85 protein-coding genes, 1 tRNA gene and 2 pseudogenes are annotated in these 100,180 nt (G+C 33.4%); 7 read left to right on the top strand and 81 right to left on the bottom strand.

From position 1 onward, the window contains the following. Nucleotides 1-10: 10 nt before the first annotated feature. The 39 genes and pseudogenes from FYJ55_RS00005 to FYJ55_RS00200 form a co-directional block, all read right to left on the bottom strand. Nucleotides 11-307, bottom strand: coding sequence for a transposase (locus FYJ55_RS00005; protein ID WP_118116850.1), 297 nt, complete (start codon nucleotides 305-307; stop codon nucleotides 11-13). Between the two features lie 161 nt (nucleotides 308-468). Continuing rightward, complete coding sequence (locus tag FYJ55_RS00010; RefSeq protein WP_154555089.1) at nucleotides 469-759, bottom strand: sugar 3,4-ketoisomerase; 291 nt, start codon at nucleotides 757-759, stop codon at nucleotides 469-471. Between the two features lie 43 nt (nucleotides 760-802). Further along, nucleotides 803-1,897 (bottom strand): DegT/DnrJ/EryC1/StrS family aminotransferase, encoded by a 1,095-nt coding sequence (locus tag FYJ55_RS00015; protein ID WP_154555090.1) that lies wholly within the window; start codon nucleotides 1,895-1,897, stop codon nucleotides 803-805. Between the two features lie 147 nt (nucleotides 1,898-2,044). Beyond that, nucleotides 2,045-2,353 (bottom strand): annotated as a pseudogene (locus FYJ55_RS11525) (CatB-related O-acetyltransferase); the annotation flags it as partial. Nucleotides 2,354-2,694: 341 nt separating this feature from the next. Next, a complete protein-coding gene (locus FYJ55_RS00025; protein WP_154555091.1) occupies nucleotides 2,695-3,816 on the bottom strand; it encodes a glycosyltransferase WbsX family protein in 1,122 nt (373 codons plus the stop codon). Nucleotides 3,817-3,841: 25 nt separating this feature from the next. After that, nucleotides 3,842-5,056, bottom strand: a complete 1,215-nt coding sequence (locus tag FYJ55_RS00030; protein ID WP_154555092.1) for a hypothetical protein — start codon at nucleotides 5,054-5,056, stop codon at nucleotides 3,842-3,844. Nucleotides 5,057-5,136: 80 nt separating this feature from the next. Continuing rightward, on the bottom strand, nucleotides 5,137-6,327 hold the full coding sequence (locus FYJ55_RS11375; protein WP_154555093.1) for a glycosyltransferase: 1,191 nt from the start codon (nucleotides 6,325-6,327) through the stop codon (nucleotides 5,137-5,139). A gap of 16 nt (nucleotides 6,328-6,343) precedes the next feature. Next, nucleotides 6,344-7,603 (bottom strand): glycosyltransferase family 4 protein, encoded by a 1,260-nt coding sequence (locus FYJ55_RS00040; protein WP_154555094.1) that lies wholly within the window; start codon nucleotides 7,601-7,603, stop codon nucleotides 6,344-6,346. Then, nucleotides 7,596-9,521 carry an HAD-IIIA family hydrolase gene (locus tag FYJ55_RS00050; RefSeq protein WP_229771010.1) on the bottom strand — a complete coding sequence of 642 codons (1,926 nt, stop codon included), beginning with the start codon at nucleotides 9,519-9,521 and terminating at the stop codon, nucleotides 7,596-7,598. The genes FYJ55_RS00040 and FYJ55_RS00050 overlap by 8 nt, the downstream gene beginning before the upstream one ends. Nucleotide 9,522: 1 nt before the next feature. Then, the gene (locus FYJ55_RS00055) at nucleotides 9,523-10,542 is read right to left on the bottom strand and encodes a GHMP family kinase ATP-binding protein (protein WP_154555095.1); all 1,020 of its coding nucleotides are present in this window, start codon (nucleotides 10,540-10,542) and stop codon (nucleotides 9,523-9,525) included. A 32-nt stretch (nucleotides 10,543-10,574) separates the two neighbouring features. Beyond that, entirely contained in the window at nucleotides 10,575-12,026 is a 1,452-nt protein-coding gene (locus FYJ55_RS00060) for a sugar transferase (protein ID WP_154555096.1), read from the bottom strand. Nucleotides 12,027-12,544: 518 nt separating this feature from the next. Then, nucleotides 12,545-13,645, bottom strand: a complete 1,101-nt coding sequence (locus FYJ55_RS00065) for a hypothetical protein (RefSeq protein WP_154555097.1) — start codon at nucleotides 13,643-13,645, stop codon at nucleotides 12,545-12,547. Between the two features lie 222 nt (nucleotides 13,646-13,867). Continuing rightward, nucleotides 13,868-17,227: an RICIN domain-containing protein gene (locus FYJ55_RS00070; RefSeq protein ID WP_154555098.1), complete on the bottom strand. Its 3,360-nt coding sequence runs from the start codon at nucleotides 17,225-17,227 to the stop codon at nucleotides 13,868-13,870. A gap of 99 nt (nucleotides 17,228-17,326) precedes the next feature. Further along, a complete protein-coding gene (locus FYJ55_RS00075) occupies nucleotides 17,327-20,329 on the bottom strand; it encodes an RICIN domain-containing protein (protein WP_154555099.1) in 3,003 nt (1,000 codons plus the stop codon). 112 nt (nucleotides 20,330-20,441) lie between these two features. Then, complete coding sequence (gene rfbD, locus FYJ55_RS00080) at nucleotides 20,442-21,353, bottom strand: dTDP-4-dehydrorhamnose reductase (protein WP_154555100.1); 912 nt, start codon at nucleotides 21,351-21,353, stop codon at nucleotides 20,442-20,444. Then, entirely contained in the window at nucleotides 21,350-22,495 is a 1,146-nt protein-coding gene (locus FYJ55_RS00085; protein ID WP_154555101.1) for a glycosyltransferase, read from the bottom strand. The genes rfbD and FYJ55_RS00085 overlap by 4 nt, the downstream gene beginning before the upstream one ends. A 1-nt stretch (nucleotide 22,496) precedes the next feature. Further along, nucleotides 22,497-23,351 carry a beta-1,6-N-acetylglucosaminyltransferase gene (locus tag FYJ55_RS00090; protein WP_154555102.1) on the bottom strand — a complete coding sequence of 285 codons (855 nt, stop codon included), beginning with the start codon at nucleotides 23,349-23,351 and terminating at the stop codon, nucleotides 22,497-22,499. Between the two features lie 5 nt (nucleotides 23,352-23,356). Then, complete coding sequence (gene rfbB / locus FYJ55_RS00095) at nucleotides 23,357-24,391, bottom strand: dTDP-glucose 4,6-dehydratase (RefSeq protein ID WP_117571150.1); 1,035 nt, start codon at nucleotides 24,389-24,391, stop codon at nucleotides 23,357-23,359. Between the two features lie 4 nt (nucleotides 24,392-24,395). Next, on the bottom strand, nucleotides 24,396-24,968 hold the full coding sequence (gene rfbC, locus FYJ55_RS00100; RefSeq protein WP_154555103.1) for a dTDP-4-dehydrorhamnose 3,5-epimerase: 573 nt from the start codon (nucleotides 24,966-24,968) through the stop codon (nucleotides 24,396-24,398). Between the two features lie 14 nt (nucleotides 24,969-24,982). Then, nucleotides 24,983-25,861, bottom strand: coding sequence for a glucose-1-phosphate thymidylyltransferase RfbA (gene rfbA / locus FYJ55_RS00105; protein WP_118011450.1), 879 nt, complete (start codon nucleotides 25,859-25,861; stop codon nucleotides 24,983-24,985). 68 nt (nucleotides 25,862-25,929) lie between these two features. Beyond that, entirely contained in the window at nucleotides 25,930-26,919 is a 990-nt protein-coding gene (locus FYJ55_RS00110; protein WP_154555104.1) for a glycosyltransferase family 2 protein, read from the bottom strand. 4 nt (nucleotides 26,920-26,923) lie between these two features. Next, nucleotides 26,924-28,432: a lipopolysaccharide biosynthesis protein gene (locus FYJ55_RS00115; protein ID WP_154555105.1), complete on the bottom strand. Its 1,509-nt coding sequence runs from the start codon at nucleotides 28,430-28,432 to the stop codon at nucleotides 26,924-26,926. A gap of 24 nt (nucleotides 28,433-28,456) precedes the next feature. After that, nucleotides 28,457-29,374, bottom strand: a complete 918-nt coding sequence (locus tag FYJ55_RS00120) for a glycosyltransferase (protein WP_154555106.1) — start codon at nucleotides 29,372-29,374, stop codon at nucleotides 28,457-28,459. Continuing rightward, nucleotides 29,371-30,528, bottom strand: a complete 1,158-nt coding sequence (locus tag FYJ55_RS00125; protein ID WP_154555107.1) for a MerR family transcriptional regulator — start codon at nucleotides 30,526-30,528, stop codon at nucleotides 29,371-29,373. Before FYJ55_RS00125 ends, FYJ55_RS00120 begins: the two co-directional genes overlap by 4 nt. Before the next feature lie 4 nt (nucleotides 30,529-30,532). Next, the gene (locus FYJ55_RS00130) at nucleotides 30,533-32,494 is read right to left on the bottom strand and encodes a DUF6077 domain-containing protein (RefSeq protein ID WP_154555108.1); all 1,962 of its coding nucleotides are present in this window, start codon (nucleotides 32,492-32,494) and stop codon (nucleotides 30,533-30,535) included. Next, nucleotides 32,491-32,841 carry a DUF2304 domain-containing protein gene (locus FYJ55_RS00135; RefSeq protein ID WP_154555109.1) on the bottom strand — a complete coding sequence of 117 codons (351 nt, stop codon included), beginning with the start codon at nucleotides 32,839-32,841 and terminating at the stop codon, nucleotides 32,491-32,493. Before FYJ55_RS00135 ends, FYJ55_RS00130 begins: the two co-directional genes overlap by 4 nt. A gap of 3 nt (nucleotides 32,842-32,844) precedes the next feature. Continuing rightward, the gene (locus tag FYJ55_RS00140; RefSeq protein WP_154555110.1) at nucleotides 32,845-33,528 is read right to left on the bottom strand and encodes a glycosyltransferase family 2 protein; all 684 of its coding nucleotides are present in this window, start codon (nucleotides 33,526-33,528) and stop codon (nucleotides 32,845-32,847) included. 26 nt (nucleotides 33,529-33,554) lie between these two features. Then, nucleotides 33,555-35,453 carry a DUF6077 domain-containing protein gene (locus FYJ55_RS00145; protein ID WP_195836618.1) on the bottom strand — a complete coding sequence of 633 codons (1,899 nt, stop codon included), beginning with the start codon at nucleotides 35,451-35,453 and terminating at the stop codon, nucleotides 33,555-33,557. 77 nt (nucleotides 35,454-35,530) lie between these two features. Continuing rightward, the gene (locus FYJ55_RS00150) at nucleotides 35,531-38,005 is read right to left on the bottom strand and encodes a glycosyltransferase family 2 protein (RefSeq protein ID WP_154555112.1); all 2,475 of its coding nucleotides are present in this window, start codon (nucleotides 38,003-38,005) and stop codon (nucleotides 35,531-35,533) included. An 8-nt stretch (nucleotides 38,006-38,013) separates the two neighbouring features. Continuing rightward, on the bottom strand, nucleotides 38,014-38,805 hold the full coding sequence (locus FYJ55_RS00155) for an ABC transporter permease (RefSeq protein ID WP_154555113.1): 792 nt from the start codon (nucleotides 38,803-38,805) through the stop codon (nucleotides 38,014-38,016). A gap of 13 nt (nucleotides 38,806-38,818) precedes the next feature. Further along, nucleotides 38,819-39,949: an ABC transporter ATP-binding protein gene (locus FYJ55_RS00160; protein ID WP_154555114.1), complete on the bottom strand. Its 1,131-nt coding sequence runs from the start codon at nucleotides 39,947-39,949 to the stop codon at nucleotides 38,819-38,821. Between the two features lie 64 nt (nucleotides 39,950-40,013). After that, nucleotides 40,014-41,114, bottom strand: coding sequence for a glycosyltransferase (locus tag FYJ55_RS00165; protein ID WP_154555115.1), 1,101 nt, complete (start codon nucleotides 41,112-41,114; stop codon nucleotides 40,014-40,016). A gap of 2 nt (nucleotides 41,115-41,116) precedes the next feature. Next, nucleotides 41,117-42,766 carry an LCP family protein gene (locus tag FYJ55_RS00170; protein ID WP_154555116.1) on the bottom strand — a complete coding sequence of 550 codons (1,650 nt, stop codon included), beginning with the start codon at nucleotides 42,764-42,766 and terminating at the stop codon, nucleotides 41,117-41,119. A 49-nt stretch (nucleotides 42,767-42,815) separates the two neighbouring features. Continuing rightward, nucleotides 42,816-43,685, bottom strand: a complete 870-nt coding sequence (locus tag FYJ55_RS00175) for a glycosyltransferase family 2 protein (RefSeq protein ID WP_154555117.1) — start codon at nucleotides 43,683-43,685, stop codon at nucleotides 42,816-42,818. 2 nt (nucleotides 43,686-43,687) lie between these two features. Next, nucleotides 43,688-44,662, bottom strand: a complete 975-nt coding sequence (locus FYJ55_RS00180) for a glycosyltransferase (protein WP_154555118.1) — start codon at nucleotides 44,660-44,662, stop codon at nucleotides 43,688-43,690. Continuing rightward, nucleotides 44,659-45,627, bottom strand: a complete 969-nt coding sequence (locus FYJ55_RS00185) for a glycosyltransferase (protein WP_154555119.1) — start codon at nucleotides 45,625-45,627, stop codon at nucleotides 44,659-44,661. The genes FYJ55_RS00180 and FYJ55_RS00185 overlap by 4 nt, the downstream gene beginning before the upstream one ends. 18 nt (nucleotides 45,628-45,645) lie before the next feature. Next, entirely contained in the window at nucleotides 45,646-46,749 is a 1,104-nt protein-coding gene (locus tag FYJ55_RS00190; RefSeq protein ID WP_154555120.1) for a glycosyltransferase, read from the bottom strand. A 52-nt stretch (nucleotides 46,750-46,801) separates the two neighbouring features. Continuing rightward, complete coding sequence (locus FYJ55_RS00195; protein ID WP_154555121.1) at nucleotides 46,802-47,419, bottom strand: sugar transferase; 618 nt, start codon at nucleotides 47,417-47,419, stop codon at nucleotides 46,802-46,804. A gap of 177 nt (nucleotides 47,420-47,596) precedes the next feature. Then, nucleotides 47,597-47,734 (bottom strand): hypothetical protein, encoded by a 138-nt coding sequence (locus FYJ55_RS00200; RefSeq protein ID WP_154555122.1) that lies wholly within the window; start codon nucleotides 47,732-47,734, stop codon nucleotides 47,597-47,599. A gap of 103 nt (nucleotides 47,735-47,837) precedes the next feature. Here FYJ55_RS00200 and FYJ55_RS00205 point away from each other — a divergent pair, with 103 nt between their 5' ends. From FYJ55_RS00205 to FYJ55_RS00215, 3 genes are all read left to right on the top strand, one after another. Beyond that, complete coding sequence (locus tag FYJ55_RS00205; RefSeq protein ID WP_154555123.1) at nucleotides 47,838-50,735, top strand: glycoside hydrolase family 2 TIM barrel-domain containing protein; 2,898 nt, start codon at nucleotides 47,838-47,840, stop codon at nucleotides 50,733-50,735. A 136-nt stretch (nucleotides 50,736-50,871) separates the two neighbouring features. Beyond that, nucleotides 50,872-50,979, top strand: a complete 108-nt coding sequence (locus FYJ55_RS00210; RefSeq protein ID WP_195836623.1) for a type II toxin-antitoxin system HicA family toxin — start codon at nucleotides 50,872-50,874, stop codon at nucleotides 50,977-50,979. A gap of 35 nt (nucleotides 50,980-51,014) precedes the next feature. Further along, nucleotides 51,015-51,437, top strand: coding sequence for a type II toxin-antitoxin system HicB family antitoxin (locus FYJ55_RS00215; RefSeq protein WP_154555124.1), 423 nt, complete (start codon nucleotides 51,015-51,017; stop codon nucleotides 51,435-51,437). A gap of 285 nt (nucleotides 51,438-51,722) precedes the next feature. Here the strand turns inward: FYJ55_RS00215 and FYJ55_RS00220 are convergent, their stop codons facing one another. The 11 genes from FYJ55_RS00220 to FYJ55_RS00270 all read right to left on the bottom strand — a co-directional run bounded on the left by FYJ55_RS00220 (nucleotide 51,723) and on the right by FYJ55_RS00270 (nucleotide 61,799). Further along, the gene (locus tag FYJ55_RS00220) at nucleotides 51,723-52,226 is read right to left on the bottom strand and encodes a hypothetical protein (RefSeq protein WP_154555125.1); all 504 of its coding nucleotides are present in this window, start codon (nucleotides 52,224-52,226) and stop codon (nucleotides 51,723-51,725) included. Nucleotides 52,227-52,243: 17 nt separating this feature from the next. After that, nucleotides 52,244-53,371 (bottom strand): AAA family ATPase, encoded by a 1,128-nt coding sequence (locus FYJ55_RS00225; RefSeq protein WP_154555126.1) that lies wholly within the window; start codon nucleotides 53,369-53,371, stop codon nucleotides 52,244-52,246. Nucleotides 53,372-53,725: 354 nt separating this feature from the next. Next, on the bottom strand, nucleotides 53,726-54,706 hold the full coding sequence (locus FYJ55_RS00230) for a S66 family peptidase (RefSeq protein ID WP_195836619.1): 981 nt from the start codon (nucleotides 54,704-54,706) through the stop codon (nucleotides 53,726-53,728). 640 nt (nucleotides 54,707-55,346) lie between these two features. Continuing rightward, nucleotides 55,347-55,607, bottom strand: a complete 261-nt coding sequence (locus FYJ55_RS00235; RefSeq protein WP_154555128.1) for a type II toxin-antitoxin system RelB/DinJ family antitoxin — start codon at nucleotides 55,605-55,607, stop codon at nucleotides 55,347-55,349. 256 nt (nucleotides 55,608-55,863) lie between these two features. After that, nucleotides 55,864-56,097: a hypothetical protein gene (locus FYJ55_RS00240; RefSeq protein WP_154555129.1), complete on the bottom strand. Its 234-nt coding sequence runs from the start codon at nucleotides 56,095-56,097 to the stop codon at nucleotides 55,864-55,866. 247 nt (nucleotides 56,098-56,344) lie between these two features. After that, a complete protein-coding gene (locus FYJ55_RS00245) occupies nucleotides 56,345-56,689 on the bottom strand; it encodes a cupin domain-containing protein (RefSeq protein ID WP_154555130.1) in 345 nt (114 codons plus the stop codon). Between the two features lie 11 nt (nucleotides 56,690-56,700). Beyond that, nucleotides 56,701-57,759: a tryptophan--tRNA ligase gene (gene trpS / locus FYJ55_RS00250; protein ID WP_117571709.1), complete on the bottom strand. Its 1,059-nt coding sequence runs from the start codon at nucleotides 57,757-57,759 to the stop codon at nucleotides 56,701-56,703. Nucleotides 57,760-57,769: 10 nt separating this feature from the next. Further along, complete coding sequence (gene galE, locus FYJ55_RS00255; RefSeq protein ID WP_154555131.1) at nucleotides 57,770-58,771, bottom strand: UDP-glucose 4-epimerase GalE; 1,002 nt, start codon at nucleotides 58,769-58,771, stop codon at nucleotides 57,770-57,772. 47 nt (nucleotides 58,772-58,818) lie between these two features. Then, entirely contained in the window at nucleotides 58,819-59,331 is a 513-nt protein-coding gene (locus FYJ55_RS00260; RefSeq protein ID WP_154555132.1) for a CpXC domain-containing protein, read from the bottom strand. Beyond that, the gene (locus tag FYJ55_RS00265) at nucleotides 59,301-61,079 is read right to left on the bottom strand and encodes an aminopeptidase P family protein (protein WP_154555133.1); all 1,779 of its coding nucleotides are present in this window, start codon (nucleotides 61,077-61,079) and stop codon (nucleotides 59,301-59,303) included. The genes FYJ55_RS00260 and FYJ55_RS00265 overlap by 31 nt, the downstream gene beginning before the upstream one ends. Before the next feature lie 21 nt (nucleotides 61,080-61,100). After that, complete coding sequence (locus FYJ55_RS00270) at nucleotides 61,101-61,799, bottom strand: hypothetical protein (RefSeq protein ID WP_154555134.1); 699 nt, start codon at nucleotides 61,797-61,799, stop codon at nucleotides 61,101-61,103. Nucleotides 61,800-61,874: 75 nt separating this feature from the next. On the opposite strand from FYJ55_RS00270, the gene FYJ55_RS00275 reads away from it, so the two are divergent. Continuing rightward, nucleotides 61,875-62,708, top strand: coding sequence for an HAD family hydrolase (locus tag FYJ55_RS00275; RefSeq protein ID WP_154555135.1), 834 nt, complete (start codon nucleotides 61,875-61,877; stop codon nucleotides 62,706-62,708). Here the strand turns inward: FYJ55_RS00275 and FYJ55_RS00280 are convergent. The 11 genes and pseudogenes from FYJ55_RS00280 to FYJ55_RS00330 form a co-directional block, all read right to left on the bottom strand. Beyond that, complete coding sequence (locus FYJ55_RS00280; RefSeq protein WP_154555136.1) at nucleotides 62,686-62,847, bottom strand: hypothetical protein; 162 nt, start codon at nucleotides 62,845-62,847, stop codon at nucleotides 62,686-62,688. The two genes, FYJ55_RS00275 and FYJ55_RS00280, sit on opposite strands and share 23 nt — an antisense overlap. Next, nucleotides 62,825-63,277: pseudogene (locus FYJ55_RS00285) on the bottom strand (Fic family protein); the annotation flags it as partial. The pseudogene FYJ55_RS00285 and the gene FYJ55_RS00280, both read right to left, overlap by 23 nt. 117 nt (nucleotides 63,278-63,394) lie before the next feature. After that, nucleotides 63,395-64,489 carry an IS200/IS605 family element RNA-guided endonuclease TnpB gene (gene tnpB / locus FYJ55_RS00290; RefSeq protein WP_154555138.1) on the bottom strand — a complete coding sequence of 365 codons (1,095 nt, stop codon included), beginning with the start codon at nucleotides 64,487-64,489 and terminating at the stop codon, nucleotides 63,395-63,397. A 23-nt stretch (nucleotides 64,490-64,512) separates the two neighbouring features. After that, complete coding sequence (tnpA, locus tag FYJ55_RS00295; protein ID WP_154555139.1) at nucleotides 64,513-64,914, bottom strand: IS200/IS605 family transposase; 402 nt, start codon at nucleotides 64,912-64,914, stop codon at nucleotides 64,513-64,515. A 137-nt stretch (nucleotides 64,915-65,051) separates the two neighbouring features. Next, complete coding sequence (locus FYJ55_RS00300; protein ID WP_229771011.1) at nucleotides 65,052-65,237, bottom strand: DNA-binding protein; 186 nt, start codon at nucleotides 65,235-65,237, stop codon at nucleotides 65,052-65,054. A 131-nt stretch (nucleotides 65,238-65,368) separates the two neighbouring features. Continuing rightward, on the bottom strand, nucleotides 65,369-66,832 hold the full coding sequence (gene gltX / locus FYJ55_RS00305; RefSeq protein WP_154555140.1) for a glutamate--tRNA ligase: 1,464 nt from the start codon (nucleotides 66,830-66,832) through the stop codon (nucleotides 65,369-65,371). Between the two features lie 41 nt (nucleotides 66,833-66,873). Continuing rightward, a complete protein-coding gene (locus tag FYJ55_RS00310) occupies nucleotides 66,874-67,137 on the bottom strand; it encodes a GIY-YIG nuclease family protein (RefSeq protein ID WP_117924377.1) in 264 nt (87 codons plus the stop codon). Nucleotides 67,138-67,176: 39 nt separating this feature from the next. Next, entirely contained in the window at nucleotides 67,177-68,034 is an 858-nt protein-coding gene (locus tag FYJ55_RS00315) for an MSCRAMM family protein (RefSeq protein WP_154555141.1), read from the bottom strand. Further along, the gene (locus tag FYJ55_RS00320; RefSeq protein WP_154555142.1) at nucleotides 68,028-68,777 is read right to left on the bottom strand and encodes a class C sortase; all 750 of its coding nucleotides are present in this window, start codon (nucleotides 68,775-68,777) and stop codon (nucleotides 68,028-68,030) included. Before FYJ55_RS00320 ends, FYJ55_RS00315 begins: the two co-directional genes overlap by 7 nt. Then, nucleotides 68,749-70,314 carry a SpaA isopeptide-forming pilin-related protein gene (locus FYJ55_RS00325; protein WP_154555143.1) on the bottom strand — a complete coding sequence of 522 codons (1,566 nt, stop codon included), beginning with the start codon at nucleotides 70,312-70,314 and terminating at the stop codon, nucleotides 68,749-68,751. Before FYJ55_RS00325 ends, FYJ55_RS00320 begins: the two co-directional genes overlap by 29 nt. Further along, on the bottom strand, nucleotides 70,307-72,547 hold the full coding sequence (locus tag FYJ55_RS00330) for a SpaA isopeptide-forming pilin-related protein (protein ID WP_154555144.1): 2,241 nt from the start codon (nucleotides 72,545-72,547) through the stop codon (nucleotides 70,307-70,309). Before FYJ55_RS00330 ends, FYJ55_RS00325 begins: the two co-directional genes overlap by 8 nt. 189 nt (nucleotides 72,548-72,736) lie before the next feature. On the opposite strand from FYJ55_RS00330, the gene FYJ55_RS00335 reads away from it, so the two are divergent. Next, nucleotides 72,737-72,812: transfer RNA gene (locus FYJ55_RS00335), tRNA-Gln, on the top strand. A 140-nt stretch (nucleotides 72,813-72,952) separates the two neighbouring features. Here FYJ55_RS00335 and FYJ55_RS00340 read toward each other — a convergent pair. The 10 genes from FYJ55_RS00340 to mraZ all read right to left on the bottom strand — a co-directional run bounded on the left by FYJ55_RS00340 (nucleotide 72,953) and on the right by mraZ (nucleotide 84,252). Beyond that, nucleotides 72,953-74,290, bottom strand: coding sequence for an RNA-binding domain-containing protein (locus FYJ55_RS00340; protein WP_154555145.1), 1,338 nt, complete (start codon nucleotides 74,288-74,290; stop codon nucleotides 72,953-72,955). Between the two features lie 174 nt (nucleotides 74,291-74,464). Continuing rightward, nucleotides 74,465-75,574, bottom strand: a complete 1,110-nt coding sequence (ftsZ, locus tag FYJ55_RS00345; protein ID WP_117571723.1) for a cell division protein FtsZ — start codon at nucleotides 75,572-75,574, stop codon at nucleotides 74,465-74,467. A gap of 20 nt (nucleotides 75,575-75,594) precedes the next feature. After that, on the bottom strand, nucleotides 75,595-76,854 hold the full coding sequence (locus FYJ55_RS00350) for a hypothetical protein (RefSeq protein ID WP_154555146.1): 1,260 nt from the start codon (nucleotides 76,852-76,854) through the stop codon (nucleotides 75,595-75,597). A gap of 104 nt (nucleotides 76,855-76,958) precedes the next feature. Continuing rightward, entirely contained in the window at nucleotides 76,959-77,504 is a 546-nt protein-coding gene (locus tag FYJ55_RS00355; RefSeq protein ID WP_154555147.1) for a hypothetical protein, read from the bottom strand. Further along, a complete protein-coding gene (locus FYJ55_RS00360; protein WP_154555148.1) occupies nucleotides 77,489-78,811 on the bottom strand; it encodes a M18 family aminopeptidase in 1,323 nt (440 codons plus the stop codon). The genes FYJ55_RS00355 and FYJ55_RS00360 overlap by 16 nt, the downstream gene beginning before the upstream one ends. Nucleotides 78,812-78,864: 53 nt before the next feature. After that, nucleotides 78,865-80,283 (bottom strand): APC family permease, encoded by a 1,419-nt coding sequence (locus tag FYJ55_RS00365; protein ID WP_154555149.1) that lies wholly within the window; start codon nucleotides 80,281-80,283, stop codon nucleotides 78,865-78,867. 112 nt (nucleotides 80,284-80,395) lie between these two features. Next, nucleotides 80,396-82,588, bottom strand: a complete 2,193-nt coding sequence (locus FYJ55_RS00370; protein WP_154555150.1) for a penicillin-binding protein — start codon at nucleotides 82,586-82,588, stop codon at nucleotides 80,396-80,398. A gap of 18 nt (nucleotides 82,589-82,606) precedes the next feature. Beyond that, nucleotides 82,607-82,882, bottom strand: a complete 276-nt coding sequence (locus tag FYJ55_RS00375; RefSeq protein WP_147346795.1) for a hypothetical protein — start codon at nucleotides 82,880-82,882, stop codon at nucleotides 82,607-82,609. Between the two features lie 5 nt (nucleotides 82,883-82,887). Further along, nucleotides 82,888-83,814 (bottom strand): 16S rRNA (cytosine(1402)-N(4))-methyltransferase RsmH, encoded by a 927-nt coding sequence (gene rsmH, locus FYJ55_RS00380; protein WP_154555151.1) that lies wholly within the window; start codon nucleotides 83,812-83,814, stop codon nucleotides 82,888-82,890. A 6-nt stretch (nucleotides 83,815-83,820) separates the two neighbouring features. Continuing rightward, the gene (mraZ, locus tag FYJ55_RS00385; protein WP_154555152.1) at nucleotides 83,821-84,252 is read right to left on the bottom strand and encodes a division/cell wall cluster transcriptional repressor MraZ; all 432 of its coding nucleotides are present in this window, start codon (nucleotides 84,250-84,252) and stop codon (nucleotides 83,821-83,823) included. 227 nt (nucleotides 84,253-84,479) lie between these two features. Here mraZ and FYJ55_RS00390 point away from each other — a divergent pair, with 227 nt between their 5' ends. Continuing rightward, nucleotides 84,480-86,006, top strand: coding sequence for an L-lactate permease (locus FYJ55_RS00390; RefSeq protein WP_154555153.1), 1,527 nt, complete (start codon nucleotides 84,480-84,482; stop codon nucleotides 86,004-86,006). Between the two features lie 44 nt (nucleotides 86,007-86,050). On the opposite strand, the gene FYJ55_RS00395 is transcribed toward FYJ55_RS00390, so the two are convergent. After that, nucleotides 86,051-86,896, bottom strand: a complete 846-nt coding sequence (locus tag FYJ55_RS00395) for a DegV family protein (RefSeq protein WP_154555154.1) — start codon at nucleotides 86,894-86,896, stop codon at nucleotides 86,051-86,053. A 111-nt stretch (nucleotides 86,897-87,007) separates the two neighbouring features. Between FYJ55_RS00395 and FYJ55_RS00400 the strand changes: the two genes are divergently transcribed. Continuing rightward, nucleotides 87,008-87,496, top strand: a complete 489-nt coding sequence (locus tag FYJ55_RS00400) for a DUF1836 domain-containing protein (RefSeq protein WP_154555155.1) — start codon at nucleotides 87,008-87,010, stop codon at nucleotides 87,494-87,496. A gap of 229 nt (nucleotides 87,497-87,725) precedes the next feature. Here FYJ55_RS00400 and FYJ55_RS00405 read toward each other — a convergent pair whose 3' ends face one another. From FYJ55_RS00405 to pulA, 9 genes are all read right to left on the bottom strand, one after another. Further along, nucleotides 87,726-88,484, bottom strand: coding sequence for a hypothetical protein (locus tag FYJ55_RS00405; protein ID WP_154555156.1), 759 nt, complete (start codon nucleotides 88,482-88,484; stop codon nucleotides 87,726-87,728). Next, entirely contained in the window at nucleotides 88,468-89,364 is an 897-nt protein-coding gene (locus tag FYJ55_RS00410) for a MarR family transcriptional regulator (RefSeq protein ID WP_229771012.1), read from the bottom strand. The genes FYJ55_RS00405 and FYJ55_RS00410 overlap by 17 nt, the downstream gene beginning before the upstream one ends. Before the next feature lie 542 nt (nucleotides 89,365-89,906). Then, nucleotides 89,907-90,968, bottom strand: a complete 1,062-nt coding sequence (locus FYJ55_RS00415; protein ID WP_154555158.1) for a branched-chain amino acid aminotransferase — start codon at nucleotides 90,966-90,968, stop codon at nucleotides 89,907-89,909. Nucleotides 90,969-91,036: 68 nt separating this feature from the next. Beyond that, the gene (locus FYJ55_RS00420; RefSeq protein WP_154555159.1) at nucleotides 91,037-92,326 is read right to left on the bottom strand and encodes a M17 family metallopeptidase; all 1,290 of its coding nucleotides are present in this window, start codon (nucleotides 92,324-92,326) and stop codon (nucleotides 91,037-91,039) included. Between the two features lie 2 nt (nucleotides 92,327-92,328). Further along, nucleotides 92,329-93,135, bottom strand: coding sequence for a pyrroline-5-carboxylate reductase (proC, locus tag FYJ55_RS00425; RefSeq protein WP_195836621.1), 807 nt, complete (start codon nucleotides 93,133-93,135; stop codon nucleotides 92,329-92,331). Nucleotides 93,136-93,145: 10 nt separating this feature from the next. Next, nucleotides 93,146-95,104 (bottom strand): anaerobic ribonucleoside-triphosphate reductase, encoded by a 1,959-nt coding sequence (gene nrdD, locus FYJ55_RS00430; protein ID WP_154555161.1) that lies wholly within the window; start codon nucleotides 95,102-95,104, stop codon nucleotides 93,146-93,148. Beyond that, nucleotides 95,101-96,243, bottom strand: a complete 1,143-nt coding sequence (locus FYJ55_RS00435; RefSeq protein WP_195836622.1) for an anaerobic ribonucleoside-triphosphate reductase activating protein — start codon at nucleotides 96,241-96,243, stop codon at nucleotides 95,101-95,103. Before FYJ55_RS00435 ends, nrdD begins: the two co-directional genes overlap by 4 nt. Before the next feature lie 55 nt (nucleotides 96,244-96,298). Further along, nucleotides 96,299-97,810, bottom strand: coding sequence for an IMP dehydrogenase (locus FYJ55_RS00440; protein ID WP_154555163.1), 1,512 nt, complete (start codon nucleotides 97,808-97,810; stop codon nucleotides 96,299-96,301). 45 nt (nucleotides 97,811-97,855) lie between these two features. Then, complete coding sequence (pulA, locus tag FYJ55_RS00445; protein WP_229771013.1) at nucleotides 97,856-99,964, bottom strand: type I pullulanase; 2,109 nt, start codon at nucleotides 99,962-99,964, stop codon at nucleotides 97,856-97,858. Nucleotides 99,965-100,180 lie beyond the last annotated feature (216 nt).

Genomic DNA, 100,180 nt, shown 5'->3' on the forward strand with positions numbered 1-100,180 from the left:
TCACGGGGCTTTACTTGCCCAGTATGCCAATAGCTTTTTTTAATACTTCTAACGCGTCCTTTGTGTCTTTTAGTTCCTTTTTCAATTTGGCGATTTCTTTAGCTTCATCACTTGCATAATTACCGCTGCCTCTAACAATAACTTGATTGTCATTGCTGCGATATTGTTTCATCCACCCAGCAATCGTTGTAGGATGAACACCGAATTTATTTCCAAGTGCAGTGTATTTTTCTTCTGGATGTTCTAAAACATAATTAATAACATTTTCTTTAAATTCTTGGTCATAGGCTTTACTGTTTCTTGACATTTTTTATACTCCTTTGTTATTGTCTTGACATTGTACCATATGCACAAGAATCTACAATATCCAGGACAGTCATGTTCAATATCTCATTCTATTTTTAATGTGATTGGTTCCTTATCAAATCAAATTCGAGATGTTTTACCTGTCCTATAAATATACTAGCATCACATCTTCGGAATATACACTCCCATCATTGGTTTATTTAATTCAACAATTATTTCTTCATCCCCATCAGTGATTCTAACTTTACTTGTACCAGCAACATTTATAAGAACAAATTCTGATTCACGATTAGCATGCTCTCCTCTCACAACTGATGCATCAGACCCATAGATATAAAAAACTCTTTGTATTTCAAAAGGAATACCTGTTCCACCTTCTATAACAACTAACTTTCCTCTTTCATCCCCTAAATCACTGAACTCAATAATAGGACATTTATCTTTTAAACTCATAATATCTCTCCTTGTGTATGTAATAGATTTAATACAATAAAACTTATTTAAATTCATTTATAGCTTTTATAACAATATTTTGTTCTTCCTCTGTCATACCATTATACATTGGAATAGACAAAACTGTCTTTGCTAAATATTCAGTAATTGGGAAGTCTCCCACTTTGTGTCCAAGATACTTATAACATTCCTGAAGGTGTGGAGGTACTGGATAATGAATAATAGTACCTATCTCTTTGCTGTCTAAATAATCAATTAATCGATCTCTTTCCTCACAAGTAATAACATATTGATGCCATACGCATGATGCACCGTCTGCTACCTTTGGAAGTTTAATTAAAGGATTCTTAATTTCTTTGTTATACCTTTCAGCAATTTTGCATTTTTCCTCTGTTAATTCATCCAAATGTTTTAATCTTATTCTTAATAAACCCGCTTGCAATTCATCCAAACGAGAATTAGCACCAACAACTTCATTATAATAGCGCTTTTGAGATCCATAATTTCTAAAAGTTCGAAATGCTTTATTTAATTCTGGATTATTTGTTGTAATTGCTCCACCATCTCCAAAAGCCCCTAAATTCTTAGATGGATAAAATGAAAAACAACCAATGTCACCAAAACTACCCGTCATTTTTCCGTTATAACAAGCCCCATGAGACTGAGCACAATCTTCTACCAATTTAAGATTATGTTTTTTACAAATTTTAACAATCTCATCCATTCTTGATGCCATACCATATAAATGAGTAACTAAGATTGCCTTGGTTTTGTCCGTAATAGCATGTTCAATCTTTTCTGGATCCATCCCAAAATGTTCATCAGGTTCAATAAAGATAGGTGTAGCATTATTAATAGTAATTCCCATAACAGATGCTATATAGGTGTTCCCCTGTACTAATACCTCATCACCAGGACCGATATTTAACAATCGAAAAGCAATCCAAAGTGCATCAAGTCCTGAGGCTAAACCTACACAATACTTTGTTCCAACATAAGAAGCAAATTCCTCTTCAAAAGCAGAAACTTCATTACCTAATACATACCAACCAGACCGTAATACATCCAGTGCTTTATTTTCAAATTCTTTTTGATACTGAAAGAATCCTCTATCCATTCTATTAGGCATAATTTTCATATAACTAATCCTCCTTATTTTATGTAATTTCAAAAACGTAAATAAATTAAATGTTTACTACAGTGTAATAAAATTTAACTATTTTAATATAACAAATCATATGCAAATAAACTTACATTTTTATCTTAAACAACTGATGTAGAAAATTTATTTATCTTTTACTAGCCAATCTAAATCATTTTTATTTTTTAATTCCTTATATAAATTATCGATATGATCATTCACCATTTCTTTTGTTAATTTACTATAGTCAACTTTAACAAGTTCCTTTATCATATCTGGATCAAATCTATACTTAATTAGTTTAGCTGGAACACCTCCAACTATAGCATAAGCAGGAACATCTCTTGTAACCACTGACCCAGCAGCAATCACAGCTCCCTGCCCAATAGTCACACCTGACATAATTGTTGAGCCAAAACCAATCCAAACATCATCACCAATATTAATGTCGCCTTTAGAAATAGCTTCGCATTTTTGAGTGTGTAATAACATAGCTTTATATGGATATGTAGAAAAATGATTTAAGGGATGATCAGCGTCAATAATAAAACTAGTATTTTGCCCAATAGAACAGTAACACCCTATTTTAATTTTAGAGATATTATTAAACTTATAAATATTCAAATCTCCATACGTACCTTTACCAATTTTTACATCTTCGATTGGAAAAAAAGTCATAGGTACTGTTTGATTTTCATAATTATTTAAATACCATTTTAATTTAAAAATAAAAAATTTAATTTTAACATATAAACCTTTTGTAACTGATTTAATAATATATCTTAAAACTTTCATCACTCTGTAACTCTCTTTATCGCTTTTAAATAACTATCATCATCATGTTCATCAGGCTCTAGATAAGCGCCTTCTCCCCACTCATTCCACGCAGTAAGAAAAATATACTCTTTATTCATTTGATCAGAAACCTCTAATAACTCTCTTAAATATTTTTCAAACTTTTTCGGAGTTTGACCTAATATAATCTTAGCTTTTTTTCCTCTTCTAGGAGTATCATCAAATCCAACAAAACCACCATAAAATTGCTTTTTATTTTTACAATTTTTGGCATCCGAAATAATTTTCTTCCAAATTTTATCATAATCGTATATTCTTAATTTTGGGAAATATCTATTTTTAATGTTTTGAATTCTTGATATCATTAATTCTTTATTTGTATTAACACTTAAAGGCTCATATTTAAAAGAATAATCTAAATTTGCATTTTTATAGTTACATTTAGAAACAAAACACATACCATTAAATCCATTTTCTTTTGCTAATGAATTCCAATATTCGCACATTTTTTTTACAGTTTCATAATCATTATCTGGTTGAAAAAAGCCAAACATTGGACAATTATTTTTTTTTATATATCTTTTATCATTAAAAAACTTACACAAATAATCAAAATGTTTTTTCCAATCTTCTTCATTACCATATTTTAATTCTGCTAACATTCCATTGTCTGTATTTGAGTTACCATTAACCTCTAATTCTTTTCTATTGTCGAATTCAGGTGCCCAATCATTACCTCTCTTTACATTACTCCAGGTTCTTTTCCAACTACCATTGTCCCAGATAAACATAAAATTAATATCAATTTCTTTAGAATCTAAAAGAATTTCTGCTGGTTTTTGCAATAATTGCATGTCAGATGAGAACCAATAATGATATATACCAAATCCATAAATGCCATTATTTTTTGCTAATTCTGCTTGCCATTTTATTACGTCTTTATCATCCAAAGAATAATAATTTTTGTTTTTAGGAATTCTAGGTTGTAAATGATTTTCGAATAATGGAGTTGATTTTTTGACTGCTACCCAATCCGTATACCCTTTTCCCCAAAAACGATTATTCTCCGGAATTTCATGAAATTGCGGTAAATAATTTGCAATAATTTTTGTTTTAAACATAAAATTACTAATCTCCTTTTCTACTTTAGTTTATTTTACAATTAATTAATACAATAAATAGCCAAAACATATTAGATGAAAATGCTTCTTGCATAAATATTAAAGGTATTAATGAACTACAAAGCAAAACATATCTAATTGAAATAGCCATTTCTTTTTTTCTAAAAAAAGAAATAATAAAAGAGCACCAAATTAGAATCCCAATTAAGCCTAGTTCGGTAGAAACTCTAGCAAATCCACTTAATGTCATTCCAAAATACTGTATTATATATTTTGACACATACATTGAACCAGTACCGATACCACTTCCTAAAAGCATATTGTGTGACCAAGCTTCTTGTACAACCATAACCCAAGCCCTAAATCTAACAAAACCTGAAGAAGCGTCACGATTATAAACTAATAATTCTTGTAATCGACTTAAAAAATAACCACCTAGATTTGTGAAAGAAATTACTATAGTTCCTATAATAACACAGACTATAAATAATGGAACCATCCTATTCCAAAACAACTTTTTTTTAAACATTGTAATAGATAATATAAATAATCCAATTATAAAAATCAAAATTCCAGTTCCTGAAAAAGTAGTTACCAATGCTAACATCTGTAAAATTACAGAGAAAATGTTTTTCCTAGTTCTCTCTTGTTTATATAAAATAATCGGAACATATAAAAGCAAGCTAATTGCAAGCATTTGAGAAAAATATGAAGGCTCTCGAAATATTGCATTACTACGATATAATGTTTGTCCAAATATATAAATAGTATTTGTCCAGTTGTAACCTGTAACCATATGTCCTTTAATAACTATATCTGTAAATGGAAAGTGGAACAATCTTCCAACTAATTGATATATTCCATATATAGACATATATGTCATTATTCTTTGAAATAACCTACAATATCCCTCAAATTCATAAACTTTTTCATCTCTATAGCTCAATAAAGCTAGGATTAAAAAATATAAAGCTAATACAAATGAAGATGTGTTTTCAAATTCAAAATAGGTGTAATTAATAAATAAATAAATTATAAAAAGCAATAATATAACTGATTGCTGCGTGATTTTTAAATATCTATTGCGATTATTTATAATATTGTGTACTAAAACAAATATCGAAACAATTGTAAATATTGTAACAGGATATGTTTTAATATAAACTAATGCATATGCATCAAAAAAAACAGATAAAACTAAAAGTGAATAGATATTTAATTTTCGTATTTTTAATTTCATTCAAAACTCCTTTTTATGAAACTATATCCAATCATTTAACAAATCTCAGAAATTTTACATTTTTGAATTTTTAATTTTGTTCACAAATTCTTAAACTTAAATATTTCATTAAATAAAGTTAAATACTTGTCTCCAATCTTATTCCAAGTATAATTTAATTCGAAATAATTATACACTTCACTTTCTGGATAAGATTTAGTTCCATTTAATATATCTACACAATATTTAGCAAATCCATTGCTATCATCTGCAACAGGAATAAGATGATTAGCATAATATGTTCCTTCAACACCCACTGATGTTGATACAATAGGCTTTTTAAAACTTATTGCTTCAAGAAGCTTAACTTTAACTCCACCACCATTTTTTAATGGTAAAACAACTAAGTCTGCATTATTATAATATTCTGAAACATCATCAACCATACCAGTTACGACAACGTGATCAGATTCTAAATTTTTAACCTCATCAACAGGATCTTTACCAACAATATAAAAAGTTAGATTTGATAATCCTTCATCTTTTAGCAATTTTGGCATTACTTCTTTGCTAAACCATGTAACAGCCTCTATATTTGGTCCATATGACATTTTACCAACAAACACTATATTTATTCCTTTGTGTGTACTGTGTTTAATTTCATGCTTATCTGCACCAACTGGTATAAGAACTGCTTGCTTATGATTAATAATGCCATTATCAATCATAAATTTCATATCTTTCGAAGAAACAAAAGTAACTCTTGAAAATTTATGTTTTTTAAATAAATTTCTTTCATAATGTTTTAATCTATAGCTATCTACAAAATATGCCAGTTTGTTTAGAACGTTCTTATGGCTCTTTGCTATTGTTCTATAAACCTTCCATTCAATATTGTGCTCATTTAAAACTATAGGAATATCACAATTCAATTTTTCTAAACAAGCACACATATGGGGAAAATCCACATTAATAACATCAATATGATTATCATCAATACATTTTTTTAAATCATTCTCCATCTCAGATATTACTCGAGAAGAAACTGTGAAAGGATATTTCCATAACTTTAGAATTCCTGAAATCTTATTTTTATTTCTGCTATAAGCATGCACTTCTTTACAATATTTTTTTAGTTCTTCAACATATGTTAATTCATTATCATTATCATATGGATAGAACAAGTAAATATCTTCTGTTTTAGAAATCTGTTCTAAGCGTTTATAAACACCAATTCTTCCTCCGGTATTAGCAGGAAGAATTGATTCCAGTGTTATCCAAAGAATTTTCACGTTACCAACTCCATTTTTATTCTATATTTAATAAATTTTCAAAATTATTTTTTGCTACTTCCCAAGTGAAATTATGTAAAATATAATTTCTCGCACAAGATGACATATCATGTTGTAATTTTTGATTATTTAAGATATTTAATATACAGTTTGCAAATCCAGAGTATGTATCTTCAATAAACCAATCTACACCATTAACTGCATTTATATTTTCTGCTCCAATTGTAGTTGTAACAACAGGTAATCCCATTGCCATTGCTTCGAGATTTTTTGTCTTAATTCCGCTTCCAAATGTCATTGGGCAAACAAAAACCTTACTTTTTGCAAGATAATCCCTAACATCATCTACTCTTCCAGTAAATTCTACATTACTTGAGCTGTAAGACAATAATTTATCTGATGCCCCACCACCTATAATTGAAAATAACGTATCTGGTTGCTTTTGTAAGACTAAAGGGAATATATTTTCTATAAAATTGATTACTGCATTTTCATTATGAGCAACATTTAAAGCGCCTAAAAATGAAATAATATTTCTATTTTCTAAATTCTTGACAGGAAAAAAATAATCTACATCGACTCCTATTGGTACTGCCACTGCTTTATTTTCCTTTAATTGTGAATTAAATTCCTTTACTTCTTTCTCTGCAACAAATACAGTTTTATCACAACTCTTGCCTATTTCTAGCTCATACTTATCGAGCAATTTTATTTCTCTCTTTAATACAAAAACTTTTAATGGTTTTAATAGGGCTATTTTTTGCAAAAATTTTGGAATTGTATATATAAATGCACCATAAGGATTAACATTTTCAATATCTGTATTTAATTGTCTTTTATACCTTAATGAGATTCTATCATCCAAGTCTGCTATACTGTAGATGTCTCTGTCTCTTATATACTCAGTACATCGAACCATATCACTAATAATTATTTTTGGTTTTTCACTTTCGACAAGATTATCGATTTGATTCATTGCACGCTTACTTAAAAACAACGATACTTGCAAAGGTACTTTTCCTTTGATTATCGATTTAAAAATAATATTGTTAATTTTTTCTTTTTTTAATGGTTTTTTTAATATTACTAATTTATCGATAAAATCCGGTTTTAAATTTGGATCATCTCCACTTTCTAAGAAAGCAGCTACAACTAGACGATACCCTAATTCCTGTGAAAGAATCTTACAATAATGATATAAAGAAGTTTTGCGTCCTGAAACAGCTGGAAAAGGAAGTCTTGGCATGACAAAGAGTATTGTTTTTTCTTTATTCATCCTCTATTTCTCCATAAAAATAATCTTCTAACATCAGACACAGACAATGATAAACAGGTAAGTGCAATTCTTGAATCATATACGTTTCGGTTTCAGGTACTTTAATGCATACATCTGCTATTTCAGATAGCTTACTCTCTTTTTGTCCAGTAAGCCCTATTACTTTCATTCCCTTTGCATGTGCTGTAACTGCAGCATATAGAACATTTTTACTGTTTCCACTCGTAGAAATACCTAAAAAGATATCCCCCGCATTACCAAATCCGTTTACTTGTTGAGCAAAACATAATAACGGTTCACAATCATTCATATATGCCGTTGATAGTGCTAAATGCCCATCTAAAGCAATTGCGGGTAAAGCTCCCTGTAAATTTTTAGATAACACAAGACCTAATTCTTCATCTTCTTGAATTAATTTACTTTTAAATTCTTTATCTAGTTTTCGAGGCAACTTAAAACTTTTCATTAGTTCCCCTACAACATGTTCAGAGTCAGCAGCTGATCCACCATTGCCTGCTACTAAAAGCTTGTTTTCGTTTGCATAAGACTCTTCCAACAAATAATAAGCATTTAAAATATCATCTTTACAAGATTCTAAAGCAGGATATCTTTCTATTAACAAATCAACATGTAATAATATTTTTTTCATATTTCTTCCTACCACTCTATTAACAAACGAAAATAATGAATCTACAGTCAAATCCTGTCCATAATCTTCACTTCCAATTAATGCAGTTCTACATCCAGCATTCTTTCCAGCTTGAATATCATTCTTTCCATCACCAATCATCCATGATTGTTCTAAATCAATATTTAGATCTTGCGCAGCCTTGAATAACATGCCTGGTTTTGGCTTTCTACATTCACACTCAAACTTTAATTCTTTAATTTCTCCCTCATATCCACTATCAGGGTGGTGCGGGCAGAAGTAAATGCCATCTAAATATGCACCATCTTCTCCAAGAAGAGTTTCCATTTTATTATGGATTTCTTGCAAACCTTCATATGTTACTTCACCTCTAGCAATTACAGGTTGATTTGTAACAACAACAGCTAAATATCCTGACTGATTGATTGTCTTAATAGCTTCAGAAACTCCTTCTAACAATTCAAACTGTTTTGTATCTCTCAAGAAACCTACATATTTATTAATTGTACCATCACGATCAACAAATATAGCTTTTTGTTTATTTTTAAGATTTCTTCCTTCCACAATGCCGTTTTTAAAATCCTTGCATACCCCTTCAAATCTATCAGGAGTTCCCATATCTTTTACATATTCAGGACTATCATAACAGTACATTGTACCAGTACCGCATAACGGTTTTAATACTTGTCTATCTAAATCTACTTTTTCTGTAGTAAATTGCATATTTAAAACTTCTGGACTAATAACATGCAAACCTGCATTCACTCTATTCTGATAGAATTTTGGTCTTACATCTTCTTTAGCAAGCCATTTTTCCACTTGTTTATCTTTATTTGCAATAATCAATCCACTATCATAAGGATGATTATTAGGATGCGTAAACAAAGTTACTAACCCTTTGTGTTCTTTATGGAAGTTTACAAAGCGATTAAAGTCCACATTAAACATTGCATCAGCATTTAACAAAAGAAAATCCTCTGTTAATTTATCCTTTAATTGGAATAATGCACCTGCATTTCCTAATGGTTGTTTTTCCACAAAATAGTCAATATGAACTCCTAACTGAGACCCATCGTTAAAATAGTCCATAATCACATTTGCCTTATAACCTACAGTCAAAATAATATCCGTAAATCCCTGTTCCTTTAAAGAACAGATTTCTCTTTCCAACACCGGAACTCCACACACTGGTATCATTGGTTTAGGAATATCTGGAAACAATTCTGATATTCTTGTACCTTTACCTCCAGCCATAATCACTACTTTCATATTATTTTTCCTCCAAAGGCACATAAGTTTCTGGTGTATAATGGATTACTCTTGTACCTCCATCTTCAAACTTAAATGGAATATGCATTAGATCTTTCATAGCTTCTTTTACAGCATCCTGGCATTCAGGCTGAACATAGAACACCAAGAAGCCTCCACCACCAGCACCTAGTAATTTTCCACCTAATGCACCAGCTTTCATACCTTTATCATATAACTCATCAATGTTATTAGTAGAAACAGCTGATCCTGTTTGTTTTTTTAAATTCCATGTATGATCCAACATTCTTCCAAAATCATCTAAATCAGCAGCACTATCAGTTAATATATTTTCCGCTTTATCTACCAAAGATAACATTTCAAGGTATCTTTTTTCCTTAGCTTCTCGTGTTTCAATTGATCCAGCATTTGCCTTTTGTACATCAGATGAAAATCTAGTAAATCCCGTAAAAAACATCATTAAATTATTATTTAATTGTTTCTTTCTTTCCGGCGAAATAATTACAGGTAAAACATCATAAGTACCATCTGTATTAAAATTAATTCTGTTAAATCCACCAAATGAGGCGGCTATTTGATCTTGCCAACCACCAGCTTCATCACATAGAACTCGTTCAAGATAAATAGCTTCATCAGCTAATTTTCTCTTGTCTGCATATTTGCCTTTTAAAGCATAAAATGCATTCAACATTCCTACCGCAAATGATGAACTAGTACCTAGTCCACTTCTAGCAGGTAAGTCAGCTTCATATGTCAAACGAATTTCATGCATATCTAACATCTGCATTGCATTACGAATCGCTGGATGCTCAATATCATTTACATTTGTTACTCGTTCTGTACGCGAATAAGAAAGTTCAGTACTATAGTCAAAAAACCTAGGTAAATGTCTAACATTGACATAGCAATATTTATCAAATGTAGTGGATAAAACAGCTCCTCCATGTTTTTTAAAAAAGCTTTCTATATCTGTACCACCACCAAAAAAAGACATTCGAAATGGTGTTTGTGTAATAATCATAATATATATTCTCCTTTTGTTTTCTTTTAATTTTAAACCGCACCTTTTTTACATACTACAACTAGTACAGTTTTTAATAGAATCTTAATATCTAAACCAAGATTCCAATTCTCAATATAATATTTATCAAGTTTAACTACTTCTTCAAAATCTATAATTTCACTTCTTCCACTCACTTGCCACATTCCAGTTATACCTGGTTTTATAGCTAGTCTTGCAAAGTGTTGATACTCATATAGATTTGTTTCTGATATTAAAGGAGGTCTAGTTCCTACAATAGACATATCTCCTTTTAATACATTAAAAAATTGTGGAAATTCATCTAAACTTGTTTTGCGAATGAATTCACCAACACCTGTTTTATGAGTTCCATCCGACATGACTTTATTTCCAATAACTCGAGGATCAAAATCAAGTTTAAACATTTTACCATCCCCAAGCTTATTGTCTTTCATTAATTCTGCTTTTCTTTCTTCCGCATCTAAGTACATACTGCGAAATTTATACATCTTAAATTTCTTGCCATTCTTACCAACACGTTCTTGTGAAAAGAAAATGGGGCCTGGACTAGCAATATAAATTGCAGGTCCTATAAAGATACAAATAATTAATGTTAATATGCATCCTAATAAACCACAAACAATATCAAATATTCTCTTTAAGAACAATTCATTTAATGAAGCATAATTTATACTTGTAGTAAGAACCGTATAATCCCCAATCTTTTCAACAAACTGTTTCTTACCAGGTGAATTAACAACCTTAGCTAAATTCATATGTACTGTAATACCAGCCTCTGTTAATTGTTCAATCAAAGTATTTGGATAAGCAATTTCTTTAGGTAAAACAATTAATACTTCATCTACCCATTCTTTACATGCATACATACCAACTGTTTCATTATTTGCTACTACAGAAACATTATTAATTTGATTTCCAATCAAATCCTTATCTAATAATGCAAAACCAACAATGTCATAACGAGAATAATTATTCTTTTCAACATTCTCAATTACTTTATCTGCAATCGTACTAGATGTGACTATTAATAGTTTTCTTCTCTTACCACTATTCACACCCTTTTTTATATGAGTCTTCCACAGTTCTCTTAATATATATGTCAATATAAAATAAATGCCGATTGTTAAGAATAAAATAAATCTTGAAAAGAAAACTCCCTTTTGAACTGTAAACAAATATAAAACAGCCAATAAGCAAACAATAAAGCTATGTTTTAATGTTTTTACAAACTCTTGATAATGCCCTCTTTTTAATACACCCTTTAATGTACCAAAAATCAGTAAAACCATTAAATCTGCTGCTTCTAATATGATAGCCATATTCCTATATAAGAAATTATTATATAGGTGTATATTTCCATTCTTAATAAAATAAGCCACGACAAATGCAATTTGCAAACATATCATATCAAGAATGATAAAATCGATATGTTTCAACCACCCATTTGTATTCTTCCTATACATATTATTCTCCCATTCCTATAAACATAAAAAAAGCTCATTAGAATTTTACAAGCCTTAATAAGCAATAAAATATGAAATTTTAGATACATTTCTCCCTATCCAAACCCTGATAGAAGATAAACGAATCAATTAAAAATGCGGTAAACCAGCTATTTCTAACATCATCTAAATGTAGCATTTTTATTCCTATTACCTTACAACAGTCATACTTATTCCATGATAAAACTATTGTCTAATAATTTTATCCTATATATATAATATGTCAATTACCATTTAATACCTGAAAATTCACATAAAAAGCACAAAAGTTAAAGATATACTTTATTTAAAAGAAATATTAAAAATATAGAGAAGCAAAATAAATTTTATAAAATTTGCTTTACATATCGATTAATTTCATGAATGCAATCAATTGAATTTATAACCAATTAAATGTAAACGCATACACGTATTGAGCGAGTTCAATATAAATCAAAGCCTCCACTCTTGTGATATGTGAAGGCTCTGTTTATTCTTATTTAACTTTTAACATTTTTCTTCTTTATTAAGATATACATTATCACTGCAATACTAGATATCATTGACAAATAATACATTGAGGTTAAATTTGATACACCTGTTACAACTTTTGCTTCTGTTTTCGCAGATTCTTTATTTGCTTTGGTTTCAATGTTTATACTTGTGTTCTTATCAGAAGCACCTGCATGTTTAATTTTATCTTTATTCGAAGTATTAACTGAATGTAAGGGTTCTTTCTTTTCATCATTACTTGGATGATTAGTTACTTCAGGTTTTATTTGTTGTAACTTGTTTTCTAAGATTGTAAATATATCATTCTCAATGATTTCATACTTATAATTTCTTGATTTACTTTTTACGGTAAGTTTATAATTGCCAACACCTTCGCCAACTTCTCTTGTTAATATGTAATCATCTGTTTCTAATACTGGATCCTTTTCTCCAACATACTTTTGATACTTATTTAATCTTAGATGTACTGTTTTAGGAAGAATCGTAACCTTGAATGGAATGGATTCATAATAATTAGAATCAACATTGAAACTTACAATGTATTCTCCAACATTCTTAAATGAAATTGGACTAATAGAATCCACTTTACTATCAATCACGATATCAGAACCTGTATAAACATATTCAACATCTGGATGAGTAATTGTTGTTTTAACTATTTCTACATCCTTCTTATTCTTTGGCTCAAATTCAAATTTGTAGTTATCATCATAATCTGTTTTAAAATCACCGTTTACATAAGAACTTAATATAAATTCATAGTCACCATCATACTCACATAAATATCGATTTTCTTCTGGATCTCCTGGTCTCCAATCTTTGTTATATTTTACTTTCACATGAACTACTTTTGGAGTAATTTCATACTCAATATTACTGCCATCCGAATAAATAGCTCGATACCTTCCACAATCCATTGGAGCTTCAGATACATGTATACCATCATCAAGTAGGTAATATGCAAACGCTCCCTTAATCTCTATCTGGTGACCCGTATATTCAAAAGATAACACCTCCTCATCTGCTTGTATACCCATTGGTATACAAAACATAAAAAGCGCCAATAATACACCTAATAATTTTTTCATACCCTTTTGTTCCTTTCTATAGGTAATACTTTATACTTACTATATCATGGAACATTTGGTAATTGATTCAAATTGTTAATAAATGCAAACAAACGATTAATTTGTGCAAACTTTTTATAACTGTATGATCATATTATGCTTTATATACATTGTTTTGATATTTCTTGTTCAATTATTTCTATAACCAAAAATAGAGTTCAGCAATCACTGAACTCTAACTTACTATTTCTTCAACAATACATTTACCATGTTCACAATATCATGACCATAGCTCTTAGAAGTAGCCCATCCATATCCATTTGGATTTTCTTTAATTCCTAACCATTCCACATATTGAGCAATACCACGCTTCACTAAATTGAATCTTGGATCCACACATGGATTTGTTAATGGGGATACGGAACCATAAGCTTTTAGATGTTGAATCTGAGCACGAATACCCATTCTTACATTGCTAAAGCTAGCTCCATGAACTGCTCCAGTTGCACCAATACCTGCAAAGTTATATTGGTTTGGAAGAACGTCTCCACCATATTTTAAGAAACCTGTTTCTTTCATACATTGTGTAAAGGCAACTTCAGCTCTAACACCCTCAGCCGTTGCTTCTTCATAGAAGATTTGAGCAAATTGGTTGATTGTACTAGCTCCACCCTTAGCTAAACATCCATCATATTTACCGTTGTATTTTGCTTTAAATGTATCATAACCTAACGCATTCGCATTGTAGTAACGAACCATTTGAGCCACTGTAGTTTGACTAGTACCCATGATCTGCATCAAACCACCCGTTGCATTCGTATTAATATATTCAAACACCCATTTTTGTGCATTTGTGTTATTTGATGTATATAGCTGAATGTTTGAACATCTACGGATTTTACCATCTTTTACATCCAAGACCATAGTTGAATTCAAGGCAGAAACAATACGTAAATTTTGATTATTATCAAACATTACAATCCATTTTTGATTGTAGTCGTTCGTTTGTTTTTGTTGATAAACGTTAGCCGTTATACCACTACCACTAGCTGTCAAATACATACCTGAACCAACATTTTGGAAAGAAACATATCCAGTTGAATCATGTGTAATTTTCCATTTTTGTGCATTTGTTTTATTTAATGAATACAACTGAACGTTTGCACCACCATACAGACTTCCATCCGCAACATCTAACGCAAATCCAACATTTTGATTTTTGATGTAATAAACACCATCAGCCATACGATCCTTATTTTGACTGGCATACGAATCACAACGCTCACGCTCTGTTACATATTTATTAAAAGTCCATTGTTGTGCTGCTGTATTATTACTCTTATATAGTTGAATATTAGAGCCAGAATAAACAGAACCATTTCTAATATCTAAAGCAAAACTTGTATCTATCGCAGAAACAATTGAATATCCGGAACCACTCTGTTGTACAATCCATTTTTGTGCACGAGTACCGTTTGATGCGTATTGATGAATATTTCTACCATTTTTTGTGATAGCTCCATCTAAGTCAATTACTTTACCCGAATTAATATTTGTGAATGTGACAAAACCTTGAGAATCATGACTCACTCTAAATGCTTGTGCTTGTGTTCCATTACGTAAGTATAATTGAACATTCGCGCCATTTCTTGTTGAAGCTGAATTAACATCTAAAGTATAATTACTGTTTTTTACACTATTGATCTCGTATACACCATCGGCTAATGTGTTCTTGTTTTGTGCCGCCAAATTATTGATTCTTTCATCTTTACTTACATACTTAGTAATATTCCATCTTTGTGAATTTGAACCTGTTACAGAATGCAATTGAATATTACTTCCATTTCGAACAGATCCACTATTTAAATCAAGAATATAGTTTGGATTTATTGCAGACATCACAACATATCCATTACCATCTTGCTTTACAATCCATTTTTGAGCACGTGTACCATTGGAAGTGTATTGCTGTATATTACCTGCATCTTTTACAATTGCTCCATTTAAATCTAATACTCTTCCAGATTTTACATTTGTAAATGTTACATAACCTTGAGAGTCATGTGAAACTTTAAATTGTTGAGCTGCCGTATCATTTGCTTCATATAATTGAATATTGGCTCCATTTGATGTTGAGCCATCTTTTACATCTAATACATAATTAGAATTTAATAAAGTCGAAATCGTATATGTACCATCTGCTAAAACATTTCTTTTTTCCGCTGCTAACGTATCTATATCAGCATTTTTAGCTTGTAAACCCAATGCACTTACAATCCCCTTCGCATCCGCAATACCAAGTTGTTGTAACTTAGCATTTGAACCTAAATATTTATCAAACTCTTCTTTATTACTAATAAAACAATGTTCAACAATCAATCCCGTGATATTTGCTTGTTTTGCATAACGGATGACTCCATAATAATCTTGATCACTACTGTTTGGATTTGATGAAGTTGTACCATCCGTATAGTTACGTATCTTAATACCACGATCATATAAACCTAATGCAGCTAATTGACTTTGAATCGCCTTAGCTAGATTCTGTCCATTACTAGAAAGGTTCTTATTGCCACTTGTATTTGGATAATAAACTTCTGCACCATGAGCTGCTGAATTTTGGGCAGAATTAATGTGAATACTAATAAAGTAAGAAGCACCTGCTTTTTTAGCTACTTCCACACGATTTTTCAAATCCATAGCCGCTTCTTCACTTAAACGAGTATCTGTAGTTCTAGTCATAACTACATTTACATCATATTTCGATAATTCTTCCTTACAATATTGAGCAATCTTTAAAGTTAAATCCGATTCCTTTGCCCCAAATGCAGTAGCACCAGAATCACTACCACCATGTCCTGGATCCAAACAAATTGTCATTCCACCAGTCGCATGTCTTGAAAACTCATCTACTGACATTATAGCCGGTTGACTCGCAACCCCATTCACAATCTCTTCTTCAGCCTTATTTACATCCGTAACTTCAATAACACCTTCTGAACTTATTGAATCCTCTGTTAAATCCGGTAACGTTGCATCATACCCATCATATTCTTGATCCACACCAAACTTAACATCCATTTCTAAATCACTAAAGTTTAAATAATAAGCTTGTCCATTATATACATAATGAAGTGTAGTCACACTATATTGTCCTTTTTCTTCTTCAGTAAACACTCTAGAAAATTTCACTAAATTATCAACTTGTTCAGAACTCTCTAAATCAAAAGTAGACCCATCCTCTTTTTGAATGGTCAATCTAAAATCTGAATACCCCTCTGCATTATTTAATGAAAGAACAAAGTTTTCTGTTTCTCCATTTGATAATACGGGATTATCGACCAAGAAATATTCCATCATATTCGAATCACCCAATTGCTCTTCTTCCACAACTGGCTCTTTCTCAACAACTGGAACTTCTTCCTCTTCTACAGTAGGAACTTGCTCTTCTGTAGTCTCTTCTTCTGTTTGTGTTTCTTCTACAATAGGCCCTTCTTGTGTAATTTCATCATCTGCACGAACTGTATACATATTATTCAATGTTGATACAGACATAAATACACTTAATACGAGAGCCAAAAGTGGTTTTAATTTTTTTGCCATTTTTCTATCCCTCTTCCAATAAATCTATTTTAAATGAATATTTAAAATATTTCAATCTAACCAAAAAATAACCAGACACTTTTGTGCCTGGTTATAAAATTAGATTTTTGTTAGTTTAAATTTCTGAGCATTTGTGCCATTACTTTGATATAGTTGTATATTTTGTTGGTTTTTAACAATCCCTGCATTAATATCTAATACGTAGTTCGCATCTAAAGCAGATACAAATGTCAAACTACCATCTGTATTCTTCTTCGCAATCCATTTCTGAGCATAGGTGTTATTAAGTTCATATTGCCAAATATTGGCACCATTATTCACACTCGCATTTGAAACGTCAAGTGCTTTATTAGATCCAACATTAATAAATGTGATATAACCTACTGAATCCTTTTTTACTTTCCATTTTTGTGCATTAGTATTATTTGATTTGTAAACTTGTAGGTTACCACAATTTGACTTTGAACCACCATCAATATCTAACACATAATTAGGATTTGAATAACTTGTAACTACATACGTTGTTTCTTCAATACTAGAATTGTATTGTTTAGCCATGTTATTTAATTTTTCACGTGGAGATTCATATTTTGAAAAATACCAACGTTGTGCAGCCGTATCATTTGATTTATAAGCCTGAATATTTTGATAATTTCTTGTCAAAGCAGAATCTAAATCCAAGACATAGCTTGTATTTAACGCAGACATAATTTTAAAACCTTTGTTTTGTTGTACTACAATCCATTTTTGAGCATATGTATTATTAGAAGTATATTGACTAATATTCTGTCCATTATAAGCAGATCCATCTTTGACATCGATTGCTTTTCCTGAACCAATATTTATAAACGTAACATACCCTTTTGAATCGTGACTGACTTTCCATCCTTGTGCTAAAGTACCATTACTTTGATATAGTTGAATATTACCAAAATTTACTTTAGAACCACCATTTACATCCAATACATAACTTTTATTTATAGATGAATGGATTGTATAAGTACCATCACTTAATGTGTTTTTGTTCTTTGATGCTAATGCATCCATTTCTTCACGAAGATTTTTTACTTTCAACAATTTCCATGCTTGTGCAGAACTACCATTTACGGTATAAAGTTGAACTTTATTACCATTGTCTAATTTTGCCCCATTCAAATCAAATACATATCTAGAATCCCAAGCTGAAGAAATAATCCACTGTCCATTACTATTTCTAGTAAAAATGAATTGACCTGCTTTTGAAGAAGCATTTACGCCTTGAATTAATGAATTATAATTTCCCATTGTGTTCCAATCTGTACTAATACCTACATATAAATTAGAACCAACATTCTTAATTGTATAGTAGCCATTTTGATTTTTATTCACTACAAATTGTTGTGCTTGCGTACCGTTCCAATTATAAATTTGAATACTAGCACCAGATGCTTTTGAACCATCTTTTATATCAAGTACTTTATTACTATTTAATGAAGAAATAATTTCATAAGTTCCATTAGACATTTCATCCTTAATAATGTCAAAAGAAACATTCAATGTACCTGTAAAGGCATTAATACCAATAATAATGGCTGTACCTTTACCTAAATTTACATTATTCGAATAAACAACTTTATAATCTCTTCCTTGAACCAATGCTGTATTTTTCAATGAAAGATTTACTTCTGGTTCAACATTATTACCTGTATAATAAACACTTCCTACATGAGCATTTCCCTTAGAAACATCTAGATATAAATTTTGATCTCTAAGTTTACCTAACGAGAAGAATGGACCACCATTCTTTCTATCACTACTATCCCATGATGGATGATTGAAGACCTCACTAATATGTACACGACCATTACGTGAACTTGTATATGGATCATATACTGTTGTATAGCCCTGTGCATCTAAACCAAATAATAATATTTCATGCGTTACACCATACCATGGACAGAATTTTCCGCCACCAACAGCCGCCGCAATCATATTCCCCTTTAATAATTCTTGTTTAGCTGATTCCACATTTAAATTATTCTTATAACTCAAGCCAAATTTATTCGCAACAAACTGCCAAGACTCTCCACCAGTACCAATGGAACTTGTGTTGAAGTAACCAGCATTATGCAAAATTTGACCAACTTGATAAGGCGTATAGTTTGTACCATTGATTGTATTTACGATCATAGTAACCGTAGTAGGAACACATCCTGAACCACCAAAACGGTAACCACCAACCGTATTCCAAGCCCATCTTCCATCATTTTGGCAGAAGTAAGAAACACCATTCCAACTTGCTTTTGTAATGAAGCCATTACCATCTGTTTGATATGTTACTTTATCAACTGTAAAAGAACCACTCATTCTTCTACCCAAATTGTCATAGTATTTCACACTATTTCCAATATTCACAAAGCCAACAGATAAACTACCATCTTCCTTGAAATTGTACCAATATCCATTTGCCTGCTTTTCACCAACACTCTGCAATCCTTTATCGAAATAATAAACTTTCCCCTCTAAATTTATCATTCCACTATAAGCAGCTCCATTATCTAAATAGTAGTGTAATTTACCATCTTCTTTTCTTAAAGAATATACGGCAACACCCGTTTCTTGATCATGAAGAACTTGTAAACCCGTCTGCATCATACCAGACTCATTAAAATAATATGAATCTGTACCAATTGTTTTAAAACCTGTTACCTTGTTTCCATTCTCATCAAAATAATATTTTTGACCATCAATCTCTGCAAAACGATTCGTAACATAAGCACCATCTTTAACATACTGTAAAGAATCACTTGACCAACCCTCAGTTAATTTAGCACTGGCATCACTACCACCACCAACTGTTGTAGTCTCTTCATCTTCTTTTGGAACATCTGTTTCTTCCGTGTTTTCAGGAACATTTGTTTCTTCAGTGTTTTCAGGAACATTTGTATCTTCAACAACCGCATCAATAACATCTGTTAATTCATCTTGATTTTCTACAGGTGCAGTCTCTTTTACAGGCTCAACACTTGTTTCTTCAGCATGAACGATAGTATCTGCAAAATTATAACTCATAACCGCTGCAAGAACGGCAAAACCAACTTTAGCAATATCTCTATTATTCATTACGTATAACCCTCCATGGGTTCTATTTTATACCGATATTGGAAGCGTTACAATTATCAAACGTTACTAATCCATTCAAAGAAAAATAAAAAGCTTAATATACATATGTATATTAAGCAAGTTCTTTTAAATATCGAGCCAATGCATCCTGCCAAGTAGGTAGTGGTTTAAAACCATTTTCTACAAGTTTAGATTTATCTAAACGAGAATTAAATGGACGAGCTGCCTTAGATAAACCATATTCTTCTGTTGTTACAGGATTTACTTTTGTTGTATATCCAGCTTGTTTAAAGATTTCACACGCAAAATCATACCAGCTGATATATCCACCTTCATTTGTTGCATGATAATAACCATATTTATCGGTTTCAATCATGTCAACTAATAATCTAGCTAAATCAAAAGTATAGGTTGGCGTACCAATCTGATCATTTACTACTCGTAATGTATCAAATTTCTTTCCTACATTTAACATGGTCTTAATGAAGTTATTTCCATTCTTTCCAAATACCCACGCAATACGAACAATGAAATATTTAGATAACGTATTTGAAACAGCTAGTTCTCCACCTAGTTTAGTCTTTCCATAAACATTTAATGGTTTATAATCTTTACAATCCGGTTGCCAAGGCTTAGTTCCTTGTCCATCAAATACATAGTCTGTAGAAATATAGACCATCTTCGCATCTACTTCTTTACAAGCATCCGCAATATTCTGAGTTCCATCCACATTGATAGCTTTAACCTTAGCCTGTTTATCTTCATCTTCTGCTAAGTCTACTGCCGTCCATGCCGCACAGTGTACAACTACATCTGGATTTACTGCTTTAATTGTATTCATTACAGCCTCTTTATTTGTGATATCCAAAGATACATATTCAGCTGTAGTTACATAAGAACCATCCTGAATACCACTATAACTTTCAGCTAAGTCTGTACCTACTCCAACATATCCTCTAGAAGCCAATTCATTCATTACATCATGACCTAATTGTCCAGCCACACCTGTCACAAAAACTTTCATTCTAATTCTCCTTCAAACCTTTTCAATAATTCAATCCATCTCTTATATGCATTCTCTTTACTAAACTCGTCAAAGTTTTTAAGTGCATTTTTTGAAATGTTTATTAATAATTCTTTATCATTCATTAATTCAGCCGTTCGATTCACAATATCTTCAACCGTATTTTCTACAAAACCATCTTCCTTATCATGAATCACTTCAAAAACACCGTCTCCCCAATTTGTAGAAATGGTAGGTACACCTTTGGCCTTAGCTTCAATAATTGTCATACTCATTCCTTCAAAATCAGAAGTTAACCATAATAAAGAATAGTTATCGAAAATATTTTTATCATTACAGAAACCACATAAATGAACATTTTCACTTAAGTCATTTTCTTCAATTAGTTTCGCAATATCATCAACTAAGACTCCTGTACCATACATATCGAGTGTAAAATCAGGAATCTGTTTCTTCAATTGCTTTGCACACTCAATCATTTTCGGAAGATTCTTTTCTTTTCCAAATCGTCCCATATAGATAATTTTATGTTTTCTTATCTTTTCACCAATACTTACCGTATCATTGAAAAGTTCTTTATTAATAAAGTTATAAGAATATGTAGAGTTAAAATATTTACTTGCCTTTTCCATATCAGACTTTGTTCTAAAAACAGTGATGTATGGTTTTGACATCAATTTACTTTGAAGTCTTCCTAATTTATTAGTTCCCCAAAAATACTCAAACTTTGTATGTATTTCCAATATAAATCGATTTTTTGAACTCATAAACATAGCAGCTGCAGGAGAAGAAACGATGATAATATCTTCTGAAGAAAAGAACTTTTTCATTTTAATACGTGATATGGGTATATAACAGAAATAACATAACAATTTAAATAACTCTTTCAACAATAAAAGCAACTTAAAGCTTTTCAAACTATCCGATATAATTTCCATCCTAGGAAAGAAATCGTGTTTTGAAACATTTATGATTTCACAATCCGAAAACATATCATGTCTAGTAAGATTAGAATTAATGATACTAATAACCTTAATTGTATAGTCATCTTTTAATAATTGTATTAATGATGCATATGCTGAGACAAGTCCACCAGCTTCATTTGAATGTAATTTATCAAAAACAATATAGATGTTTTTCATTTTAGCCCCTATCTAATACTTTACTAATTACTTGTCTATCTTTATTCATATCAAATTTACGTGCAAACATATATTGTCCATTCATAAAACAATCCATGTCCTTAACACCTAATGTTTTTGGACTGGCATTCAATCCTTCAAAAACAATGTATCTTGAATTATATTTTAATACTTTATCTTTATACTTTGAATTCATCAAGAGTACTTGAAAGAAATGTTCATCTGGACATGCTGTATATTTAAATTTAGAACAGTAATCATTCTCGCGAATATACGACAAGATATATTTCATACAATCATAAGTAATACTAAACCATGAAGACCCTTTATACAATTCAAATCCTTTAAAATTTTTTCTTCGAACAAAAGGCATTTGAATTAAACGAAGAACTATATCAGTCAATCGATACAATTTCTTTCGATTGTTTGGATTTTCTCTAAAGAAAGAATATTGCGTTAATCTCCATTTATAGCTATCAATATCATTCACTTCTACAAATTGTTTATCTGCACCTTTACTTTCAATATACGCATCCATTTGCGCATGTGACATTAAAGGTAGATCCTGCCCACTTATAAAATGAATATAATCATATATTCTTTCAGTCGATTCAACCAATTCAAGCAATTTAAGAGTCGCTTGAACTTGACTAAAACCAGACCAGTTTACACTTATTCTATCTTCAACAAAGAAAATATTGGGTTTATTTTTATACATTTCTTTTAGATTTTGGTATAAAGCTTCTTGTTTTTTATCAACATGAATATAAACATCTCCAAAATGAAGAGCAGTTACTAAGACTTGTAACTGCTCCATATTTGTATGCACGCTCATTATAAAAGCATGTCTTAACATAAAGATTATTCCTTAGCTCTTCCTTTTTCTACATACATCTTTTCAAAATAGTTTTGGTATTCACCACTAATGATGTTTTCCCACCATTCTTTATTGTCTAAATACCATTGAATTGTCATTGGAATACCTGTATCAAATGTATATTTTGGTTTCCATCCAAGTTCTGTTTCCAACTTCGTAGGGTCAATCGCATAACGCATGTCATGACCTTTTCTATCTGTTACATACGTAATTAAGCTTTCAGGTTTGTTTAATGCATGTAATACAGTTTTCACAACTTCTAAGTTTGTTCTTTCGTTGTGACCACCCACATTATAAACTTCACCAACACGTCCCTTACGAACAATTAAATCGATTGCTACACAGTGATCATATACATGTAACCAGTCACGTACATTTTCACCAGTTCCATATACTGGAATTGTTTCATCATTTAATGCACGAGAAATAATTAATGGAATTAATTTTTCTGGGAAATGATAAGGACCATAGTTATTTGAACAACGACTAATTGTTACTGGCAAACCATACGTTCTGTGGTATGCAAGTACAAACAAGTCAGCACTTGCCTTCGCACTTGAATAAGGACTTGAAGTGTGAAGTGGAGTGTTTTCAGTAAAGAACAAGTCTGGACGGTCTAATGGTAAATCACCATATACTTCGTCTGTTGATACTTGGTGATATCTTTGAATACCATACTTAACACAAGCATCTAATAATGTTGTTGTACCCATTACATTTGTCTTTACAAAGATTTCAGGATCTTCAATACTACGGTCAACATGACTTTCAGCCGCAAAGTTAACTACGACATCAAATTTTTCTTTTTCAAACAAATCCATGATAAATTCACGATCTGCAATATCACCCTTGATAAACTTATAGTTAGGCTTATCTTCTACAGGCTTACAAGTCTCTAAGTTACCTGCATATGTCAATTTATCCAAGTTCACAATCATATCCTCAGGATATTTATTTACCATATAATGTACAAAGTTTCCACCAATGAAACCAGCACCACCCGTTACTAAAATTTTCATATTTTTATTCTCCTTCATATACAAATTGATTGTTTGACTCTTCTAAAGTAGGTCCAACCTGATCTTTTTCACTCAAGACAGGCTCAATACCATTTAATAATGAACCCCAATCCACATTACAAGTTGGATCATCATAACGCATTCCACCTTCTGATTCTTTATTGTAGACATTATCTACTTTATATCTAAACTCAACATTATCCGTTAAAGTTAAGAATCCATGCGCAAATCCCTGAGGAATAAAGAACTGTCTATGATTCTCTTCACTCAATTCCACACTTACCCATTGACCAAATGTAGGACTCCCCTTACGAATATCCACAGCCACATCAATGACTGTACCCTTCGTACAAGAAACCAATTTACTCTGTGCATAAGGCGGATTTTGCCAGTGCAAACCACGAAGCGTACCCTTCTGCGCACTAAAAGACATATTGTCCTGTACAAAATCGACGGTAATACCCATCTTCTCATATTTAGGCTTCGAATACGTCTCCGTAAAATATCCTCTATGATCACCAAATACATCCGTATCAATAATCAATACGCCAGGAATCTTTGTTTCCGTTACCTTCATCACTATACCCCCAATTACTTAATATACTTACGATCCATGATTTTCTTCAAATAAGCACCATACTGATTCTTCTTATAAATTTCATACGTAGATGCCAATTCCTCATCACCAATCCAACCATTGTCATACGCAATCTCTTCAAGACACGCAATCTTACGATGCTGGTGCTCTTCAATTGTCTTCACAAAATTTGTCGCATCCACTAAAGACTCATGCGTACCCGTATCCAACCAAGTAAATCCATCGCCAAGTAAAGTGACATTCAATTCACCATTCTCTAAATAAATACGGTTCAAATCTGTGATTTCCAATTCCCCACGAGCACTTGGCTTCAAATTCTTCGCATACTCAACCACTTTATTATCATAGAAATATAGTCCTGTTACCGCATAATTTGACTTAGGACAAGCTGGCTTTTCTTCAAGACTAATCGCCTTACCCTCAGAATCAAATTCCACAACCCCAAAACGTTCAGGATCCTCTACATAATAACCAAATACGGTAGCCCCCACTTCATTTTCAGCAGCCGCACGAAGACGCTTCGTCAAACCATGACCATGGAAAATATTATCACCCAAAATCATCGCACAACTATCATTGCCAATAAACTCCTCACCCAAGATAAACGCTTGAGCAAGTCCATCTGGACTTGGCTGAACTTTATAAGAAAGCTCAATACCAAATTGATGACCATCCCCCAATAACTCTTGAAAACGAGGTGTATCATCCGGAGTTGAAATAATTAAAATCTCACGAATACCAGCCTGCATTAAAATTGACATAGGATAATAAATCATAGGCTTGTCATAAATAGGAAGTAATTGTTTACTAGTCACCTTAGTCAAAGGATACAAACGAGTACCACTACCACCAGCTAAAATAATACCTTTCATAATGTGTACCTCCATAATTGATTACATTATATCACATATAAACAATAAACCCTAACGTTACGTTAGGGTCAAGCTTTTTTCTTTAATAGCTTATAAATCGGTATAGTTAAATGCAATTTAACCAAACATTTATATACCTTATATTTAAAATCTAAGTCAGAATAATGTATTTTAATATTCTTTAATCCAGATTGATTCATAAACATTTTGATACGATCCAATCCATCTTCTGAATTTGGATTTTGTGTTTCCTGGTTAATTACACCAAACCAACACTTTAAATATAAATACAAAATGTCATTTTGCGATATTGTATAATTTGATTTTGAAGCAATTCTTTTTAGATTTGCCTCATAATTTAGAATATGATCCGTATATTTTTTATTATACGTTCTCATTACCGAAGTTTGTCTTTGGTAATAATGATATAAACAATCCGATTTAAAAACTACTTTTTTACAATACTGTAAATACTCAACATTAAATAAGAAATCCTCTCCAACACTTTGTCCCACTGGAAATTCAATCTTATTCATCTTTAAAATGTCTGCCCTATACACTTTATTCAAACAAAACTGTTTGACTTTTTCATCCATATTCTGTCTAATATACCATGTAAATCCAGCATTATCACACAAGTTTAATATTTCATCATTTAAATCATTTAACACAGTTTCATGATCATCATAAGTTAAACAATAATCAAAACACAATAAATCAAAATCTAAAGTTTGAATATACTCCATTATCTTTGGTAGATATTGCTCGTCCACAAAGTCATCGCCATCCACAAAAGTAACATATTTTCCTTTTGATAGGACTATACCTAAATTACGTGCCGAACTGACTCCACCATTTTCTTTCTTTATGTAATGAATATTTGGATAATTCTTTTCATGATTTTTTATCACTTCACAAGACCCATCTGGACTACCATCATCTACAACTAGTATTTCAACTCTATTATCTGATGTTTTTAATGAATTTAAACATTTACCAATATAATCCTGAACATTATAAACCGGTATAACAATTGAAAGTAAAATATCTGTTTCCATTCTTTTACCCCTTTATAAAAAGACTTTTTACAACATTAAATGTTGAATTAAATGTCTTTCGATCAAACAATACATTCACCAATAACACAAACACACTAATTGCGACAAAATAGATAATTCCATATTGGATCCACGTTAAGTAATTATAAATGTTTGGCTCCATTACTTGTTGTAGAAGGAATACAACTACAATGCTTGCGACTAAATTAAGAAATAATTTCTTAAACGTACTTAGACTCGATGTTTTTAAGATATGTTTATGTGCATAGAATATAAAATCAAACGTACGATACGAAAACGATAATACGCATCCTAAAAGAATACCATTCAATCCAAACATTTTACCAAACACAAACTGTCCTAGAACATTTAATGTCATTTCTAAAACAGCTCTCCATTTTGTTTCTTTAAAATGGCCCGCACTAGTAACAATGGTAGATGTTGGAATTCTTATATTATTGGCAATACCAACTAAAATAAACAATTTAGCAAGAGTAGGATAAATGTAATTAATATCTGTCATATTGACTGTATAGATTTCAATAAAAGGCATAATCAACAAATATGTACAGGAAAATAAAATCGTAATAACAATATAGTACACAAATTCATAAATATTAAATGTACGAATTAAAACATCTCTTTGCCCTTTAGCGATAACTTCTCCAAAAGAGGCATAGATGGCCGTTGAAATTATAGAACATATTGTGTTAATTCCCTGGAAAACAATCAAATATACCGCAAATACACTGGCTTCTTTTAAGCCTAGAATTAAACTTACAATCAAAGTCGAACTTCCCATGACTACCAGTGTAGAAACTTGGTGAACAATTGCATCATTTCTTTGAGATATCTTTTCAAATGTCGGTTTAACTGATAAATCTAAATATTTATATTTTCTTTTTGCGTATACTGTTAAAATAACAATTCTACAAAGATATACTGCACTCATCCCTAATTCTGCCACTACCACATTTTGTTTTAAGCGGACTAAAACAATCAATAAGATCAAATTCGTTAAAGAACCAATGGTTTGTGCAATCGCAACAACATAGTTTTCTTGATTAGCCGATAATAAAGCATTGTATTTACCACACAAATAAAATTCTGAAGCACCACTAATACCAATCACTAAAACCAATGCGAACGCAATAGAATAATCAACCTGATTGCGAACTGTCAAAGGATATATAATCGCAACAAGTAATGTGATGGCAGAAAACACATTTCCTGCTCGAGTAAACATTTTTCGAGTTGCATTATATATACCATTTAAAGATTCATAATCCTTGTCAGCAATTGGTTTATACATTGCAAACGTACTCGCCTGCGCAATACCTGCACCAGTTAGCTGTACATATTGCATAATTTGACGAATTGTAGATACCAATCCATTTAAAGTAGAGCCAAAAGTAGATACTAAAATAGGTGGCATAATAAAATTCACGATAATATTCACGACTTGCTGTAAGACATTGAATATTAGATTTTTTAAAGCCTTTTTAAATCTCATAGTTACCTCTTTTCAATAAATAAATCAGCTATTTAAACTCAACATCATAAATCGATATATTTTATTTAAATAATATTTCGAACTAAACAACAAACAAAAACCATCTTTAATAAAAGATAAGATTTGTTTATCTGACATTTCCTGCAACATACGGTTAAAGATCACATTCGCCTTTAAGTATTTATTTGAATCCTTCTCATTTAGATGTTGCTGCACATAGGCATATGCCTTATCAACTGAGGCAACACGCTTATTCTTATATTCATTTGTGATATAAGACATATATAAGTATTGCTCAAATAAATTACTTCTAGAAATTGAATTTGAAGTCATGCGATACTTAAGCACAGCCTCATTTAAGTTTGAAATCACAAAACCATTCAATACAGCTCTTAAAGTAAAATCATAATCTTCACATAAAGGCATATGACGATATCCAGCATTTTTTTCAAAAACTTCTTTTTTTCCTAACCAAGTTGGATGCGCAATACATTGACTATAACGCAATGCCTTATTAATTTTTTTAGGATCTGTAGGAACACTTTTTATACTATATAACAAAGAACCATTTTCATTAATCATCTCTGTAATTCCACCAATTAAATCATAATGATTCTTTTCTAAGTACTCCATTTGTCTTTCTAAACGATCCGGTAAACTAATATCATCCGCATCCATACGAGCTATATATTCACCATGACACAAAGAAAGGCCACGATTTAATGAATCTGTAAGCCCCATATTCTTTTCATTGATATAAAAATGAATTCGATCATCTTTTATAGCATATTCTTCTATTACTCTTTTATGAACATCATTATCCGGGTAATCCAGTATAATAATATATTCAAAATCTTTATACGTCTGATTTAATATTGATTCAATCGATTCGCGAAGCAGTTTCTCATCTTCTTTATATGTAGACATAATTACAGATATCATTGAATCACCCTCTTTCTACAAACAAATAGTCCAGCTTCTTTTGTCACTACTATTTTACCATTATTCTCTAACAATTCTCCAATATATTCCTTGAACTCATTGAGTCTAGGCCCCAATATTTCATTTTGATTGCCATGACAAGACATAATATAGTCAATCAATGGTTTTGACTCTGTTATTTCCAGTGAATCATGATAATCCATTCTTTCAATATTTGAGAAATATTTACTTAATACATCTTCACCATTCTCTAAACCAAAGATATCATACAAACTATGATTTGATAGATTGATTCTAGAATCAAAGTTCTGTACGATTTCCGTGATTTCTTTCATATGGTTCTTTCCATATGTACTACAGTATAGAATTCCGTTTGGTTTTAACACTCTACTTATTTCTTTTAAGCCAAGATTCAAATCATTCAAATAGAATAGAACATGATTGGCAATAATAGAATCAAAGTACTCATCTTTAAAAGGAATCTTTTCAGCATCCGCTACAATGCAGTTAAAATCAGAACCTAATTTATTTCTTACTTCTTCAACCATACCTTCACTAATATCCGATAAGAAGATTTCTCTATTTCTTAAATCAATTCTATTTTCTTGCCACAATTTACCATTACCACAACCAAGTTCTAATAAACGATTGACTTTACTAAAATCGATTTGATAGAATAACCAATTAAACCAACCCTGCTTATTTGTAGAATACTTCTCGTGTAAAGATATACGATCATTTAAGTTCTTCGCATTCTTATATTGTTCAATAATATTCGTTTCCTCATTCGATAATTGAACTAAAGATAGAATCATATTCCAACTTAAATCCGGCGTTTGACTCGCTCTTTTTAAAGCATCCTTTAAAGACTGTAAATGATTGATTTTATCTTCAATCAAATCAATCTGTAACTCAAAGCTTTCTTTTAAGTTCGTATTATCCATAACCATAGGAAAGATTTCTTCAATACTAAACCCCAAGTGCTTTAAAGATAAAATCTTCTGTAACTTTAATAAATCCAAATCACTATATTGACGATATCCATTTTCCATAACAAAAGAGGGTTTTAATAACCCTATTTTGTCATAATATCGAATTGTTCTTTCACTCACATTCGCTAGTTTTGCGAATTGTCCTGTCTTGTAGTAGTTCATAATATTAATAATTTACCTTTAATAAATAATAAGGATTTAGATTTTGTTCATTTGATAGTACTAAACTATCTCCATCACATTCCAATATATCCGCTGCATTTTTATTAAATACCAAAATATATTGAATATTTTCTTTCTTCAAAATATCATGTACTTCTGTATATGTTAAATTTCCTGACATACAAAACGAATTTAATTTTGAAAAATCTTTATCATTGAATTTTTTAAATCCATCACTGTTTGAAACATGCAAACGATTTGTAGACATCTCAAAGCCACCATCCGATGTGCCCATACCACCATCTGTATTAAAATTATGACAAGTATACATTTTATAGTTATCATATGGTAAAGTATTAAAATAATCTCCGACTTCGACAAAAATATCTGGAATCATTTTTGTGTTCATATCAAATACTCTTGAAAAATTCCATCCAGCTGCACTTATGCCAGAACTAAGAAAATTATATTTTACAATTTCATTTACATTATGACGAAAAAAGACACAAACTAACGCAACCAATCCTACTATCGCTAGATTTGGTATAAAATACATCTTTTTAAAGATTGACTCGTATATGCACAAGACACAGATACCAAAAAAGAACAAAATTAAGTATTGTATAGATGAGACTGTTCTCATTGTAACAAAGAAATAATTAAAAGATGTAATTGTTAATAATACAGTAAATATTTCTTTCCATACTAAAACATATAAAACCAATACCATACCAACAATACTTCTAGATTGCGAATTTTTAGATAATACAAACATTAATGCAAAAACAACAAAACCATACTTTAACAATGAGTCATGATCATACCATTCTTGTTGAAAGCCATGATAACGAGTTACGTTGTATACAAATTCTTCTGTGTTTATATTTAAATATCTTGTTGCGAGCAAAAAGCCAACAACAACTAGAATTCCTAGAATAGAAACTATCATCCATTTTGTTTCTTTCGCTTTAAATGCTTCAACAAAACAATATACACATTTAATCGTTATTGCCGCAATGAAAAATAAAATAACAACTTGAACATATATTGTTGAAAACGAGATCATGGAAATAGACATTAAAACAATATATATAATCTTCTTGGATTCCATTTTTTCTACTAATGGTAAAGAATAAATAATCAGAATAGGCACTGCCATCATTCTAACAATAGATCCACCATAAAATGCTGCAGTTTGAAACTGCCATAAATCGTATGAATAAACTCTTATACATTCATAGATTCCTGTTTGTAGAAAACCAGCTGGAATCAGAAAATAAAATAACGGAACAATGGCATATTGTGAATATTTTTCTTTTACAAAAAGCGATGCCAATTGTTTGTATACAATTCCAAATAATACATAATTGTGCAATGACATAGTCACCCTACAAAAATAAGGTAAATAAATGTGGAAGAGTGTCCCAAAATAAGAATAACTCAATTCGTATGTATTGATAACACGAATTAAATCAAGTCCATTAATATGAATTAAAGAACCATTAAAATAATTCTCATTCATTAAATGTGGAGTGCCCACATGATTAACAACCTTACCTATATAATAAACATCATCATAATTTAAATCATAATATGGCAATTGGTTTGCGATAGAAAAAGATATAAATACACCTGCAAATAAAATTAAAACCCAATTATTCATCAAAATACGTTGTAATTTAATTTCGTGTCTACAAAATATATTCTTTCTATTCTCAAATAACAAGTATCCATCTACAACGACAAATAAAATAGATTGTAATATAAAGTATAGTGTCCAGGATAAATGAAGAACCTGACATACAAATCCAATAATAAACGTTAAAAAGAAAGTAGATAAAAATCCTGAAATTAGAATTGTTCTAGTATTCTTATTATAACCAAATAAATCTAAGCATTCATTCCCTAACAAATAATACTGAAAAGAAAGACAGACATAAAACACTACACTCAAAACTAAATTCATTCGCCTTTCTCCTTGTTACTTTCATATTCTTTAATACTCAATTTCTGAATTAAATCTTTTTGTTTCTCTTTTAGTTTGGAAATTTGTGCAGTTTGTGTAAACAACATGATATATAAAAAGAAAATAAATACACAGAAAATAAAGTTACTCGTTGACATAAATCCCAATTGTTTTGAAATCCATGTTGGGATTTGAGGAAATACACTAATAATTAGAAGAAGAATAGACCATAAGATCCACATAATCGCATCATCAATATTTAATCCATGTTTTTGAATCTTTTTAATGACAAAAACAAATGTTATTAAACTCGCAAAGATAAATACTAATTGTAATTTTAATCCCATAATCTACACCTTTCTAAATGGTTGAATCAAAAAGATTGAAACCATCATTCGACTCATATATTTGATCGTATTTACTAAATTTAAATAAGATTCTCCAAATTCACGTTCAGACATTTGAACTTGAATCTCTTTAATTTTTCTTTTTTTACGATACATATAAACCAATGTATCTGGTTCAGGAGGATTGTTCATATCCAAAGCATAATCTTTAATACAAGCCTTACCATATGCTCTAAAACCACTTGTTGGATCCTTTACCTTTTTACCAGTTACAAGTTTAATGGCCCATGCGATTAAACGACTACCAATCATACGTGCAGTAAAGGGTTTCTTTTCGCTCACAAAACGAGAACCAATCACAATATCATTTCCATTTTCAACCTCTTTAACCATCGCATCAATATATTTAGCTGAGTGCTGTCCATCTCCATCAAATTGGATAACAACATCATAATTTTCTTTCATGGCTAATTTAAAACCCGTTTGAACAGCTCCAAACAATCCTAAGTTACAAAAACCATCAATATGATTAAAATTATTTTTTTGAATAACTTCTAAAGTATTATCTTTAGAACCATCATTCACAACAACATAATCAACATCTGGCGCATTTTGTTGTATATCCTTTACTGTTTTTTCAATATTTAAAGCCTCATTATAGGCTGGTATTACCACCAAAGTCTTCATATCTCTTCTCCTTTTTATTGTTAAGCTTATCTCTTAACATATATAGAATAATATGTACCTGCTCTATCATCATTTACTGTATCCACTTTATAGTATTCATTATACGAATCTTGTGTGTTATCTTTACCTTCCAACACAAAACATTGTATTGAATACTCATCTAATATCGGAATTAATGCATCAAAAGATTTTCGATCTTTAGAAGCATTAAAATTTTCAAACACACTCTGCTGATCAAGAGTAAATTTTGAATATACCTTGTTAATAGAACTCATCGCATATCTTGGTATTGCTGAAACAGACACTACATCATCACTTACACTCGTAGCTATAATTGCTAATGAAGTTAAATATCCATCTGTTGTTACAAACTGAGGCATCAATGTATATAGTTTTTCACCATTAGAAACCTTATCTAATTTTTGTCCCAATTCATAAATTGAATTAGGTACTAGCTTTGGATTTTGTATAACTACTTCCATAGAATGAATCATTGATTTTCTTGCCCCAAAATACGATAAAGATGACATAAACAAGAAAATTACACTCATTAATAGTATAAAACCTTTTGTCAACATTTCACTTGTGATTGTGAATATTCCATACAATAAGAATACAAATCCAACAATATATATTGTATAAAACAAGCATGTAAGAACACGTAAAGCTACAAAGTAATAAACAGATAATGTTTGATATACATTACATAATCCTGGAATCAACATAAATCCAGTAATTAAAACTAAAACTTCTGTGACCTTAAATACAATTGGTTTTCGAATAATTGCAAATGCAAAGATATATACTAAAACAAATGATAAAAACACAATAGATTTTAAGTTTGACATAAACATGCCTTCTACATTTGCATAGATCTCTTCTTTATTCGGCAAAACCATCCCTAAAACAACTAATAATACAAGAGTCCCAAAGGCAATAAGCCCTTTTATATTGAATTGCGTATATACACTAATAAGTGTAGCTATAGCTGCAACAAACACAATAGGTATTGCGATAGAAGATTTAGACACTAGAACAACCGACATGACAATTAGTTGCAATATGTGTTTAATCATAATCTTCTCATTATCAATAAAGAAAACCAAAACCCATAAAATTCCCATTGTACGTGGTATTGATGAACCCAAATACATAGCTGAACTAAATTGCCAATAATCTTGTAAAATCATTAAATTGCAGTTTGTAGCAACAATCATAAGAATAGTAAATACAAATAAAATGATAGGAGTCCATTGTGCATACTTATTAAATTCACCACTCAATTTGCATACTGTACTTTTGGCAAATTCACAAACTGTAACAACTAACAACAAATAATTTTGAAAGTTTAAGAATACACGACAAAATGTGAATACATTCATATGCAATATATTCGTATACACAGATGCTTCCAATTGCCAAACATCAAACAAATACGAATTAAATTGATGTCTATTATCTAAACCCACAGGAAAGTTATAATAATATGGATTTTTATAGGAAGCTAAATGAGAAATTCTACCAATATAATATCCATCATCTAAATGGTTATTCAACCACATAACATGTACATTCGCAAATGACAATATAAGTAGTATAAATGTAATCAAAAATAAAGCATAATTATTCTTAAATCCATTTAATACTTCATTTTTAGTAATTTTAAAATCATTCTTCTTAAGCCTATACATAATAAATATGATCATGACTAGAATAGATACTATAAAATATATTAAAGCAATCCTCCATGGTAATCCAAGTAATTGAATGATTATAAAACCAACTGCTAAAACAAAGCTATATCCAATATATCCAACAAGCAAACTTGTCGTAAAACTTTTTTGATTTGTTATGGCTGTGCCTAAGAAATAACAAAGACATAGAATCCAAAAAATATATATAAAACCACTTATATAATCCAACATTAAACTTCCTACTTTCCAAGAAAAAGAACTAGTTACATAACTAGCTCTTATATTTATATCATATTTTTGTGATTTTTTTAAGCCTTAGGATATGTAAACGGTCCTTTATCCAAATCAAAGTTAGGGTTATGGAAAGGATCTCCATTCTTTAAAATCTCTGGCCATTTCTTTTGAAAACGAGCAATTTCACTTTGGAAACGAGCTTGTTTTTCTGGTGTATCCTCTAAACCTCTAGATTTAGATTCATAGTGATACCAAACAGAGAATACATCTTCAACAATCCATTTATTTAAGCTTCTAATTTTTAAACATAAGTCTACATCGTTGCATGCAACTTTAAAATCTTCATCAAAGCCACCCACTTCATCAAAGATTTCTCGTTTTGTCATTAAACATGCGGCTGTTACTGCAGATACATCCCATGAAACACGAGGTCTACCCATATAACCAAAATCATTTCTGTCGATCAATGAGAATGCAGCTGTCGCATAACCATGATATCCAACTACGACACCACAATGCTGTACTGTATCATCTTCATACAATAATTTAGCTCCAACAGCACCCACATCTTCTCTTTGACATACCCCTAGCATGTCTTCAATGGAATCTGGCTCAATAACTTTCGTATCATTGTTTAAGAACAAGATATATTCACCATGCGTGTATTTCACACCATAGTTATTGATCTTTGAATAGTTAAAATCACCCTCATAATAAATAACTTTTACATTTGAATATGTTTCTTCAAGCTCTTTATAGTAATCAAATATTTCTTGTTCCGTCGAATTGTTTTCAACAATCACAATCTCAATATTTGAATATGTATTTACATTCATTAACGATTCAATACAACCCTTTAATAAATCTTTATGATTGTAGTTCGGAATTAAAATAGAAACCAACGGATGATCTTTCACTGTATATTTACAATGATACATTCCATATAAAGGACGAGGCAACATTTCAACTGTTGCATCAATACCAACACGTTTAAAATGGGATTCAATCGCTTTTTTACCAGATGTGTAACAATACATCTTACTTTCTGGATCCATAGCCGTTGATAATGGGTGCATTCTCCAGTGATACAAAATCTTTGGAACGTGGTGTACACTATTTGCCTGCTCTACACATCTAAAGATAAAATCATGATCTTGTGATCCATCATATTCACTACGCATTCCACCTACTTTACGAACAATATCCATATTCACAACAAAGAAGTGTGTAATGTAGTTATGAGAACACAATAAGTCAATACTGAAATCTGGTTTAAAGTGTGGATCTTCAAATTTCTTTGTCTTATCATTCAACTTATCTTCATCCGAATATACACAATCATGATGAACTTCCTGCATGGAAGCTACAAATTCATATAAACAATCCGGTGTCAATAAATCATCATGATCAAATAAGCCCACATAATCACCTGTAACTAATTCCAAGGCACCATTCATATTTCCAGAAATACCATAGTTTTTTTCTAATCTCTTAAATACGATTCTTGAATCATCCCCATAATGTTCTTTCACGTATTTTTCTGCCGCATCATTAGTACTTCCATCACCAATGCACAATTGCCAATTAGAATACGATTGATTACGTACAGAATCAATCATTTCCTTTAAGTACTCTTCTTTCGTATTAAATGTCGCAACAATAATACTAATCATCGGAGCAAATTCAAACTTTGTATTTCTTTGTCTTTCTAATTCTTCTTCCGTTACTTTAGTGGCATTAAACCATTCATCGTATTCTGCCCAATTACTTGAACCATGAACAATACGATCAATAACACCAGAAAAACCTTTTTTTCTAAGAATTCTAAAACCATTTTTAATATGTTGATAACTCATCATTTTAAATAGTTTAGGAACTTTTGAAAGCACATTTTGACTAGGCGTTTTTTCTTGAAGAATCTCTTTACTTTGATAATTCTTAGTCTTCAACACAAAACTATACTTTTCTTTCGCATTCCCTTTCCATTTAATTGTATAACCACAATCAATTTGATCTTCATCAACCATAGATAAAGAATATAAATCAACTCTACCCTTTGATTTATAATCAAATTCAACTTCTTTTCCTGCTGCATTTAATATAGAGAATGTAATTGGTTCTTTCTCATATGAGAAAGCCCATCCCTTAACTTGATACGTTTTTGTTTCTTCATTATAACTAAACTCATCAATATAGTTTCTAATTCCTCTTTTATCTCTATATTTATTTATTTTTCTTTGATCATAATTCAAAATACATTCGCTCAGTGTATCCGTATATGCATTTACTTCAATTGAAGTAGGCTCAACATCACAAGGTACAGTTATTCTAAATCCAATATGCGTATTCTTAAAGCCCAAATCATAGCCATTTATAATGTCTTCACGACCAGGTCGAAATAACTCAAAATCAACTTCTTTTCCGTCCAGTTTAATGTGATAATTGACACTTTCATTATCTTCTTGATAGCACCAGCCGACAATGGTAATGAATTGTTTTGTTTTTAAATCATGAAACTCAAATCTTTCAATTCTGTATTTCAAAGTCATATTAACACCTACAATTCTTCCGCAAACCCTTTTTCCAACTTTTTGAAAATCATGTATCCAATACCTAAAACAACCAATGAGAAGACAAATACTAAACCTAAAGCTTTAAAATCAGGCCATTGATGATACATAAACGCATTACGATAAGAACCAATAATGGTTGTCAACGGGTTGATTGTTATTAGTGTATATAGAATACCTGCACTTGATGCAGAGAATTGGCTTAGGTGATAAATAATTGGAGTACCATACATCAACATATTTAAAATGAAGGCTACAATATTCTCAATATCTTGTACATATACATCGATTGCACTTAAAATCAATACAATACCTAATGTTAGTAAAGATTGAACGATAAGAATTGGGAATACCGCAATAACATGATAGCTAAGTCCTGTACCTGTTCCAATACAGAAAATAATGATAATTAAGCATGAAATCAAAAAGTTTACAATTCCACTAAGAACTTGTGATAACGGAATGATTTCTCTTGGGAAATATACTTTTTTAATAATCCCCCCATTTGCCTTAATCGAACTAGTTCCCATATTTACGGATGTCATAAAGAATGTCCATGGAATAATACCTGTAATCAAATAAATTAAGTAATTTTCACCAGTTACTCCACGACCAAACAAGTATGGAAATACAATCCAATACACTACAACTTGTAACAATGGATTTAAAAAGGACCACAAGATTCCTAAAAAAGATCCTTTGTATCTGCCACGAATATCCTTTTTAACATTCGTTTTTAATAACTCTCGATAATTATAAAGATTTTTAAATATACTCATACGCCATCACCTTCTATACATTTTCAAACTCAATTTCTTTAGAGGCCAAAATACATTCTTTCTCTTTACACTCAACTTTAAATTTATGTTTACCTTTTTCTAAGGTTGTTAAATCATACTGGAATTGCCATCCAATAGTATTTACATCCATAAACCCAACATAATGATCAAAATATGCATCATATACATCTTTTCTGTATGTACGATCCACTTTAATATCCATAGGATTTCCATCTAAATAGAAATGAATTGTGGCATCATCTGAATCCGAGATTTGCCATCCCTTAAACAAGTGTTGTTTATCTGTTGCATCCACTTTTGAAATATCTCTAGGACTATCAATATAAACAACAGCCTTACTTTTTTGTTTACCACTCTCAATATTCTTTTGTCTTTCCTGCTTATGGTCTTGTGCCACTTGTTCTAAATACTCATCAACAACATAAGTAGGATCTCCATCTAAACGTAACTCACCTTTATAGATCCAGATGACACGAGTACACAAGTCTTTTACAACTTCCAAACTATGTGTAACAATCACAATTGTTTTATTTGAATCACGCAATTCTCTTAATTTGTTGTAGCACTTTTCTTGGAAGTGTTGGTCTCCTACAGCTAAAATTTCATCGATCAATAAAATTTCAGCATCCACGTTAATGGCTACAGAGAAAGCTAGACGCATATACATACCCGAAGAATACGTACGAATTGGATTATCAATAAATTCACCTAATTCACTAAATTCAATAATGTCATCAATACGAGCATCGATTTCTTTTCTAGTTAAACCAAAAATAGACGCATTGAAATAAATATTTTCACGACCCGTAAAATCTGGGTGGAACCCAGCCCCTAACTCTAGCAATGAAGTTAATTTTCCATCCGTTTCAATTGTTCCTTTTGTTGGATAAATAATTTTAGTCATCAACTTTAATAAAGTTGATTTACCAGAACCATTCACACCAATTAAGGCTACAGTTTCCCCTTTTTTGATATTTAAATTTATATTGTTTAATACCTGATGAAACTCAGGCTTTTTTCGATTCCAAAATATTAATTTTGTCTTTAACGTATTTGCCTTATCATATTCTACCTTGAACTGCTTCGACATATTACGTACTTCTATCGCATTTGTCTTGTCCATTGGATTACCTCTCAAACATTCCTATTTTAGCATATTCACATCAAAAAAAGAACAAAAGTCCTTTTTATAGCTTTGTAATTACTTCATTCCATGATTTACAAACATTCGGGCTTGTGTTCTTATACGTTGCCAAACTGAAAACATCTTCTTTCAATATAGCCTTTTTCATCTTTACTTTTAAATCGTCTGCATCATTCACATCAAAGAAACAAACACCATCATACGTTCCTACAGTTTCATGAGCATATGGTAAATCAGCCACAATCATTGGCAAATCAAATTCCTTCGCTTCACTTATTGGTAACCCCCAAGTTTCAAGCTTTGAAGGAAAAATTAAACAACTGGATTTCTTATAATATGTAAACACTTCATCTAAAGATAATAATCCAGTAAAGTGAATGTTCGAAACAGAATTATACTGATTCACAACATCTTTTGCATACGTATCTTCAGATCCATCAATTGTAAGCACAACTTGATATAAGTCTTGATTGATTTCACGATTTAATCTTTTTGTGGCTTCACAAATAATTTCAAAATTTTTGAAATGACGACTCACACTTGGAAAAAAGAAAGTATATGGTTGAATCTTTTCAATATTTTGATATTTACTTGTATCAATCTCATGTTCAGCACGCATTACACAAATGTGATTCAAGTCCATGTTCAATAGCTTCTGCATAGAACTGGCAATCCAATCTTGTTGGACAATGACATAATCATTGGCATGCACATTGATTTTATACAAATATTTATAAAATAGAGAAAATAAGAATACTTTCTTATTATATTTAAAATCTTTCCATCCCGCTTTATACGCAAACGTTGGATTATGAAAATATGTAACTTGATGTTTCGCATATACTTTTGGAGTCATGTCATGAATTGAAATCCATAAATAGATATCTTTGTCTTTCGAATATTTTTTAAAGTACGAATACTCATAATACATTCTTTTAAACCAGCTTTTACGTGATTCAGGAAGTTCAATAATTTCAAAATAAGATTGGTATTTTTCAAACAACGATACCTTATGCACAAATAATATGAAATAATATTTTTCATATAATTTGGACTGAATGATTTCATCACAGAAATTGTAATAAACCGTTAACGTACCACCTTGAAATAAGTTAATACCCGAGACAACAATCGTTGGTTTCATTTCTATTCCCCATCTTCAGGTAATGGTTCTTCATTTATAGAAGGTTCTTCATACTGTTCTTGATCTGTATATCCATAATCATAGTTTTGTGAATAATCATAATATACACTTCCTTGAGCCTGAGCATTTTCCTGCTCAATATATCCTTCAGCCACACCAGCTGCACCTGTATCATATTCATCTTTGATCTTATTTGCTGATTTTCCATCAAGTACAGCTTCAATCTTTTGACGAGCAATACTAACACAATAATCTTCTGGCATGACAACCGAAAGCTCTTGAGCCATAGATGCACAAACCGCTGAACCATTTGTACCTCTTAATACATAGTTTTGGAATTTCCAATTCGGCATGGCCTGCAATTCATATTGAAGTAATGTTGTGATTTCATTGGTTGACATATTGGTATCAAATGCATTTTTGAATGATTTTAATAATTTTGTATAGTTTGTCAAAATCTTTGAAGAAGCTGCCTTTTTAATAATAGCTTCCAATACTTGTTGCTGATTCTTTGCACGCTGAATATCACCATCTACATAGGCATGTCTTTCACGCGCATAAGCTAGAGCTCTAGCTCCATTTAAGTGATTCCATCCTTCATGAACACCTTCCAAAGCCCAATCCGCATTTAATCTTTCTACAGCCATTCCTTCAGGCACTTCAATATCAACACCATCCAATGCATCTACTATATCTTCTGCACTTGAGAAGTTCACTCTAAATGTATAGTTGATATCAATACCTAATAAGTTTTCTACAGTTTGTTTCGTTTCTTCAATACCATACATACCCGTATGTGTTAATTTATCATATCCATATGAAGTTTGTACATAATAATCTCTAGGAATATTCACCATCAATACAGTTGACGTAGTTGGATTTACCGTAACAATCATATCCACATCACTTCTTGATAATTCATCAATATCTCCATATGTATCATTACCACTGACAAAGATTGTAAATGGATTCTTTGTGATATCATCAACCACTAAAGCATCATTTTCATTATTTGTATAATACACAGCTTGATAAATCGATTTTGTTTCATTTGAAAAACCACTATACTCTTCCATTTCCTCTACATTTGCACGATAAATTTCATTCATCACTATAGCCTGCACTTCATCTTCATATAGTGCTTTTACTAATGCTTGCAAGTTATCATATTTTTTGTATGAAAAAGAATATTTTTTTAATTTTTTTTGGCACTTCTTTGTTCCCACAGAATCAATGTTTCTTAATACACCAATCTTTTCATTCTTTAAACTCTGAATTTCTTCATCATGATCCGTTTTGGTAATTACTGAAATTGTATTTTTAATAGATCCCTTTTCAGCACCTGTAACAGAAGTTAGTGTACTGTATGTCTCATATAAATATACATTTCCAAATCCCATAGTACATCCTACTAGAATCACTAAAATTACACTAATCGCTTTTGTCCAAATCGCATGTGTCGCAAAATTCATTAATAAAATTAAAATCGCATTTAAAATCACAATAATTAAAATGACTGGTAATAATAAATTACTAGGCAATACATTTAATGTCACAATTTGATATGCCACAAAGCCAGACAAAACCAAAAGTACAATTGATAAAAGTGCTGCAAAAATTCTATATATTAAGCTCGTTGTATTCTTTTCCATGCAAGATCTCCTTTATAAACATACCGTATTCTACCACAATCCATAAATTCTATAAATATTCTGGATAGTTTTGTTTTAAAAATTCAAGCAATTCTGTATATTCCTTTTTCTTTGATTGACTAATCAAACTAAAAATACATTTCTTAAATTTATAATAACCATATTCAAAACGTACCTTTTTCTTATAATTCAAATGATTCTTTTTCCCATAATAAATCATTGAATCCCAACTCATTTTAATACGCTCTTTCGATGCGTCTGTACATCCGCCCTCTAAATGAATCATTTTTAGCCCTTTATTGAATTTCACTTCTGCATGAGGATATATACTTTTAATACGACTTGTTAAATCAGACTCTTCAAAATACATAAATATATTCTCATCAAACATGCCCACATTCATAAACATATCTTTTCTTACAAATAAGTTTGCCCCTGTTATAAACATGTTCTTCTCATTAAACCGTCCCCATTTATTCCATAATTTAATTGTCCAATTTCGCCACAATTTTGTATTGTACTCAAAATAAAAGGAGTACCCTGGACTCAAATCCTTCTTCAACAATCGAATACCTTCAATCGCTAAATTTGTATTCTTTTCAAAATCTGAATAAATTTGTTTGAAAATTGGTTCAATCAACACTATATCTGGATTTACAAAACCAATTACCTCGCCCTGACTAACCTTGGCACCCACATTATTACCAGCACCAAAACCTTTATTATCGGAAGGTATATATTGAATATTTTGTATACTCGATTGCTTCACGAAAGACTCTACTCTTTCATTGACAGGACTATTATCCACTACAATGACTTCTAAATCATCCTTTAAATCATTGTACTTTTCAATTGAATTTAAACAATCCAACAAAATATTTCCATTTTTATATGCCACTATAACTAATGAAATCTTCATATCTACCTTCTTATTCCTTGTTTTAAACAAAATACCAAATCCATTACACGTGCTCTTGGTGTTTTGATCACTTTATAATACGAACTGAAATTTTGAAATAACACTCTGAAAAAACTACCTTTTTTCAAGTATTGAATGTGTTTCTCACAAAAATCAGAATAACAATCAAAATCCTTAACATTCTTCTCAAAATCATGATCTACACTCTTTAACACATGTATCACATGCAAAGCAGATTCACAAAATGCAGTACGCGCATATAAAGCATCCGTCACTGTGTTTGATGTCGTAACATCTTTTAATCCAATCGCATTTTTATCATGTATCCTATATTGAAATAAGGGTGCATTATAAAAATACATGGAATTCGTTTCACTTGCCAATAATACAATCAACCAATCATGTACAAACTCTTCTGTAAAACATTCTAGAAAACGAGCACATAATTTCTTAGTTAAACATAAGGCACAACCTTGAAAACTATTGCGAATCGATAATTCATAAAAACTGATGGGTACAACTTCATTGGTTTTAACCTTTTTCATTAAAAGATTATTGTTGGACATTCGAGAATCTAAAGGAACCGTAAAAACATCTCCCTTTTGATCTATAAATTCAAAAGAAGAAGCTAGGACTGAAATATTCGAGTTCTTTTCCATAATAGAAATCATATCTTCTACTTTATTGAATTTCCAAATATCATCTTGATCACTTAAGAAAACATAATCTCCATGACATAATGAAATTGCTTTTTTAAAATTCTTTTTATACCCAAGATTTTCTTCATTCTTATATAACTTAATATCTATATCTTTATGGGATAAAATATATTGTTCTATAACACGAACTGTTGAATCAGTAGAACAATCATCTACAATAATGATTTCATCCACTTTGCATGTTTGAGTATAAATAGAATCCATTTGTTCTTGAATATATGTTTCCCCATTAAACGTAGCCATCGCAACTGAAATCATCGAATCACCTTTTCTTTCAGCACATACAATAAATCCATGACTCTTGCCTTCTTTGTTTTAATAAGTGAATAATAAGGACTTGTATTTTGACACAACAACTTAAAAAACTTCTTATTTTCTAATGCTTGAATATGTTGATAAAAAAAAGCACTCATATGACTAAACTCTTCTTGATTCTCTTGATAATAATCCGAATTTGCCAGTCGAATTATATTTAAAACATTTAACGCATTATGAGCATTCTGTGTACGAATCTTTAATGTATTTGCTCGTTGCAAATGCTCCTCTTTTGTTTGCGTATCATATTGTGCGCCAATAGAATTGTTTTCGTGCAAACGATACTGAAACAATGGCTTATTATAAAAGTACATACTACTATAACTAGCCGCAATACTATTAATTAAATAGTCATGTTCAATATCTGTAGAGTAATGTTCTAAAACTAAATCCTTGATCCACTTATCCAATAGAAGAGAACAGCCTTGAAAGTAGTTCATAGCAAGATAATCCAAGAAATCCACTTGATATAAACTATCTTTTTCAACAGGACGACAATATAAATTATTATTGGAACGACTCTTATCCACTTTCATTTGTATTTCTTGATTCTTATCATCAATATAAATAAAAGAAGAAGACAATACATGCATATTCGAATGACTTTTCATCATACGCATCATTTCTTCCACTTTATTAGGTAACCAAATATCATCTTGGTCACACAAAAAAATATAATCCCCGCTACATAATTCCATAGCTTTTTTAAAGTTAAGACGATACCCTAGATTCATATCATTTTGTACTACCTTAACTGGGTATTTTTTTAATAATTCTATAGTTGAATCACTCGATCCATCATCACAAACAATGATTTCATCCACTTTCATAGATTGATTAAGAATGGATTCTATTTGTTCGCAAATATATTTTTCACCATTATACGTAGTCATTGCGACTGAAATCATTCTTAATCACCTAGCTTTCTAAAAAATTCGATTTAAAGCCTCATCTAATGTGGCATTAAATTTCTTTGTCGTAAAGTATGTATTATACAAATTCTGAATATTCTTTCTTCTTTGAAGCTGCACATCCATACTTTCTGAACAAATCCTTTCTGCCACTTCTTTTATATTCGACTTTTTCAAATTGAAACCAATATCCCATTCTTCACAAAAATCTTTTGTGTCCCCCTTAATTGTATTTATGATAGGAAGTCCCGCACACATATAGTCTAGTGACTTCATAGTCAACCCAACTACTACACTGGACTTCATGACATTAAAGCCATAATTACACTGATCAAACACTTCTTGTTTGCGTTGAAAATCGTATACTTCCTTATGGTCAACTACATTGACTCCTACACATAATACCTCTTGAATGAAATATTCTTTATTTTCACCATCACCAATAATATGCAACGTACACTTTTTATGAGCACTGCACTCCCTTAAAAAAGCAGTGATTCTAGGAATGTCTATAATATTATTTATAGAACCCAAGTAACAGAACTGCAACTCATCTTCACTTAAATACGGATTCATTGGCAAACACTCTCTATCAATTGCCCAATATAGAACATTTCCACAATGTACATATTTCTTAAACAATTCACATTCACAGAAAACGACATCTCCACTTGATAAATACTTATCACGATTATTCTTCCATATTTTAAAAGGTAATAATCCCTTATATCGATCAATCGGCATGGATTCTGGCCATAAATCAATAATGTCATACATCACTTTAACATTATGATGTTTCTTTTTATATTTCGCCATTTCTTTTACAAGCGTATTACACGGAATAATACAATGAATTAAATCTGGTTGAATGTCTTCCATAGCCTTTCTTGCCTTTTTAGAAAACTCAATATGAGATAAGATTCTATCCGCAGAAAGATTCTTATGATACTCTCGAACAGGAATCACAACATCAGCTTCAGCTTGATAAACCGCTTTTTTTCTATGCGAAAAATTTGAAGTCACACTCACAACATCAAACCCCTTAGAAGTGTAGTATTTCTTCAATAAATGAATACGATCCAAACATGTATCAAACGCATATACTAATGCTACGACCATAGATAACTCCCCAACCTAAATATGATATAAACGAAGACCTTATAACTATCCCTTAGTTATTATTATCTTTATTATGGATACTTCCCGTACCACCTTCGACAACCCCATCATGTTTTAACACGGAAAAGATTGTCATAAAAAAACATTTCACATCAAATGAAAAACTTAAATTCTTACAATACTCTCCATCAAGCTTAGCCTTAACATCTATTTCCAGCTCATCACGACCATTTACCTGCGCCCAACCAGTAAGACCAGGAAGTACATCATTGGCGCCATAATGATCTCTCAATTCAATTAAATCATATTGATTCCATAGAGCAGGTCTTGGACCCACAATTGCCATTTCCCCTTTAAATATATTAAACAACTGTGGAAGCTCATCCAAAGACGTCTTTCTCAAAAATTTACCAATACTCGTAATATATTGATCTGGATTTTCCAATAAATGCGTAGGCATATCTTTCGGTGTATCAATACGCATTGTTCTAAACTTTAAAATATTAAAATAAGACTTATGAATTCCCACACGCTTCTGCTTAAAAAACACAGGTCCCGGAGAAGTCACCTTAATTAAAACCATTAATACAATCAATAGTGGAGATAAGATTATGATTCCAGCCAAACTCAAAAGAAAATCTATCGTTCGCTTTCCATATTTCGAATACATAAAAACACTCTCCTATTTTTGTAGAGATTTTCTCTACGTAGAAAAGTATACCATAATAAAAAGCCTGAAACAAAAAAAGTTAAGAAAGTTAAATTAAACTCTTTTAATATCATCTTTATATAAGGGATATATTAAAATTATGTGATAATGTCAAAAAAAAGAGAACTTCATGTTCCCTTATATAAGTAGTGCTACCATCTTAAACACAAAAACTGCAACCAACAAAATCCCAATCCACTTAATGAACTTAAATGCGACTTTGATCCCAAAATAAATTAAGGCTATTGAAACCACAAAACCAAGAATGTCTGACATCTTTCAACCTCCAATTTAACAACTATTTTAATTGATTTTTACCTTCCTTTCAATACTTGCCTTTGATATAATTTAAGTTACCAATAACACAAGGAGTGATACAATGCGAACACCAGACTTAAACTGGATCAAAGACCCACGTGTCTTTCAAGTAAACAGACTACAAACTTACAGCGACCACATATATACAATTGGAAAGGACAAAAAACCAAGCTCATTCTCACTAAATGGAACATGGAAATTCAACCTTTCAAAAAATTATGATTCATGCTTTAAATTCTTCTATAATACAGAATTTAATGACTCCAACTGGAACGACATCCAAGTACCCGGACACATCCAGCTCCAAGGATTCGATAACCCACACTATACAGACGTTACCTACCCTTGGGATGGGCATGACGTGGTAAAACCCGGACAAATTGATATGGACAAAAACAAAGTCTATCAATACCGTAAAACATTTGATTGTCCACAAGACTTTATCGGAAATAAACTCATTCTATCCTTTGAAGGCGTAGAATCCAATATCTACGTATGGCTAAATGGTAAATTTATCGGATATGCAGAAGATTCCTTTACTCCAAGCCGCTTTGACATCACAAAATACATACAAGAAAAAGATAACATACTCTGCGTACGCATCTTTCAAAAATGCACAGGCACATGGCTAGAAGACCAAGACATGTGGCGCTTTACAGGCATATTTAGAGATGTCATGATCTATAAACAACCAAATCTTCATATACAAGACTTAAAAATCGATACAAACATTGATCTAGACACACACAAAAGTGTTCTTAGTTGTGTTTGTAAAATGAGCAGCAATGAATCCCATACACTACAAGCCAAACTATATGATCCACAAGGAAACATCGTATGGAATGGCAATATGCAAGATTCATTTGAAATCCCAGTAGAAAACACATGCCTATGGAGCAGTGAATTTCCGAATCTGTATCAATTAGAACTCGTTTTATACGATACAAACAACGAAATCATAGAAACCATTCAAGAACAAGTTGGATTTCGAAAATTCACGCTCGAATACGGCATTATGAAACTCAATGGAAAACGAATTGTATTTCACGGCATCAACCGCCATGAATGGGATCCAAAAACAGGAAGATGTTTATCTCAAGAAAAAATGGAAGAAGACATTCATATCTTAAAATCACTAAACATCAACGCCATACGAACATCTCACTATCCAAACAACAGCTATTGGTATAAACTATGTGACCAATACGGAATCTACGTCATTGACGAAATGAATCTAGAAACCCACGGAGCCAATGATATCCTTCCACAAAACAAAACCGAATGGACAGATTGTTTATTAGATAGAGCTAGAAGCATGTATGAAAGAGACAAAAACCATGCCTGCATCTTAATGTGGTCACTTGGAAATGAATCTGGCAGCGGATCCAACTTCATGCTCCTACACGACTACTTCAAAGAACAAGACCCATCAAGACTTGTTCACTATGAAGGCATCACACAAGATCGTACATTCGAAAATGCATCCGACATTGAATCTAGAATGTATACATCTCCAGAAAATGTGAAAGCCTATCTAGAAAGCCATCCAATGAAACCATTTATGCTATGTGAATATATGCACGCCATGGGAAATAGTCTTGGAGGCATGGAAGAATATACCAATCTAGAAGACGAATACGAACAATACCAAGGCGGCTTTGTATGGGACTATGTAGACCAAGCCATTTTAAAAGACGGACAATACTATTATGGACAAGACTTTGACGACTACCCTAATGACTCTAACTTTTGTGGAGATGGCATCCTATTGCCAAATCGAGAAGAAACCGGTAAAAGCCAAGAACTAAAACAACTCTACCGCTATGTCGATATGGAAATCCATTTCGATTCGGTAACCATTAAAAATAAAAACCTATTCTACGACCTAAGCAAAGATACCTTTATCTTTGAATTGAAACAAAATGGACTCGTTATACAATCCGGCATCTTTAAAACAAGCGTAGAACCAGGCACTACAAAAACAATGCCCGTACAATTTAAACAAATCAATACCCCAGGCTATTACACAAAAACCATCTACTACAAAACACCATTAGGCATTCAATCCTTTGACCAACAAGTCTTTGAAGTCAAACAAGACCCACCCAAAGAACAAGCCATGCTCGTAGTAGAAGGCAAAGAAACAATCGGCATTCAATTTATCGATACCGAATACTTATTCGATAAACGAAAAGGTTTAGTATCCATTCAAGTAAATGATGAAGAAATACTTCAACAAGCACCAAAACCCATCTTCTACAGAGCCTTAACCGACAATGATCGTGGTGCCAAACAAACCTATGCCAACTGGCTAAATGCAAGCCTATTTCAAAATGTAGTTGACTTTAAAATGATACGAAACTCCAAATGCGCACAAATAATCTATACAATACAACTTGAATCTATTGAAGAAGAATGTAAACTCGTCTATACAGTCTACAACAATCAAAGTATTCAAATCCAGTTGCACCTAGACAAAAACTCACAAAGACAAACACTACCACTCTTTGGAATCGAGTTTGCTCTAAAAGAAGAGTTCAAAAACTTCGCTTACTTTGGAAAAGGCGAAAAAGACACATATATAGATCGAGACCATGCCTTAACCGATTTCTACTTTGAAAACGTAGACACAAACTACATTCCATACTTAAAGCCACAAGAACACGGCAACCACACAGACTGCAAATGGTGCAGCCTATCCAACGACACCATTCAAGTAAACATCAAGTCTGAAAAAATGGAATGCATGGCAAGCAAGTATTCCTTTATGCACCTATATAATGCTAACCACACATTTGAACTTCCACAAACCAATACAACCCATCTAAGAATCACAAAACAACAAATGGGCGTAGGCGGAATCAACAGCTGGGGCGCAAAAGTACAACCACAATACTTAATTGACCAATCTAAAAACCTAGACTTTACATGTACACTCTATATTTCAAAGAAGGATTAACCTCCTTCTTTTTGTTTATACGTTTCACTATAATACGTATTGTGTATGCACGTATATTTTGATATGATAATTGTGCAAAGAGGACACATATGCCAATGACGTCAAAGGATATGGAGCGACTTATCCTTACGGATGGATGGGTTCCCACAGGCAATACAAACACCCAACGAAAAAAGGTAAAGTGACTATACCATTATCAAAGTCAACTGAACAATCCATTCTAAAACAAGCAGGGCTTAAATAACTCTGCTTGAATATTTTAAAAAGGAGGTAAACAACATGTTGTCAATTTATCCAGCTTGTTTCTTTAAAGAAGAAAATCATTACTCTGTCATTTTTCCAGACTTCAATTACCTTTCCACATGTGGAGATTCACTACAAGACGCAATGGAAATGGCCGTAGATTGTCTAGCCGGTGCATTGTTCAGCGCAAAACTAGACAATGAAGATATTCCAATTCCTTCAAAGTTAGAAGAAATTGATCCAACACAAATCGCATCTGAACTTGAATTCGAATTTAAACAATCTTTTGTCACCCTTGTATCTGTTGATGTTGAAGAATATGCAAAAACACATTTCAATAAAGCTATCAAAAAAACATTAACCATACCCGAATGGTTAAACAATGAAGCTATGAGCAAGAAAATCAATTTCTCGCAAGTTCTTCAAGAAGCATTGATTGCCAAATTGCATTCGTTGTGAATTATAAATATCTAACACATTATACGATCAACCCTCATACCTTCTATTAAACTATTCCTTTTTACTTGGAGTACAAACAATGATACTATCACACCCTCAAAAACAGTAGACCACGATAAGGTCGCAAAAGAACTCGAATTTGAATACAAAAGTTGCTTTATTAAACAGATTGAGCTGTAGTTACAAACTACAGCTCATTTTCTGATTCAACCAAAGAGAACTTACAAAAACAATTCAAATCTTGATTTTTTTCATTTTTTGGAAATTACGCAAATGTTTTCCCTTTTATTTCTTAATCAAATTACTATCATTCTTATACTTCGTAAATGCTCCTTTTGGATTTTGATTCCAAAAGGAGTTAATATCAAAATGATGGTTTATTAAAACTTGTTTAAGATTCTTACATTTTGCTAAATCACTCTTATACTCACTATTCGATTTACTCTTCATGAGCTCCTTTACATTTGCAATATTACAACTACGCACTAACTCATCCTCTAGATTTTTCACTTCAGGAATAATAATCACCTTTTTCACATTAGACTGTTTTTTTAAGAAATGAAGATTGTAGTCTAATATATCCGTTTCATCTTTATCTGTATCAAACACCAAGATAACAATCGTTCCAGGTTTTAATTTCATTAAAATATTTTTGTTCAATTTATTCTGAATAACATTAAATACATCCACTTTTCCAGCTTGAATACATTGAAAATCTGTTTTTAATGTATTAATAATGGCACGTTCCCCTTCACCTTCAACAAAGAAATGATAAATATTTTTAGACATGGCAATGGCTCCTAATCTTACAAATCTTCAATTTCATATAATAAATCTAAATTTGGTGAAACCGAAAACAAGTCATTATCAACTGCATTTCTCAATGAATCCGTACTCTTCTTTAGATAATCGGCCGCATTTATTACCTTAATGACTTGATCATCTTCAAATATTTCTTTCTTTAAGAAGTTAAAACTATGCTTAGGAAGAGGCAGATCCAATATATCTAAATTATGTGTTGTAAAAAACAACTGACTATTGGGTTTCAACAAAGAAATCATTAATGATAAAAAGCCTTTTTCGATATCTGAATGTACATACGAAAATTTTTCATCACAATAATAAAAACTATGTTTATCCGATTTAATAGAAGCTACAATTCCCGCAATATCAAGACCAGATTTTGTACCACTAGACAACATAGACGGATTTAATATCTTACCATCTTTTATAAGAATCTCTTCCTTTCCCATCTGAATCGCATAAGTATCTTCAAGTTCATTTAATTTTATAATTCCCTTAATTGCAGGATCTAATACTTTTAAAGTATGATTCAACACTCTCAAATATTCTTCATTCTCTTCAATGCGATATCTAGTTTTAAAGAACGCATCAAACGGAAACGAAAATAGCCATGATAAATTCTTCAATTTTTCTAATTCCATAATGTAATTCGTATCTGTAAAACCTGTCATTATTGAATCTAGTCTTTTTGCACAAGTCTCATAATTTTCTCTTTGCTTAATATCAGTCGACTCAATTCGAATTTTAATATTCTCAGAAGAATAATCATGATTTTCACTAGGATCAAACTCTGCATTAATTCTGTATAACTTATAAATATCATGATCCATATTCACAAAATCCATTGAAAAAGAAGCTTTTTTATCTTTATCCGCAATATATGACGTAATAATTTCTACATTTCTTTTTCCAATCAAAATAAATATAGAAAGAATCAGACGACCTAAAGACGTCTTTCCTGTCGCATTTGAACCCATAATAATATTCACTTTCTTATAGCGAAAATTTGGTAACCCATCCAAATGTTCATGTTCAATATATGAATTCACAATTTTTTTTGGATACGAAAAATTCACATGAAAATTTCTAAATGCACATAAATTATCCAATTTTAAATCCATAACGATCATATTTCTCAACCTCTCTTTTTTTGTATTACTTCTACTTATTAGAACTAATATCAGTATATACTTATATTGCATTTTTCTCAACCAGAAAAGAAAAGTATAGTTCGTTTGATTTTTAGATATCAAAATGCCCCATACCTTCTATAGATATGAGGCTTTAAACTATTCCCTTTATCCGGATTGCAAATGATAATACTACCAGCACCCTCAATATATAAATAAGCCTCATACTTCTCTTTAGCAAATTCAATCAAATGACCTGTATTACCCAACCCTAATACTTTGGATATTCTTTAGACACCCAATTCACTAACAAGAATAATGATTGCACTTCATCCTGGTATTCCGTATATTCAATCACTCTTTAATTTCATAGTTAATAGTTCCATGACCATCTTTGATTTCAACTCTAGCCATGGCACCATTTACTACATACATATGCGGATACGTATGACCAATATCCACCTGAAATACAACATTAATATCAGGTAGTGCTTTTTTAAAAGCGTCTTCATACCCAATTAAATCCGAAACATTCTTAAATAGTACACGACCTACCAATATAGCCTTTGTATATTTAAAATACCCCATATACTTCATCTTCAGTAAAGCACGATACACATCACATGAATTCATTGAAAAAATATCAAAGAACCAAATAATCCCATCTTCTTTATAACGTTCATTAAATTCTTTTACAAAATCATAAGGCGTGCCCGCCATATCATTTATACTCTCAAAACAACCACCAAGTAATCTACCCGATACACTACAATCACCCACATACTCTGTCTTTGTGTTAAGTATTGGAGCACCATCATTATAAAAATCAACATCCTGATGCATAGAACTTGAATGCAATTCACTATTCTTTCCCTTTAAAAAATCAAGACACAAACTCGAATATTCATTAATACTATATTCATCAAAACTACCCGCATTAAAACCATACACCGTAGCCAAATCACACTTACAAGTTATGGGAAACAATAAATTTGTAGGATCACTCGCCCCCAAGTACCACTTGGGATTCTTTTCAATCCAATCAAAATCCATATACGGCAACGTCTCAAACTGAAAGTCACCACCAGCCGCCAACCATATAGCTCCAACACTAGAATCATTCACCAACAAATTCAATTCATCAACACGAGTTTTGGCATCAATACTTGGTTCACTATTATTACGAACACTAGCAGTTTCAACAATATGATACCCATTGGATTCAATATACTCTATAGACGCATCAAAACTATCTAGCTTATGCCCTACACCACTCGACATAGCACAAACACCAATTGTATTATACTTCTCATTTAAAAATTTAGGATATTTCATACACAAAAAAACCTCCACACCCATTATAAAGGAAAAACGACAAGACACAAAGTCCTGCCGCATTTCCAATAGTTTAAAATAGAAAGGAAGTTTTATGTATTAGCACTTAATACACTTTTATTATAATCCCTATACAACCATTTGTCTTTGTACTTTTTAGTGAATTTGTATTAAAATCAGTCATAAACTAACATCTTTCAATACTAAATACTGCTTCGAACATAGATTTTCTAAACGAACATCAATAAGAAAACCATTAACATGAATTGCGATATTCAAATTACCATACTCGCTTCACTTTGTTTCTTAATATTACTATCTACACGAACACTAAAGCTTATTGTATCCATACTCATTTATATGGATGTCAATACAAGAGGATAGCCTTAGCCTTAATAAAATATATTGTGTAAAATCCGATTGATGGTAGAAATACCAAAAACGGTGTACCCTACCAAAACCAAACGGAAAGTGATTGGAAACGTCAGCCTGGACCCAGGCTAAAAACAATGAGGACTCGGTAAGATGTTCAGACTCACAACAATCAAATTTAGAGCTTTTACTCTTTTTTTATTCCATTTCGGCAGTCTCAAGCTAGCGTTTCTTCATTTTCTTAAATATATTTGTTTTCAATGTATACTCACTCTTTCAATACTCTTAACGCTTCCTCTACGTCAGAGTATCGTTTTACCAAAGGATCACACACAATACGTTCAGCCTCCAACATAGCTGCCATTGTTTCCTTGTTTACATCAAAAGGAAAACCACCTACACAAAGAGACTTATTAAGAAACACATTGATCGCAGTATTCAAATCAACACCTAATTCACCATACATGGCTTCACATTGTTTTAAAATATCACTATCTACACAAATATTGAAACTTGTTGTATTATCCATAATATTAGCTCCTTTACATTTAAATTTTCATTAAATTATGCTATGCAATTAAGGCAAAAGTAATACTACACTACCCTTTTGCTTTTCTTAACCCATAAGATATTTCTGCACTCTTTATGGAATCACTTAATTCTTTGATAATTGTCCACTTAACTGTGTATTAATCGTTTTTCCAAATGCATAGGTCGTTCCAAAGAAACTTTTTTTATTTCTAGTAAGTTTAGAATCAATTCATTTCAAAGAACAGTTACGTACTTCATTTACTGAATCCAAACATTTTTTTGAATTCTTCAACATCTTTTAGATCATGATGATCATTTGTTGTTTGAATTTTGATTTTCTTTGTATCCGACATAATACGACAAAATCGATCTATATCAGAACCTTTAATTTTAAATGTATCTGTAAAACTCTTGATTGCCATACAACATACCCTACCTTTCAAAAATAAATAACGCTTACCTAGGCCACAACGGTGTGGAAGACGCATCTTTTACCCACTTCAGACGTTCCTATATCTATAATACACAAAGTTTAACCAACAAAAAAGAGTAGGCGCGCATTCCTACTCTTTATGCATCCTCTATTAAGTCGCGATTTAAGAGAATAAATTGACGGATTATTTCTCACAGAAATATTATAGAGAGAAATAGTTCTATGTGCGAAATCGCTTTCACAAAACCAATAGTATTATATATCAATTTTGTTTATCATGTTTGCACAAATTAGCAATCTGTTTATATTTTTTGTTGAGAATCATAAATAATCAAAGCCATGAAGACAAGATCCTCATCTTGTTCATTCAAAATACTATGACCCTTGCCACTTGGCGTAAAATAATGTTCCCCTGGCTTTAAATATAAAGTTCGCTCATGATTATCATCCAGTGTTGCCACTCCAGAAAGAACGAAATAATCTTCGCCATCTCCATTATGCACATGATAACCAACACTACAACCCTTCTTTAAAGTGACCTTGGCATACACACGATTCATACCATGCATCTCTTGAGTACTCATGATATGTTCAAAATGTGCAATACCAGTACCACCCATAAAATTTTCTTTATCTACAACTACCATTTTCTATACCCCTAGATCAAAGAATTATCTTTGAAATAATTGATCTTCATACTTGACTTCACTTCATCCAAAGTCTTTTCCGCTGTCGCATACGCCTTTTTCGTACCCTCTTCTAGAATCTTAACAACTTCAGGAAGTTTAGCCTGCCATTCCAATCTTCTTTCACGAATTGGAGCCAACTCTTCTTGCATAACACTATTTAAGAAACGTTTCACCTTCACATCTCCTAAACCACCACGCTGATAGTGTGCTTTTAATGCATCCAAATTTTCATATTCCGGCAAATACTTTTCGAAATGCTCTGGCTTACAGAACGCATCCAAATATGTAAATACACAGTTTCCCTCAATCTTACCAGGATCACTCACCTTAATATGATCAGGATCTGTATACATACTCATAACTTTCTTCTTGATTGTCTCTTCATCATCCGACAAATAAATACAGTTACCTAAAGACTTAGACATCTTTGCCTTACCATCTGTACCCGGAAGTCTTAAACAAGCACAGTTTTGTGGTAATAAGATTTTAGGTTCTACCAAAGTTTCCCCATAAATCGAATTGAATTTGTGAACGATCTCCTGCGTCTGTTCAATCATAGGCATCTGATCTTCACCAGCAGGAACCGTAGTTGCCTTAAATGCCGTAATGTCGGCAGCCTGTGAAATTGGATAACACTGGAAGCCAACCGGAATGCTCGCATCAAATCCACGCATCTTAATTTCAGCCTTCACAGTTGGATTTCTTTGAAGACGACTTACAGAAACTAAGTTCATATAATAGAATGTCAATTCTGTCAATTGACTGATTTCAGACTGAATAAAAATTGTTGTCTTACTCGGATCAATACCACAAGCCAAATAATCCAAAGCCACCTCTAAAATGTTTTCACGCACCTTATCCGGATTATCAAAATTATCTGTCAATGCCTGTGCATCCGCAATCATAATATAAATTTCATCATATTCTCCAGAATTCTGTAAAAGAACACGATTTCTTAAGGAACCCACATAATGTCCAATATGCAATTTACCCGTCGGACGATCCCCCGTTAAAATAATCTTAGCCATAAATACCTCACTATAATAATTGTTTCTTCGCAAAATTCCATGTGTCTCTACACATGTCATCTAGATTCTTTTCAGCCACCCAGCCAAGCTGTTCCTTAGCACGAGTCGGATCTGCGTAGCAAGTCGCAATATCACCTGGACGTCTTGGTTTGATCACATAAGGAATCTTGATTCCATTCACTCTTTCAAAGGCATGCACAATATCCAATACACTATATCCTTTTCCTGTTCCCAAGTTACAAATATGCACACCCGGCGTATTGTACTTTTCAATTGCTAATACATGACCTTTAGCCAAGTCAACCACATGAATATAGTCACGAACACCCGTTCCATCCGGTGTATCATAATCATCTCCAAATACACCAAGTTCTGGAAGTTCACCCGTTGCCACTTTCATAATATATGGCATCAAGTTATTTGGAATTCCCTTTGGATTTTCACCAATCAAACCCGACTCATGCGCTCCAATAGGATTGAAATAACGAAGTAAAGTTACACTCATTTCTGGGTTGGCAAACTGCACATCTGTTAAGATTCTTTCCATCATCGCCTTTGTAGCTCCATAAGGATTGGTTGTAACACCAAGCTTACAGTCTTCTGTTAAAGGAACCACTTCAGGATCTCCATATACAGTCGCACTTGAACTAAACACAATACTTGGAACATGATACTTTTTCATCATTTTGGCAACTACTAAAGTAGTCATCAAGTTATTTGTATAATACTCAATTGGTTTTTGAACACTTTCACCAACTGCTTTAAATGCACAACAATGAATCACCGCATCCAATTTATTTTCCTTAAATACAGACTCTGTTTTTTCTTCATCTAACACATTGAATTCATAAAACTTAACATGTTTTCCTGTAATTTTATAAATCGATTCCAACACATCTGGTTTTGAATTTGAGAAATCATCAATCACGACAACATCATGACCACTTTCTAATAATTCAACACAAATATGACTACCAATATATCCAGTACCACCGGCAATTAAAATATTCATACGTAAAACCTCATTTCTATCCAACATTATAACCTATTTTGACCATACTACAAAATAAGAATCTCTTTACATTCCTCTTTGGTTAAAGATACAGCCTTATCCTCAAACCAAAGACAACCATTCTTCTTGTCATAATAATCAAATTTGATACTACGACCCAATTTCTTTTCCAACTGCTTCTTTTTAACCAGTACAAGTTTAGGATTTAAACACTGATCATAGATCTTAAAAGCCAAAAGAAACTGTGAAACACTATGACAAAGTACAACCCTCTCATCTTCACACAAATTATCTATATTCTTTTGTTGTGTCAAAACAAGATTAAACTTCTTTTTCGGATCCCGATATAGGAATGGATAGTACAAATAAAACATCGACTTACACTTTTGACATTGATGTATAAAATACGAACCATCATTCAAGCGAATTCTAGCGACACTATCCATTTGTGCAATCACAACCGTATCTCTTTTTATCTCAAAAACATGCCCACAATGTGGACATGTGATGGGTATCATTCTTTCTTTCATCAAATAGATCGACAAGCCGATTTTAACCACTCAGCTTCATCACTCGTTAAATAAGGACTGATCTTTTCCAATACCTCTTTATGATAGTTGTTTAACCAAGCCTTTTCTTCATTTGTCAATAAAGAAACATCCAAACCATCCAAGTCAAAAGGTACAAACGTAATTGGTTCAAAATGCATGAACTGACCATAGTTATTCACATTGCCTTTTACGACAACCATTTCATTTTCATGACGAATACCAAACTTACCTTCACAATAGACACCCGGCTCATTTGAAGTAATCATACCCTCATCTAATACACACATTTCATTACGATGAGGTAAGACTCTCCATCTAAAGCCATTTGGTGATTCATGTACATTCAATAAGTGACCTACACCATGTCCTGTACCACATTGATAATCCACATCCTGATCCCATAGTGGTCCACGAGCTAGAATATCTAAGTTGATTCCTGAACATCCAAATAAGAAGTGTGCATCCGATAAACGAATATGTCCTCTTAATGCCTTAGTAAACCAATATCGCTCTTCTTCACTAATATCACCCAACACAAATGTACGCGTAATATCTGTAGTTCCCTCTAGATATTGTCCACCACTATCAATTAGAAGCATGCCTGAATTTGTAATTTCAACATTCGTTTCTGGCTTTGAAGAATAGTGCATCATAGCCGCATGTTCTTTATAAGCACAAATCGTATCAAAACTATCCTCTAAATAGTTGTCTTGTTGGCTACGAAGAACTTGTAATTTAGACTGAACGCTCATTTCGCTCATCTCTATCTTACCCACATTCTTCTTTAACCAATACATGAATTTAGTAACGGCAACACCATCTTTAATGTGCGCCCACTTTGTACACTTTAATTCTGTTTCATTCTTTAAAGCCTTCCATAAAATGATTGGACTCTCCTTAAATACTGGCTTAGCCTTTAAATTAGAAACAATCGCATAGTTTACACTCGAAGGATCCACTAGTACTAAACCATTCAATGCCTTTGTAGCTTCATACATATCATTATAGCCACAAACCGTAACATTGTTCTTACTAAATTCTTGTTCACTCAATTCATCCAAACGAGAAGCATCCATATAAATAGAAGCCGAATCTAAAGATACGATTGAATATGCAAGCGCAACTGGAAAGTTAGGAATGTCATGTGCTCTTAAATTATAAAGCCATGCAATCTGATCCACACTTGTGAGTACAATGGAATCGACTTTATTTTCCCTTAAGAAAGCACGCAAACGAGAAAGCTTACTTTCCATAGATTCACCCGCAAACTTTTCCGAATAATGGAAAGTTGGTGTACTAGGAAGCTCAGGACGATCTGTCCATACGTCATTTACTAAATCTAGATTTACATTCATGTTTAAGTGTGCCAAATCAAATACAGATTTATAGGCCAAGGCATCCTTTGTATTCATGACACGACCATCAAATCCAACGGTATCGTTTTCTTTTAGATTTTCAACAATATACGCATCTAGTTCAGGAACTCCAGGCTGACCCATTCTCATTAAATCAATGCCTGTACCTTGCAATTGATTTGCCGCCTGAATAAAATAACGACCATCTGTCCATAGTGCAGCCTTATCCAGTAATACAACTAAGACACCTGCACTTCCAGTGAATCCAGACATATATTTACGACATGCGAAATATTCGCAAACATATTCTGTTTCATGAAAGTCAGACGTAGGAATAATATATGCCTGTACATTATTCTCCATCATCTTCTCACGCAATTTTGAAATTCTTTGAGTAATCATTTTTTTAAATCCTTCTTTCCTCTATGCCAATTTCTTAAGTGCATCCACCTGGTATACCATATCCAAGAAATCAAATGCCCCACAAGAAAAACATAACACAATCATAATCAAAAATAACATCTTAATAATATAAGTCACAAAATAAACCGCTTTGACACTATTCTCCAATCGCATGTATTTAAAGTGTGACCACATAATAAAAAGCGGAAACATAAACAATGCACCTTGAAACAACCAATACATCCAAGTACGATTTTGTAGAAGGTATAAGATGTTGAATACCTTATGCGCATGAAAATCAATCATGAACTGATTGATCACAGCCACCGATGCATGCCCATTTAAAAAGCCAAGTGCACCTAGAAAGCTGACACCCGCAAATACATTCGTCAAAAAGATAACGGTTTTTGCGATTTGTTTAGGCTTCTTTGTGGTAACACGATTTGCCTGTGCCAAAAGACATAAGTGGCTCACAATAAAAAATATACCATATAAAAATGAATAGAACGGAATGAAACAATAGAAGATACAGAAAACTATCGATATACCCAACATTAGATTTCCAATGGAATCGGTTGTCGTACGATACTTCTGAATTCTACGAATTCCATTTTTATGCATTGAAAAAGCACGCGTAATCGCATTATAAACCGGTTTTGGAAGTATTGACATCAATACCACGAAAACAAGCACAATACCTATCACAATATAATCGCCCATTTTATCCCCCTTTTAATATTTACCTTTCTATTGTAGAATAAAAATATCATTTCGTCCAATCAGAAAGAGGTCTATATGAAACTTATATTTTTAGACGCCGATGGCACCCTGTTTCATCACGAAGGCTACATTCCGGATAGTGCAATAGACGCTTGTATTCAAGCCCAGAAAAACGGACACAAAGTCATTCTATGCACAGGAAGACAGCGCATTGAAATCTTTGGCCCGATGCTAGAAATTGACTATGACGCCATTATTGCCGGAAGTGGGGCAACCATTGAATGTGAACACAAAATCGTAGAAGAAAATGCACTCACAAAAGAAGAAAGCCAATACCTTTCTAACTACTTATTAGAAAACAACATTCCCGCAAACTTTGAATGTTCTAATGGTATCTATGCCACTCAATATACAAAAGACACGATGTTAAAAATGGTGGAAGAACAATGTGCCGGCAAAAGTGAAGAAGAAAAAGCCAAACATGGCCTTACCATTCTAACGAGCCAAATCCGTGTTGTCGACAATATAAAAGACCTTGTCTACAACAAAGTCTCCGTTATTGACAATGGGAAAACGCCATACAAAAAGATCCAACAAGATCTGTCCGACAAATACGATGTGATTCCGGCAACCTTTGCACCACTAGGAAAAGAAAGTGGAGAAATCACTTCCTATCACATCAATAAAGCCACAGGCATGGATGCCGTAATCAAATACTTTCATGCCGACATTAAAGATACGATTGCGATTGGAGACGGCTTTAATGATATTCCTATGTTTGAAAAAGCACATCTAAGCATCGCCATGGGAAATGCTCCACAAGAAATCAAAGATAAAGCAGATAAAATTACAACATCACTAGATGAAGATGGTATATATCATGCCTTTAAAGAATTGAATCTAATTTAAAGAATATCCTACAAAAATCATATACGATTTCTGTAGGATATTCTTTGCCTTCAATTACCGCATAGTTTGAAAAACACGTTTGATCAGACACTTCAATCACAGGACATTCATCGATTTCAATTTGATTTATTATTCTCATAAGCAATTCTAAAATAATCCAAATAAGCTTTATATTTGTCTTGTGCCGACAAACAAGTATCCATTAGATATCCTCTTTCATAATCCCATTCTTTTAAGCCGCGATAATAAAACATTTTCAACTGATCATCGATTATAAATGGGACAATATTATATTTCAAACATTCTTTAAATAAAATCAATCTTCCAACACGACCATTTCCATCTTGAAATGGATGAATACGCTCAAACCTTACATGAAAATCGAGTATATCTTCAAAAGTTTTTTCTTTTTTACCATTATATTCTTTTAACAATTCCTTCATTCTACTTGGAACTTCTTCAGGAAGTGCTGTATTCATTCCTCCAACTTCATTTGGTACCTTTTTATAGTCACCGACCACAAACCATTCTTTTCTTGAATCACTTGTACCATTCTTCAAAGTCAAGTGTAAATCTTTATTGAACCTCTCATCACTGAAGTGACGAGATTCTTGGGAACAGGGTTTCTATCGAAACCTTTCTTACCAAGCTATCCCCGCAGTTCCTGCGGTTTTTATTAATTTTAGTTAATTTGCTAATATGCCCTGCATCAATATATTGATGGATGCATTTATATCTCTGTCATGATTTGAATGGCATTTTGGACATGTCCATTCTCTTACTTTTAAATCTTTTGTTCCTTCATTCTTATATCCGCAACAATGACAGGTCTGACTGCTCGCATAGAACGTGTCTACTTTCTTGATTACCTTTCCATACCACTTTGCTTTATATTCTAGCTGTGTTGTAAACTTTGACCAGGATACATCCGATATAGACTGGGCTAGATTGTGGTTTTTAAGCATGTTGTCGACTTTTAAGTCTTCTATACAGATGATGTCATATTCTCTAATGATTCTAGTAGATAGTTTGTTGATAAAATCCATTCTTTGACTCGCTATCTTTTCATGAAGTCTTGCAATCTTGATTCTGTTTTTGATCCAGTTGCGGCCGCCCTTTGTTTTTCGTGACTGCTGCTTCTGTAGCTTTTTCAGTTTCTCAATCGACTTCTTCAGATATTTTGGATTCTCTACCTTTTCTCCATTACTCAATATGATAAAATCCTTGATACCTAGATCTATACCTGTTTCATTATATGTCAGTGGAAACAAGACTTCTTCTACATCCGTATAACATAATGAAACATAATACTTGCCACTTGGTACTTGTGATACCGTTGCACTAAGGAGTCTTCCTTTTGGTGCTCGTGTTTTCTTTATCTTTACAAGACCAATCTTAGGAAGCTTGACCTTATTTTCATAGAGTTCAATATTTCCATTCGTATATTTTGTTGTATACGAATAACGATGCGTCTTCTTCGATTTGAATCTAGGATATTCAGCTTTTTTCTTAAAGAAATTGGTATAGGCCGTATCCAGATTCTTTACACTGGACTGTAGAGCAATCGAATCCACTTCCTTAAGCCATTCATATTCTTTCTTTAAAGAAACTAGATCCTTAGCACATGCCGAATAACTTAACGTGATTCCATCTTTTTCATAGACATCCTTACGTTTTGCCAGGTAATGATTATATACAAAACGAGTGCAGCCAAAAGTCTTGGCCAGCAATATTCTTTGTTCTCTGTTTGGATAGATACGATACTTGAATGCCTTTTCCATGATGATTTCTCCTTATTGATTCGCTATTTTCTTTTTTGACTTCTTATATACTCTATAATCTGTTCTTCTGTATTTTCAGAAACTGTAGCTACAAAATAAGAAGGATTCCATAGATGTCCACCCCATAATTTGGATCTTAGACCATCTCCAAACTCTTTCATCAAGAGTCTGGCCGATACACCCTTCATAGCTTTTATAATATTTGGAATGTAATGCTGCGGCGTACAATTGATCAGCATACGGATATGATCTTTCTCTATATTCATTTCCAGAATTTGAAAACCATTATCCTTTGAAATCTGAGTCAGCAGCTCTTTTAATCTTGTTGCAATCTGTCCATTCAAGATATTACGACGATACTTTACACACCATACGATATGATATTGTATTGAATAGACATAGCCTCTTCCTTTAACAACTTCCATATGTTTTTCCTCATAAATATTATAACATATGTATATACTTAAAATAATATATTTATCATTTATTTTTAATTTATTTATCTAACATCTGCACATCTAATTCATCTCATGACTAAAGTCACGAGTGTTCTTAGATTGCATTATAAAGTAACAGGCTGTTCTTTCTTCTTGTTCGTACGAACAGGTTTTTTGGCATTTTCTGGAATTTTCCAAGTTTTACCGGCAATAAATGCACCATCTACACGATTCTGTGCACAATAATTTCGAACACTGCGCTCGGATATATCCCATTTTTTTGCTATTTCGGCCACTGAAAAATATCTCATAAGAAATCCTCCATCTAGTAATAGTAGATCATATTATCGGCAATTTTATATTACAGATACTTTATTATTCATTTATTTTTGCCGGTAAAATGCAAAAAAAACGCCTAGATTTCTCTAAGCGTTTGTATGTTTTACTCTTCTACGATTTCACTCAAACGATCAATACCCACTTGGATACGACGCAATGTTTCATCTTTTCCTAAGATAAACGCAATTTCGATGGCTCCACCTGGAGTGAATTGTTTACCAGAAATAGCTGTACGAATTGGCCATAATACCTGTCCATTCTTCATTTCTAATTCTTTAGGAAGCGCTAATAAACATTCGTGCAATGCATCCATGCTGTCCCATTGATCAAAGGCTTCTAAAGCTTGCTTGCTGGCTTTTAAAGCTTTTAATGCAACTTCTGGAGTTGTTTTCATTTTCTTGTGACGATACATCTCTAAATCGTAATCTACTAATGTATCAAAGAAGTCAACACTCTCTTCGATTTGATTTAAGATATCAATACGAGGTTGAATGATTTTGGCAATCTCTTTTAAGTTGTATGGTCCATGAACCGCTTTTTCTAAGTATGGACGAACTGTTTCATAATATGTTTCTTCATCCATGTTTCTCAAATATACACCGTTCATCCAAGTCAATTTATCAATATCGAAAATGGCTGGTGATTTAGAAATACGGTGAATATTAAATACTTTGATCAACTCATCCAAAGTATAGATTTCCTGTTCAGTTTCAGGAGCCCATCCAAGAAGTGCGATATAGTTCATGATCGCTTCCGGCAAATATCCCTTCGCAACAAGATCTTGGAAAGAAGCATCTCCATTACGCTTTGATAATTTGTGGTGTTCATCCTTCATTACAGGAGGTACGTGTACGTATGTTGGTCTTTGCCATCCATACGCATCATAAATCAAGTTGTACTTAGGTGTACTTGATAAATATTCATTTCCACGAACTACATGAGAAATCTGCATTTGGTGATCATCAATAATGTTCGCAAAGTTGTATGTTGGATATCCATCCGATTTAATCAAGATTTGTTCATCCAATACATCTCCATCCACTTCAATACGACCATATACTTCATCATCAAAATAGGTTTCACCAACATCTTTGATTGTTTGACGAATAACATAAGGTTCACCCGCATCCAATTTAGCCTGTACTTCCTCAGCACTCAAGTGCTTACAAGGATCATTGAACTTAAAAGAAATACCTAAACTTTCAGCTTCTTTTCTTTGAGCCTCAATCTCCTCTTCACTACAGAAACAATAGTGAGCTCCACCAAGTTTAATTAAATCTTCGGCATACCCTTTGTACATAGGTAAACGTTCACTTTGAATATATGGACCAAAGTCTCCACCAATGTCTGGACCTTCATCCCAGTTCAAACCACACTCTTTTAAAGTTTTATAAATAACATCTACAGCACCTTCTACCTTACGCTCTTGGTCAGTATCCTCAATACGTAATAAGAAGTCGCCACCTTCGTGTTTCGCAATTAAAAATTCAAATAAAGCTGTACGCAAATTTCCAATGTGCATATAGCCAGTTGGACTCGGCGCAAAACGAGTTCTAGTTTTATTCATAGTTATAATCTTCCTTTCGCTTTCTATATAATAATACGAAACTACATTTCTTTCAAGATTCCTTCAATCAACTCCGACTTTTCTTTTCGAGACATTTGTTTAATTTTATACTCCAGCTTCAAAGCCTTGGACTTCGACTCACAAGCCCTTACATACACAAGCTTACAAGGCCTTCTAGACCGCGTATATTTTGCCCCCTTACCCAAGTTATGCGTTTCTAATCTTTTATCTACATCCGTTGTATATCCCGTATAATATGTAGAATCCCTACACTCTAAAATATATACATATTGACCTTTTTCCATATACCCATCATACCACAAGAAAAGAAAGTAGGAAAACACCTACTTTCTTAACTTCTTATTAATCAAATGTAAAATAATCACAAGCGCAATTAAACCCAAAGTCACATAAATATTACCATGATATTCAATTCCTGTTGGAACATGAATCTTCTTATTCTCAAACAAGAATTCATGATTCTCTACCTTTTTACCATCAATAAAGATTTCATCCTCCTTGACTTCCACAAATAAGACTTGATCCGATTTTTCATACCCATTAGGAGCCTTTGTCTCCTTTAAATACATCTTATCTTCACGCATTAAAATCGATAGAGTACCATTACCTTTAAATGTCTTTAAAGATTCTGTACAATCCTTATCCTTATAACTTGTAAACTCGACAGAATCTAAGATTTCATCCTTAGAATCCCTATCAATCTTTTTAATAATCAACTTTTCAAACGGACGATGCTTAGGATACAACACCACATCACAATTTAATGTATCCCCATCCCACTCAGGAACACTCACTAACATCGGACTCATTCTTTCATACTCATGAATATTGACAGGATCAATAAAGTACAATCCTTCTTCTACATCTTCAAGAACAGCTTTCCCTTCTTCATCCGTGACAAGAGTTTGTCCAACCATGGAATATCCACTTAATTTTGTACAAATTGCTTCCACTTCTTCAGCCAATAACTCCGTATTGAAGTCCACATCTAAATCTTGAAATTCTTCATTTAGTACATAAAAGCCATCCACAAGCTTTGCGACTTGAACAACACTAAACTCAACATTCTCCTTCGAGAGTTCGTCTACCGAATCCTGCAACTCCACGCTAATCGAGTTTGCGTTTATCGGCAGTACACATGCCATCAACATTAAAATGATCAAACCAATTTTCTTCACCATATCACCACCATTACACAAATTATTGGAATTAAAATAAAACACAATTCCCTAAAAGAATACGATTTACGCACTTTTTTCTCTTTCTTTTTAGGAAACACTCTTTTGGCCCTTACAACCAACCTTTTCGTATTGATTCCATACGGCGTACAAGTCACTAGACTCAACAAATCCCTATTCTTTTCAATACCCATATCCAAGATAGCTTTTGGCTTTACCACAATAGAATCCACCACCTCATAGACCAATTCTTTTTTACACACATGGATATAGATCAAATCCTTCTTCTTTAACTCATCCAAACGCGTAAAAAGCTTGGCACTAGGAAGGCCTCTATGACCAGTTAATATACAATGCGAATTCTTTCCACCAACAGGAAGACTTGTAAAGTCAAAATGACCAATTCCACGATTTAATACTTCATCACTCGTTCCACGATAAATTGGTAAGTCTACATCGATCACTGGAATCTGGATAGTTGCGATTACGCTTGATGATAAAGTATTCAACATCGATTCATACGCTTCTTTTTCTTTACCCAAATACAAATTTTGATTGTAGTTCAACCCCGCATTAAAACTCGACTCCAATATGCCCTCATCCATTTTTTCTTCTTCTAAATAAAAACTTGAAATGACATTCTCTACACTTTGATGAAAGAAGAAATTTAAGATGAGTGGCAATACACAAATCAAAAATCCCAGAAAGAATAGAATCCTATTCTTCCCTTTTCTTCTTATATACATACACCATAATACCAGCACCTGTTAGTACACAGACAATCGTTCCCATAGATCCAGTGACCGGTAATTTAGAACCCGTTTGATTCACTACTTTTAAAGCTACACTTAAATCATTCGTACTCGCATTTAATTGCGTATTAAAACTTGTCGCCGATAGAGAAACCAATCCCTCTCCATTCGAAGTATAGTTATTTCGATTTGCTACAAATGTAGGCGTAATTTGAATCTCAATAGCTTCCTTTAATAAAGTATATCCATCCGGTGCCTTGATTTCTTTTAAATAATACGTTCCCTGATCCAAACCTTGAATCACAAATTCACCCTTTGCGTTGGATACAATCTCTTCATCTACACTATTTGAAACTACATATCCATTTGTGCTTTTCTTTACCTTTACTAAATCACTCAAAATCGAATCACGATACAACTTAAATGTAGCCCCCTCAAGTTTGACATCCTTCTCATTTGTCTTTAAACCCTTCACCTGATATGTATAGCACACAACACTATCCCAAGGCGTTTGTCCTTTAGACTCAGATTGCGGATCATTTGAGAAATTTAATCGCACCTTATTTTCAAAACCCTTTTTTGAAATCTTTGTGGCTGCCAAATCATTTAAATACGCATCATACGTAAACAAGATTGGATCTCCTTGACTGGCAAGTCCTTTAAAATCATTGAACGTAACTTTAAATCCAGTTGAAGATTTATTTACACTATACGTTTCCGCTGGAATAATCGTATCCTTGACTTTTACTTGTATACTATCTTCTTTTAAAGATAAACTTGGATCCATTTCATCCTCAAACTCTAAGAAATAAGAAACATAGCCACTCATATCCGGCACTTTCGATTCATACTTATATGAAATGTCCTGCATAATCTCAAAATCGCCCATATCATTCCAGCCTATATTGTTGTCATCTTCATAAATTTTCTTTACAATACTTGGATAATCCGACTTAATTTGAATCGTCGCTGTAGGATTTGCCGTATTGACCATCGTCATAGAACTTGCCGCATGAGTATTGGATACATTGGTAATTTCATCAATCAAATAAAAACCATATCCCAACTTATCCAACGTAATATTTCCATTCACATCACAACTCTCTACATTCACAATACGAGCTTCCATAGAAGATATCGCATTTTGAATCGATTCAATAAACGTACGATATTCACTTTGACTTCCTTCGTTATCTAAAGACATCATATATTCCACTACATCTTGATCCGATACCGTTTTAGATAACTTACTTGATACAAGCTCCTTGATTTTAGATGCATATACACTATTTAAAGTATAGTGAATCGAAGTATTATCCTTTGAATTTGTCGCATCAAATAATTTATATACTTTAAACGACTTACCTTGCATGGATTGATTTTGCTTTGCCTGAATCACAATACTCGCATCCCCCTCATTAAAATTTGCCGTCCCATGCACAACGGAAACACTTGTTTCTTGTGCGCTCACTGGACTTGTGACCATTGCCAACATCAATAGTCCTGTATAAATTAAATTTCTTTTATTCATGATTTCTCCTCAACATTAAATAGGCACCTACAACCACACACACCAAACTCATGCTGGAACCTGTATGTGGAAGCTTTGTCATTCTTTCATTCACAAACTCCAAGTTTACACTTCCATCTGCATATAAGCCATCTACTTTTTCTTGATCCATATACACATCATATTGTCCTTTAACCGGTATAAAATCCGTTTTTATACAATACACACGATCTATTTTTTGATAGCCACTTGGCGCCTTGATTTCCTTTAAATAATACGTTTCACCATTCTTTAAATCCGCAAAAGATACAACACCATCAACCGTAGTCTTCTCATCAATCTTTTCTTTACACTCACTGTCTTTAAATAATCCAAATACAGCACCATCCAGTAATTGATGCATATTGTTTTTCTTTACGATCTTCAATTCAAAAGGATTCACCTTATTTGAAAAAGTGATGACAGGATCCACTCCAGAAATACTTCCATCACGCAACACTTCAAATTCAATAGGATGCATATCCAGGGCATACCCATCTAGTGTCTTAAACTCGGTTAATGTATGTTTTCCTTTTGTCAGACCCATCCATTCAATTTCACCCTTATCATTCGTCTTTTCTTGTAAAGGAAACGGCAAATTTGGCATTGTATGCTTAAACAGGACATTTGGCAATGGAATTTGCGTACCCTCCTGTACTTTGACTAGCTTTAAACGGTTCACTGTATCTTTCACACTGAATGTCTTAAATGCACTAATATGTTCAGACGTACTACTTGTACGATCTAACTTTTGTACATATACTGTGCTATCCAATAAATACCCCTGTGGAGGATCGATTTCCTGAACCGTAATCGTACCTAATGGTAAACATATCTTTCCATTCAGATCCGTATAGAAGGCATCACCACTTACTTTATACGAATCTTCCATCAAAATCTTACCCGTCTTATCTGTCTTTAATATCCAGCTACGTATTGGTAAAACACCTAAACTTGCTGGATCCTTATCATATAGACCTCCATAAAACTTAAATTCATACTTCGCATCTTTTAAACTGGCCATACCCTGCGCTTTATTGCCTGTTTGGGCATCTTGTTTCACCAAAACTAAATCCACAAGATTGGTTTGTGGAACATCACGCACTTCGATTTCTTGAACCACTTGATCTTCAACCTTAACCGTATAGATTGTTGTATCTTTTTGATAGCCATGTGGCGCTAGTATTTCATTAATGTAGTAAGTACCAATATCTAAATCTTTAATCTCGTTGGACTTGCCATTTTCATCAATTTTAAATTCACCAATCTTTTCTTTACACCCAGAATCTTTATACAATCCATAAAGTGCCCCAGAAAATGTATAGGATGCATTCGATTGATTGATCTCATTCTTTGAGCTGACCTTTAAAAGCTTTACTGAACCTGTAGGCACATATACACCATATGCCAACTTTTGAAGCGGCGTTAACACCCCTTGCCAGTTATAGGCAGACCCAGCTACATCTACTAAATAGGCTGAATAATTTTTAACATTTGGCTTTGCGATGATTTCATTCCATAAACCACCCACTACTTTATTCCAGTGATACCCATCATTACTTGCCTTACTAATACAATTTGAACTATACGCATTCGATACAAGTTCACTTGTGAGTACAATTGCTCCACTGACGCCATAACGAGATGTTAATATATCTCCAGGACCGTTATAGCCGTAGTACAAACATTTTTTTAAGTTCTCATTTTCAACCAAATATGGATCGGAAGTCACATCTCCTGCTGCAGGAGATGCATTCAATCCTTGCGCACAAAATGCTTCATGAGAATTCGACAATTTCCATATTCCATTCGCAATATAGTAGCCAGGCTTTTCTTCATACCGATGGTGACTCATACTTACTACACTACTCGTTCTAGATTCCATCCCATTTACAGTCGTTTCAAATCCTGCACTATAGCGATCTAAAATCATCAAGCCATTCTTGATCAAATACGCATCCGAATAGGTATCATAAAAGTCTTCACTTAAAAAATAAGTTGAATCACAATAATCTAATAAGCCATACTCATCCGCCTTAGCTTTTCGCAATTCAATAAATTCATCTGTATTGATATTTCCCTTTTTATACTCCTCCATCATCTCCATTTCTTTTGAACTCATTCCATACGTATCCATCGTATTGGCACGAACAATACTTAAAGAAAGAATAAATACTATAAGAATACTCATACATATATAAATCTTCTTTTTCATTACTTCACCTCCCATTTATATATTCTTTTCTTCTCACCTATTATTTTGACAACCCAATGTGAAAAAGACATTAATTCCAAGCATTTCCTTACGATACTTCCTATCTTGTCTAAAACGCAAAAAAACAAGCGTTTTACATAAAAAACACTTGTCAAAAAAAAACAAATCGTGTATTATAAGTAGGCATATTGGGGTATAGCCAAGCGGTAAGGCATCAGACTCTGAATCTGACATTTCCTTGGTTCGAATCCAAGTACCCCAGCCATGCCCATTACAGAGAAGCAATTCTCTGTTTTTTTTATACTTTTTCTTAGATTACCGACATAATACCGACATTTTCAAATTCATTACCGACATCTACGACAAAAAAAAACACCTATCGTCCATTGATAGATGTTTATATTATTATTTTATTACAATCCAGCGACCATCTCTCTTATTACCAATTCGTTCAATCCTTCCGACTTGTTGTAATCTAGTCAATGCACGTTCAACAGTTCTTTGACTTAAACCTATTTTCTCAGCAATTCTTAGTGCAGTATCATCTGGGTTACTTAAAATTGCTTTTAAAACTTTCTCTTCAGATGGTTTTAACGTTTCATTTTGCACTGTATTTATTTCTGAAACTATTATCCTATTTAATTTATCCATCACATCTTTATCGAATTTAATGGTACATTTAATATAATTAGTTTCAATTTCAAATGCTTCTTCTCCATAATGCTCTACTATAGTAGGTATACCATGTCCAGTATGTTCTACAAGTCCCATACTCAAGAAAATACGCATTAACGTTGCATTTCTAGGTTTACTTATACCTTCGAAAAATTGTTTTTTTGTCATACCATTTGGAAGGCCTCCATGCGATAAAACTTCAATACGATCACTAAACATTGATATCTGTGGTTCAGTAATTGTCCAATCATTATGTACAAGTGAATTCAAAACCGCCTCATTTACACAGTCAATATCATATAAATATTTATCAACACGCGGACGAACTGTGGTATCTGAAATACAAATATTTTCAGCTATCAATCTATTCTTAATTTTAGTATATGAAGTTAAAAGACACCCATAGCCGAAATCACTTGTTTCTGAAATAGAAGCCTTGTTTATTCCGTGAAATTTTACAAAAATTAGAGGTATATTATTTCTATCAGCCAGTAATTCTCCCAATAAATTGTATTCACCATTTTGGTTCTTTAAATTTAGATTCTTTTCAAATGAACTATCATCCAGAATATGATAACCTTTTTCAGCATAATAAATTTTTAATTCTCTGAAGCTTAAATCAGCCATACTAGATCTTTTTTTCAACATATATTCATTATCTATAAAATTTTGTTCATAACGAATCTTTATTTGTTCTGACGTCATTTCTTTACAAGTTGTTCCAACTCGGATTGTACAGCCATTTGAAGAAAAACCGTATTTTTTTTGACAATAAATATTTCGTCCTCCTTTCGAGATATTCAACACAATTAAAGCTTTTTTTTCATCAAATCGTACTTCTGTTGTAATTTCATCTTGTGGATTCGGCTCAATTTGTGTAGTAATGACATCAGATATTTTTCGTAAAGTTTCATCTAATTTATCCACCCCAACTACAGTACCATCATCTTTAATTCCTACAATCAAAGTTCCACCATCAGAATTCAAAAAAGAAACAATTTCTTTTACAATTGAATCTGTATATTTTTCTTTTAACTCCATAGTTTGCGTTTCATAATATTTATCCATAAAATCACCCAACTAAATTATATTACTTAACCGTCATTTATTCAACATTACCGACATTCTTTTGTCGGTAAAGTTTCAATTAAGCTATATGACTTATTTAACACCGAATTAAATTGTTTGACTTAATTAGATATAAGAAAAGAGAGCCTTTACTAAGCTCTCTATATGTGTCTATTAACGATTGAAGAAGAAGTTAGGAATTTGTTCATCATCACTTGTGTTATTTTCAACACTAGTTACAACACCTGGGTTAACAGGCGCTTGGATTTTTGGTTCTGTGAACAATGTATCATTCGCAACTTGTTTAATGACTGGTTCACTACGTCTTTTACGTTGTTTTTCTTTTGGTTCTTCAAATCCAGTAGCGATAACTGTAACGATGATCGCATCACCTAATTGTTCATTGATTGCGATACCGAAAATGCAGTCCACATCTCCACCAGCTGCATCTTGAATGACAGCTACAGCGTTTTGTGCATCAAATAAGCTAACTTTGTCACCACCAGTGATGTTTACGATAGCTGATTTAGCACCAGAGATTTGTGCTTCCAATAATGGTGATTGGATAGCTTTTTCAGCAGCAGAGATAGCTTTGTCTTCTCCTTCTGCCATACCAATACCGATCAATGCACGACCTTGGTTTTGCATAACGCTACGAACGTCCGCAAAGTCTAAGTTTACCAATGCTGGTACAGCAATCAAGTCAGAGATTGTTTGAACACCTTGACGTAATACGTTATCTGCAGCTTGGAATGCTTCTTCGATTGGTTTGCGACCAATCACATCTAATAAGTTGTCATTTGAAACGATGATCAATGAGTCAACATATTTTTTCAATTCTTCAATACCATCTTTGGCATTGTTTGCACGACGACGACCTTCAAAAGTGAATGGACGAGTTACAACGGCAACTGTTAAAGCACCTTCTTCTTTAGCAATCTTAGCGATTAATGGAGCAGCACCCGTACCAGTTCCACCACCCATACCAGCAGTGATAAATACCATGTCGCTTCCTTTTACAGATTCGCGGATTTCTCCTTCACTTTCTTCAGCAGCTTTTCGTCCATATTCTGGATTTCCACCAGCACCTAAACCTTTAGTTGTTTCTTTTCCTAAAACGATTTTGTTATCGCAAGGAGAGTTTTTCATAACTTGTACATCTGTGTTGCAGATATAGAAATCAACACCCTTAACACCATCAGCAACCATGCGGTTAACAGCGTTGGATCCACCACCACCAACACCAAATACTTTAATATTTGCTACTTGATTAAATTCAGTCATATAATATTTTCCTCTCTTTTTTATTCTTCTTCTGCTAAAATAGCATTCTTTAACTTCTTCGTAAATCCACCTTCACCAGTATGCGCCTTTTGATTAATAGAATCAATGCTAGCTTCTAATTCATTATTGTTTGCACTAATTCTGTCATCATGGTGAATACGGTTGATGTCTTGCCATGCATAGGCCATACCTAAGCCACACACAAATGCACCATCTCTTGCACCAATGGCTTGTTCTTGATAGATCATTGCGCTCGCATTGAACGATTTATCTAGATCCTTCAATACGGGAATGTTACTTCCTTGTCCTGTGATCACATATCTTGATTTTCCTTGGCGAACAATTGGTAAGCATGCATCATTGACAGCTGCAATCCATTGACGAATACGAGGTAAACAAGCCCTCGCTAATTCATTGGCCGTAATCTCAACACGCATATCTTCTCTTTGTTCAATATAAACAATCACATCACTGTTTTCATCTTCTTGACCCGAGAAAATATTCTGCAACAATCTGTAACATACATCATCACTTAACTTATATTTCCTTTGGATATCCTCAATAAACCATAAGTATCCATAATCCAAAGTTGTACAAGTCATTAAACGACCTGTACTAAATAAAGCTAAAGTAGAGTGATTCTGTTCCAAATCAATTTGGATTGTAACTCTTTCTGTGCTCTGTGCCAAAGCCGCAGTTTCTTGACCAATCGCAAATGAATCTAAACATAAATCCAAGATTTCAAGATTTGCCTGTTCCACACAACGAGCATACGAATAGATTGTTTCCTTGTCGGCATATAATAAATCTACATCCATAATGAAATCTTCACATTCCTGATTTAATGGAAGTTTCTGACTCACTTGTCCATTGACTTCATAAGACACCTTATTCGCATTGACAAATTCTACATCTTCATTCAATCGTTTTTGAATGGCGTTTTTAAATCCTTGCTGAATATGGAACAAACGAATATGTTTTGTACCATCTTCAATCTGAACACGCACCTTTTGTGAGCTACGCATTACATTTACACTAGGAACAGCCAATAAGACACGCTCAATTCGATATCCTAAAGCTGCCTGTGCATTCGTTATAGCTTGACGAATGGCTGTAACAATAGCACTTTCATCGACAATCTTTTGATTTTTATCTACACCTGAACAAGCAACTCTTTCTGTTCTTAAAACGTTGTAGCGAGCTTCAAATATCTCTAAAACGATAAGACGAATCTCTTGATCAGCAATTTCGATAGCCGCATAAACTCTTTTCTTACTCATTCGACGTCTCCTTTTACATACTACTAAACAATAATACCATATTTGAAACAAAAATAGAAGATTCTCTTTTTAAATTCAACAATGAAAAAAGGGCCAGCACAAGCCTACCCTTCCAATTTTTCAAATGCCTTTTCCTTAAATCTTTTCTTACACAAATAATAATCCACCAATAAAATAATCAATGAAAAATCAACTTGCACAGGAAAGAACATTTTAAATAATATACATAAAATTAAAGATAAAACATCCAAATAAACAAAGTCACGAACTAAATCATACCGCTGAAGCGTTCGATACTTTGTACGTAAATTGATCAATGAAAATACAAGTGCTGCACAGCCTACAATCGCATCCACACTAAAGTTCACAACAAAACTTGAAAACAAGACCGCCTTTAAAAAGAACAAAGTCAATGTCACACTCATCACAAGCATCATGTTACAAATCTTTAGCTTTTCATCATCACGAACCACCATTTTTTCGGCATGTTTTTTAAACGTAGAACTCTTAGAAAACTGACGATACAAGCGATCCACTTTCTTGTCAAAATCATCTTCTTTTTTTGAATTCACTAGATCGATCATCAATTCCTTTTTCGCATCGATTAAATCCGACTTTTCTATTCTTTGAATGATTACTTCTCTAGACATATAGATTCAGCTTCTTCAATCTGCAGATTTGTTTCATAGAATTCCTTCAATGCGATAATCGCATATTCAGTATCCTTAACACCTGCAGTTTCAAAACAAGAATGCATCGCAAGCTGAGCCAAACCAAAGTCTACCGCATGAACACTTACCTGCGTATTGGATAAGTTGCCCAAAGTTGAACCACCCACTACATCACTACGATTCGCAAAGCTTTGTACTGGCACATTCACATTCTGACATACACCTGTAAATAAAGCACGACTAAATGCGTCTGTTGTATATTTCTGGTTTGCACTTTCCTTAATGACAATACCACCATTCATTGTGACAAAGTTTACGGCATCTGTCTTTTCTGCATGATTTGGATGTAGAGCATGCGCATTATCACAACTTACTAAGAAAGTCTTCGCGATAGCCTGATAATATTCATCCTCCGTTTTACCTAAACACGTATTGATACGGTGCAATACATCTTTCAAGAATGTAGACATCGCACCCTGTTTTGTGTTTGAACCCACTTCTTCATTATCGAAGCAACAATATACATTGACACTCTTTTCATTTTCAGCCTCAATAAATGCCTTTAATGAAACGAATGCGCATTGCAAGTCATCCAATTTAGGACTTGAAACAAATTCATTTTCCAATCCCCAAACTAAACCTTTTTGACGATTCACTAAGAATAAGTCTTTACCTAAGATATCTTCAGCTTTAATACCCAATTCATCCGCAACCATCTTGTCAAAAGCGCCCTTCTTAAGGGCTCCACAAGAAAACATAGGGCACAAATCAATCTGACGATTATATTTATAACCATTGTTGACCTCACGATTGAAGTGGATAGCCACATTTGGAATCATTAAGATATCTTTGTCGATATATAATAATTTTGATTCAATCTTAGACCCATTACGAACAAGTACACGACCCGCAACTGTTAATGGGCGATCAAACCAAGTGTTGTCGATCATACCACCATATGCTTCAACGTCTAAACGCAAATATTCATTTGGACCCGCAAGCTCAGGCACATTTTTAACTTTGTATGTCGGTGAATCCGAGTGACTTGCACACATTTGGAAATGATAAGAATCCAAACCATTACCAACCTTAAACGCAATTAAACTGGAGTGGTTACGAATTGTATAATATTTTCCACCCGCTTTAACATCCCAAGCTTTAGACTCAGGAAGATATGTGAATCCAGCCTCGTCTAAATATGTACGAATCGTTTTGATGGAATGAAACATACTAGGACTTGATTCAATAAATTGAATTAATTCATTTGAAATTTCGATTGTATTCATGATTAAACATCTCCTCGACTATAATTATCCACAAATAAGAAGAAAAGGCAAAATTAATTTTTTGCCTCTTTTTTCTTGATTGCTGGTAAAATCAATCCTAAAGCTGTTAATACAACTGGAGTGATAATATTTAAGACTGTAGTATACATATCCCCTGCTTTATACATACCTAGTAAGCAACAAGCAGCCGTTAATATAAAGCACCAAGCACCAAATACGATTGCGACTGTGTTGTTGTTCACAAATTTATAGTCACGGTGGAAAATATCTGTTTTCTTACGCAACATAACATAAGCAAAGAATACCCACAAGTAACACATTGGCATTGTTACTGAGTTTAACTGAGTCAACTGACGAAGTACTGTATCTGCATTTGGAACTAAAGCCTGAGCCAAGATGATTGCACCGGCAAGAATATCAACCATGATGATACCATTTGAATATGCACCTGCATCATTCTTGTGCAATAACTTAGTTGGGATATATTGACGAGCATCTTCGTTATCTAATAACATTCGTAAAGGCGCATCAATACTAATGACTAATGTAGAGAATTGTCCAATACAGTTACAAGCTGCATAAACAATCATCAATACATTACCCATACCATAGTATTCACCTAATCTTTGGAATGCCCAATAAGAACCATTCGCATTGTATGCGTCAAAGTTAGCTTCGATTACAGCTGGATCAAACATCATACCCATTGCAATTGTACCAAAGATAGCACAAACGATAACCATGATAGCCGCAAAAATCATACTCTTAGGAAAGCCTTTAGAAGGATCTTCAACTTTATTTACATAAGGTGAAATCTTTTCACATCCACCAACCGCAAATACTAAGATTGATAATGAACTGAAATATTTCCAGTCAAAAGTTGGAATCAAGTTTTTGAAGCTGAAATCCATAGCTAAATATCCACCATTTGGATTGATAGCAGGAGCCGCAAACATCATTACGATATAAAGAATACTCATAACAAACATACTAGATCCAGCAATTGTAGCCATTTTCTTTAATGGGTTTAAACCACGACTTGCGACATAACTAAATAGTAATAAAACAGCTAAAGTCGCAAACTGAACAGCTTTTGTGTTAAAAGATGCATAAGTTTCTGAGTTTTGGAAAATCATCCAGCTTAATGCTTTCAAACCACCAGAACCTTTAGAAGCAATGTACGTAATGTGACATGCCCAATACGTCCAACCCGCATAGTATGCAGCTTTAGGACCTGTTGTTTCGTGAATCCAAGAACTTACACCTCCACCTGAATTTTTGAATGCAGAACCAAGTTCACCTACCATTAATGCATAAGGAACGAAGTACAACGCAAACATCAAAATCCAAGAAAAGATGACTTGAATTCCGTTGAAGTACATAAATCCGTTTAATACGTTTCCAAAACCCCATAGAGTTGAAAAACACATAAACGCAAGTGTGTACCACTTCATTTTTTGTGAATCATTCATTTTACTCTCTCCTCTTTCACTCATAGTCAATTTTACCCAACCCAAATGACATTTGTCAACTTGAAAACCAAATCCATCATTTTTTTATACCAGAAAAAGAGCTTTCGCTCTTTTACTCTAAATTTACCTCAATTTTTGTATCCGTAGAAATCGTTGTCCCCTCTTCTACATTTTGACTTGTTACCTTACCATAGCCACTCGTCTTAATACTAATGCCCGTAAGCTGCCAGAAAACCGTTAAATCCTTCCTTGTCCAACCCGACATATTTGGCATTGTAATCTTATTTCCATTTGTCAACACGAAGACACGATCATTCGAATTGATAGTTACCGATGCATCCGGATATTGTTCAATCACGCTTGAACCATCCCCAATTACTTCTAAATGTACCTTTTTATCTTTCATCTTCTCATGCGCATAATCAATCGTATGATTCACTAAACTAGGCATTTCATAACTTTCCCAAGCCTCATACGATTCTTGTGTATCATTTGTTGGTGTTGTTGAAATACCACATGTCTGCAACGTATCCCGCACAATCTTTTTAAAGGGTTCTGCCGAATACGATGTAATGTTTGGCGAAACCAAGCCATAATACACCATAATCTTTGGATCATTAGCTGGCGCTGCCGCCATAATACTTGAAGTATGATAATCCGAATCATATTTACCCAAATCCGTATTATAGATCTGACCTGTTCCTGTTTTCATCAAAAGATCCACACCATCCACTTTAAAGCGCGCACCACTCGCCCCATCATCCGTAACATGCGACATCAATTCCTGCACTTCTTTAGCCGTTGTACTAGAAATCGGTGTACCCACAGCCTTTTTCTTATACTTCTTCTCCACTTTACCCGTATCACTATCCACAATCGAATCAATCACATACGGACGTACCATCGTACCATCATTAAAAATAGCTGTATAGGCTTGGCACAACTGCAACACCGTAATTGAACTTGCCTGTCCAAATCCAGTCGATAAGTAATCTGTAGGAAGGCCAATATTTTTAACACCCAAAGACTGATCCACATAGGGCGTATCCACTTTTTGAAAGAAGCCAAACGCATCCAAATACTTACTGTATTGTGAATAATTAATATAGTTAGCCAATAACTCACAAATGGCTACGTTACTCGAATACGCTAAACCTTGATCAAACGAAATCGTACCAAAGTTTTCATCCAAGGCATCCGCAATATATGGATATGGTGAATCGGTTCCAATGGGCAAACGCGTGATCTTACCTGTATTTACATCATAATCATACCAGAATTGATATGACACATACGTTTTATTATACGGATACACATTGGTATCGATGGCTGTCGCATATGTAAATGGTTTCATAACAGATCCAGGCTCATACGTACTAGTACTAATCGCATCTTGATAGCTTGGAATTTCCTTATGTTCATTTTGATCAAACGTAGGATAACTTGCCCAAGCCAAGACTTTACCCGTATCCACTTCCATCACAATGCACCATGCCGATTTGGCATTCTCATTTTCCATAGTCGAGCGTAATTGCATTTCTACGGTTGACTGCAATTCCGAATCTAAAGTCAAAACGACATCCTTACCATTCTTCGCTTGTTCAATCACTTTTGTCGTACCCGGAAGCTTCGATCCATCCACTGTCTGTTGATATTGTTCTTTTCCGTTTTTTCCCTTTAATAACGCATTTAAAGAAAGCTCTAAACCAAGCTTACCCTCAATCGATTGTTTATCTTCGTCATACGCCGCAAACCCAATTAAATTTGAAGAATATGGCGTAGCCGGATAATAACGAGATACCGCATCAATAAAGCCAATACCAGGAATCTTTAATTTTTTGATTTCTTTCATCAACGACTTTTTAATACGCTTCGTTCCCGAACCAAGTTCCGTCTGCGACTTACCCGCCTTTTTAGCCGACTTCATAATTTTGACTAACGCCTTCTCATTGACATCCTCACCCAAAACACTCTTTAGTTTTTTAGCTGTTGATGAAATATTCTTGACATAATTGGGATTTCCATTGACATCCACAACCCCCTTATCCAAATAGGCAACGATTGTATATGCCTGTGTTTGTTGGGCAATCACCGTATGATTTCGATCATAGATTGTTCCACGCTTAGCTGTAACTGCTTTTTCCACAATACTTGACGCAATTCTTGGATCCAACGCACTTTTTTGGGACCATATATGCTTATGGCTCACCATAGTGAAAAGAACATTAGCCACTACTAATGTTCCAATTAATGTCATTCGACTAATCATTTTTAACAGTTCTCTATTACTTTTGCGAACTGACATTATACATCACCACTCCATCTAGTCATTCATTACATATATATTATTTTCATGATCAGAGACCTGATTGTCAAGCATTCCTAACAGTCTGCCCTTTTCCTGTAATGTATTGACTTCATTCTGGAGCTCTTCAACAGTTTGTTCTTTCTGTGCAATTTCATCACTTAATTGCGACTCTTCTACAGAAAGCGAAATATTCATTGAATTTACATATGTTTTTGATACGAAGTAGAAGACCGCAGACAACACAAATAAAGTTAAGACAAGTACTCTTGTTAATCTAAAACTTCTTTGCATATGCATCATCCTTTCTTCTCTATCCCTCTTAATTTGGCACTGTGTGCACGATTATTATTCTCTAATTCTTCACTACTTGCTAAAACCGGTTTTCGATTCACCAGCTGATATTCTAAATTTTCTGTCCCCACTTGTGGCAACCGCTTATTGACCTTTTTGGCAACGGCCACCTCTTTAAAAATTTCTTTCACAATTCGATCTTCTAAAGAATGAAATGTGATTACCGCCATAATTCCATGTGGCTTCAATAAAGTTAAGCCATCCTGCAATACGGTTTCTAACTGCTCTAATTCATGATTTACTTCAATGCGAATTGCCTGAAACGTCTGCTTTGCCGGATGCCCCTTCTTTCTTAATACCGCAGCTGGAAGGGCTGATTTGATCACATCCACCAATTCAAATGTGGTTTCAATTGGTGCATTTTCTCGAGCACTACAGATTTTATTGGCAATCTTTACCGCAAATGGTTCTTCACCATAACGTTTTAAAATACGAATCAAATCCTCTTTGTCATACGTATTTACTACTGCATAGGCATCTAATTCTTGTGACTGATCCATACGCATATCTAGACGCGCATTCGAACGATAGCTAAACCCCCTTTGGCCATCATCAAATTGTGGACTCGATACACCCAGATCCATAAAGATTCCATCAACGAAATCAACACCACGCTTGGCAAGTTCACTCTTTAAATTCTCAAATGGAGAATGAATCAAAGTGAAATTATCCCCTATTGCTTGCAAACGAGGTGTACTTTCATCAATCGCATTTTGATCACAATCAAACGCATATAAATGTCCGCTCGTTAAACGTTTCAAGATTTCACTACTATGTCCCCCTCGACCTAGAGTGCAATCTACATAGATCCCATCCTCTTTTATTTGTAGCATGTCTATCGATTCATTCAATAATACACTAATATGTTCCATTCATTACTACCCCATAATTTCTGATAAGTGTTCCGCTGCTTCTTCAAAAGATGCACTTTGCTCTTCTTCCAAAGTTTCCCAACGATCTTTAGACCAAATTTCCAAATGGTTGGCGACACCTATAATCAAACATTCTTTTTCAAGACCAGCCAAGGCGATTAAAGAGGATGGAATTAAAATTCGACCCTGACTATCCATTTCACATTCTGCTGCTTTTGACAACATCATACGCTGATACATACGCGCATCTTTATTTGTCGAAGGCAAAGTTGATAGCTTTTGATACACTTGCTGCCACTGCTCTACCGTATATACATACAGGCATCCATCAAGTCCTCGGTTTACGACAACATGTTCACCTAGTTCCTCACGAAACTTAGCTGGCATAATCAATCGCCCCTTACGATCTATGTTATGCGCATATTCCCCCATGAACATGTGTCTTCACCCCCACTCTATGACATATTATGCTACTTTGTACCACTATAATACATCATTTTGTCAAAAAAGGCCATAAAATAATCAAAATTGTTTTGAATTTTTTGTTGACCACAAATATAACCCACAATCGTTACTTGCATACGCTTACATGCCTATTTTTAGCATTTTTGTTTTGACAAACTATCTCACTTTGATATAATCAACACGCATAAGGGAGAGATGATATGAGTTTTCTATATTTTATTTTGGGGCTTTGTCCCATTTTGTGGCTAATATTTGCGCTAACCGTACTTGGATGGCCCACATATAAAGCTGCCTTTGGTTCTTTAATTATTTCTGTACTATTATCCGTTGCAATCTGGCAACAAAGTTTTCTAAATACAATGACAGCTGCTTGTGAAGGCTTCTTAATGGCACTATGGCCTATTATTGTTGTAATTGTCGCAGCCGTATTTACTTATAACCTGTCACTACGCACACGCGGTATGGAAATCATCAAACAAATGATTACTAGCGTTTCAAGCGACAAACGAATTCTTGTCTTACTTGTCGCATGGTGCTTTGGTGGGTTTATGGAAGGTATGGCCGGATTTGGTACTGCCATTGCCATTCCTGCAAGTATGCTTGTAGCTTTAGGCTTTGATCCTTTATTCTCTTGTTTAGTTTGTCTAATTGCCAACGGAGTTCCCACTTCATTTGGTTCCATTGGTATTCCAACGGTCACTTTGGCTAATTTAGTTTGTCTTGAAAATGCTCAGCTTGCATTTACACAAACCCTTCAATTAGCTCCATTTGTGTTAATATGTCCATTCTTGATCGTTATGGTCACAGGAAAAGGCTTTAAGGCATTAAAAGGCGTCACAGCACTGACTTTAGTTTCTGGATTAAGCTTCTTGATTCCTCAAATGATCGTTGCGAAATTTGTAGGTTCCGAATTATGTGTTGTGGTAGGAAGCGTTTGTTCATTGTTATGTACAATTCTTTTGGGTTCTAAGTTAAAGCCAAATCCTGAATACGAAATGAAGTTAGAAACAAACGAAAAAATTACGGTTAAAAAGGCATTAACGGCCTGGTCACCATTTATTTTTATCTTTATCTTCTTATTATCGACTTCAAAATTAGTAGCACCTATCCATACATACTTGTCACAATTCGCATCAACTGCCATTATTTATACAGGAGACAATCCTAGCACAATGACATTTACTTGGATCAACACACCAGGTGTATGGATCTTCTTATCGGCTATTTTGGGTGGTTTAATTCAAAAAGCTACATTTAGAGATTTCAAAGTGGTATTTATTGCCACAATCAAACAGATGTCGCAAACCATTATTACCATGCTATGTGTACTTGGATGTGCTAAAATCATGGGATATGCAGGTATGATTGCGAGTATCGCATCCTTCGCCATTGCGATTACAGGAAGTTTCTATCCATTCTTTGCCCCTTGGATTGGCTGTCTAGGAACATTTGTGACGGGTTCAGGTACAAGTTCAGGCGTATTATTTGGTGCCGTACAAGAAAGCGCAGCCCAAAGCTTGAATGCCAATCCATATTGGATTGTCGCACTAAACTCTTTGGGTGTGGCAGCCGGTAAAATGTTGTCACCACAATCAATCGCCATCGCATTAAGCAGTGTCGATGGACAAGGTCAAGATTCTAAATTATTATCCATGATCTTACCTTATGGTGTTGGTTTTATCATCGCTATGAGTTTTGTGGCTTATTTTGGTCAAATGGTATTCTAAAATTAAGAAAAGAAAATAAAAAAAATATGGCTTAGGAAAATTTCCTAAGCCATTTTAATTGCCTGTACGGCAACGCATCCAGGTCCACCCTGCGTAATAAATGCAGGAGATAAAGGATAAATCACAACTTTTACACCTTCAAATGTTTCTTTGATTTTCTTTTCAAACATCATTGCCAATTCTTCATTAAAAGCATGTGAAATATAAAATGTATAATTGGAATCAAAACCATTATTTTTAAAATCTTCAACCACCATATTGACAGCCTTTTTATACGTACGACTCACGCCAAACTTATCTAAGCCCATGCCATCAACGCCTTTTTTCAAAATTGGAATCAATTTTAATGCACCACCCAATGTAGCAGCTAACCCTTTGATTCTTCCACCACGAACTAAGAATTGAAAATCAACAGGGACTAAATACGACTCTTCCTGCATACGACTTTGAACGATCATCTTTACGATATCCTTGGCATTTGCCCCATTATTTGCCATTTCTAAAGCCGTATCCACCATCAAACGATGTGGCCCACACAACGTCTGCGAATCTACGACATGTACTAAGTCGGGATAGTCACAAGAATCCTTTGCCATCATAGCCGTCTGGTACGTTCCACTTAAACCAGAAGCCATCGCAATATCAATCACTTCATTACCATCCTTAGAAAGTTTATTATACAAATCAATCTTTTCTCCAAGACTTGGCTGTGAAGTTTTAGGAATCTTGTGCTCTTCAATCATCGTTAATAATTGTGTACTTGTGATATCCTCAAAATCACGATATGTTTGTGAATCCACAGAAATATTCAAAGGAACAATCGACAACCCTTTTTTCTTTGCCGATTCAATCGAATACATTGTCGATGAATCAGAAATAATATGAATCATTCTTTTTTACCTCTCTTTAGATAAACAATAATATAGATGTCACTAGAAGTCAATGCATCTAGTATTAATTTCTAGATTGTGTAACAATTTATTTTATGTTACAATCAGATTATGAAAAATTATACATTTCCAAAGTGGACCGAACTACCCGAAATTGACCTATATATGGACCAAGTGATCACCTACATCAATGAGAAATTAAAAGATACTTATTTCTATGATGAAAAGTTCATTACCAAAGCCATGATCAACAACTATGTCAAAACTGGTATTGTCCATCCACCCGTCAAAAAACACTACACAAAAAGTCATTTAGCCTACTTTTTAGTTTTAACCATCCTAAAAAGATGTTATTCTATGCAACAAATCACATCTTTACTTCATATTTATACGAATATGAAAGATTCAACCATCGAACAAGCCTATGACTTATTTATATCTCGATTTGAAGATTCATTAAATGACGTTTTTAAAAACAACCGAAATACAATCCTATTTGAAAACGCCAATCCTGAACAAGAATTGATGGATAATGTCATTCAATGCATCATCTATAAGATGCATACAGAATATACTCTAAAAAAATACGAACAAGAATAGAGAGCAATCTCTATTTTTTATTGTATAGACAACAAAATTACACTTTTTAAAAGCTTACATTTTCACGATAGAGTTACCGAAAGAAAATTCAAAAAATCTTACAACAGAATACCATAAATTATAATGACGAGAGTTACAAATACTCTCTCAAATCTTACAATTCTTAACTAAAGAAAATTGCCATCTCGGCTCACTGCATTTTGGCATAACAACTGAAATGGCACTAGAATCACTGTGCTATATACAAATCTTTTATTTCCTTCAAAATCTGATCTTTCGTTCTTCCTACTAATCCCAACTGTTTAAGGTCAATGTTTTCATTTTGCATCCGCTGTACAAACTCTTGAATATCCACATATACTCTATGAGGAGCTTTAATTGTGAGCGTGGGGTCAATCAATTCAGTCAAGCGGAAAACGTCGTTCTTATGTTTCTTGATGTTTTTGCTGTCAACATGTTCCTCTGAAGTTTTGCGATCTGTCAAATCTATCCAAGCTTTTGCCTTAAATGGAATCAAATATGCCGCATCCAAGACAGTTACTCCATTGACAGTGACTTTCCCCTTTGTCAAAAACTCGTAGTAATCATCATCCAAAAGAATAGCAGACAGACTTGAAATATCTTCGTCCATTGGTAATGGTGTTATCACTGTATCTTCCGGAAGTTGAATGGCATCCAACTTTCGCGTGAATAGTTCGATCATCGCAGGATACTGATTAGAGACTGGATGACTAAAACGATAAAACTGCGGCACACCAGAACTCTTATTACAATATTCATATCCAGCCTGTTTTACATATTCCCAAAATTTCTTTCCAAAATTCACGTCAAGTGCTTCAATAATCAGAACAAGGTCAATATCCTTTGTTGCTCTAAAATCCAAACCTCCCTCTGTCATCAGAATGTCACACGCCGTTCCTCCAATGATTGCATATTGTTCTTCATACCCTTTGAACCATTCCTTAAAACTATCAATTCCTGTAACCATCTATCTTCCTCCACAGTTCATTTAGCATTTCTTCAACTGCTTCTTCAACTCTTTCATCTACATCTTTTTTCAACGCCAATGCCAGTGAAAGTTCATCTACAATATTTCGTGTGGACAATTTTTGAGGATTATATCTCCACATTTCTACGACCACTTGTTCCGTCGAATCCTGTAAGCTATTTGTCATAATATCTTTCCATTGAGAAATTCTTTCTGTTGCATAGTATTTGATGTTTGGCGAATTCAGCATGGTATACTCTGCCAATGCCGAATATCCACTTTCCAACAATTCTGTTTTCACCAATTCTTTTGGAATATATATCGTTCGTTTTACTGGATTTTGCAGTATATCTCCTGCTTTTTTAAACAGCATTTTCGCAGAATCCTCAGAACACAGAATTCTTTGCACACCGACTTTCTTTATATGCACCATTCCCGTTTCTTCAAGTTGTTTCGATGCCCTTGATATTGAAGTAGGTGTCAATTTTAAGTCTTTTGCAGCCTGACTTGTAGACATTTCTTTTGCACCTCCATAAATGAAATGCAATAGAAGCATCTGAGCCGATGGAAGTAATTTTTTGTGCGGTTTTCTTTCGGCATTGCACCTTTGCTGCAAATACAACGCCATAAAAGGTAGATATATCTGCCTTCCTTCTACGATAAATGGGATTCTCTCACGAATCAAATATTCTTTCTGCCGGGAAATAATCTCTTTCAACACTAGCACAACAGGCATATTTTCATTTTTCTGTATCCTTGCAATGTGCTTTTTCAGCACTTCAATTGGCTCCAATTCAGTTTTCGGATATAGGAAAATCACCTTTTTCCCATTCATAGAAGCCATCTGTAAGCGATACCTTGTAACAATAAAGTTAGGCAAATGCGTGAACTCCACATTCTCATAAGTCACTTCGATTCCAAGAACTTTATTGAGATACTCCATATGTCCACCACCTTTCTTAACTCTTTTACTGTATCTTAACTCTTTTTATGTTAAGATGCAATATTAGAGTTAAGATAGACTTCAAACTTACACTATCACAAATAAACTTTCACAATATTCATACATTTCATTTAATTCTTGTACCATTCACTTTACTTTATGAGTATTCCACGCACTGAGAACCACCCATTTCATCGTCTTGAGCCATTTATACACATTCAGTTGTAAGATGTATTTGTAGAATTTAAAACGCATCAATGTATATACAATCCTTAAATAAATCGTACCATTCTTTTACTGGGATTTGAGAAATACTTAATCCAACATATACATACTTTACATTTTAATATTAATAAGTATCAATATCCAAGATACCCTAGCATCTTTAAAAACTAAATACTATGAGTTATAGTGCATTGTCATTGTAATGACAACGACTCCAAAAAAAAAGAAGATGTACCATGTACACCTTCATTAAATTAGTCGACTACAACAGTCCATCCATAAGGATCTGCAATTGTACCCCATTGAATACCTGTTAATGTGTCATATAACTTTTGTGTTAATTCACCCGTTTTAAAATCAGAAACAGTAACTTTATCACCCTTGTAGTACAATTCACCAATTGGACTAATTACGGCAGCCGTACCTGTTCCCCAAGCTTCTTGTAGTTTACCGTTGTGACCTGCTTCCATCAATTCATCCACAGACAAATGTCTTTCTTCGATTTCATATCCCCAATCTTTCAAGATATGTAAAATAGAATCACGAGTAACACCAGGAAGTACTGTACCTTCACATGGAGCTGTCACAATCTTATTATCAATTTCAAACATAACGTTCATTGAACCAACTTCTTCAATGTATTTACGGTGAACTCCATCCAACCATAAAACTTGAGAATAACCCAATTCTTCAGCTTTTACTTGAGCAGCTAAACTACCTGCATAGTTTCCACCGCATTTTGTAAATCCAGTACCACCTTTAGTAGCACGAACATATTCATCTTCTACATAGATCTTAACAGGATTTACACCTTCGGCATAATAAGCACCAACAGGCGAACAAATAATCATAAATTTATAATGACTTGCCGCATGTACACCAATCGCAGCTTCTGTCGCAAACATGAATGGACGAATATATAAAGATTCACCCTCACCTGTTGGAATCCAGTCTTCTGAATACTTCACAATTGTTTTTACAGCTTCCACAAACATGTCCACTGGCAAAGTTGGCATACTCAAACGTTTATTGGAGTTCGCAAAACGCTTCGCATTCATTTCAGGTCTAAACAATTGAACCTTACCATCCTTAGTACGATAGGCCTTCATACCTTCAAATGTTTCTTGTGCATAGTGCAATACCATACTTGCTGGATCAAATTCTAATGGTCCATAAGGTACGACTCTGGCATCATGCCATTCTTGACCAGCATCCCAATCCATCACAAACATATAGTCTGTGTAATATTTACCAAAGCCTAAAGCTCCAGTTGGTTTTTCTTTTAAGTTTTTACTTTCTACAAATTGTACTTCCATAAATTTGTCCTCTTTTCTAAACACGTATGATAATACCACGTTCTGTAAATTATTTCAACACATCACATTTATTTACATTCATTTTCAAGAAAATGAACAATTGTTTCAATCATAACACCTGTAGCCACTTCATCCTTATCACTCGTTCCTGCAATATCCAAGTGAATCCACTGAGTACCTTCCTCAATAAATTCTTCTAAGAAAGCCGCAGCCAAACTTGCATTTCCACCCAAAGTCTTTGAGTTAATCAAATCCGCTACCTTTGAACACTTCAATTCCGAATGGAAATATTCATCCACAGGCAAACGCCAAATCTGTTCTTTTGTAGCTTTTGAAGCCCCTAAAAAAGGCAAATAGAAACTATCATCATTACTAAAGATTCCAGTATATGTACTTCCTAAAGCACGAACACAAGCACCCGTTAAAGTCGCCATATCGATGACACGTGTAGCTCCTAATTTTTGTGCCATTGTCAAGGCATCTGCCAAAATCAATCTTCCTTCGGCATCGGTATTTGTGACTTCGATCGTCTTACCACTTAAACTTGTGATCACATCCCCATCGACAAAGCCATGTCCATTGATTTTGTTTTCAGTAATTGGTAAAACACACACAATATTCTTTTCTATTTTTAATTCAGCTACTAACTCTAAAGCACAAAGCATATTGGCAGCCCCACACATATCATACTTCATACCATGCATATTTGACTTGATATTGTAGCCACCCGCATCATATGTAAGACCTTTGCCAACAAGAGCTGTATAGTCTTCGTCTTCCTTACCACCATCATAACGAATAACCACCATAAAACATGGTCTGTCCGATCCTTGATTTACAGCTAAAAGAGCACCGGCACCAATTTCTTCTAAATCGTCTTGTGCTAATACTTCAATTTCCATATCATACTTTTCAGCCACCATCTTCGCTTCATCCACCAAATGATCAGGTGTTAAAAAGTTTGCGGGCATATCACTCATTTCACGCGCATGATTTACAATACGAGCTACTGTTTTACCTTTTTCAAATTCATCTTTAAAACCATCACTCTCTAAATCATACACCTTCGTCTCTTTATAGCTATACGCTCCATATACAAGTCCAAAACCAGCCGCATACGCCGTGTTTTCAGTGACATACACCAAATAATCATCCGCATCGACTTTACTAAAAGCTTCCTTAATGTTCTTTTTGCCATCACCCAAACCAACGACCACGATTTTTTCACAATCCAATTGATTTAATGTATGAATTGTTGTAATCTTACCAAATTCTAAATCCAATTTTACATCTTTAAAAGCCGCTAAACGCTCAGGTAATGTTTCTCCTTCAAACAATCCGATACAAATATTTTTCATATCTATTTTCCCTCCGTCATTTTCTTTGATTTTTCACCACAAATACGCATAGCCGATTCAACACTCGCTCTAAAACCCATTCTTTCCAGCTCGCAAACCGCATCAATCGTTGTTCCACCAGGTGAACAAACCATATCTTTTAAGGTACCTGGATGCATACCTGATTCTAAGACCATCTTTGCACTTCCCAAAACAGCTTGTGCCGCAAATGTATACGCCTGAGTTCGAGGTAAGCCTTGTGCCACAGCTGCATCTGCCATCGCTTCAATAAACATAAATACATAGGCAGGACTTGAACCACTCACACTGGTTACGGCATCCATCATAGTTTCTTCGACGACTTCACATTTGCCAAAACTATTAAAGATAGACTGAACGCAAACTTTATCTTCTTCAGTAACCAAATCATCAAACGAAATGGCACTCATCGCAGATAATACCAATGCGGGCGTATTCGGCATTGCCTTAATCACCTTTATATCTTTGCCAAAGTATGTCTTCACATCTAAAATGGTTACACCTGCCGCAATATCCACAATAATCACATCGGATTTGACACTGTCCTTGATTGTTTCAATCACCTTTGGATAGTGCTTCGGCTTCACACTCAACACCAATACATCACTATTTTGTGCTACTGTTTTTTCATCTAAACTCGTTTCGACTCCATACTTTTCATGTAGTACATCTAAATTTTCCTGGTGATGATCACACACCCAAACTGTATTAAATACATGGTTCTGACAGATTCCTTCAATCATGGCTTTACCCATGTTTCCAGCACCAATAAAACCGATTGTTTCTTTCATAATACCCTCCTTAAATCGAATATGTCTTTCTTCTTGAAAATTCTTTTTGTTTACCCTCATTCCAATCCTCTAAGTTTCGATAATATCCTGAAACACGAGAATAGATTTCGGTTGATTTGGAACATTTCGGACAAATATTTTGATGACCCAATAGATAGCCATGTTCTTCGCAAACCGAATATGTTGGCGTAATTGTGAATACAGGCACATCGTAGTTTTCATAAATGGTCTTCACAAGTAGGGCAATCATTTTCCAATCCGCTATCCCATGATCAATAAAGACTGGAAATGAAGTGGCTCCACAATATTGATTTTGAAAATCTTGTTGTATACGTAAAGCTTCAAAGACATCATCCGTACTGGCGACATCTAAATGCGTTGAATTCGTATAATATCCATGACTTTGAATTTCTGGATACAATTCCTTATCAATTTGGGCAAAATGCGTACATACACTTTCTGCTGGTGTAGCCTCTAAATTAACTTTTTGACTTTGATTTAAAAGTTTTTGATTTAAAAACTCTAACACTTCCATGGAAAAAGTTTGTGCATCCAAATCCATCAAATCCTTCTTTAACCATTTCGCATTCAAACAAGCCTCATTCATACCCACAATACCTAAAGTACCATAGTAATCATTAAAATCCGATATATAGGCCTTGGTATACGGATATAAGCCGGCCTCCAACAATTGATTTAACACTTGTCGCTTGACTTCAAAAGAACGAAGGGCCACATCACTTAAATTATCTAAACGCTTAAAGAAATCTTCCTTACTACTTGAAAGATACGCTAAGCGTACTATGTTTAATGTCACAACCCCCATACTTCCACATAAAGGTTTATAGCCAAAATATCCTTCCACATCTTGTTTTTCTTTTGTCAAAAAATAAGGCGTTCCATATTTGGCACAAGCCTTAAACAACTCTTCTTCGTGCATCCAATCAAAATCTGGATTTAAGTAAAGGGCAATAATTGGAAATTGAAAACCACGACCTGAAATATCTCCCTTATTGATAACTTCAAATAAGGCATCATGAAGAATCTTCATTTCCTTTTGACAATCTCCATATGTAAAATCACATTCACACCCGGCTACAATTGCCTTTTTGTTTATAAATTCGTGCGGAACATTCCAATCCAAAGTAATCTGACTAAAAGGAGCTTGGGTACCCCACCTTGAAGGAATATTTATCCCATATATAAAGCTTTCTAGACAATCACTGACCATCTTGAAAGATAGCTTGTCCTGATGAATAAAAGGTACGAGTAACGTATCAAAATGTGCGAATGATTGGGCACTGGCCCATTCATTCTGCATGATTCCTAGAAAGTTGACCATCTGGTTACATAACGTCGACAAATGCTTGGCAGGAAGGGATGAAATCATCTTATTCACAGAAGGAAGTCCTTTTAAAATGAGATCTTCTAAAGACCAGCCTGCACTGCATCCCGTCAACATATTGATATTATGAATATATAGATCCCCATTTTTATGTGCGTTGGTAATTTGGGCATCATACACTTCACTCAACCAATAATTCGAAGTGATCATACCTGAATTAGATAAGATCAAACCACCCACAGAATACGTTGCCATGGAGTTTTCATCTTCCAAAGAAATATTATCGTGTAAATACGAATTGACTAAATGAATATATTCATTAGCCGTCGATTGAATCTTACGTACATTTTCTCTTTGTTTACGATATAAAATATATGTCTTTGCGACCGGATAATAGCCAGATTCTGACAACGTTTTTTCAACACTATCCTGAATCATTTCTACACTAATGCGATTGTCTTTGATCTTCGTTTGAAAATCAGCCGTGGCTCTAAGTACCAGTAAGTTGATAATCGCATCATCTTTTTCCATATGTAAAGAATCAAAAGCTTTGGATATGGCCGAAAAGATTTTTGACGAATCAAAACCAACTATGGACCCATCTCTTTTTTCGACTTCGATCATGCTTGATCCCCCCTTATCTTTACATGTTTAACATATTTTTCGAATATGTTTTTATATTTTAAAACAACTTCAAAACTAGGACGATGCAACGAATGATCAATGGTCGTTTCACTATCTTCAAAAGGTTGTAAAATCACTGTATCCACGCCTTGAAGCCATTCTCCTAATTCTTCTATAGTTTCTTGATTATGCAATTCATCCACCAAAGTTACACAAATGTCATATGGTATAACCGATTGCTTCAACAAATCCAAAGACTTCTCAATATCCTTTAGATCCATATCCTCAACCCCACACGTTTTCGCATAGGCACTCGGAGCATTTTTGATATCTAGACTGACATGATCTACCAATTTTTGTGCAAGGATGGTTTTTAAACGTTCATAGAACATACCATTCGTATGAATCTTAATTTTATAGTTTAAAGTCTTGGCATACTGTAGAAAGGAAACAACCCCCTCATGCATCAAAGGCTCTCCTCCCGATATATAAATGCCATCTAAATCTTTGCGATGACTCTCTAAAAATTCATTGATTTTTTCCGTAACGATCGGATACATGTTTTCTTTTAAATACACCAAATCTTTTGAATGACAATACGGACACTTTAAATTACATCCCCCTGTATATAAAGAACAACTCAAATGTGAATCATAATCCGATAATGATAATTTTTTTAATTTATAAAACTGCAGATTGGTCTGCTCCAAATCCGCATAGCTTCTGGCATGATTGGATAAAGTCTGATAAAACGTAGTAAAAACTTCAATATTCTCTGCCGTTAGATCTTGTGTAATGTGATGCCACCAGTCTCTACGAATCCCATAGATTTCAGATATATGTTTTTTCGTGAGTGCCGTCGTATATAATTCTTTAACACGCTTATCTTTAGCACTTGTTAAGATGGAAACATAACCCAAAGTATTCAATTTTTGAACATTTTTTGTGACCGTACCCTTGTCATATCCACCAACCTGTACGATTTGTTGGAGGGAAATACCTTCATTCTCATAGATTTCAATCAAGATTGGAAGCTGGGCATAACTCAAATTCAAATCTTGCAGCATCTTATCATAATATTTCTGTGTACTTCGATAGAGGATACTTGAATCCATCAATAAATCATTTTGTTTTTCCATACAAGTATTATAAGGTATTTTGATAAAGAAAAAAAGGACCGAAGTCCTTTTGAGATTATTGTGGTTTTGCGTCGAAATGTTCATCACGAACAACAACGTCGTGAGCTCCACCTTCGACAATACTTGTACTTGATACTAATGTAACCTTCGCATCTTTTTGAAGTTCAGGGATTGTTAAGCATCCACAGTTACACATTGTATGACGAATCTTAGATAAAGATAGACCTACATTGTCTCTTAAGCTACCTGCATAAGGAACATATGAATCAACACCTTCTACGAAAGACATTTTCTTGTCTCCACCAACATCATATCTTTGCCAGTTACGAGCACGAGCACTACCTTCACCCCAGTACTCCTTCATGTAATTTCCATTTACACTTACAATCTTATTTGGAGCTTCTTTGAAACGAGCAAAGTAACGACCCAACATAACGAAGTCAGCACCAAATGCCAGTGCTAATGTGATGTGGTAATCATGTACTATACCACCATCTGAACAAATTGGAACATAAATTCCAGTTTCTTCAAAGTATTCATCACGAGCTTTCGCAACATCAATTGTAGCTGTAGCTTGTCCACGACCAATACCTTTTTGTTCACGAGTGATACAGATAGAACCTCCACCGATTCCAATCTTAATAAAGTCAGCTCCTGCATCCGCTAAGAAACGGAAACCGTCTCCATCTACAACGTTACCAGCTCCGACTTTTACGCTGTCACCATAGTGTTCACGGATCCATTTAATTGTTTCAGCTTGCCATGCAGAATATCCTTCACTTGAATCAATACATAAAACATCTACTCCAGCTTCTACTAAAGCAGGTACACGAGTCGCATAGTCACGTGTATTGATACCAGCACCTACAATGTAGCGCTTTTTATCATCCAATAATTCATTTGGATTATCTTTGTGTGATTCATAGTCTTTTCTGAACACGAATGCCTTTAAGTGTTGTTCTTTATCAACGATAGGCAACTGATTTAATTTGTGTTCCCAGATTAAATCGTTTGCCTCAGACAATGTAATATCTTCATCTCCGACGATCAAATTTTCAAATGGTGTCATAAATTCCTTAACCAAGGTCGAATGATCCATACGACTTTCGCGATAATCACGACTTGTTACGATACCTACTAATTTACCATCCGCTTGACCATTGTCAGTAACAGCCATTGTTGAGTGTCCTGTCTTAGTACGAAGAGCAATTACATCCTCTAATGTTGCTTCAGGGCTAATATTTGAATCGCTGCCAACAAATCCAGCCTTAGTCGATTTTACTTTACGAACCATAGCGGCTTGAGACTCAATTGTTTGACTACCGTAAATAAAACTTACTCCACCCTCACGTGCAAGTGCACAAGCCATTTCTTCACCACTAACAGCCTGCATTACAGCACTTACCATTGGAATATTTAAAGATAGTGCAGGTTCTTCACCTTTTTTGAATTTTACTAAAGGCGTTTTCAAACTCACCTTATCCGGTGTACAATCCGGACCTGTGTAACCAGGAATCAATAAATACTCACTGAACGTTCTAGATGGTTCTTCAAAAAATTTTGCCATTGTTTATCTCCTTCTCAATTTAACCTATATTATATGTTTTGAGTTCTACGCCGTCAAGCCAAATTGACAAACGACAACACTAAATGCTGCAATATGAATATCCTGTGTTTCTAACGCATTACTATTTCCATCATCAAACAAGACTCTAGCTTCTTGGTCCAAATGATAATCATAAGGAATGTTAGTTGGATTAAAGAAAGCCATACAATGATCATCCCCTTTTTGACAAGAATAGACTAAGACTTGATCATAGATCGAATCAAATTGAACACCTTTTTCAATGTCTTCAACCGTGCTCAATCTAAAACAAGGATGTTCTTTACGAAGCTGGATCAATTCCTTTGTACGCTCTACAATTTCAATATGATGATCCCTTCTTTGATAATCAACACGATTGTAATTATCCGAACGATTGTATGTATTCCCTAAACCTTGTTTAGTGCGACCAAACTCTTGACCACAATGAATAAATGGAACCCCTTGTGCAAGTAATACCATCGCATTGGCCATGATCTGTCGTTTTTCTCTTAAATCACGACTCTCCCCATGACAACATACTCTGTTTTTATCCCATAACGTATGATTATCATGACACTCTACATAGTTAATGACTTTCGCTGGACTATCAAACACATGGTCCATACAGCTTGCGGCCATTACACATTTTACTTGATAGAATAAATCGGCTTGTCCTGACGCAAAGCCTTTTCGTGAAAGCTCATCATTCGATCCACGAACAACTTCACGGAAACGATCCGAGAAATGACCAACATGTGGCATCTTAGCTTGATTCAGTTGTGAAGCACGAATCTCTTCCGCCACAAAGCTTGGCATATTCCAGCCTTCCCCATAAATCATAAAATCCGGTTTCAATTTTTTACATTCTTCACTAATTTCATTCATTAAGTTATAATCTAGAATTCCCATAAGATCAAAACGGAAACCATCCACATCAAATAACTCAATGATCTTCTTACAAGTTTCTAAAAAATATTTACGCGCCATATATGGCTGTGTATCAATATCATTGCCACAGAAACTTCCATTCGAAAATTCACCTTCACGATTCATTAAGAAATAATAATCAGGCACCATATTTTCTAACGCAAAATTTTCTTTGACATACACATGATTAAACACCAAATCCAAATTCACTCGAATGCCTGCCTTGTGGCAATCATGCACCAAATTTGCAAACTCCTCGATACGTAACTTCGCATTCTTTGGATCTAGTGAATAGGCCCCTTCCAAACAACGATATTGTACAGGATCATAGCCCCAGTTATAGAAAATATTTGGATACACTTCATCCACACTGCCAAAATCAAATACAGGCATCAATTGTACGTGTGTCACACCTAATGATTTTAAATAACTAAAACCCGTACTGTGTGCCTTTGTGATTTCATTTTCTTCCGTAAAGCCCACAAATTTTTTTGGATGACTCACACCAATTCCAGTTTGACTTGTCATATCACGAATACTTGCCTCATATATAATCGCATCGCATTCACTATCCATTGGCTTCAATTTGATTTTTTTTGGAAGTTTTAAACTCTTAGGATCAACAATCACACTATATTGGCCATTCGGACCACTAAAACAAGTATAAGGATCTGTTACCCCTTTATATTCTCCATTCACACGTACTAAGTAAGAATAGTGAACTCCATTTAAATCTTTGTTAACAGTAAGCGAGAAAACCCCTTTATCCTGTCGAACCATCGATTCAACGATCTTTTTCCCGTTTAAGACATATCCCACATATACGGCAAGAGCTGTGGGTGCCCATACTTTAAAGGTTGTCTTTTCCGGTGTATATGTAACTCCTAGATCCTCTTTTTCATACATGTACTCTTTCGCAAAACGCTCTGTTTTGACAATATGAGAGTATTTGGCAACACAAGTTTTACAATGTTCATCATACACAGTGTATTCTTGACCCATTTGTAAATTCCCGTTTAAAGACAATGAATAATGCGTATATCCATTGTATAGATCACTTTGAGACTGAATCGTCAACGGAATAATACGATCCTTTGTATCTTTCATATGGAAAATACGACTTTTTCCACCAAAAAAATTTTTGGACATATAAACATCCAAACAATTGTAATCATCTAGATAAGCTTCATATGGCTCCTTCATTCGCATATGTAGTATTCCTCATTTCCTTTTATTTTACGTATCTATTGTAACATGTATACAGACAATTTTTTAAAAAAATGTTAAACTACTTCATAGAGATAATATGAAGTGACCTCCTATTGTCAATACGTGGATTACGACTCATAATTGAATTGATTAAAAACACTTATGGTGTCGATGCCATAACACAATAGGAGGTCACTATGAAAAGTATATTATCTG

The organism is Holdemanella porci (assembly GCF_009696075.1).
GTDB classification, from domain to species: domain Bacteria; phylum Bacillota_I; class Bacilli_A; order Erysipelotrichales; family Erysipelotrichaceae; genus Holdemanella; species Holdemanella porci.

What these genes read in the sequence shown, in the direction of transcription:
- FYJ55_RS00370 (WP_154555150.1), bottom strand. Translation starts at nt 82,588, where the DNA reads ATGTCAGTTCGCAAAAGTAATAGAGAACTGTTAAAAATGATTAGTCGA.
- FYJ55_RS00205 (WP_154555123.1), top strand. Translation starts at nt 47,838, where the DNA reads ATGCGAACACCAGACTTAAACTGGATCAAAGACCCACGTGTCTTTCAA.
- FYJ55_RS00355 (WP_154555147.1), bottom strand. Translation starts at nt 77,504, where the DNA reads ATGTCTAGAGAAGTAATCATTCAAAGAATAGAAAAGTCGGATTTAATC.
- FYJ55_RS00120 (WP_154555106.1), bottom strand. Translation starts at nt 29,374, where the DNA reads ATGATATCTGTAATTATGTCTACATATAAAGAAGATGAGAAACTGCTT.
- FYJ55_RS00325 (WP_154555143.1), bottom strand. Translation starts at nt 70,314, where the DNA reads ATGAATAAAAGAAATTTAATTTATACAGGACTATTGATGTTGGCAATG.
- FYJ55_RS00210 (WP_195836623.1), top strand. Translation starts at nt 50,872, where the DNA reads ATGGGTTCCCACAGGCAATACAAACACCCAACGAAAAAAGGTAAAGTG.
- FYJ55_RS00170 (WP_154555116.1), bottom strand. Translation starts at nt 42,766, where the DNA reads ATGGAAAAGAATACAACGAGCTTAATATATAGAATTTTTGCAGCACTT.
- pulA (WP_229771013.1), bottom strand. Translation starts at nt 99,964, where the DNA reads ATGCGAATGAAGGAGCCATATGAAGCTTATCTAGATGATTACAATTGT.
- FYJ55_RS00150 (WP_154555112.1), bottom strand. Translation starts at nt 38,005, where the DNA reads ATGACTTTGAAATACAGAATTGAAAGATTTGAGTTTCATGATTTAAAA.
- FYJ55_RS00145 (WP_195836618.1), bottom strand. Translation starts at nt 35,453, where the DNA reads ATGTTGGATTATATAAGTGGTTTTATATATATTTTTTGGATTCTATGT.
- FYJ55_RS00015 (WP_154555090.1), bottom strand. Translation starts at nt 1,897, where the DNA reads ATGAAAATTATGCCTAATAGAATGGATAGAGGATTCTTTCAGTATCAA.
- FYJ55_RS00280 (WP_154555136.1), bottom strand. Translation starts at nt 62,847, where the DNA reads ATGAGAATAATAAATCAAATTGAAATCGATGAATGTCCTGTGATTGAA.
- trpS (WP_117571709.1), bottom strand. Translation starts at nt 57,759, where the DNA reads ATGGCTAAGATTATTTTAACGGGGGATCGTCCGACGGGTAAATTGCAT.
- FYJ55_RS00420 (WP_154555159.1), bottom strand. Translation starts at nt 92,326, where the DNA reads ATGAAAAATATTTGTATCGGATTGTTTGAAGGAGAAACATTACCTGAG.
- FYJ55_RS00240 (WP_154555129.1), bottom strand. Translation starts at nt 56,097, where the DNA reads ATGCGTCTTCCACACCGTTGTGGCCTAGGTAAGCGTTATTTATTTTTG.
- FYJ55_RS00400 (WP_154555155.1), top strand. Translation starts at nt 87,008, where the DNA reads ATGAAAAATTATACATTTCCAAAGTGGACCGAACTACCCGAAATTGAC.
- FYJ55_RS00050 (WP_229771010.1), bottom strand. Translation starts at nt 9,521, where the DNA reads ATGAAAGTAGTGATTATGGCTGGAGGTAAAGGTACAAGAATATCAGAA.
- FYJ55_RS00180 (WP_154555118.1), bottom strand. Translation starts at nt 44,662, where the DNA reads ATGATTTCAGTTGCGATGGCTACGTTTAATGGGGAAACATATATTCAA.
- rfbA (WP_118011450.1), bottom strand. Translation starts at nt 25,861, where the DNA reads ATGAAAGGTATTATTTTAGCTGGTGGTAGTGGTACTCGTTTGTATCCT.
- FYJ55_RS00225 (WP_154555126.1), bottom strand. Translation starts at nt 53,371, where the DNA reads ATGATCGTTATGGATTTAAAATTGGATAATTTATGTGCATTTAGAAAT.
- rsmH (WP_154555151.1), bottom strand. Translation starts at nt 83,814, where the DNA reads ATGGAACATATTAGTGTATTATTGAATGAATCGATAGACATGCTACAA.
- FYJ55_RS00310 (WP_117924377.1), bottom strand. Translation starts at nt 67,137, where the DNA reads ATGGAAAAAGGTCAATATGTATATATTTTAGAGTGTAGGGATTCTACA.
- ftsZ (WP_117571723.1), bottom strand. Translation starts at nt 75,574, where the DNA reads ATGACTGAATTTAATCAAGTAGCAAATATTAAAGTATTTGGTGTTGGT.
- proC (WP_195836621.1), bottom strand. Translation starts at nt 93,135, where the DNA reads ATGAAAGAAACAATCGGTTTTATTGGTGCTGGAAACATGGGTAAAGCC.
- FYJ55_RS00435 (WP_195836622.1), bottom strand. Translation starts at nt 96,243, where the DNA reads ATGGAAAAACAAAATGATTTATTGATGGATTCAAGTATCCTCTATCGA.
- FYJ55_RS00405 (WP_154555156.1), bottom strand. Translation starts at nt 88,484, where the DNA reads ATGGTTACAGGAATTGATAGTTTTAAGGAATGGTTCAAAGGGTATGAA.
- FYJ55_RS00235 (WP_154555128.1), bottom strand. Translation starts at nt 55,607, where the DNA reads ATGGATAATACAACAAGTTTCAATATTTGTGTAGATAGTGATATTTTA.
- FYJ55_RS00265 (WP_154555133.1), bottom strand. Translation starts at nt 61,079, where the DNA reads ATGATTACTCAAAGAATTTCAAAATTGCGTGAGAAGATGATGGAGAAT.
- FYJ55_RS00415 (WP_154555158.1), bottom strand. Translation starts at nt 90,968, where the DNA reads ATGGAAGTACAATTTGTAGAAAGTAAAAACTTAAAAGAAAAACCAACT.
- FYJ55_RS00220 (WP_154555125.1), bottom strand. Translation starts at nt 52,226, where the DNA reads ATGTCTAAAAATATTTATCATTTCTTTGTTGAAGGTGAAGGGGAACGT.
- rfbB (WP_117571150.1), bottom strand. Translation starts at nt 24,391, where the DNA reads ATGAAAATTTTAGTAACGGGTGGTGCTGGTTTCATTGGTGGAAACTTT.
- rfbC (WP_154555103.1), bottom strand. Translation starts at nt 24,968, where the DNA reads ATGAAGGTAACGGAAACAAAGATTCCTGGCGTATTGATTATTGATACG.
- FYJ55_RS00060 (WP_154555096.1), bottom strand. Translation starts at nt 12,026, where the DNA reads ATGTATAGGAAGAATACAAATGGGTGGTTGAAACATATCGATTTTATC.
- FYJ55_RS00065 (WP_154555097.1), bottom strand. Translation starts at nt 13,645, where the DNA reads ATGAAAAAATTATTAGGTGTATTATTGGCGCTTTTTATGTTTTGTATA.
- FYJ55_RS00275 (WP_154555135.1), top strand. Translation starts at nt 61,875, where the DNA reads ATGAAACTTATATTTTTAGACGCCGATGGCACCCTGTTTCATCACGAA.
- FYJ55_RS00125 (WP_154555107.1), bottom strand. Translation starts at nt 30,528, where the DNA reads ATGAACTACTACAAGACAGGACAATTCGCAAAACTAGCGAATGTGAGT.
- FYJ55_RS00185 (WP_154555119.1), bottom strand. Translation starts at nt 45,627, where the DNA reads ATGATTTCAGTCGCAATGACTACGTATAATGGTGAAAAATATATTTGC.
- mraZ (WP_154555152.1), bottom strand. Translation starts at nt 84,252, where the DNA reads ATGTTCATGGGGGAATATGCGCATAACATAGATCGTAAGGGGCGATTG.
- FYJ55_RS00300 (WP_229771011.1), bottom strand. Translation starts at nt 65,237, where the DNA reads ATGAGATATTTTTCAGTGGCCGAAATAGCAAAAAAATGGGATATATCC.
- FYJ55_RS00315 (WP_154555141.1), bottom strand. Translation starts at nt 68,034, where the DNA reads ATGGTGAAGAAAATTGGTTTGATCATTTTAATGTTGATGGCATGTGTA.
- FYJ55_RS00190 (WP_154555120.1), bottom strand. Translation starts at nt 46,749, where the DNA reads ATGGTCGTAGCATTAGTATATGCGTTTGATACATGTTTGGATCGTATT.
- FYJ55_RS00010 (WP_154555089.1), bottom strand. Translation starts at nt 759, where the DNA reads ATGAGTTTAAAAGATAAATGTCCTATTATTGAGTTCAGTGATTTAGGG.
- FYJ55_RS00395 (WP_154555154.1), bottom strand. Translation starts at nt 86,896, where the DNA reads ATGATTCATATTATTTCTGATTCATCGACAATGTATTCGATTGAATCG.
- galE (WP_154555131.1), bottom strand. Translation starts at nt 58,771, where the DNA reads ATGAATATTTTAATTGCCGGTGGTACTGGATATATTGGTAGTCATATT.
- FYJ55_RS00075 (WP_154555099.1), bottom strand. Translation starts at nt 20,329, where the DNA reads ATGAATAATAGAGATATTGCTAAAGTTGGTTTTGCCGTTCTTGCAGCG.
- FYJ55_RS00155 (WP_154555113.1), bottom strand. Translation starts at nt 38,805, where the DNA reads ATGAGTATATTTAAAAATCTTTATAATTATCGAGAGTTATTAAAAACG.
- FYJ55_RS00140 (WP_154555110.1), bottom strand. Translation starts at nt 33,528, where the DNA reads ATGAAGACTTTGGTGGTAATACCAGCCTATAATGAGGCTTTAAATATT.
- FYJ55_RS00025 (WP_154555091.1), bottom strand. Translation starts at nt 3,816, where the DNA reads ATGTTTAAAACAAAAATTATTGCAAATTATTTACCGCAATTTCATGAA.
- FYJ55_RS00195 (WP_154555121.1), bottom strand. Translation starts at nt 47,419, where the DNA reads ATGTATTCGAAATATGGAAAGCGAACGATAGATTTTCTTTTGAGTTTG.
- FYJ55_RS00350 (WP_154555146.1), bottom strand. Translation starts at nt 76,854, where the DNA reads ATGAGTAAGAAAAGAGTTTATGCGGCTATCGAAATTGCTGATCAAGAG.
- FYJ55_RS00090 (WP_154555102.1), bottom strand. Translation starts at nt 23,351, where the DNA reads ATGTTAAGACATGCTTTTATAATGAGCGTGCATACAAATATGGAGCAG.
- FYJ55_RS00040 (WP_154555094.1), bottom strand. Translation starts at nt 7,603, where the DNA reads ATGAATAAAGAAAAAACAATACTCTTTGTCATGCCAAGACTTCCTTTT.
- FYJ55_RS00440 (WP_154555163.1), bottom strand. Translation starts at nt 97,810, where the DNA reads ATGGCAAAATTTTTTGAAGAACCATCTAGAACGTTCAGTGAGTATTTA.
- FYJ55_RS00365 (WP_154555149.1), bottom strand. Translation starts at nt 80,283, where the DNA reads ATGAATGATTCACAAAAAATGAAGTGGTACACACTTGCGTTTATGTGT.
- FYJ55_RS00375 (WP_147346795.1), bottom strand. Translation starts at nt 82,882, where the DNA reads ATGCAAAGAAGTTTTAGATTAACAAGAGTACTTGTCTTAACTTTATTT.
- FYJ55_RS00160 (WP_154555114.1), bottom strand. Translation starts at nt 39,949, where the DNA reads ATGGACAAGACAAATGCGATAGAAGTACGTAATATGTCGAAGCAGTTC.
- FYJ55_RS00115 (WP_154555105.1), bottom strand. Translation starts at nt 28,432, where the DNA reads ATGAGATTTAAAAAGGCTTTAAAAAATCTAATATTCAATGTCTTACAG.
- FYJ55_RS00200 (WP_154555122.1), bottom strand. Translation starts at nt 47,734, where the DNA reads ATGTCAGACATTCTTGGTTTTGTGGTTTCAATAGCCTTAATTTATTTT.
- FYJ55_RS00110 (WP_154555104.1), bottom strand. Translation starts at nt 26,919, where the DNA reads ATGGAAACAGATATTTTACTTTCAATTGTTATACCGGTTTATAATGTT.
- FYJ55_RS00070 (WP_154555098.1), bottom strand. Translation starts at nt 17,227, where the DNA reads ATGGCAAAAAAATTAAAACCACTTTTGGCTCTCGTATTAAGTGTATTT.
- FYJ55_RS00215 (WP_154555124.1), top strand. Translation starts at nt 51,015, where the DNA reads ATGTTGTCAATTTATCCAGCTTGTTTCTTTAAAGAAGAAAATCATTAC.
- FYJ55_RS00245 (WP_154555130.1), bottom strand. Translation starts at nt 56,689, where the DNA reads ATGGTAGTTGTAGATAAAGAAAATTTTATGGGTGGTACTGGTATTGCA.
- FYJ55_RS00085 (WP_154555101.1), bottom strand. Translation starts at nt 22,495, where the DNA reads ATGAAAAACATCTATATTGTTTTTGATAAATTACATTCAAATGAAGCT.
- FYJ55_RS00055 (WP_154555095.1), bottom strand. Translation starts at nt 10,542, where the DNA reads ATGATTATTACACAAACACCATTTCGAATGTCTTTTTTTGGTGGTGGT.
- tnpA (WP_154555139.1), bottom strand. Translation starts at nt 64,914, where the DNA reads ATGGAAGTTGTTAAAGGAAGAGGCTATGTCTATTCAATACAATATCAT.
- FYJ55_RS00320 (WP_154555142.1), bottom strand. Translation starts at nt 68,777, where the DNA reads ATGTATATAAGAAGAAAAGGGAAGAATAGGATTCTATTCTTTCTGGGA.
- nrdD (WP_154555161.1), bottom strand. Translation starts at nt 95,104, where the DNA reads ATGATCGAAGTCGAAAAAAGAGATGGGTCCATAGTTGGTTTTGATTCG.
- FYJ55_RS00340 (WP_154555145.1), bottom strand. Translation starts at nt 74,290, where the DNA reads ATGGATAAATATTATGAAACGCAAACTATGGAGTTAAAAGAAAAATAT.
- FYJ55_RS00005 (WP_118116850.1), bottom strand. Translation starts at nt 307, where the DNA reads ATGTCAAGAAACAGTAAAGCCTATGACCAAGAATTTAAAGAAAATGTT.
- FYJ55_RS00175 (WP_154555117.1), bottom strand. Translation starts at nt 43,685, where the DNA reads ATGAAGATTTCATTAGTTATAGTGGCATATAAAAATGGAAATATTTTG.
- FYJ55_RS00270 (WP_154555134.1), bottom strand. Translation starts at nt 61,799, where the DNA reads ATGGGCGATTATATTGTGATAGGTATTGTGCTTGTTTTCGTGGTATTG.
- FYJ55_RS00230 (WP_195836619.1), bottom strand. Translation starts at nt 54,706, where the DNA reads ATGAAATATCCTAAATTTTTAAATGAGAAGTATAATACAATTGGTGTT.
- FYJ55_RS00330 (WP_154555144.1), bottom strand. Translation starts at nt 72,547, where the DNA reads ATGAAAAAGAAGATTTATATATGTATGAGTATTCTTATAGTATTTATT.
- FYJ55_RS00165 (WP_154555115.1), bottom strand. Translation starts at nt 41,114, where the DNA reads ATGAAACCAACGATTGTTGTCTCGGGTATTAACTTATTTCAAGGTGGT.
- rfbD (WP_154555100.1), bottom strand. Translation starts at nt 21,353, where the DNA reads ATGAAAGTTTTTGTGACAGGTGTGGCTGGACAATTAGGTCATGATGTA.
- gltX (WP_154555140.1), bottom strand. Translation starts at nt 66,832, where the DNA reads ATGAATAAAACTAGAACTCGTTTTGCGCCGAGTCCAACTGGCTATATG.
- FYJ55_RS00135 (WP_154555109.1), bottom strand. Translation starts at nt 32,841, where the DNA reads ATGGGATTAAAATTACAATTAGTATTTATCTTTGCGAGTTTAATAACA.
- tnpB (WP_154555138.1), bottom strand. Translation starts at nt 64,489, where the DNA reads ATGGAAAAGGCATTCAAGTATCGTATCTATCCAAACAGAGAACAAAGA.
- FYJ55_RS00130 (WP_154555108.1), bottom strand. Translation starts at nt 32,494, where the DNA reads ATGAATTTAGTTTTGAGTGTAGTGTTTTATGTCTGTCTTTCTTTTCAG.
- FYJ55_RS00390 (WP_154555153.1), top strand. Translation starts at nt 84,480, where the DNA reads ATGAGTTTTCTATATTTTATTTTGGGGCTTTGTCCCATTTTGTGGCTA.
- FYJ55_RS00360 (WP_154555148.1), bottom strand. Translation starts at nt 78,811, where the DNA reads ATGAATACAATCGAAATTTCAAATGAATTAATTCAATTTATTGAATCA.
- FYJ55_RS00030 (WP_154555092.1), bottom strand. Translation starts at nt 5,056, where the DNA reads ATGAAATTAAAAATACGAAAATTAAATATCTATTCACTTTTAGTTTTA.